Below are 115,343 nucleotides of genomic sequence, written 5' to 3'. Positions count from 1 at the left end.
CGACCAGCCGCACGTCACCCGGCACGTCCTCGCGAGCGATCACCACCGCCGCGCGTACCGAGGGGTGCTGGCTCACGGCGGTCTGGATCTCGCCCAGCTCGATCCGGTAGCCGCGCAGCTTGATCTGGTCGTCCATCCGCCGCAGGAACTCGACCTGTCCGTCCGGCAGGAATCGCGCGAGGTCACCGGTCCGGTACAGACGCCCGTCGCCGAACGGGTCGGACACGAACCGCTCCGCCGTGAGCTCCGGCCGGTTCAGGTAGCCGCGGGCGACCTGCACTCCGCCGAGGTACAGCTCCCCCGGCACTCCGACGGGCAACGGCTCCCGGTTCTCGTCCAGCACGTAGGCCGTGTTGCCCGTGATCGGACGGCCGATCGGCAACGGGCTCTCCGTGCCGTCGCACTCCGAGGTGGTGATCCAGATGCTCGCCTCGGTCGGCCCGTAGACGTTGACGAACCGGCGCCCCGGCGCCCACGCGGCGGCGACCTCGTCCGGGCAGGCCTCGCCACCGGCCATCAGCGTGCGCAGGCCGGGCACCAGCGCCGGATCGGTCAGCCGAAGCACGGTCGGCGGCAGGCAGGCCATGTCGACGTGCTGCGAGTTGATCGTGCGGGCCAGGTCGGGACCGGGCTGCAGGTCGTGCTGCGCGGCCAGCACCACCGTGGCACCCGAGCGCAGCGTGACCATGATGTCGGCGACGGACACGTCGAAGCTGAACGACGCGAACTGCAGCATCCGGTTGCCCGGCCCGATGCCGAGCATCCTGGCCAGCTCGTCCGCGAGGTTCACCACGCCCCGGTGCGGCAGCATGGCGCCCTTCGGCTTGCCGGTGGACCCGGACGTGTAGATCACGTACGCGAGGTCGTCCGGCTCGACGGTCCGGCGCAGGCGCGCCGCCGGAACACCCGCGAAGTCGGTCTCGTCCAACGGAAGCGTGTCCACACCGGGAAAGCGCTCGGCCAGCGCCGCCAGCGTCACGACGACGCGCAGGCCCGAGTCGGAGACCATGTACGCCAGCCGATCCGCCGGGTACTCCGGGTCGAGCGGCACGTAGGCCGCGCCGGACTTGAGCACACCCTGTTGCGCCACCACGAGGTCCAGCGACCTCGGCAGGCTGATGCCGACGAAGTCGCCGCGCCCGATCCCGCGCGACCGCAGCAGGTGCGCGAGCCGGTTCGCGCGCTCGTCGAGCTCGCGGTAGGTGAGCCGCTGGTCCTCGAACACCAGCGCCACGGCGTCGGGCGTGCGATCGGCGGAGGCCTCGGCCAGTTCGTGCACCAGCACGCCGTCCAGCCGTGCGGACGCCGGCGGGTTCCACTCCTCGACGATCTGCGCGCGCTCGGCGGCGGTGATCATCGTCAGCCGGCCGATCGGGCACGACGGGTCGGCGAGACCGGAGCCGAGCAGCATCTCCAGGTGGCCGAGCAGGCGACGCGCGGTCGCGGGTTCGTACAACGCGCTGTCGAACTCCAGCAGGCCGGTGATCCCGCCCTCGGTGGACGTGACGCCCAGCTCCAGGTCCCACTTCGCGGTCCCGGAGTGCGACGCGACCCGGTCGACGGTGACACCGGGCAGCGCGAAGATCTCGTGCTGGCTGTCCTCCATGCCGACGATCGTCTGGATCACCGGCTGGTGCGCGGTGCTGCGCGGTGGGGCGAGGGCCTCGACGACCCGTTCGAACGGCAGTTCCTGGTGCTGCTGTGCGGCCAGCGTCGTGTCCCGCACCTGGTGCAGCAACGACCGGAAGCTCGCAGCGGAGTCCACAGTGGAACGAATGGCGACGGTGTTGACGAAGAAGCCGAGCGCGTTCTCGATCTCGGCCCTGCGGTTGCCCACGTTGGTGCCGACCACGATGTCGTCGGCGCCGGAGTACCGGTGCAGCAGGACGTTCCACGCGGTCAGCAGCACCATGAACGGCGTCACGCGCTCGGCCAGGCAGAACGAGTCGAGCTGCTTCTTGAGCGCTGCGGGCCAGGCGAACTCGACGGCACCGCCCCGCATCTTCATCACGGCCGGACGCGGGTGGTCGGTCGGCAGTTCCAGCACCGGCGGCACCCCGGCGAGCTGGGCCGTCCAGTAGTCCAGCAGCCGGGTGCCGTCCGGACCTCCGAGCCACTCGGTCTGCCAGCGGCTGAAGTCCAGGTACTGCGTCGGCGCCGGGCCCAGGTCGCGCGACTCGTACGCGGCCCGCCACTCGGCGAACAGCAACTGGGTGCTCCAGCCGTCGCAGACGATGTGGTGCATCGAGACGAGCAACAACGCGTCGGTCTCGTCGAACACCACCAGCTCCGCGCGTAGCAAAGGCCCGTCCGCCAACGAGAACGGCTCCTGGGCGGCCTCCGCCGCACGTGCCGTCGCGAAGGCATCGCGATCGTCGGCCTCGGCACGCGTGACCACGAGCGAGAACTGCGGCTCCGGCAGGATCACCTGGCGCGGGTCGCCGTCGAGGTCGAGGAACACGGTCCGCAACACCTCGTGCCGCCGGCCGATCTCCAGCAGCGCGGCGGCCAGAGCGTCGCTGTCCACGGGCCCGCGCAGCCGGAAGGCGTACGGCACGTTGTAGACCGGGCTGCCGGGGTGCAACTGGTCGAGCAGCCACAGCCGGCGCTGCCCGGACGACACCGGGTAGACGCCGAAGTCCTCACCCCGTTCGGCGAGCTGCGCGAACACGGCCGCGCGCTTGTCGGGATCCAGCGCTTTCAAGCGCCGCAACACGTCCTGCACGATTTCCCCCTCTTTCACAGATCGAGCAGGTCGGCGACGGAGAGCGAGGACCTGGCCTCGGCTCGGATCGCACCGACGGAGACGGGTGTGGTGTCACGCAGGCGATCGACCTCGGTGGCGATGCCGGCGACGGTCGGGTGGTCGAACAGGGACCGCATCGGGAGCCGGACCCCCAGTTCGCTCTCGATGCGCGAGAGGATCCGGGCTGCCTTCAGCGAATGACCGCCGAGGTCGAAGAAGTCGCTGTCCCGGCCGATCGACTCCGCGCCGAGCACCTGCCGCCACAGGTTCGCGACGGCGACCTCGGTGAGCGTCTGCGGCTCCTCGATCACCTCGGCGGCGATCTCCGGGTCCGGCAGCGCACGAAGATCGAGCTTTCCGTTGCGGGTCAACGGCAACACGTCCAGCGGCACCAGGGCGGACGGCACCAGGTAGGCGGGCAGTGCGTCCCGGACGTGCCGCATCAGCTCGTCGAGGTGCTCGTCACCCGCCTTCTCCAGCACGACGTAGCCGACCAGGCTCACGTCACCAGCGGCGTCTTCTCGCGGTACCACGACCGCCTGACGCACCAGTCCCGACGAGTGCAGGCAGGCCTCGACCTCGCCCGGCTCGATCCGGAACCCGCGGATCTTGACCTGCCGGTCGGCCCGCCCCAGGTACTCGAACGTCCCGTCGGGCAACAAACGTGCCAGGTCACCGGTCCGGTACAGCCGCGCGCCGAGCTTGCCGCCCACGTGGTCGGGCACGAACTTCTCGGCGGTCAGCGCGGGATTGCCGACGTAACCGCGGCCGACGCCGTCACCGCCGATGCACAGCTCGCCCACGGCCATCGGCGGCACCGGCTCCAGGTACTGGTCCAGCACGTAGAGCTGCGTGTTGCTCAGCGCGCGCCCCAACGGAATGCGGCCTTCCGCGCGTTCGCACTCGTGACTGGACGCGAAGGTCGTGGTCTCGGTCGGGCCGTAGCCGTTCACGACGTGGCGCGGTCCGCCGGGATGCGCGATCAGGGTGGCGATCGCGTGCTCGTCCGGCTGTTCGCCGCCGAACACGAAGTAGCGCAACCCCGACAAGGCGCCGGGCAGCTCCCGCGCCACGTGCATGGCGACCGAGGTGGTGAGGAACAGCGTATCGATCTCGTTGGCCCGCAACCACTCCCCCAGCGCCGCCGGGTCGAGCGCGACGTCCTTGGGCAGCCCGATCAGCCGGCCGCCGTTCAGCAACGCGCCCCAGATCTCGAACGTCGCCGCGTCGAACGTGGTGGTGGACGCCTGCGCGACCCGGTCACCGGGCGCGAAGTCGACGTAGTTCGTGTCGCGGACCAGCCGGACGACGTTGCGGTGGCTGACGCACACGCCCTTCGGCATGCCGGTCGAACCGGAGGTGTACATCACGTACGCGAGGTCGTCCGCGACCAGAGTCCGTTGTGGACGATCAGCGGGACAGGTGAGGACCATGGCCGACAGGTCGACCAGCTCGACACCGGACAGCTCGACGGACCGGTCCGCGACGACGACAGCGGCGGAGGCGTCGGCGCACAACGCCTGCAGGCGGTCGAGCGGGTACTCCGGGTCGAGCGGCAGGTAGGCGCCACCGGCCTTGAGCACCGCGATCGCGGCGACGATCCAGTCCACGCCGCGGTCCATCAGGATGCCGACGGGCGTTCCCGTGCCCACCCCGAGCGTGCCGAGGTGCGCACCGAGCCGGTTGGCCCGCAGGTCCAGTTCCGCGTAGGTGAGCCGCACGCCGCCGAACTCGACGGCGACGTCGGCGGAGTACCGGTCGACGGTCTGCTCGAACAGCTCGACGAGCGTCGCGTCCGCCGGGTACGCGGTCGCGTTCGCGTTGAGGTCGCGCACGATCCGGCCGCGTTCGTCGGACGAGAGCAGCGAGAGGTTCGACAGCCGCACGTCGGGCGTGGTCGTGAGCTGGCCGAGCACGGTGGCGAAACGCTCGGTCAGGTCGACGACGTCGGCACGCCGGTAGAGCGCGGTGCGGTACTTGACCCAGCCGCGCATCTCGCCGCTGCCGGAGTCGGGCAGCTGCAGTTCGAGGTCGTAGATCCCCTGGTCGCTGGTGCCCTGGGTGAACGTGAAGACGCAGCCGCCGGCGGCCAGCGGCCCGGCCAGCGGCGGCGGGGACGCGAAGACCACCTGGAAGATCGGGTGCCGGTCCACGTCGCCGGTCTGCCCGAGCGCCTCGCAGACCTGGTGGAACGGCGCGTCGCGGTGGTCGAGCGCGTCGAGAACCGTGTCGCGGACGACGTCCATCGCCTCGCGGTACGTCGGGTCGGACCCGAGCCGCACGCGCAGCGCCAGCATGTTGACGAAGTAGCCGACCAGGTCGTGGGTGTCGGCGTGCTCGCGTCCGGCGGACGGCGAGCCGACCACGATGTCCGACGAGCCGGTCAACCGGTGCAGCAGCACGGAGAACGCGCTCAGCAACACCATGAACGACGACGACCGGTGCGTGCTCGCCGCGCGCCGTACCGCGTTCGCCAGCTCCTCCGGCACGACCAGCGGCAGTGCCTCGGCGGCGAAGTCGGGCTGGGCCGGGCGGGTGCGGATGCCCGGCAGCTCCAGCGGTTCCGGCAGATCGGCCAGTTCCGAACGCCAGTGCCCGACCTCTCCCGCGAGCGGCGCGATGTCGCGGAACGCGACCGAAGGCCGGGGCAGCGAGACGTCCGCACCGTCCACCGCGGACTGGTAGCAGCGCGGCAGTTCGTCCTGGATCACCGCGACCGACGCGCCGTCGATCGCGATGTGGTGCACCAGCAGGACGAGCTGGTGACGGTCGTCCTCCAGGCGCAGCAACACGATGCGCAACGGCAGCCCGCTGGAGATGTCGACGCGGCGGGCGAGTTCGGCCGCCACCAACGCCTCCGCGCGCGCCGAGCGCTCGGCGGGAGGAAGATCACGCAGGTCGCGCGTCGCGATCGACACGTGCGCTTCCAGCGCGATCTCCGGTACGAGCTCGGTGCCGTCGAGGCGATAGCTGGTGCGCAACGGTTCGTGCCGGTTGACCACCGCGGTCAGCGCGGCGGCGAGCGCGTAGGTGTCCAGCTCGCCGGTGATCTCCACGTACACCGGCACGGTGTTGAACGTGGCGTCCGGCGCGAGCTGGTCGGAGAACCAGATCTGCTGCTGACCGCGGGTGGCCGCGGGGTGCTGCTCGGTCACTGCACACCTTCCCTGGCGGTCGCCGAACGCAGGACGCTCGTCACCGCTGCCGGATCGTCTTTGAGGTAGAAGTGGCCGCCGGGCCGGACCACGAGGTCGAAGCCGGCGACGGTGTGGTGCTGCCAGGCGGCGACGTCGGCCACGGTCGCGAGCGGGTCGTCGGTGGCGGCGAACGCGGTGACGGGCACGTCGATCACGTCCCGCACGCCGTGGAAACCGGCGCACACGGTCAGGTCGGCGCGCAGCGTCGGCAGGAGCAGGCCGAGCATCTCCTCGTGCGCCAGCAGATCCGCGGGCACACCGCCGAGCGTGGTCATCCAGTCGAGCAGACCGTCGTCGTCGAGCAGGTGCGGCTCGCCACCGAACGCCAGGTGCGGAGCCTTGGCCGCGGACACGAACAGGTGCTCGACCCGGTCGCCGAGCCTGCGCGCGACGTCGAACGCGAGCAGCCCGCCCATGCTGTGGCCGAACAACACCAGCGGTGTCCGGATCTCCCGGCGGATCGCCTCTGCCAGTGGCGCGGCGATCAACGCGGCGTCGGTGACCGCGGGTTCGCCGAACCGCCGTTCCCTGCCCGGCAGCACCGCGCTCCACAGTTCGACCGCGTCGCCCAGCAGGTCCGGCCAGTCCCAGAAGGCCGACGCACCACCGCCGGCGTACGGAACGCACACCACCCGCAGTGCCGCCTCAGGCCGAGGCCGAGGACAGATCAGCCAGCTACTCCCCACCCTTAACACCCCCGTGTTCCACCACTCCGAGAAAGCTAGAAACCGCCCCTTAGCGCAGCCTTCGGGAAACGTGATGGTGGCCTTACAAACCAACGAAAGCGCAGCTCAGCCCGCCCGAAGAACTCCAGAAGGCCTGTCACCGAACAGATCCGGCTCGGTGGGCAGGACGCCGATCTCGCGCATCTGCTCCAGGTAGACCTGATACCGCCGGCGCGCCTCGCCGTGCCGTCCGGCCGCCCTGAGCGCCTTCACCAGCCGGACGTGCGCGCCCTCGTCGTAGCGGTCGAGTTCGAGCATCCGGACCAGGTACCCGACCTGCTGGTCGGGATCGCGCACGAGCTGCACCAACGCGCGGAGCACGGCGGTGTACCTGCCCCGCACCTCCTCGCGCACCTGGATCGCCCACTGCTCGTACGGTTCCTCTGCCAGGAACTCGCCGAGGTACAGCTCGTCCGCGGCGATCAGCAACGGCGACGCGGCCTGATCGCCCCGCCGGTGCGCCGCCAGCGCGGTGCTCGCGGCGCCGAGGAACGCCGCCACGTCGAGGTCCACCAGGGACAGGTCGAGCGACACCGTGTCCCGGTCGGCGACCAGCGGTTCGGCGTCGGCGGGCAGACCCGGCACGCACAGCACGGTCCGCAACGTCGACAGCAGCACGGAGAGCCGGTTCGCCGTGCGGTCCGACAGGTCGTCCGGCCACAACAGCTCCACCAGTTGCGGCCGTGGCATCGGCCGCCCGCTGTTGCCCGCCAGGATCTTCAGCAGATCCCTCGCCTTCTTCGACTGCCACAGCGCGGACGGCACCGGGACGCCGTCGCGCAGCACCTGGAACCCGCCGAGCGTCCGCACGACGATCCGCGCGCTCCTCGGCGCGCCGGCGCCGAGGACGTCGGCCATCGCGACGTCGGTGCGCACTCCCCGTGCCTGCACCGCGTTCTCGAACCGGGCCACGTCCACCCCGGTCAGCCGGGCCACCGCGAGTTCCGCGGTCGCCGCGCCCACCGGGTCGTCCGCCGCCCGCCACACCATCACGGCCTCGGCCAGCAACGCCTTCCGATCGGCCGAGGTCGCCGCCGCCAGTTGCAACGCGTCCGCGAGTCCCGCCTTGTCACCGCGACGGCCCGCCAGTGCCCGCGCGGTGGCCGCGTCCGCCCGCGCCGTCTCCCGATCGCCTGCCAGGACAGCGACCCAGCCGCGGGCGAGCAACGCGGGCACCTCCCGCAACCGCAGGACCTGGCTGGTGGCAACGGCTTGCTCCGCGAGCTGTCGAGCCCTGTCCGGGTCCTCGCCCGCCACGACCCTGGCGAGCGTCGCGCAGACGAGCGGATCGGTACCCGGCAACGCCATCGCCTCGTCCAACAACGCCTGAGCCTGGCCGGGCTCGCCCCGCCGGCGATGCACCTCGGCCCTGATCACCAGGTGGCGCGGGCACTGGCCGGCGTCGCGCAGAGCCTCGTCGAACCTCCCCAGCCTGACCGCGGCGAGCGCCCGGATGCCCAGGCAGTCCGGTTCGTGGCCGGTGAGACCCGCCTGCCTGCCGAAGACCAGCACTTCGTCGATCTCGGCCAGCGCCTGCGCCGGACCGGCCTCGCCCGCCAGGAACCACGCCCGCTCGGACCGGATCGTCAGCTCCAGCATCCGGCAGCCCGCCCGTCGTGCCCGGTCCACGGCCTGCCGGTAGTGCATCTCGAACGCCGCCCGGTCGCCGTCGAACCCGGCGAGCAGCCCGCAAGCCCTGCTGCTCCAGGCGAACGCGGCGTGGCCACCGCACCGGCGGGCCGCCTCGGCGCACCTGCCGGCCAGTTCCCGCGCCTTCTCGTGCCGGCCGGTCTCGCGGAACCAGCGCACGGCCAGCGACAACAGCCGCACCTCGTCCAGCGACGCGACGTCGTCGAACACCGTGCGCTCGAACACTTCGACGGCCTTGTCGGTCTGGCCGGTGAGGGCGTGCAGCTGCCCCATCCGCCACGACGACCTCACGGTGCGTTCGCCCGCCTGCTCGTAGCAGTGCAGCGACCCGAGCCAGTCGCCCTTGTGCTGCAAGGCGAAACCCCACACCAGGTACAGGCGGGAGTCGTTGATCTCCAGCTGTTCCAGGGCCGCGAGCACCGCGTCGGTGTCACCGCCCGCGACGATCCGCTCGTCCCTGCGCAGCAGCAGTTGTGCGACCAGGTCCCACTTCCGTGCCGCTACCAGGTGTCTGAGGGCTTCGGCGTGCGCACCGGTGCGTTCGCAGAACACGGCGGCCTTGACTCGGATCTCCGGGTCTTCGGTGTCGCGGCGCACCAGCTCCGCGATCGGTTCGAGGACGGTCCAGTCCGGGCCGTTCAGCAGACCGCGCCGGGCGAGTCCCCGGAGTGTCTCCCGGACGTCGGTGAACCCGAGCGCCACGCACAGCGCCGTGCTCACCCGGCCGAGCGTCGCGATGGCGCGCAACAGTTCCCGGTTCTCCTCGGGCTCGGCGGCCAGCACGGACGCCGCGAGTTCGTCCTCGCGGTGGCCCTCGCCGGTCAGCACCACGGCCGGTCCGGGATCGAACCCCAGCTCTCCGCGGGTCAGCAGCACCACGCTGAGGAGTTCCGGTCCGTGCAGGCACAACGACTCGATCAACCGGGCCGAGTCACCGCCCTCCGGCAGCACCCCGGCGTCGTCGACCACCAGCACGACGGGCTCGTCGAGGTGCGCGTCCAGCAGTCCGCGGATCAGGCTCGCGACCGTGCCGGCACCCTGGGCGGTGGTCGTGACGAGTTCCGCGGGAAGGCGCGGTAATCGCTGCCGCAGGGCGCGCAACAGGCCGCGCGACAGGCGTTCGAGCGAGGTGCCCGCGTCGGCCGCGTTCAGCCAGCAGGCACCTCGCGTCGCCGCCCACTCGGCGACCGAGGTCGTTTTCCCCCAACCAGGTCCCGCCTTCACCACGACCACCTTGTGGGCGGACGCGGCGTCGAGCGTCGCTGGTAACGCGGACCGCAGCATCTTCGAGCACCACTTCCTCGCCGTACAACCTGTCGGGAAGGAGTGCATCAATGCCTTGCATCCGTGCCGCATCGACGACCGATGCACGGATGTCGTGCCTGGTCAGCCCACTGACGCGATCTCGCGCACGACCGTCAGCGCCCTCGGTGCCTCCTGGCCGCAGACACAGCGCATGCACTCCGCGCCCGCATCACCCAGGTGTGCGCGAGGGTTCTCCGCGTCCACGGCACCGGCCGGGTACAGCGCGACCGCCCGCTCCCAGTGCGTGCGTGCCCAGTCGGGATCCCCCCGCCGGGCCGCGACGTGGGCGAGGCCCTCGTGGGCGCGCGCTCGCACCATCGGCAACGCGCCGGCCATCGCCAGTTCCTCGGCGTCCCACAGCAACGCCTCCGCCTCGCGCAACCGCCCGGCCGCGAGGCAGGTCTCCGCGAGTCCGTTCAGCGCGTCGCCCTCCGGTTCCCTCAGGTCCATGCGCCGCGCCGACTCCAGCGCCTCCCTGCCCACGGCCAGGGCGTCCGCGATCCGGCCCTGCCTCCGATACGTGACTCCCAGCCACGCCAGGGAAATCCCCTCACCGCGGCTCATGCCGATCTCCCTGCTCAGCCGCACGGCTCGTTCCAGTGCGACAACCGCCTCGGCGTCGCGTCCCCGGAGCTGGGCCAGCCAGCCGATGTTGATCAGCACGACCACCTCACCACCGACGTAGCCGCCCAACTGGTGCAGCGCGAGCGCGTCGCGGAACCGGGCATCGGCCTCGCGGTACCGGCCGAGGTTGCAGTCCACGAACCCGAGATCGATGGTCGAGTTCACCTCGGCCCGCTGGTCGTCGATCGACCGCGCGAGGGCGACCGCCTCGGCGAAGCTGGCCGCCGCGTCGTCGAGCATGCCCGCCTGCACCTGGGACGCACCGAGGTCTCTGAGACCGCCCACGGCCGCGGGCAGGTCGCCGAGCTCGCGGCTGATCGCGATGGCCCGGTCGAGGAACTCCAGCACCTCGCCGTGCCGGCCCGCTTCCCGCAGCGCGAACGCGATGTTCGTCAGGGCCATGGACTCGCCGCACCGATCGCCCAGCGCCTGCGCGGACTTCAAGGCGTTGCGGGACAGTTCGAGCACGCCGGAACGCAGTCCGACGCGGGTCAGGTAGGGGGTGAGCAGGCACGGCAGCTGCCACGCGTGCACGTGCCAGCCGTGCGCGCTCGCGTAGTCGGCCACCGCCACCATGTTCTTGTACTCGGCCCGAAGCTGCCGGACGTCGTCCTCTTCGGACGCCGAGGCGGGCAGTTCCGGTTCCCACGTGAGGCCGGTCTCGAAGCCGCGCCGGCCCGGCAGGCTGCGCCGGCCGCGCACGTCCGCCAGGTGCAGGTAGTAGTCGAACAACCGGCGGCGTGCGGTGTCCAGTTCGGACGGTGTGTCCGCCGCGTCGGCCAGGTCGCGGGCGCAGTCGCGCACGAGGTCGTGCAGGCAGTAGCGGTCGGACCGGCGCTGCATCAGCAGGTTGCACTCGACCAGTTCCTCCAGCACGTCCTGCGCGTCGTGGACCGGCACCCCCGCGAGCGCCGCCGCCGCGTACGCGTCGAAGTCGGCGCCGGGCACCAGGGCCAGCAACCGGAACAGCTCCTGCCTGTCCGCGGTGAGGTGGTGGTACGACAGCGCGAGCACGCCGGCCACGCTCAGGTCGTTCGCGGTGAACGCGCGGGCGCGGCGTTGCCGGTCACGCAGCTGCTCGGCGAGGTGGGCGACGCTCCACGGTCTTCGGCAGAACCGGGAGGCGGCGATCCTGATCGCCAGGGGAAGCCTGCCGCACAACGAGATCACGTCCGCGACCGCCTCCGGTTCCGCGTCCGCCCGCTCGGCGCCGGCGATCCGGCGGAACAGCGCCACCGCGTCGGCGGCGGGGAGCACGTTCAGCGACACCGGGACGGCGCCCTCGATCGACATGAGGTGGCACCGGCTCACGATCAGCACCACCGCGCCGGGCGCACCGGGCAGCAGTGGCCTGACCTGACCGGCGTCGGCCGCGTTGTCCAGCACCACCAGCACCCGCCGGTGCGCCGTCTCGGCCAGCCAGAGGTCGCGGCGCGCCGCCGGATCCACCGGGATCACCTCGGGTGACACGCCGATCTGGCGCAGCAGCGACTCGAGCGCGGCACCCGCGGCCATCGGTGGCGTGTCCGCCGTGAACCCGCGCAGGTCGACGTAGCAACGCCCGTCCGGGAAGCGGCCTTCCAGCCGGTGCGCCACGTGCACGGCCAGCGCGGTCTTGCCGATGCCGCCCATGCCCTCGATGGTGACGATCGCGGGCGTCCGCGTGCCGATCGCCTCGACCAGGCAGTCCACTTCGGACTCGCGGCCGGTGAAGTCGGGGATGTCGAACGGCAGCGACGAGCGACTGGCCCGCGCCACCGGTCGTTCCGGTTCCCGCCTCGGTTCGGCGCGGAGGAGTTCGGCGTGCAGGCTCCGGAGTTCGGGACCGGGATCCGCGCCCAGTTCCGCGGCCAGCACCCGCCGTCCCTGCTCGAACACCGTCAGCGCGTCGCCCCGGCGTCCTGCGCGGTCCAGCGCGCGCATCAGCGTGGCGCGCAACGACTCCCGCAGCGGGTGCTCGGCCACCTGGCCCGTGAGCTCGCCCAGCAGCGAGGCGACCTCACCCAGTTCCAAACGCAGTTCCGCAAGTCGTTCGACGGCCTGGAGCCGTTGTTCGCGCAGTCCTTCCGCCGCCGCGTCGATCGACGCCGAGCCGAGCCCGGCCAGCACGGGACCTCGCCACAGGTCGAGCGCGCTTTGCAGCAGCGCCACCGCCTGTGCCGGCGTGCCCTCCCGTGCGGCCACCTCGGCGGCGCGGACCTGGGCCTGGAACAGATCCGCGTCGAGGCGCCCGTCCGGCAGGTCGAGGCGGTAGCCGTGGGTGCTGGTGGTCAGCCGGCCGCCGCCCCTGGTGACGACGCGGCGCACCGCGGCCGCCGCGTTGCAGACCTGACGGCGTGCGGTCTGCGGCGGGTCCTCCCACAGTTCGTCGATCAGCCGGTCGAAGGACACGACGGTGCCCGTGCCGAGCAGCAGGAGCGCCAGCAGCTTCTGCTGACGTTCTCCGCCGAGCGCGACGGGGCGCCCGGCGGACCGCAGTTCCAGCGGGCCCAAAATGCGATAATCCATTCGGACGCACGCTTCCATCTCGGAGTACGACGGTGGAGCCGGCGGAGACACCAGTGGCACCGCAGCAGTGATATGAGATATCACCTTTAAGAGTCGGCATGAGGCGGAAAGATACGCCCGATTCCCTGTACCGATTCAGTGTCGCGTGGAATCACGCAGAGCAGCCAGTCGCACACGCCCCGTTACCAGTTGACGAAGTGGACAAACGCTGCCATATTCCCTCCGCAGTGACGAGGGAGGGAGGTTCCTCGTCGCATCCAGGAGGGGATCAAGAAAGATGAGACGGGCCGGTTTTTTTGGCGCGCTATTGGCTGCCGTGGCACTTGTCGCCGTGACCATCGCGAGTTCCGCGTCGGACGTTCAACCCACTGATTCAGGAAACAGGACCGCACTCATCATCGGGCCTTGTACGACAGGCGAGTGCTGACCGACCGGGATATCCGGTCCGATGTCCGCTGAAATGGATTCCCAGGCCCGTGCCGCGAAAGGCATGGCCTTCACCGGCGCCGCACTCGGAGTACTTCTCCTCGCGACCACGGCCGCCCAGCTGCCCGCCGATGTCGTCGGGCAACGAACAGCCGCCCAGCGGGAGATCTTCCGGTTGTTCTGGCCGCAGGGAATGAAGCTGTTCACCAATGCGGCGGGGCGTGAGTTCACGGTCGCGTACCACCACGACGAATCCGCCGGCACGTTCGTCCCGATCACCCGGACCGCGGGTGACCGGGACTACCTGGCGGGCCTCGACCGGGGGTCGTACGCCGACCTGACCCGGCTGCTGGCCACCGCGGACGAGCTTCCCGGCGAGTACTGGCAGGACTGCGCGGCGGCGACCGTCTCCGGCTGCGCCGCCGTTCTCTCCCAGGCCCCGAGAGTGACCTTGACCAGCTATTTCTCTGCCGGGACGCCCTGCGGTCCGACGGTGTTCGCGATCGAGCGCCCCAGCAGGGACACCTCGACGCGGCACGTCGTCCGCGTCGCCGCCGTGGACCTCACGTGCGCACCCCGGTAGCCCGCGCGCTGGCGTTCGAACCCAGGACGCCGGCGTTCGGCATCGCCCGTTCGCTGGTCGCGATCGCCGAGTTGACCGTACTCGTGTTCACCTCGGACACCGACCTATTCCCCGTTGTGCCGAATGGACCAACAGGTCCTCGCTGCGATGGCCTGCGGGCCCTTTCGCTCTGGTGCTTCGACTCGTCGGCGGCCGCTCTGACAATGTCCCGGCTCGTGACGATCGCCGCACTCGTGCTCGCCGCATCGGGTTACCGGCCGCGCTGGACGTGCATTCCGCACTGGTACGCCACCTTCAGCCTGGCGGCCGCGATCCACGTGCCCAACGGGGGCGAGAACGTGGCGCGGTTCCTCACTCTGCTGCTGATCCCGCTGTGCCTCGCCGACGATCGGATCTGGCATTGGAGACGCCCCGCCGCCCCCATGCCGGAGTGGTCACGAGGCAGCGCCTACGTCACGCATCTGACAATCCGACTGCAGGTCGTGATCGTCTACGGACAGGCGGTCTGGATCAAAGCCGTGGAGCCCGAATGGCGTGACGGCAGCGCGATGCACCATGTGATGCAGGACGCGTATTTCGGAGTCTCTTCCGAACTCGCGGGGTTTCTGGAATGGAACGTTCTGACAACGTCGGTCACGTGGGGCACGATCCTGCTCGAATCGGCGATCGTGGTCTGCGTCGTCGGAAATTCGAGACTGCGCCGCATCGGCCTGGCACTCGCCGTTGTGCTGCACGGCGGCATCGTCCTCGCGCTCGGCCTCGTGAGCTTCGGACTGGTGATGATCAGTCTCGTGGCAGCGGCGAGCAGTGGCCGTTCGGAGTTCCCAGAGCCCGCACCGCCGCGGCGATGAGCTCCGACGGCGAGCCGGTGCCGTACGGGGACGGGATCTCGCGCAGCGCGGCCCGATGCCCCTCCACGTCGTCCAGCCACGCCAGCACCGACTCGCCCACCAGCGGGCCGGGAGGAACGAGCGTGCCGAACGTGCCCTCGATCTCCGGCCGTTCGGTGCTGCGCCGCACGACCACGACGGGCCGCTTCAGCACGCTCACCTCCTCCTGGATGCCGCCCGAGTCCGAGACGATCACCGCGGATCCGTGCGCCAGGGCCAGGAAGGTCCGGTACGGCTGGGGTTCGATCACCTGCAGGCCGTGCAGCAGGCGGTCGAGACCGAAGGCGGCGATGCGTTGCGCGGTACGCGGGTGCAGCGGCAGCACGACCGGCAGTGGCAGCTGGCCGAGCTCGCGCAGAATGGTCTCCAGGTTGCCCGCGTCGTCCACGTTCTCCGGGCGGTGGATCGTGGCGAGCACGTAGCGGTCGGGCTTGAGGCCGAGGTCGCCCAGGACCACGTCCTCCTCGTCCGCGGACGGCAACGCGTGCGCCAGCGCCTCCACGACGGTGTTGCCGGTGACGGCGATGCGGCCGTCGGCGACACCCTCGGCCAGGAGGTTGGTGCGGTTCAACGACGTCGGCGCGCAGCAGAGGTCGGAGAGGTGGTCGATGAGCACGCGGTTGTGCTCTTCCGGCATCGCGCGGTCGTAGCTGCGCAGGCCCGCCTCCACGTGCACCAGCGGCACGTCGCAGGCGTTGGCCGCCAGCGCGCCGGCGAGCGCGGAGGTGGTGTCGCCCTGCACGATCACGGCGGCAGGGCGTTGCGCGGCCAGCACCTCGTCCACGGCCGAGACGGCGCGGCCGAGCTGGTCGCCCCGGCGCAGGCCGCCCAGCCGCAGTTCGTGGAAGCCGCCCGGTTCCGGCACATCGCGGCGGATGAGCGAGTACATCGAGCGGTCGTAGTGCTGGCCGGTGTAGATCATGGTGCACGCGCTGCCGAAGTGTTCGACGAGCGGCGCGAGTTTGATCAGTTCCGGCCTGGTGCCGCAGACGATCGTCACGATGTTCGTTTCCCGCACCGCGGCAAGGTACTTCATCGATCTTGACGAATCCGGGCGAATCTCGCACACGTTCACCCGAAAGAGTTGCCTGGGATATCGCTCGAAAGTGTTGCCGCACAAGCGTGTCGTAGTGTCCGCGCTCATGTCCGGTCATCTGGCACTTGCGGTGTCCACCGTGCTCTACGGCCTGGGGATAGTCGCGCAGACCGTCGCCGCGAAGAGGGCAGGCGTTCGTCCCGGCGCCGGCCTCGGGCTGCTCGCCCGCCTCGCCTCGGATCGCTTGTACCTGCTGGGTTTCACCGGTCAGGTCGGCGGTTTCCTGTTCGCGTTCCTGGCTCGCGGGGAGCTGCCCCTCTACCTGGTGCAGGCGGGGTCGTCGTGCGCGGTCGGCCTGGCCACCGTGATCGGCGTGCTGCTGCTCGGCTGGCGGATCCGGCGCGTCGAGATCGCGGTGCTGGTGGTGATGGGGTGCGGTCTTCTGCTGCTGACGGGTGCGGCGGCGCCGTCCACGGCCCGTGAGCTTCCGCTGGTGCCGGCGTTGGTCGTGCTGGGACTGCTGACGCTGGCGGTGCTTCCGCTGGCCAGGGCGTTCAGGAGCGCGACGCCGGTGCTCGCCGGCATCGCGTTCGCCGTGGTCGCGGTGGCCGCGCGCAACGTCGCCGGCAAGCCGGTGCTCGACCTGGTGCTGCACCCGCTGACCTGGCTGATGGTGATCGCCGCGTTCGTCGGGCAGGCCTGTCTCGCCACGGCGTTGCAACGTGTTTCGGCCACGTCCGCGGTGGCGTCGATGGACGCGACCACCGTGGTGATCGGTTCGGTGGCCGGGCTCGCGCTGATGGGCGACCAGATCGCGGCCGGGCGTGAGTGGTGGGTCGTGCTGGGCGTGCTGCTGGTGGTGTCCGGCGTGCTGGTGCTCGGCCGTGCCTCGAAGCCCGCTGCCGAACTGGTCTCCGCCAGAGGCGAGCGATGAAGCCCGTCGCCAGTGTCTCGCTGGATCTCGACAACCTGTGGGCGTATCTGCGCACGCACGGCGACTCGCGGTGGGAGAGCAGGCCGAGTTTCCTGCCGTCCGCGGTGCCGCGTCTGCTGGACGTCTTCGGCGAACACCGGTTGACCACCACGGTCTTCGTGGTCGGCGCGGACGCGGAACGCGACGACGGCGCCGAGGCCGTCGCGTCGATCACCGCGGCCGGGCACGAGATCGCGAACCACTCGTTCTGGCACCAGCCGTGGCTGCACCGGTTCTCCGACGAGGAGGTCGAGAAGGAGGTCCTGCGCGCCGAGGAGGCGATCATGACCGCCGGTGCGCCGAAGCCGATCGGGTTCCGCGGTCCCGGGTACAGCGTCACGCCCGCGTTGCTCGACGTGCTCGCGCGGCGTGGTTATCGGTACGACGCCAGCGTTCTGCCGACGTGGATCGGGCCGCTGGCCCGCGCTTACCACAACCGGACGGCGGGGTCGACCGACGGCGGCGAGGACCTGTTCGGTGGCTTCGGCAAGGTTCGCGCGCCCAACACCGCGTACCGCTGGCGGGGCAACGGGATGATCGAGCTGCCGGTGACGACGATGCCGTTGCTGCGGGTGCCGATCCACGGCGCGTACCTGTTGCAGCTGCACCAGATCTCGCCCCGGCTGGCCCGCGGGTACTTCCGCACGGCGTTGCGGTTGTGCCTGGCGCGCAACGTCTCCCCGTCGTTGCTGCTGCATCCGACGGACGTGCTCTCGGGTGCCGAGGCGCCCGGGATGGAGTTCTTCCCCGGCATGGCCCTGCCGGGAGCGACGAAGGTCGAGCTGCTGGGCTGGGTGTTGTCGTTGCTGCGCAAGCACTTCGACGTGGTCGGCACCGGCGAGCACGTCGAGCGGGTCGCGGGGTCCCGGCTGCGCGAACGGGATCCGGTCGCATGTGGCTGACCGCCCTGCTGCGCGTCCTCGCCTGCGGCACGGTGGCGCTGGCCCCGCTGGAGGGCTATCTGCTGCAGGTGCACGGGCAGTCGGCCAAGGTCGTGCCCGCGCTGCTGATCGGTGTGTGGCTGTTCTCGCTCTACCGGCAACGGCGGCTGCCCGCGCCTCATCCGCTGCACCTGCTGATCGCGTTGCTGGCGGTGGTGCTGCTGGCCACGTCCGCGGTGCACGAGGCCGAGCCGTTCACGCTGGAGTACCTGGTGCGGTGGGTGCCGTTCCTGGTGATGACGGTGGTGCTCGCCGACGTGGCCGCGCGGGAGGTGCCGGTCCGCGCGCTGCTCGCGGCGACGGTCGCCGGTGCGGTGGTGGCGGCGACGGGCGGGCTGGTCAGCGTCGTCGGCGGCTCGTTGCGCGCCACCGGGCCGTTGGAAGACCCCAACGACCTGGCGTTCTTCCTCGTGGCGGCGCTGCCGTTGCTGGTCGCGCTGCCCGCCAAAGGCCGGTATCGGTTCGTGTTGTTGTTGCTGGGCGCGGTGTTGCTGGCCGGTGCCGCGGCGACGTTCTCCCGTGGCGGCGGCATCGCGCTGGCCTGTGCGCTGGTGTGGCTGATCGCGCGGCGCGGGCTGCCGGTCCGCGCGGTGGTCGTCACCGCGGCGGTCACCGGTGTGGCGGCGCTGGTGTTCGCGTCGACGGCCCAGGCCGAGCTGTCGCGGGCGTTCCAGGAGAAGAGCCACATCGCGGGCACCAACGCGGACACCAGGATGCTGCGCTGGCAGGCGGCGTCGCGGATGCTCGCGGACAACCCGGTGCTCGGCGTCGGCCCCGGGGGGTTCCGCCAGGAGTACGCGGCGGCCGGGCACAACGCGGAGATCGACGAGCAGACCCCGGTGGCGCACAACCTGTTCCTCGAAGTGGCCGCCGAGCTCGGGGTTCCGGGGTTCGCGTTGCTGATCGGGCTGATCGCGGTCGGTTTCGTGTCCGCTGAACGGGCGTTGCGGCGGGTGGCGGACCGGCGTGAGGCCGTGGCCGTGCAGGCGGCGCTGATCGCCGTGCTGGTCGCCTCGATCTTCCTGTCCGAGCAGTACTACCTGCCCCTGTGGTCGCTCGTCGCCCTCGCGGTCGCGATCGAGCGGCGTTCTCTTGAGGAGAGTCGATGCGCGTCCTCCACGTGATCAGCGAGATGGGTGCGGGCGGCGCGGAGGCGCTCGTGGCCGGCATGGCGCTCGCGGGCGGTGACGTCGGCTGGGAGTCCGCGGTGGCCAGTGGTGGCGGGTTCCGCGTCGACGCGTTGCGCGCCGCCGAGATCCCTGTCTTCGACGTGCCGGTGGCGCGCCGTTCTGCGCTGGGTGTGCTGCGCGCGGCGTGGGCGGTGCGGGTGGCCGTGCGCCGGTTCCGGCCGGACGTCGTGCTGGCGCACAACGTCTCCGCGTCGCTCGTCGCTCGCCTTGCTTCGCCGCGACGGCCTGTCGTGACGGTGTTCCACGGGGTGGCCTCAGCCGACGTGCCTGGTGCCGTGCGGGTGTTGCGGCGGGTGTCGACCGTCGTCGTGACCGTCACCTCGGCCCATCGGTTGTCCGGCCTCTCCGTGGTCGTGATCCCGAACGCGGCCTTCCCGTCGGTGCCTTCGGCGGACCGCGCGACCGTGCGGGCCCGGCTCGGCACCCCGCTCGACGTGCCCGTCGCTTTGTGCCCGGCCCGCCTGGAACCGCAGAAGCGGCACGACGTGCTGCTCGACGCGTGGGCCCAGATCCCCGGCGACGCCGAACTGTGGCTGGCGGGCGACGGCAGCCTGCGTTCGTCGCTGGAGTCCTCTGCCCCTGCTCGCGTCCGCTTCCTGGGCACGCGCACCGACGTCCGCGACCTGCTCGAGGCGGCGGACGTCACCGTGCTCACCAGCGACTGGGAGGGCATGCCGATCGCACTCCTCGAGTCGCTGGCGGCGGGCCGTCCGATCGTCGCGTCCGATGTGGACGGAGTGCGCGAGGTCCTGTCCGGCGGCGGCGGAGTCCTGGTGCCGCGCCGAAACCCGGCGCGGACCGCGAAAGCGTTGCGCGGCCTGCTCCACTCCCCCGCCGCGCGTTCGGTGGCCGCCTCTCACGACGGCTCTGCCGACGCGCACACGTTGATGAAGTCCTACGACGAACTGCTTCGTACCGTCCTGGAGGGACGATGAAGGCTCCGAGAGCTGCACTAGAGGGCCTGCTGGCCGCCGTTGTGGTCGGCGCCGCCGTCCTGCTGGCCGTCGCCCTGCGCGACGGCGTGACCGAGGGCAGACTCACCCTGCTCGCCACCCCGTCCGCCACCGACAGCGCCCAGTTCGGCGAGGTCACCTCCCTCGCCACCCCGGCCGTCGTACAGCTGGTCCGCAGCCCGTCCGTGCTGGACGTGGCCGCTGCCGCAGCGGGCACGACCCCGGACCGCCTGTCCGACGCCATCGCCGTCGAACTGGTCCCCGCCTCGGGCGTCGCCCGGATCTCGGTGCGCGCCGACTCGGCCGCCCACGCCTCGGCCGCTGTCACCGCCGTGGCACAGGCCGTGATCGAAGCCGACCTGCTGGCGCCCGCCGCCAAGTTCCGGCTCATCGACCCACGCCCCGAGACCACCCGGGTGACGCCGGACTGGCGCCTCGCCACGGGCCTCGCCCTGGTGGCGGCGGTGATCGCCGGGGTGGCCGTCGTGGCGTTGCGCCGGCTGCGCGGCAACACCGTGCGGGTCGCGCTCGCTGGTGCGGGCGTCACGCACCCGGTCGTCGTCGCTACCGGCGATGATCCTGTTCTGGTCGAGCGTCTGACGGCGTTGTGCGTGGCGGCGGCTCGGCCCGTGCGGGTGCTGGCGGTGAGTCCGTCGTTGGTGGAGCGTGCCGAGGCGCTCGCGCGGTCGTTGCCGGACAAGGCTTCCGAGCCTGGGGACGGGACGGCGGTGATCGCGGTCGCGTCGGAGGATCGAGCGCGGCGCCACGACCTGGCCACGGCTCTCGCGGTGCTGCCCGCCTCGTCGGTGCTGGTGGCGGTGGTGCTGGCGTGATCGCGACGTCCAAGGACACGGCGCTGGACTCCGGTCTGGCTGCCTCGGCCGTTCCGGAGTTGTCAGACCCGCCTGAGACGACAGGAGTGGGGGCCGAATCCCCCCTGGGGGCCGGTCAGTCCGAATCGATCCGGTTCGCGACCGTGCTCACGGTGGCGGGTCTGACAGCGCTGGCGGCACTCGCCGCGGTCGCCGCGGTGGCGGTAACTTCGGTCGTGCTGGCGGTGGTGCCGGAATGACGAACTCACCCTGCCGAAGCGCTCTCGTGCGCCGCAACGACCTCCCGGCCGCGCTCACCACGGCCGCCCGCCTCACCTCACTGGCCGTGCTCGCCGCGCTGGCCGCGACCTCGGTCCTGCTGGAGGCGGCGCGATGATCACCACCACCAACCGGGCCGCGCTGGCCAAGACCATCGGCGTCGCCCTCGTCGCCCTCGCAGGCGTGCTCAGCGCGGTCCGTGCCCTCAGGCCGTCGTGGGAAGTGCCGCTGCCCACCGAGGCGAACCTGCCCGAAGAACGCATGCAGGACTTCCGGGACGCGCTGTACTTCCCCATCCGCGAGTTCCTCGACGGCGGCAACCCGTACGACCCCGCGGTGATGTTCGAGCACTGGCCGGTGCGGCAGAACTTCAACCTCTACCAGCCCTATCACCTGATCCTGCACCTGCCGTTCGCGCTGCCGGAGTACCGGGTGGGCGCGGTGGCGTTCGCGTTGGCGTGCCTGGTGCTTCTCGTCGGCCTCGCGGTCATGGCCGCCGGCAGGGCACGGCTGCCGATCGTCGCCGGCACCGTCGTGATCAGCACGCTCCTGGTGACCAGTCAGGTCGGCAAGGCGCAGATGTACGTCGGGCAGGTCAACCCGCTGATCGCGGTCGGCGCGGCCGGGGCGTTGCTGCTGCGCACCAAGAGTCCGGGCTGGGCCTCCGCGGCGCTGGCGCTGGCCTGGTTGAAGCCGCAGTTCGGGCTTCCGCTGGCGTTGTTGCTGTTCGTGCGGGGTGACCGGAAGGTCGCGCTCCTGGGTACGGCGGTCGCCGCGCTGGCCAGTGTGCCGGTGGCCGGGTTGCTCATCGCCCGAGGCGGGGTCGGCGAGTTCCTCGACGTCATCAAGCGGAACCTGGAGTGGGCCAGCAGCACCGGCTACGGCGCCGTCGACTCCATGACGGCGCAACGGGTTGACCTGCCGGCGGTGTTCTTCCGCACCACCGGGTGGTTGCCGCCCGCGGCGGAACTGCTGGCGTTGTGCGGAGTGCTCGCCGCAACGGCGCTGCTGGCGCGCAAGCTCGACCGCACGGAGAACGGGTCCGAGGCGGCCGACCTGCTCACCTGTCTCGGCATTGTGGTCGCGCTCGTGCACCAGCCGGGCGACGTGTTGATCGCGGTGCCCGCGATGGTGGCGTTGGCCGTCGTGTGCTGGCGGCGGAGGAAAGACGGTCACTGGCGGTGGGCCGGAGTCGCGACCCTCCTGCTCGTGGTTCCGTTCGCGCATCTCTACTTCGTCGACACGGTCATCAAGAACACGCTGGGAGCACGGGCAAGCGTGACGCTGGACGGGGTCGCGGTCGTGGCGGCCTGGGTGGTCCTCACCGCGTTCGCGATACGACACGTGCGGCGCAGCGCATGACCGACGTGGCGGTGCGGGGGTCGTTGTGGCTCTTCGCGGTCAACCTGGTGAGCAAGAGCAGCCAGATCGTCGTGACCCTCGCACTCGCCCTGTTCCTCACGGAAGCCGACCTGGGCGCGGTGGCGCTGGTCGTGTCGGTCGTCAACATCGGCCAGGTCATCCAGGCGATGGGCGTCTACGACATCGTCAGCCGCACCGCCCTTGACCCGCGAAGGACGGCGGGGACCGTGCTCACGATGAGCATCGCGGCCGGGGTCGCGCTCACCGCGATCATCGTCATCGCCGCCGGGCCGATCGCCTCCGCGCTCAACGCACCGCAGGCCGAAGGGATGTTGCGGCTCGCGGCGCTCACCCTGCCGTTCACCGCGGCGGGCGGGGTGCAGATGGCGTTGATGCACCGCAACCTCGACTTCCGGCGCCGCATGCTCCCCGACGCGGGCGGCATGCTCATCGGCGCCGTTGTCACGGTCAGCCTGGCAGCCAACGGAACCGGGCCCACGGCGCTGGTCCTCGGTCTGCTCTGCACCGCGGTCGCCCAACCGGTGCTCGCCGCCGTCGCCGGAGCGCGGATCCGGCCTGGCTGGGACCGCGAGGCCGCGACGGAGGCGACGAAGTGGCTCGCGGTCGTCGGGCCCGGCGCGTTGATCGCGGTGTTGCTGATCAACGTCGACTACCTCGCGATCGGGCACGTCCTCGGGCCAGAGGCTGTCGGCGGGTACAGCCTCGCCTTCCGCATCGCCTGGGTGCCGTACATCATGATCGCGGTCGTGCTGGGCGGCGTGCTGTTCCCGATCTGCGCCGAGCTGGTCCGAAATGGACAGAGCAGCCGGCTTCCGGCGACGCTGAGAAGATTCACCATCGCGACCCTCGTCATCACCGGCGGTCTGTACGTCGTCACGGCACTGTCCGCGCACGGCATCGTGGTCCTCGGCGAGCAGTGGGCGGACGCGGCACACATCCTGGTCCTGCTGTGCGGCTACGGACTCGGCCTGAGCCTGCTGCACGTCTGGTACCAGGTGATCAGGGCCGCCGGACACGCCCGCCAGTACCTCGCCCTCGAAGCCAGCCACCTCGTCGCCCTGCTGACTGCGCTCGCGTTCACCACCGAACTCGGCCCCCAGGCAGTCGCCCTCACCCAACTCGCCGTGGTCTGGGTGCTGGTACCGGTGACCTGGCTCGTCCTGGCCCGCAACGGCCTCGCGTTCCCCCTCCCGCTCCGCGCGACAGCGAGCGTCATCGGCGCAGCAGCACTGTGCCTGGCCATCAGCACCCTCCTGCCGGAGAGCAAGAACATCGCGGGACTCGTCGCCACCGGCCTGGTCCTGCTCGCCACCTACTGCGTGATCACCCTCCCCCTGAACCGCACCGTCCTCATCGGACTGAAGGAGCGCGCGTGAAGATCGTCCACGTGACGCAGCCGGTCGAGGCCGGAGTCGCCGTCGTGGTCCTGAACCTCGCCCAGGCCCAGCGGCAACGAGGCTGGGACGTCAGCATCGCCTGCCCGGACCGAGGCTGGCTCGCCCGAGAAGCGACCAGAGCCGGAATCCCGCTCCACCCCTGGCAAGCGACCCGCACACCAGGGCCGAGCACCGCCGCGGAACTCCGCAAGATCCGCAAGATCCTGCGAGACCGGAAACCGGACGTCGTCCACCTGCACAGCTCCAAGGCCGGCCTGGCGAGGCTCGTCCTGCGCGGCCGCACCCCGACGATCTTCCAGCCCCACCTGTGGTCGTTCCGCGTCGCCACCGGACTGCTCAGCCGAGCCTGCCGGTTCTGGGAGGCAAAGGCTTCACGCTGGACGACCGTGCTCCTGTGCGTCAGCGACGACGAGCTGAAAGCCGGCCGCGTGGCAGGAGTGACCGCACGGGCCCAGGTCGTCTGCAACGGCGTCGACACCCAACGCCTGGCCCCCCAACAGAAAACCCACGACACCCCCACTGCGGTGTGCGTAGGACGACTGGCCCACCAGAAGGGCCAGGACCTGCTGCTCGAAGCCTGGCCCGACGTGCTCGCGAAAGTCCCGGACGCCGAACTCCTGATAGTCGGCGACGGCCCGATGGCAGCACAACTCCAAGCCACCCCGACCCCGAACACCCGCTGGCACGGCCACAGCGACAAGGTCGAGGACTTCTACGCCGAAGCCGACGTCGTGGTCCTGCCGTCCCGCGCCGAAGGCATGGCGCTGGTGCCGCTGGAAGCCATGGCCTGCGGACGCCCGGTGGTCGCGTTCGACGTCGAAGGCGTCGAGCAAAGCCTCGGCGACGCGGGCGAGGTCGTCCAGGCCGGCGACGTGAAAGCCCTGGCGCAAGCGATTGCGCTCCGGCTGGCCGACCCGGAACTCGCGGCCGCGGAAGGAAAACGCGGCAGGCAGAGGGCCGAGACCCTGTTCGACCGCGACCGCATGGCGGACCAGATCGTGACGCTCACCGAGACCCTGGTCTCCGAGGAAGGACGACGATGACACGGATCGCCTACCTGCTCACCCAGGACAGCGGTGGCCCGGTGGACGTGACGGTGCGCCTGGCCGCCGCCCTGGCCAAGTCGGGTGACGCCGAGGTGCGCGTGTTCGGCCCGCGGCCCCGGCGCGGCGCGGAGCTGATCGACCCGTTCTTCGAAGAGACCCTGGTGATGCGCAAGGGGGACATGGCCGCCGCACGGCAGGCGCGCGCCGCCCTCAAGGCCTGGCGCCCGGACGTCGTGCACGCACAGGATCGCCGGTCCGGACTGGTCAGCGCCGCGCTCGCCACCACCGGCACCAAGATCGTGCACACCTACCACGGCGTGCCCGACGACGTGGCCGAGCCGTGGTTCCGCAACGTCCGGGGCGCGACCCCTCCCCCGCCCTACACCAGGGCGGTGCTGGCCGCCGACGCCGCCGTCGCCCGCGTGGTGCACCGGACCGTCGTCCCCGCCAGGGAGATGGGCCGGTTCCTGCGCGAACGGCTCTACGTGCCCCCGCACCGCATGACCCACATCGACAACTGCGTCGAGGTCGGCACCGCGAACCCGCCCACGAAGCCCGTGCGCAAACTGGTGTTCGTGGGCCTGCTCGTCGAACGCAAGGGTCTGCTGAACCTGTTGGACGCCCTGGAGACCACCATGCCGGAAGACGCGACGCTGACGGTCGTCGGCGACGGCCCGCTCAGGCTCCAGGCAGAGGGCAGGGTGACGCGCCGGGGCCTCGCGGACCGGGTCGAGTTCCTGGGATTCCGCAGTGACGTCCCCGAACTGCTGCTGGAGCACGACGCCCTGGTGCTGCCGTCCACGATGGAGCAGCAGCCGCTCGTCGTCGCGGAGGCGATGGCCGCGGGCAAACCCGTCGTCGCCACCGACACCGGCGGCGTCGCGGACATGCTGGGCGTCCCCGGCGACGACTGCCCGAAGCCCGGCGACGTGCCCGCACTCGCGGCACGACTACAAGAACTGTTCGCCGACCCCGACCCCGCGAGCACCGGACAGCGGCTCGCCACGAGGGCGCGGGAGCGGTTCACCGCCGAGGTCTGCGCGCGGCGGCACCTCGACCTCTACCGCAAGCTCACCGCTTCGGACCGTTGACCAGCACGACGGCGTCGGCCGACGGCAGGTCGAGCCGGTCGGGCACCACCTCGCCCTTGAGCGTCACGAGACCCGGCGGAGGAGTGAGGAGCACGGAGGTCTTCGTCGGGTTCACGGCCACCCAGCCGCCCGAGTAGCGGCGGTTCCACACCCCGCTCGGCAGGCGGTTGGCCGTCTCGACCGCCTCGCCGAGCCGCGCGTCCTGGTACAGCGACCAGTACGGGTTCTTGTAGTCCGGCTCGGCCCTGGTCCAGCACGTGTGAGGGCTCGCGAGGAGCGCGGCGGTGGCGTACCCGACGCGTTCCTCCTTGTCCGACTTCGTGTGCGTGATCAGCAGCAGCCAGGACTCGCCGAGCGCGGCCTGGGCGCGCTGCTCCTTGAACTGGTTGCCCTGGAACGTGATCAGCTCGCCGGTGCCGTCGTCGCCCTGCAGGCCGAAGTTCTCCTCCATCGCGCCCGCGTACCGGGAGTGCGCCGACCACCGGCCGGGTGTCAGCTGCGACTCCGACACGTTGGGGATGAGCATCTTCCCGGACTTCTCCAGGGCGTCACCGGTGAGCTGGAGCATGCCGTCGAGGCCGTCGCGCAGCAGCCGGTCCGACCCCGCGGCGTCGGCGGTGCCGGCGATGATCGACTGCGAGTAGTACCGCAGCGAGCTGAAGTCGTTGTCCGCCAGCACGCCGTCCCAGCCCTCGCGCAGCACCTCGCCGACCACGGCGTCCGCCCACGCCTTCTGGTAGGCCGGGTCCCACACCGTCATCTGCCAGTGCTTCGGGTAGCCGTCCCACTCGATGCGCTGGCCGAGCGTGCTGATCGCGAACCACCCCGGCTGCTTCTGCTCGGCGGCGACGTAGCCGACGCCGGTGGGCAGGTACCGGGCGTCGCGGTCGCCCTCGACCGCGCCGTAGTAGTTGCGGGTGCTGGAGAAGTCCTTGTACACCAGCACTTTGACCCTGGGGTTCAGCTCGTGCAGCTTGCGCATCGCTGAGGTCTCCCACGCGTTGAGCACGACGACGTCGTAGTGCTTCGCGGCGGCCCGGATCTCCCACGACGAGGGCGAGTCGCCGATGCCGTACCACCACGCGCAAGGCGCCAGCGGCTTCGGCACCGGCCCGGTGATGATCGGGTCCGACTCGGCGGCACTGACCGCACATGCACTCGAAAGAAGTACGAGGGCAACAGCGGCGAATCGACGTATCAGCGATTTCTCCGACAACACAACTCACCCGCTGTCATCAGTAGAATCCTCAGGTCGAGCCACAACGACCAATTCGCGATGTAGTAGTTGTCGTATCGAGACCTGTCGGCGATTGAAGTGTCACCTCGCAGACCGTGCACCTGGGCTAGTCCAGTCAAGCCGGTCGGGACGCGATGGCGCGCCCAATATAGCTCGTGAATAGCGGAAAACTCGCGAACGAAACCAGGACGCTCCGGGCGTGGCCCGACAACGCACATGTCGCCGCGCAGGACGTTCCACAACTGGGGCAGCTCGTCGAGCGACGTCCTGCGCAGGAAGCGGCCGACCGGCCCGACCCGCGAGTCGCCGACGACGGACCACTTGACCTGCGAGTCGTCCTCGCCGGACTGCCGGACGCTGCGGATCTTGTAGAGGGTGAACGTGCGGTCGTCCATGCCGACGCGGACCTGCCGGAAGAACAGCGGCCGGCCGCTCTCGACCAGCACCGCGAGCGCGCACAACCCGATCACCGGGGACAGCACGACCAGCGCGAACGCGGCCAGCAGCAGGTCGGCGGCACGCTTGATCCACCAGGTCGGCCTGCTGGTCGGCGCGGTGCCCAGGCGCATCAGCGGGTAGCTGCGCAGCCGTTCGATGCCGGGGCCGTCCGGGTGCAGTTCGTACATGCGGGGCACCACGAGCGTCGAGCAACCGAGCCGGTGGGCGGTGATCGCGGCCTCGACCAGCGGCGAGTCGCGGGTGTGGGAGAACGCGAGCACGACGGTGCCCGCCTTGAGCCGGACGATCGCGTCGGCGAGATCGCCCTCGACGACCTCCAGCAGCGGCGGCTGCCGGTCCGGATCGGGGCCGGAGTCGGCGAACGCGACGGGCCGCAGACCGAACTGGGGGTGCTCCAGCATGGTCCGCGCGAGGTTCACGCCGACCTCGCCCGCGCCGACGATGATCGTGCGGTCACACCGGTCGAACTTGCGGCGGCACCACCGCCCAAAGGCGAAGACGCACCACCGCACCGGCTCGATGACCAGCGCGAACACGATCATCGCCCACTGGGCCTCGGCGAGGTCGGCCGCGTCGGAGCCGCTGACCAGGCCGATGCCGGACAGCAGCGCGAACGCCAGCGCCGTGCTCGCCGCGGACCGGGGCAGGTCCTGCAGCCACGACAGCCACAGCCGCCGCCGGTAGAGCCGCCAGGCTCCCCTGATCGTGACCACGGAGGCCACGACCGCGCTGCTCCAGCCCCAGCCGAGACCGCGGTGCACGCACACCGCGGCGAGCGTCACGGCGTCGGCGAGGACGAGCAGGACGGCGACCGCGTTCACCCGGCTGAGCAGGTCCCGGCGGACCGACGACGGTTTGAGGGGGCGCTGCGAAGGGCGTCTGTGCTCAGCCTCGCGCGCGGGGAGGGGAGCTGCTGGAACGGCAACCGCCGAGAATCGCCTCATTGGAAGATCATCCGATCGAAGGAGTTTTGGCCGCAGGAGTGCACGAAAGAGTGAATGAACGCTGAGAAATCATCTCTTCGGGTATCAATATCCCTCTTCTGTGTCCCGCGTGAACGCAGTTGGTGAGGTTTCGACGTTGTTCCTGCCCTGAACTCACCCAGGGCCGCCTCAAAGCTTTAGCACGCCGTGTCAATAATTCACGCCACCAACCACGAGCCACCGAAGAGGGGGCATTGAGCGTGAGAGTCGACGAACACGGCATCCGGCATTCCGCCGGCGAACCGGTCGCGATCGTGCAGAAGCCGATCCGCACGTGCGGCGATGTGCACGTCGTCCTGCCCGCCTACAACGAGGCGGTGGCGCTCCCGTCGCTGCTGGCGCGCATCGCCGGCACCGATCTGGCCGACCGGATCACCGTGTGGGTGGTCGACGACGGTTCGTCCGACGGCACCGGCGACTGCGTGGCCGACGTCCGCGGGCTCGACGTCCGCCTGGTGACCCACCCGGTCAACCTCGGGCTCGGCCAGGCCGTCCAGTCGGGACTGCGGGCGGTGCTCGCCGAGGCCTCGCCGGATCACGTCCTGATCGTCATGGACGCCGACGACACCCACGACCCCGGCGTGTTCCCCGCGATGCTGGCCGAGATCAAGGCCGGCGCGGACGTCGTCATCTGCTCCCGCTTCGTCTCGGGCGGCGACGACTCGACGGCACCGCAGTGGCGCAGGCTGCTCTCGCGCGGCGCCCGCGTCGTGTTCGGCAAGATCCTGCACTTCGACGACGTCCGCGACTTCACCAGCGGCTTCCGCGCCTACCGGGTGAGCCTGCTGCGCCGCGCCACCGCGCACTGGGGCGAGCGCCTCGTCGAGGAACGCGGATTCGCCTGCATGGTCGAGCTCCTGCTCAAGCTGCGGCACTGCGGCCCGATCGTCAGCGAGATCCCGCTGCACCTGCGCTACGACCGCAAGCCCGGCGCCAGCAAGCTCCGGCTCGGCCGCACGCTCAAGCAGTACCTGCTCCTGCTCACGCGTGACCGCCTCGCGCCCGTTCCGTTCCGGAAGCTCTGATGGCCGCGCGCGTCGTCGTGATCGGCGGGGGCATCTGCGGCCTCGCCACCGCGCACCGCCTCGCCCGCGAGGGCATGGCCGTGACGCTTCTCGAGGCCAGTGACCAGCTCGGTGGCCTCGGCACGTTCTTCACGTCGCGGGGCCGGTCGGTGGAACGCTTCTACCACTGCGTGATGCCGACCGACGCGGCGTTGCTGGCGCTGCTGGACGAGGTCGGCCTGCGCGAGAGCGTCGGCTGGAACCCGACCACGATGGGCATGATCGTCGAGGGCGAGCACCGCTCGTTCAACTCGGCGCTGGACCTGCTGCGGTTCCGGCCGCTCAGCCTGGTGAACCGGATCCGCTTCGGCGTGGTCTCGTTGCTGCTGCGCAGGCTCGGCAAGGGCAAGGACCTCGACAACATGCGCACCGAGGACTGGTTGCGCGGCCTGTACGGCGACAAGATCTGGACGATGCTGCTGGCCCCGATGTTCGGCGCCAAGTTCGGCTCCGCCTTCGGGGACGTGCCCGCGCTGTACGTGTGGCAGCGCCTGGGCCGCGAGAGCAACGAGGCGGTCCGCGGCTACCCGGCCGGTGGCTACAAGAGCGTGATCGACGCGCTGAGGGCCTCCATCGAGGCGCACGGCGGCGAGGTTCGCGTCTCGGCTCCCGTCGGCAGGCTGGAAGCCTCGGCCGACCGGGTGGTCGTGACGCTGGCCGACGGCGAGACGATCGAGGCGGACCACGCGGTCTCCACGGTCCCGCTGCCGGCGTTGCGGGCCATCGCCGACGCCGACCTGGCGCCGCGGCTGCCCGAGGTCCGGCTGCCCTACCAGGGCGTCGTCAACACCTTGTTCTTCCTGCGCAAGCCGTTGTCCGGGCACTACTGGGCGCCGGTGCTGCGCTGCGGCACGGACTTCGACGGCGTGATCGAGATGACCCCGCTGACGGGTTCGGAACGCTACGGCGACCGGCATCTCGTGTACGTCATGCACTACACCGATCGAGAGTCCGCGCTGTACCGCGAGGACTCGGACAGCATCGCCCACCGCTGGACCGAGCAGCTGCTGAGCATCCACAAAGGACTCACGGCGGACGACGTCGACGAGGTGCGCGTGTTCAAGGCGCCGTTCGTCGAACCGGTGTACCCGCTGGGGTATCTCACGAAGCGGCCGGCCGTCGAGGTGCCCGGCACGCGGCTGCTGCTCGCCACCACGGCCCACGTCTACCCCAACGTCACGAGCTGGAACTCCAGCGTCGAGCTCTCCAACTCCGTGACGGACACGCTCCTGCGCGCCGCCAGGAGCTCCTCGACCCAGGAGAACGCCGCATGGTCAGCAGAATCGGCGCGGTGATCGCAGCACTCACGATCACCGCGGTCAACCTCGTCTCCTCGCAGCACGTCCAGGCCGATCCCGCGCCGCTGCTGCCCGATCTCCGCCAGGCGCCCATCGGCTGCCCCGGTGGCCACGACGGCTCCCCGTTGCTGTGCCGCGACTGGGACGTATGCCTGGTGGAGGACGCCTCGGCGGCACGGGGCAAGTGCATGTACCGCGGCGGCACCGCCCAGGCCGTCCGCCTGCGGTTCACCACCTCGATCGACAACGTCGGCGACGGCCCGTTGTTGCTGCACGCGCACCGCGACAGCACCTCCACGCCGACGATGAACGTGCGCCAGGCCGTCCAGTCCGGTGTGGACGGTTCGATCGCCGGCTCGTACAACGAGGCGCGGCGCGAGACGAACTCCAGCGCGTACTACGAGCCCGCTCCCACGCACACGCACTGGCACCTGCTCAACTTCGAGTACTTCCAGCTGCGCACCCCGGACGGCGGCGTGGTCGTGACCGACCGCAAGAACGGGTTCTGCATCGGCGACCGCTACATGGTCTCCGACGACCTCGAGCACCGGCCGGCGGACCCGGACAGCCCGGCGGGCAGGCTCGCGGACCGCCTGGACGGTCACATGTGCGAGCACCACAACCCGTCCGCCTTGGACGTCCTGTTCGGCATCTCGGTCGGCTCCGGTGACGACTACAAGCACGACGTCGACTTCCAGTGGCTGGACCTCACCCACGTGAAGTCCGGAATCTACGACGTGGTCAACGTCGTGAACTCCGACCGCGCGCTGCTGGAGAAGAACTACGACAACAACACGGCGTCGATCGCGATCTCCGTGCAGTGGCCGGACGGTGCGGCGAACCCGCCCGACAGGATCGACGAGGCACCTTCCGTGCGGATGATCCGGAGTTGTCCCGGTAAAGCGCGGTGCGCGAAGACGCACGGCTGAGCAGTTTCACGACAAGCCCCGAACGGGGGTGTTCCGCACTGCGGACACCCCCGTTTTTCTTTTGTACCGAGACAAACGGGCCGCAAACGAACGCGATACCACGACGCCCGCGATTAGCACAATCCTTCACTCTGCGACACCATTGACGATCACGCATAGCACACTCATACCCGCAGACACAATTGCGCATGACGACAGCAGTGAGCGATCAAGTCAATAGACCGAGCGGTGCAATCTTGATCACAGCCGAGAGTGTCGCACGCAACCCCCTTGGCTCTTGACCTGGGCATGTGGCTGGTTGAGAGAATTCACGTTGCGATTCCACCCCGTCAGGATTGCAACCGACCGGATTACCGGCCCGATCAGGAGTGCCCCATCTTGAGCGCGCCAGCAGTCTCCCTGCACGATTTCGCCATTGGACAACTACGCGACCTCCTTCGCGCCGTCGGTTTAGCGAACTCGGCGCAAAGCGCGACAAAACTGCTGGGTGAGGCATTAGGCCCTGGTTGCAGGCTGCCCCTCTCCGCCGTTCCCCATTGGACCTCCAATGTCGCGGACGACCACACCCCGGTCGAATTCTCGGTGGCTTTGGCCCAAAACGAACGCCCCGTCATCCGCATGATCGTCGAGCCGCTCGCCGAACAGCCCGGCCCGCGCGCCAACCTCGCCGCGGCGCTCGGCGTGCTCGACGGGCTCGCGCAGCGGCACGGACTGAACCTCGGGCAGCTCGACCGGGTGCGCGACCTGTTCCTGCCGGACGACCCGCAGGGCGCGTTCGCGTTCTGGTACTCGCTGATCGTCGGGCCGGACGCGCCGCCCTCGATCAAGGTCTACCTCAACCCCGACGTGCGCGGCCGTGAGAGCGCGACCGCCCTCGTGAGCGAAGGACTGTCCCGGCTCGGCCTGAGCGCGGCGCTCCCGGCCATCTCGGAGCACGGGCTGCGGCGCGACGGGCTGGACCGGTTCTCCTTCTTCGCCCTCGACCTCCTGGACGAGAACCGGGCACGCGTGAAGACCTACGTGTCCCACGACGACGCGGTGATCGCGGACGTGGTGGCGGCAGCGGCGGCGGTCCCCGACGTCGACCCGGTGCTCCTGGCGGACGTCTGCGAGCTCGCCTGCGGCGGCGCGGGCCCGTTCTCCCGGCGTCCGCTGATGTCGAGCTACACCTTCCTGTCCGGCGACACCGAGCGGCCCAGCGGCTACTCCCTCTACATCCCGGTGCGCGACTACGTGCAGGACGACCTCGAAGCCTGCGAGCGCGTCCTGGCGATCATGGCGAGGTGCGGGTTCGACCCCGCGCCGTTCGTCATGGCGCTCGCGAGTCTCGTCCAGCGCCCGCTCGGTGACGGCGTGGGCCTGATCGCCCACGTGTCGCTGCGGCTGGGCCTGCCGAAACCGGGTGTCTCGGTCTACCTGTCGTCCGAGGCGTACGACGTCACCCCACCCCGCACCACAGCACTACTGGTTTAGCCGCCGCAGGAAGAAAGGCCCGTCGTGGAGCCGTACCGCATCAAGGTCGTAGAGCCCATTCCCATCACCACCCGCGAGTTCCGGGAACGTCGCTACGCCGAGGCCGGGTACAACCAGTTCAACCTCACGGCGGAAGACGTCACGATCGACCTGCTGAGCGACTCCGGCACCGGCGCGCTGTCGGCGGAGCAGCAGGCCGCTGGAATGCGCGGCGACGAGACCTACGCAGGTTCCCGGTCCTGGTTCCGGTTCCGCGAGGTGACCGAGGAACTCACGGGATACGAGCACATCCTCCCCGTGCACCAAGGGCGGGCCGCGGAACGGATCCTGTTCGGCACGCTGCTGAAGCCGGGACAGATCTCGGTCAGCAACACGCACTTCGACACCACCCGAGCGAACGTCGAACTGGCGGGCGGCGTGGTGCGGGACCTCCCGTCGCCGGCCTTCGCGGACCTCGACAGCGACGAGCCGTTCAAGGGCGACATCGACCTCGTCGCACTCGAGGAGTTGCTGGAGGGGCCCGAGGACGTCGGCCTGGTGCTCATGACGATCACCAACAACGGCGGCGGCGGGCAGCCGGTGTCGATGGCGAACCTCAAGGCCGTGAAGAAGTTGTGCCGCAAGCACAGCGTGCCGTTCATCCTCGACGCCGCCCGGTTCGCCGAGAACGCGTGGCTCGTGACGCAGCGGGAGGAGAAGTACCGCGACCACACTCCCCGCGAGGTGGCGAAGAAGGCGTTCCGGCTCGCCGACGGGTGCGTGCTGAGCCTGAAGAAGGACGGCATCGTCCACATCGGAGGGATGCTCGCGCTCCAGGACCGGGATCTGGCCAAGCAGTGCGAACTCCTGCTGATCGCGACCGAGGGGTTCAGCACGTACGGCGGGCTTTCCGGCCGTGACCTGGACATGTGCGCGCAGGGCCTGATCGAGGTCACCGACCCGCTGTACCTGCGCGAGCGGGCCGAGGCCACCGCGTACCTCGCCGACTGCGCGCGAGAGGCCGGTGTGGACAGTGTGCGGCCGGCCGGCGTGCACGCGGTCTACCTCAACGCGGGCAGGCTGCTGCCGCACATCCCGCCGAGCAGGTTCACCGGGCACGCGCTCGCGTCGGAGCTGTACCTCGCGGGCGGAATCCGTTGTGCCGAGGTGGGTTCGCTCTACCTCGGCGAGATCGACGAGGCCGGCGACCTGATCACGCCGGCGCCGTTCGAACTGGTGCGGCTCGCGATCCCGCGCCGCGTCTACACCCGCAGTCACCTCGAGTACGTGGCGGAAACGCTGGCGGGCATCGCCAAGAACCCCGAACAGGTGCCCGGCTACCGGCTCACCGAGGTGCCGCCGATCCTGCGGCCGTTCCGCTGCCGGCTGAAGCAGATCAGGCCGTAACAACAGCTGAAGCCCTTGGCGCACAACGCCAAGGGCTTCAACAAAGGTTCAGGTCAGGCCATCACGTCGAGCCGGTTCATCGCGTGTTCGATCACGCGGACCAGCACCGCCTTGCACGACTCGCGGTCGCGGGCGTCGCACAGCACCAGCGGCACGGTGTCCGCGACGTCCAGCGCCACGCGCATCTCCTCCGCCGTGTAGGAGTGGCTGCCCTGGAAGCAGTTCACCGCCACGACGAACGGGATCTGCCTGCGCTCGAAGAAGTCGATCGCGCCGAAGCCCGCGTCGAGCCTGCGGGTGTCGACCAGGACGACCGCGCCGATCGAGCCGATGGCGAGCTCGTCCCACAGGAACCAGAAGCGGTCCTGGCCCGGTGTGCCGAACAGGTAGAGCACCAGCTCGGGGTTGATCGTGATGCGGCCGAAGTCCAGGGCGACCGTGGTCGTGGTCTTGCCCTCGACGCCGTAGAGGTCGTCGATCTCCTCGCCGGCCTCGGTGAGCAGCTCCTCGGTCCGCAGCGGGGTGATCTCGCTGACCGCGCCGACCATCGTGGTCTTGCCGACGCCGAAACCGCCGGCGACGACGATCTTGACGGAGGAGGGGATGGTGAGTTCCTCACGCCCCTGCTCAGATTGCACGGACACCATCGAGCACCTTCTGGAGTAGGTTCATGTCGACCGGGACCACCGTGGTGGCCGGGCCGCTGGTGATGACGTCTCCGCGCTGGATGAGGTCGCTCAGCAACACCTTCACCACGACGAGCGGTGCGTGCAGGTAGGCAGCAACCTCCGCGACGGAAAGCGGTTTCCGGCAGAGCTTGATGATCTCCAGGTGCTCTACCGACAGCGTGCCCTGGTCGGTCGTCGTGCGCAGCGCCCGGACCTGGGTCGTGAGGGTGAGGTCCTCACCCGCGGGCTTGGGCCTGGTGCGGCCGCTCACCATCGCGTACGGGCGGACCATGGGGCCCGCCGCCTCGTCGTACCACCAGTCGGAGGAGTTGCTCATGACAACCCGAGAGGGTTGGGCATCCTGGGCGATGCCAGTGTTCTGGGTGCCGACGAGAGGTAGGCGCCGACGCGCTTCACGAGCATGTTCATCTCGTACGCGATCATGCCCATGTCGGCGTCCTCGTCGCCCACCACCGCGAGACAGGCACCCTGCCCCGCCGCGGTGACGAACAGGTGCGCGCGCTCCATCTCCACGATGGTCTGGCGGACCTGGCCACCACCGAAGTGGCGGCCGGTTCCGCGAGCGAGGCTCTGGAACGCCGACGCCATCGCCGAGAGGTGGTCGGAGTCGTCCTTGGAGAGCTCGGGAGAGTGGGCGAGCAGCAGGCCGTCCGCGGAGAGCACCACCGCGTGCCGGGCACCGACCACTCTCGCGACGAGGTCCTCCAGCAGCCAGTTGAGCTCGGGGTGCCCGCCGGTCAGGTCGTCCACGGAAATAGCCCTTTCAGTTTCGTGATCACGGTTCCACGACGTCGTCGGCCTGGCGGGCGTTGCGCGTGCCCTGCTGGAAGGCGGACATTCCGTCGCGGGTGCGTTCCGCCCGTTCCTCGGGGTTGAACTCCGCGAGTTCGGGCATCGGCCGGGGTTCGTCGTTGGCCAGCTGAGGTACGAGGTGCTGCTGCCGCCTCCGGCGCGGCAGCTCCGGCCGGGTGTTCTGACGCGTCGTCGCCTCACCTTCCGCCGGGTCGTCTGTCGGCCAGACGCCTGCCTGGCGGTCTTCCCGGGGCAGCTCGATGTGCCCGCTGCTGCTGTCCAGGTCCCGTTCCAGGCCTGGGCTGCGGCCGTTTCCCACTGCCCTCCCGGCCCAGAACTCGTCCAGGTGGAAGGTCTCGGTGGAGCTCTCTCCAGAACGGGGGCCCAGGTCGCCCTGCATCGGGACCGCGGCCTCCAGGGCCTCCGGTGACCGCGAGGCCTGCTGGAGCGTCTGCTGGCGGAACGTCGGCTTGGGCATCTGGACCGAGTCCGCGGGGTCCACCGCGCCTGCCTCGCCGACGATCAGCTCGGACGGGATGAGGACCAGCGCGATGGTGCCGCCGGAGGGGCAGTCGCGCAGCTCGACGTGGATGTGGCGGCGGGCGGCCAGCCGGGCGACGACGAACAGGCCCAGGCGGGACTCTCCGCGCAGCCTCATCGCCTCGAAGTCGGGCGGCGCTTCCAGCATCTTGTTGTGCAGCTCGCGGTCCTCGGGCTTGATGCCGAGGCCGTGGTCCTCGATCTCGATGACGAGACCCTGCGGCACCTCGCTGCTGTGGATCTCGACCTGCGAGCGGGGCGAGGAGAACGAGGTCGCGTTGTCGACGAGCTCGGCGATCAGGTGGATGGTGTCCGCGACGGCGGCGCCGACCAGCGCGACCTCGGGCACCGGGTGGACCTTCACGCGGGCGTACTGCTCGGTCTCGGCGACGGCGGCGCGCACGACGTCGAGCATGCGCACGGGCTTGCGCCACTGCCGGCCCGGCTGCTCGCCGGTCAGGATGATCAGGTTCTCGGCGTTGCGGCGCGCGCGGGTGGCGAGGTGGTCGAGCTGGAAGAACGCGTCGAGGTGGTCGGGGTTCTCCTCCTCGCGCTCCAGCTTGTCGAGGATCTTGAGCTGGCGGTGCACCAGGCCCTGGTTGCGGCGCGCGATGTCGAGGAAGACGCGGTTCACGCCTTCACGGGTCTGCGACTCCTTCACGGCCGCGGCGACGGCGGTGTACTGCGCGGCGTTGAACGCGTCGGCCACCTGCCCGATCTCGTCGTTGCCGTAGTCGAGCGCGGGGACCTCGGCGGCGACGTCGACGTGCTTGCCCTCGCGCAGCCGCTCGACGATGTTCGGCAGTCGTTCGTGCGCGAGCTTGAGCGAGTCGCTCTTCAGGGCGATGAGGCGGACGATCAACGCCTTGTTGACGAGGCGGTTCGAGACGCGCACCGCGACGAAGATGCCGGCGATGACCGCGATGAGGGCGATGAGGCTGCCGATCAGGACGGTGGTGAACTTGTCCTTGCCGTTGGCCATGGCGATGTTGACCGCGCCGGTGGACTGCTCCTGCACCATCGTCGTCAGCTCGGTGGACACCGCACGGGTGGCGTTCTCGTAGTCCGCCAGGGCGACCTGCTGCCCGACCGGCCGCTCCGAGTTCTGCAGCAGGCGGTTCTCCAGGGTCACCAGCTGCTGGTACGGCGCGCTGCCGGTGAGCTGCTTGAAGTGTTCACGCACGTCCGGCAGAGCCGTGGGCTCGATGACGTTGAGCGTGAAGTGGTAGGCGCCGACGAGGTTCGCGAACTCGCGGTGCTCCTCCGGCGTGAACTTGCCCGTCGCCAGCGCGCCCGCGGCGACCGAGCTGGACCGCGACATCGCGTCGGAGGCCTGGAAGTACTGCAGCGCACCGAGTGCGCCCTGCACGGTCTCGGCGTCGGGCACGATGCGGGCCTGCGTGCCGAACAGCGAACCACCGGCGTCGAGCACGCTGTTGTAGTAGCGGTAGATCTCGTCCTTGGACGCGTTGCCGGACTCCAGGCGCTCGCGCTGGTCCGGCAGCTGGTCGAGCAGCCCGTTGAGCTTGTTGATGCCGTCGACGATCTCCTGCGGCGCCTGGGAAGCGAGCTCGGCGAACGCCGACTTCATCTTCTCGACGTCCTTGTCGGTGTCCTGCTGCTGCTTGACCAACGCCGACGTGCTGGAGCCGGTGCGGCTCAGGCTCGTCATGCTGAGCTCGCGTTCCTTCTGCAGCGACGCGAACGACTGGACCGCGGGGATCGAGGCGTCCCGCGCGCCGGAGGCGACCAGCTGGAGGTAGAGACCCTCGAACACCGTGTAGGACGAGAACAGCGCCCACATGGCGAGAAGGACGACGCTGGGAACCACCACGACACCAGTGAGCCGCGAACGAATTGTCTTGTAATTCGTCTCAGGCACGTTCTTCAGCTTCACAACGCTCCACGACCACCCGAATTGGCGACGGAAAGATAACACCACATGATCAACATGACCAACAGCGATGATCTTGAGGGGGTGAGTGCAGAGTACTCAGTCAGATGCGCAACGCAACACCCCCGTTCTCAGGTTCGATCCCCAGCTGTTGCAGTGATGTGCACGCTCTCGTGAGGAGACCGCGCGGTCGTGACCGAGTGGGCGAAAGGACGCGAGCTGGGCTTTCGCTAACTGAACAGTGGAAACGCCGCGCCTATTGCCCCGAACTTGACAGCAGCGTGCAGCATCTTCTAAGCGAGAGCGGAGCGCAACCAATCGTCGCTTTCCGTCACCAGGTCTTATTCGTCAATTCGCATGCAGATCACCGCCCGGAGTCGTGATCAACACAGGTCATTCCTCAGTCGTGATCACGAGTTCAGCCGCTCACCGCCGTCAAGAACGCGCTAATACCGCTGGTCATCGCCATGAGGACGAGAGCGCCGCGGGGAACCGCCGATGCCGGCCAATCCGGCGGCGGCCCACTCATCCGAGTGGGAGACCGGCGATCGCCATCGCAGTGGCCTGGGCCACACTTGTCCGGACGACTCGGGATCCGGCTCAGTCCGGCCAATCCATAGGCGCGGTAAGTATCCGCATGTTTCTGTCTGTTTTCTGCCCGCACTCCGTTCCACGACAGTTTTGTTGTATCGGCATCTGTATCAAGTGTCTGCCGGGAACCAAAAAGGCTCTCGCCCGGTTCGAAGGTCTCCGGAAGTCCTACGACGACGGTGAGGCTCAGCCGCCGAAAACGGTGCCTGGGGAGTGCGTTCAAGGGGACGCGGCCGCGCGTCCGTGCAACTGCACGACGACACGGTGGATCATCCCGCGACGGACGGTGTGACTGCCGCTACGGTGGGTAGGTGCTTGCAGCGTGGGGGCTGACCAAGGCCTACGAGGGTCGCGTCGTCGTCGATCAGGTGGGGTTCGAGCTCCAACCCGGTACGGTGACCGCCTTTCTGGGGCCGAACGGCGCGGGCAAGTCGACGACACTGCGCATGATCACCGGACTGACCCGGCCCGATCGCGGCCAGGCGACGATCGCGGGGCGCGCGTTCACCGCGTGGCCCAACCCCTCCCACGTGGCGGGCGTGCTGCTGGACGCGGCGGCGGTCCATCCCGGACGGAGCGGCAGGGGTCATCTGCGGATGGCCGCGACGCTGTCCGGTGTGCCCGTTCGCAGGGCCGACGAGGTGCTGGAGCTGCTGGGGCTGGCCGACGCCGCCACCCGCAAGATCGGCAAGTACAGCCTCGGCATGCGGCAGCGACTCGGCATCGCGCACGCGTTGCTCACCGATCCGCCGTTGCTCGTGCTCGACGAGCCCATCAACGGGCTCGACCCCGAAGGCATCCGCGCGGTGCGCACCCTGTTGCGGGGGCACGCTTCCCGGGGCGGCACCGTGCTGCTGTCCAGCCACGTGCTGTCCGAGGTGGACCAGACCGCCGACCGCGTGCTGGTGATCGGCGGCGGGCGCATCGTGGCGGACGGGCCGCTGGCGAGCCTGACCACGTCGTCCCGCTCCCTGGTGCGCGCCAAGGACATGAACCGCCTGGCGGAGTCGCTGCAGCGCGGCGGGATCGCCGTCCAGCCCGCGCCGGACGGCTTCCTGGCCGCGCACGCGCCGGTCGAGCAGGTCTCGTCCGTGACGTTCGCCGCCGGAATCCCGTTGCTGGGACTGAGAGAAGAGCAGATGAGCCTGGAAGACCTGTTCTTCCGCCTGACCAGTGGAGGAAGGTCATGACCGTCGGACATCCGGCAGCGTGGCAGCAGCAGGCCGCGCCCGCACCGGCACCCGGCCCGTGGGCCGCCCGCGCCTCCCGGTCGTCGTCGTTCTGGCGGCTGGTGGCGGTGGAGGCGCGCAAGCTCGTCGGCACGCGGTCGGACAAGATCGTGATGGCCTGCGCGCCGGTGTTCCTGATCGGACTGATGGCGCTGTTCACGTTGCCGCAGACCAACCTCGCGAGCGCGGGCAGGCAGCTCCAGCCGATGCTCCTGGTGATCCAGCTCGGCCTGCTGCTGGTCTTCGCGACCGTGATCAAGCTCGTCGCGGGCGAGTGGCAGTACAAGAGCGTGCAGCCCACGCTGCTGGTGCAGCCCTCGCGCATGCGCTACCTGCTGGCGCAGGGCACGGTGCTCGCCGGCGTGTGGCTGGTGTGCTCGCTGGTCACGTTCGTCCTGTACCCGCTGATGATCAAGAGCGCGGCAGAGGGGCTCCACCACAACTACCTGCTCGGCTCACGGCCCGGCTGGGTGCTCGGCGTGACGATGCTGGCCACCGCGCAGGTGCTGCTCACGGCGTTGATCGTCTCGCTGCTCATCCCGAACACGGGCGGCTCGCTGACGGTGTTCTTCGTCGTCGTGCCGATGCTGGCGGTGGCCCGGCTGGCGCTGCCGGAGGTGTTCAGCCTGGTCTACCCGCTCGAAGCGGCCTGGCACCTGGCCGGTGACGGCGCGGGGTGGCCGCAGACGATCTCGTCGCTGGTGGTGTGGCTGACGCTGCTCGCCGTGTCGCTCGTGGTGCTCAGCAGGCGCGACGCGGGCTGACGCTCAGCCCGCCCGGCTGCCGCCGTTCTCGTCGATCAGCGGCAGCAGCTTCTCCGCCGCCTCCTTGGCCCTCGGGCAGAAGTCGCGCAGCGCGCGGTCGATCGGCTGGTCGACGTCCTGGGCCGACAGGGCGATGCTCTCGTCGAAGTCCATCGAGGCCGTGACCTCGAACGGCTGCTCGGAGCCGGTGTCGACGGTGACCGTGCAGTTGTCGTTGACCGACCCGGCGATCTTGGTGATCGCGTAGTAGCGGTCCAGCAGGATCGACCGCTGGAAGTAGCCGCCCCCGCCGAGGTCGCCGTTCCAGGCGTCGGAGAAGTACTGGGCCTTCGACTTGCGGTTCGACATCGGGCTGAACAGGTGGATCGAGAGGTTCCCCCACGGCTCGCGCGCGTTGCAGCCGCCGCCCATGCCGTCGGCGGGCTTCGACTCGAGCCCGAGCAACGACCCGAGGTCGCGGGGCAGGGTGCCGCACTTGTTGTCGAAGACCGCCGGCCGGGACTTCACGAAGTCCAGGTTGTCGTAGTTGACGGCCTGCGGGTCCAGCTCCGGTCCCGGCGAGGCCACCGGCGGTTCGGGCGGCGCGGTGCAGGCCGTGAGAGCCGCGACGCAGGCCGCCAGTGCGATGTAACGGATCGTGCGCGTGCCCATGCCGGTAGTTCAGCACATCCATGATCTTCCGGCGCGGATTCGGCGCAGTTGACCGGGCGCACGACCGGGTGACGCGTGGTCAGGAGGGCGCGCCCGTCCAGTCCCTGTTCATCCTTCTCCCCGTTTGTTTGTGGCGGCAGGACTGAGCCCCCAGCCCCGGCCTGCCGCCACAACCCCCCAGAAACAGGACGACGTCTTGCCTGCCGTCCGGAATCAGCATGTCCCGCAACGGCTTCCGGTGGCAGGGGTCTCCCGTCTCCCGATCACGCAGGCGACGGGAGACGCCTGGGATTGCGCGGGACGGCGGATCAGACTCGGAGGCAGCCGGGCGTCCGCCGACGCCGGCGCTCCGGGGGACTGGGCCTGCGACCAGCGGCTCAGTAGTCTGCAACGGTCGATTCACCGGCCGCTGGGGAGCGGCGGTCGAGGGCGGGGACGAATGGCTGAGCAGTCGGATGTCTTTGGAGTGGAGCTGCGGCGCCTGCGCACCGCGGCGGGCCTGTCGCTGGCGGTGCTGGCGGCGCAGGTCCACTACAGCAAGGGCTATCTGGGCAAGATCGAGACTGGCTTCAAACAACCAGGTGTTGATCTGGCCCGGCGCTGCGACGCGGTTCTCGGAGCCGGTGGACGTCTGGCAGCCCTGGTGGACCAGCCCTCCCCCGCGAGCCCGCTCGCTGCCGTCGCGGCCGACGGCGACGGCGAAGTGTGGGTGATGAGCATGGCTCCGGACGGGTCGAGCTGGATGGTTCCGATGCCTCGGCGCGACGCGATCGCGACGGGCGCCGCGTCGTTGCTCGGGCTGACGCTGGGGGCTCCCCGCGCCGCCTCCGCGAGCGCGGCGCACGACGGCACGCTGGCGGCGTTCCGGTCGCTGTTCGCCGAGGTCAGGAAGCTGGGGCAGACGACGAGCCCGAGCGTGGTGCTGCCGATGGTGACGGTGCACACCCACACGTTGCGCGGCATGGCCAATGGTGCGCCCACGCCCGTTCGCGAGGAACTGCTGGGCCTCGCCGCCCGCTACAGCGAGTACGCCGGGTGGATGGCCCAGGAGGCCGGCGACGACAGGGCCGCGATGTGGTGGACCCGCAACGCCGTCGAGATGGGCGCCGCGGCCGGTGACACCGAGATGGCCACGTACTCGCTGATCAGGCAGGCGTTGATCACGCTCTACCGCGACGACGCCGCCGGCACCGTCGACCTGGCCCAGCAGGCGCAGGCCGCGCCGGGCACCTCACCTCGCGTCCAGGGGCTCGCCGCGTTGCGCGAAGCCCAGGGCCACGCGCTGGCCTGCGACTACGACGCCTGCCGGCGGGCGCTCGACCGCGCCGCCGTCCTGCTCGCCAGGGCGGGCACCGCCGACGGCATGGTCATGGGTTCGGGCTCGGTCAGCGGCGCCGACCTGAACAGCCTGGTCGAGGCCTGGTGCCTGCACGACCTCGGCCAGTCCCGCCAGGCGGCGGACGTCTTCGACCGGCAGCTGGCCCTGGTGCCCGGCAGCGCGCACCGCACCCACGCGCGCTTCGGCGCCCGCCGCGCCCTCGCCTACGCCTCCGCCGGCGACATCGACCACGCGAGCGAGCTGACCGCGAAGGTCCTCGACGCCGTCGACCTGGTCGACTCGGCCACCGTGCGCCAGGACCTCAGGCAACTGGCCCGCCTCCTCGGCCGCGAGCGCAAGCAGGCCGCGGTCAGCGAGGTCTACCCCCGCCTCAACGCGGCTTTGCGCAGTCAGCTCCACTAACGATTCACCGAACACAGCACGATGGGGGCGTTGAAGTGTCCGATGCGGCGATTTTCCAGCGCAGGTTCGAGGCGCTGGCCGCGAACGTCGAGGACTTCATCCGCGGCAAGCCGGAGGTGGTCAGGCTCGCACTCGTGTGCCTGCTCGCCGAGGGACACCTGCTGATCGAGGACGTACCGGGCGTGGCGAAGACCTCGCTCGCCAAGGCGATCGCGCGCTCGGTCGCGGGCGCGGAGGTGAAGCGGATCCAGTTCACCCCCGACCTGCTCCCGTCCGACGTGACCGGCGTGCAGGTGTACGACCAGGGCCGCTCGCGCTTCGAGTTCCGCCAGGGCCCGGTCTTCACCCACATCCTGCTGGGCGACGAGATCAACCGGGCCTCCCCCAAGACCCAGTCGGCGCTGCTGGAGGTCATGGCCGAGGGCCAGGTCACCGTCGACGGCCGCCCGATCCCGGTGCCCTACCCGTTCCTGTGCATCGCCACCCAGAACCCCGTCGAGCACCAGGGCACCTACGCCCTGCCGGAAGCGCAGCTGGACAGGTTCATGATGCGCATCGGCATCGGCTACCCCGAGAACCTGGCCGACGAGATCAGCATCCTGTCCTACGGCGTCACCCGCCGCCGCCCGGACGAGCTCAAGTCCGTGATGGAACTCGACGACCTCCGCCTGATGATCCGGGCCGTCCGTGAGCAACGGGTGGCCGACGACCTGCGCGAGTACGTCGCCCGCCTGGTCCGCGCCACCCGAGTGCACCCGGACGTCGAACTGGGCGTGAGCCCGCGCGGCGGCATCGCCATGATCACCGCCGCACAGGCCTACGCGCTGGCCGCCGGGCGCCCGTACGTGACCGCGGACGACGTGAAGGCCGTGGCCGTGCCCGTGCTGAACCACCGGCTCCTGCTCACCCCGGAAGCCCGCATCCAGCAACGCACGACCCAGGCCGTCCTGACCGAGGTGCTCGCCGCCGCGCCGGTCCCGAACGGCGGATGACCTGTCGTGCTGACCAGAACCGGCACGGCGATGGCCTGTGCCGCCGTGACCCTCGTGGCCCTCGGCACGTGGGCGGACTACCCCGAACTGGTCGTCCTGGGACTCACCGCCGCCGCGACCCTGCTCCTGGCCGTGCTGTGGCTGATCGCCGCACCCCGCCTGACGGTGGTGCGAGAGGTACGCCCCCACCGCGTCTTCGAAGGCACCGCCGCGCAGGGCACGCTGACCGTGACCAACGTCGGCAGGCGCCGCAGCCCCCCGCTCGTGGTCACCGAGACCATCGGCGGCCACCGCACGACGGTCCCCGTCCCGGCTCTCGCGGCCGGTGACAGCTGCACGGTCGGCTACGCGCTGCCCGTCACCCGGCGCGGCCGCTATCTGATCCCGCCCGTGTTGCTGGGCCACTCCGACCCGCTGCGCCTGCTGCACCGCGGTCGCGCGTCCGGCAGCGGACTGGTCCTGCACGTCTACCCCCGCGTCCACCCCCTGGCCATGATCACGACCGGCGGACCGCAGGACGCCGAAGGCCCGACGGCCGGCAACGCGCCGCTGGGCGGTGTGGCGTTCCACAGCCTGCGGGAGTACGCGCCCGGCGACGACTGGCGCCGCATCCACTGGGGTGCGACCGCCCGGACCGGCACCGTGATGGCCCGGCACGTGGTAGTGCCCGACGAGCCGCGCCAGCTGGTCGTGCTCGACACGAGCGTGGCGCCCTACCCCGGCCAGACCTTCGAGGACGCGGTGCGCGTCGCCGCGTCGTTCTGCCTGGCGGCCGAAAACGCCGGGTTGCCGTTCCGCCTGCGCACGACGAGCGCGCTGGAACACGACTCCGCCGGCGCCGCACTGGAGTTCCTGTCCACTGTGGACAAGAGCCGGACCGACCGCGGCCTCGCCGCGCTCACCGACCAGTTGCGCGACTTCGTCTCCGACACGCAGGGCGTCGCGCTGACCGTGGTCACCGGCAGGGTCGACACCACGACCGCACAGCTGCTGATGTTGCTGCGCCCCAGGTTCCTCTCGGTCAGCCTCGCCCAGCTGGGCGCGACCGAGACGGTGACGAGGCCACGAGGTGTGCTCGCGGTCGCCGCGGCGGGCAGCGACCAGTTCGCCACCGGCTGGAACCGGCTGGTGCTGCGATGAACCGGTTGCGCGCACTCGCACCGGGAGTCGCCGTCGTCGAGGTGGTGCTGGCGCTCGTGGCGGCCGCGGCGGCAGCGCTGGTGTACCAGGACTTCTTCGCCACTCCCGGCTACCTGGTCCCGCTGGGGCTCGCCTGTCTCGCCGGTGGCGTGACCGCGGCACCGCACCACCGGCGCGCGTGGCCCACTCCGCTGCTCGCCATCGCCGGACTGGCGCTGGTCATCGTCTTCGGCGTCTTCCGGGGCGCGGGCTCCGAAGTCCTCGACGGCGTGCCCGGCAGCTGGAACCGCCTGCTCGCCGTGGCCGTGCCCGCCGATCCGTGGGGCGAGCTGCTCGTGGTGCCCACCGTCGTGATGTGGGCATCGGCGTTCACCTCGGTCGTCCTGGTCCGCCACACCCGGAACGCACTGGCGCCGCTGGCTCCCCCGCTCGCCGGCTTCGTGTTCGCCGTGTTCGTCGTCGGCAACCAGGCAGGCGGTCACGCGGCCGCCACCGCGGTGTTCCTGGTGACGGCCCTGGTCCTGATCGCGATCCGCGCCCACCGCGCCGCGGGTACCGGCGCGGTCCGGATCGACCGCCGGTCACCCCGTTCCCTCGCCGCGCTCGGCGCCGCGGTCCTCGTAGTCGCCGTCAGCGCCCTGCTCGGCACGGCGGGCGGCCAGGTCCTGCCGATCGCGTCCGGCGACCACCGCTTCGACCCGCGGGACCTGATCGCCCCACCGGTCACGACCACCGACGCCCTCACCCCGCTGGCGAGGCTGAAGAGCCAGCTCAGGGAGAGTCCCGCCCGCGACCTGTTCACCGTGCGGCTCGACGTCGAGTCCTACACGCAGGTCGACCGCATCCGCACCGCGGCGCTGGACGAGTTCGACGGCACCACCTGGACCTCGGGAGCCACCTACCGCGTGGCCGGCAGCCACCTCACCGCCGATCCCGCGCTGACCAGGGGCAGGCAGGTGACCGCGCACGTCGACCTCAAGGACCTCGCCGGCCCTCACCTGCCCGTCATCGGCTGGCCGTCACGACTCGAGACGACCGGTGGCAGCCGCGGCCGGCTCGGGTTCGACGCCGGCTCTGGCGTCGTGGTCAGCAGCGCGCCGAAACTGCAGGGGCTCGGCTACGACCTGACCGGGGAGGTCACCGTCCGGGACGACGGGCTGATCCAGGCCACCACGACACCCGGACACTCGCGGTCGCTGCCCGAGGGTCTTCCGACATCGCTGCGGGTGATGGCCGCGGAGTTGACCGGTCTTCCCGGCCTCACCGCCTACGGCAAACTGGTGGCCCTGGAAACCCGCCTCCAGGCCGTGACCATGAGCATGACCCGCCCGCCGGGGCACTCCTACGCCACTCTCGCCGCCATGCTGTCCGACGAGGAGACGGGCAGCGGTTACTCCGAGCAGCACGCGGCGGCGTTCACCGTGATCGCCAGGGCGATGGGCTTCCCGGCCAGGGTCGCCGTCGGGTACCGCCTGCGCAACTACCAGGGCGGGGTGTTCCGCGTGAACACCGCCGACGCCCACGCGTGGTCCGAGGTGCACTTCGCCGGCTACGGCTGGGTGGCGTTCGAACCCAGCCGCCCCGACTACGGAGCCCCGCCGGCGGAGCCGCAGGACGCGCCCCGCGTCGTTCCGCCCCAAGCCGCGCCGCCGGCCACGACGCCGATGCCCGCCCCGCCCACCTCGACCCAGTCCACCGAAGTGGTGGAGGGGCCGGGCTTCGGCTGGAACAGCGTCCGCGACGGCACCGTGCTGGCCGCGGTCGCCGCGGTGCTGCTGGCCCTGCTCGCCTGCGGGTTCGTCGTACTCGTCAAGAACCACCGCCGGCGCCGCAGGCAACGGGACCCCGATCGCGCCGCGCGGGTGCTCGGCGCCTGGCAGGAGCAGATCGACCGGCTGACCGAGCGCGGCATCACGTTCCCGGTGTCGCTCACGGCCCACGAGGTCGCCCGCCGCGTTCACGACGAACTCGGCGAGGCCGCGCCGCTGTTCACGGCGTCGGCGGAACTCGCGAACGCGGCGGTCTACGCGCCCGAGACGCTCGACGACGCGGACGCCGACCAGTCCTGGCGACTGGTGACCGAACTGCGCGATCAGCTCCACCCCGGGCGCGCGTCCCTGTCGCGGCTGCGCGCGGCGGTGGATCCACGTCCGCTCTGGTCGGGCTGGAGCACCGCGCGGCAACGGCGGCAGGCACGCGAAAGCCTGGAAGTGGGGCGGTACCGGTGACGGCGACGCTCCGGTGGCGGCCCCGGATCCTGGTCGCGTTCGCGGCGGTCACGTCGCTGGCCGCGGCGATGCTGGTGGACGGACCGGGATACGACATGACCCAGGTCCCGATGCGCACCGGCGCGATCTGGCTCGCGTCCAACAGGACCGGGCAGGCCTCGCTCGTGGACGGCACGATCGGCGAAGTCCGGGCACAAGCGGCGGTGGCCGAACCGGGCGCCTTCCTGAAAGTGGCTCAGCGCGCGAACTCCGCCTTCGTGGCCGACCAGAAGACGGGACGACTGTCCCGCGTCGACACCGCCACCGAGCACATCACCCGGTCGGACGTCGTCCTCCCCGTGAGCGGAGGCCTGGTGCTGCGACCGACCCGGGACTCGCTGTACGCGGTGGACAGTCAGAGCGGAACCGTCGAGTCCGTCGACCCGGCCACGATGCGGTCCACGGGCGCGCCGAAGATCCTCGCCGCGGCGCTCAGGCCGGACAGCGTCGTCGTGGACGGCGGCGGCCGGTTGTGGGCGATCGACGACAGCACAGGCGACCTGGTCTGGCTCGCGGGTGGTGAGCGACGGACCCGTCCGACCGGGTCCAGGACCGGCCACCTCACCGTCGCGGCCGGCCTGCCGGTGCTCGTGGACCCCGCGCGTGGCACCGCCGAGCTGCTCGATCCGGAGACGGGCGCGGTCACCCGGACCGTGCGACCCGCTCTGCACGAAGGCGACGAGGTGGCTCTCGCCGAGTCGTCGGATCGATCGAGGGTGGTGATCGCGAACACCACTCGCGGCGAGCTGATCACGTGCGCGTTCGACACCGGTACCTGCACCGGGCCCGTAGAACTCGGTGGTGAGAGCGCCCGATTCGGTCCCCCGGTCGAGGTCGGCGATCACGCCGTGGTTCCCGACTACTCCAGTGGACGGGCCGTCGTCGTCGATCTCGTGGACACGCGCGTGGTCGCGCAGCGCCTCCTCTTCGCGGAACCGGTCAGGTTCGAGCTGCTCACCCGCGACGGCATCGTCTTCTTCAACGACGCCGCCAGCGACGTCGCCGGAGTCCTGGAGCTCGACGGTGAGATCATGACGATCACCAAGTACACCGAGACTCCCGCGGGAGTCGACCAGACCCCGCCGAAGACCGATCCGCGTGTCCAGGCGGAGCAGCTGACTCGGACGGGACTGCCCGAGCGCCAGCCCGGCCTCGGGATCGAACGCCAGACGGTCCCGCCGGCCCAGCCGGACTCCGGGCCGCCTGCCCAGCGAGCGTTCATCTCGATCACTCCCGGCAACCGGGGCGAGGTCGGCAGCGAGTTCGAGCTGACCCTGACGCTCCTGCCGGCCGTCCACTCCGACGTCCGCTGGACGTTCGGCGACGGAACCGCGAACTTCGGCAGCACCGTGCGGAACACGTGGCACGTGCCGGGCATCTACACGGTCGAAGCCGTCGCCGTGCTCGACTCGGGGAAGAAGGCGCTGGCGACCGCTGTCGTGACCGTGGACCCCGTCGGAGCACCGCTGCACATCGCACGGTTGTCCGTGCAACGGCCGAAGCCGGTCGTCGGGGAACAGGTGCACTTCAGCTCGGACGCCTCCGGCAATCCGGACTCCTGGTCGTGGACCGTCACCGCGGCGGATCAGCGAACACCCGTGACCACGGCGAGAACGGCGGCATTCGACCACAGGTTCACCGCACCGGGCAGGTACACCGTCTCGCTCACCATCGGGCGAGGGGGCAGGACGGCCACGGCCTCCCAGGAGCTGACCGTCGCCCGCGGCGCCGTCGAGGGCTGGGGCGGCAACCTGTGGGGGCAGTTGAACATCCCCCCGGCGGCGAAGAGCGGGGTGATCGCGATCGCCGCGGGCGGCGGGCACAACCTGGCGCTGAAGACGGACGGGTCCGTGGTCGCGTGGGGCAGCAGCAACATCTACGGCGAGCTGGACCTGCCTCCGGAGACGTCGAGCGGGGTGATCGCCGTCGCCGCCGGTGAGATGCACGGGCTGGCGTTGAAGGCGAACGGCACCGTTCTCGGCTGGGGCGGCAGGAACCAGTCCGGCCAGGGCGTGGTGCCACCGGCCGCCCAGAGCGAGGTGGTCGCCATCGCCGCGGGCCGTGAACACAGCCTCGCGCTGAAGAAGGACGGCTCGGTGATCGCCTGGGGCCACGGTCTGCAGGGGCAGACGACGGTGCCGTCGGGCGCGAAGTCCGGTGTGGTCGCGATCAGCGGCGGAGGGTCGCACAGCATGGCGCTGAAGGCGGACGGCTCCGTGATCGTCTGGGGCGGCGACAGCACCGAGGAGACCCCCGTGACCGAGGTACCGCCCGAGGCCACCGCGGGTGTGATCGCCATCGCCTCGGAGAGTTCGAGCTGTCTGGCGCTGAAGTCCGACGGCTCGGTCATCGGGTGGGGCAGCGACGCGCAGGGGCAGATCTCGGTGCCGCCGGCGGCCAGGAGCGGGGTCGTCGCGATCTCCTCCTACTTCTGGCACGTGCTGGCCCTGAAGGCGGACGGTTCAGTGGTCGCGTGGGGAACCGACCTGTTCGGCGACGGCACGACGAGGGTGCCACCGCAGTACAGCAGCGGCGTGCTGGCTGTCGCGGCGGGCAAGCTGTACAGCCTGGTTCTGGTGTAGGGAGCGCGATGACCTCTGGGGGATCTCGCATGCGACGCACGAAGGCCTTGACCGCGCTGGCCGCTGCGGCCGTGACGGCCGGAGCTGTTCTCTTGGCAGGACAGGGATACGACGCCGCGCGTGTGCACATGGTCGCCGGCGCGATCTGGCTGACGTCCGTCCAAACAGGACAGGCCACGCTGGTGGACGGAGCGAGCGCCGAGGTCAAGGCGAGCGTGCGGGTCGCCAGGCCGGGCACCGCGTTCGACGTCGTCCAGCACGACGGCGCCGGTTACGCGCTGAACGCCGGGACCGGGCAGCTCAGCCGTGTCGACAGCGCCACGGAGGAGGTGTCCTCGCCGGTGTCCGTTCTCCCGGCGAGCGACGGACTCACCGGGAAAGCCGCCCCGGGCGTGCTCTACGCGGTCGACGTCCACAGTGGAACGGTGGCCTCGGCCGACGCGAGAACGCTGGCACCGCAAGGGGAACCCCTCATACTGGCCGAGTCGCTCAAGCCGGACAGCGTCTTCGTGGACGGCGGCGGACGGCTGTGGGCGATCGACGCCGGCTCCGGTGAACTGGTCTGGCTGGCCGCGGGCGAGCGGCGCAGGAGTTCCGTCTCGTTCGGGAACGGCCACCTCGCGATCACCGAGGGCAGGCCCGCCGTGGTGGACACCGCACGCGGCACGGTCGACCTGATCGACCCCGGGACCGGTGCTGTCACGCGCTCCTTGCGGGTGCCGCTGCACGAGAACGACGTGGTGGCTGTCAGCGGGTCCGCGGACCGTTCGCGCGTGCTCATCGCCAACAGCACGCGCGGCGAACTGGTCACGTGCGCGTTCGACGCCGGCGGCTGCGCCGATCCTGTCGAGATCGGTGCGGAGGGCGCCGACCTCGGGCCTCCCGCCGAGATCGGCAACCACGCCGTCGTGCCCGACCGCTCCACCGGGACGGCCACGATCGTCGACCTCGCCGGCACTCGGGTCGTCGCCCAGCGCGAGCTCTTCGCCCAGCCGGCCCGGTTCGAGTTGCTCACCCACGACGGCATCGTCTTCTTCAACGATCCCGCCGGTGACGGCGCCGGCGTGCTGGACCTGGACGGCGAGGTCCGGACGATCGTCAAGTACACCGAGCAGGGGGCGTCCGAGGGCGACGCCCCTCCCGCGCCGGAGCCGCGCGCGCAGGCGAACCAGGTGACGAAGATCGACAGCCGGAAGCAGCAACCGATCGCCGGGCTTCCCGGCCGGCAGGGCAGGACGTCCCTGACGACGCCACGGCCTCCAGCACCACCCACGCCTCCCGCCGCGTCGATCGTGGTCAGCCCGGCCGGCCGGGCGACGGTGGGCGACGAGCTCGACCTGAGGATGGTCCTGCGACCGGAAGGTGCCGCGGCCGTCCGCTGGTCGCTCGGCGACGGAACGGAACCGACCGGCGCCTCCGTGCGCCACCGCTGGCAGCGGCCCGGTGTCTTCACCGTCCGCGCGGAGGCGACCCTCGGCAACGGCACAGCCGTGCACGCGGAGACCGCGGTCACCGTCGATCCGGTGCAGGCGCCGCCGACGATCGCCCACCTCTCCGTCCAGAGACCGAAACCCGTGATCGGCGAGTCGGTGCGCTTCAGCGCCGACACCGGTGGGAAGCCGGACAGCTGGGCGTGGACCGTGACCAGGCCCGGTGCGGCAGCACCCGAGATCACCGCGCGCACCCCCGAGTTCGACCACAGGTTCGCCTCGCCGGGCGTCTACACGGTCTCGTTGAGGATCACGAGCGGAACCCTGAGCGCCGAGTCCTCCCGCCAGCTCACCGTCGCCCGCGGCGCCGTCAAGGGGTGGGGCTACAACTGGGGCGGCCAGCTGAACGTCCCGCAAGCGGCCCTGAGCGGCGTGGTCGAGATGGACGCGGGCCTCAACCACGGTCTGGCGCTGAAGGCGGACGGCTCCGTCGTCGCCTGGGGCTACAACGGCTACCAGCAGCTCAACGTGCCCTCGGAGGCGTTGAGCGGCGTGGTCGCGATCGCCGCCGGCGGCAACCACAACATGGCTCTGAAGAACGGCGGCGTCATCGCCTGGGGCAGCAACATCCTGGAACAGCTGCACGTGCCGCTGCAGGCCAAGAAGGACGTGGTCGCGATCGCCGCCGGGCACGACTTCAGCCTGGCGCTGAAGTCCGACGGCTCGGTGATCACCTGGGGTGTCGACGTGTGGCGCTTGACGCCGTTGCCGCTGTCGGTCCTGAGCGGCGTCACCGCCATCGCGGCCGGCGGCAGGCACGCGATGGCCATGAGGACGGACGGCTCCATCGTCGTCTGGGGTGAGACCAATCTCGGTGAGGCCAACGTGCCGTCCGAGGCCAAGAGCGGCGTCGCCACCATCGCCGCGGGGTTCATGTCCAGCTATGCCTGGAAAGCGGACGGCACGCTGATCGCCTGGGGTGACGACAAATGGGGTCAGGTGACACTTCCGGCGGAGGCGAGGAGTGGTGTGGTCGCCTTCGACGCCGACTTCGCGCACGGCTTGGCGTTGAAAGCGGATGGCAGAGTGATCGCCTGGGGCCACAGCGCGTTCGGCGAGTCGGTCGTGCCGCCTGAGTACAGCAGCGGCGTGCTCGCCGTGGCGGCCGGCGAGCGCTTCAGTCTCGTCCTGGTGTGACCGGTGGGGGGAAGAAGTCGATGGGGATGAGCAGACGAACCCAGGTCGTGACCGCGGCTGTCGCCGTGGCCACGACCGCGGCAGCCGTGCTCGTGGCCGGACCAGGGTTCGACACCGCACGGGTGCGGATGAGTTCCGGCTCGGTCTGGCTCGCGTCCAACCGGACCGGGACGGCGGTGCTGGCGGACGGCGCCACCGCGGAGCTGGTGACGTCGGTGCGGGTGGACGAGCCCGGCGCGGCGTTGAGCGTCGCCCAGCAGGGCAGTTCCGCGCTGGTCATGAACCAGGAGACCGGCGTGCTGAGCCGCATCGACAGTGCCACCCTCGACGTCACGCGTTCCGCGGCGGCGATGCCGGCGAGTCCCGGACTCGTCGTGGTGTCCGCGCGACACGTGGCCTACGGGGTGGACGTCCGCAGTGGAGAGGTCGTCTCGGTCGATCCGCAGACCGTCGCGCCACGAGGCCGGCAGCGGCTGGCCGAGTCGCTCAGTCAGGACAGTGTCGTCGTCGACGACCGTGATCGGTTGTGGGCGATCGACGACACGACCGGTGATCTGGTCTGGCTGGACGGGGACCAGCGGCGCACTCGTTCCACCGGGGCGAAGTCGGGTCGCCTCGCGCTCACCGCGGACCGTCTCGCACTGGTCGATCCCGAACGCGGCACGGCGGAGCTGCTCTCAGCGGAGACCGGCGCCGTCACCCGTTCCGCGCGGACCGGCCTGCGGGCCGGCGACACGATCGCCGTCAGCGGTTCCTCCGAGCGATCCCGGGTGCTCATCGCCAACAGCACCCGCGGCGAGCTCGTCGTCTGCGCGTTCGACACCGGCTCCTGTGACGAGCCCGTGCAGGTCGGCGTTCCTGGTGAGGAGCTCGGTCCCCCGCTGGAGATCGACGGCCACGCGGTGGTGCCCAACCACTCCACCGGGCAGGCCACGATCACCGACCTCACGACCGGGAAGGTCGACGCTCAGCGCGAACTCTTCGCGGAGCCGACCCGGTTCGAGCTGATCGCCCGCGACGGCGTCGTGTTCTTCAACGACCCGAACGGCAGCGTCGCCGGGGTGCTGGACCTGGCGGGCGAGGCCAGGACCATCTCCAAGTACCAGCGGGGGACCGAGGGCGAGTCCCCCACCTCTCCCGACCGCCCCGGCACGGCGGATCAGGTGGCGGCGGCCGATCGCCGCGAGCACAAGCCCGACGCAGGACTCACCGGGCCGCCGAAGCAGACGACCCGGCAGGCCCCGGTCTCGCCCGCGACGATCTCCTCGGCGTCCATCGCGGTCAGTCCCGGCAACCGCGGCGCGGCAGGTGACGAGTTCGAGCTGACGATGCTGCCGCGCCCGGCCGGTGCCGCCGCGGTGCGCTGGTCGTTCGGCGACGGTTCCGAGGCCTCTGGCGGCAACGTCCGCCACAGCTGGACCAGGCCGGGTGTCTTCACCGTCCGTGCCGAGGCCACGCTCCCCAACGGAACGAGAACGCACGCGGAGACCACGGTCACGATCGACCCGGCGCAGGCTCCGCTCTCCGTCACGCAGCTCGTCGTCCGGCGGCCCAAGCCGGTGATCGGTGAGCGGGTGAGCTTCAGCGCGGACAGCACCGGAAAGCCGGACCGGTGGAGCTGGACCGTCACGAGGCCGGGCACGATCGCGCCCGAGGTCACCGCGGACACGGCGGAGTTCGGCCACCGGTTCACCGTGCCCGGCGTCTACACCGTCTCGCTCACGATCACGAGCGGCACCAGGACAGCTCAGTCGTCCCGGAAGTTCACCGTGGCCCGCGGTGCTGTCGAGGCCTGGGGTGACAACACCTACGGGCAGACACAGGTGCCACCAGCGGCGTCAAGCGGCGTGATGGCGATCTCGGCCGGGTTCGAGCACAGCCTCGCGCTGAAGTCGGACGGCTCCGTCGTCGCCTGGGGCGACAACCGCTACGGGCAGGCTGAAGTTCCCGCCGAGGTGGCCGACGGGGTGGTCGCCATCGCCGCCGGCGGAATCTACAACATCGCGCTCAAGGAGGACGGCTCGGTCGTCGCCTGGGGCGGCGCCGTCCCGGGGTGGAACTCGGTGCCGCCGCACGCCCAACGCGACGTGGTCGCGATCTCCGCGGGCATGGCGCACAGTCTGGCGCTGAAGAGGGACGGCTCGGTCGTGGCCTGGGGCGATGACAGCTTCGGCGAAACCCACGTCCCGGCAGAGGCAGCGAGCGGTGTCGTCGCGATCGCCGCCGGTATCGCCTACAGCCTGGCCATCAAGGCGAACGGATCCGTGGTCGCCTGGGGCCAGGAGGACTATCCCTACCTGAAGTTGCCGCCCGAAGCCTCCAGTGGCGTGGTCGCGATCGCTGCGGGCGACGCCCCGCTGGCGATGAAGGCGGACGGCTCGCTCTTCCGCTGGGGCAGCTACCCGGCCTACGAGATACCGCCGGCGGCCCGGACCGGGGTCGCCTCGTTCGACACCAGCCACATGCACTTCCTCGCCCTCAAGACGGACGGCTCCGTGATCTCGTGGGGAGAGGACAACGCGGGCGAGACGTCGGTGCCTCCCGCGTACGGCCACGGCGTGCTGGCCGTGGCTGCGGGGAGCAAGTACAGCATGGTCCTGCTGGAAGGCCTCGGCTGACGGCTACGAGTAGCGGGACCGGGTGGCCTGGCGCAGCTCGCGCCAGGCCACGGCCACCTTCGCCGGGTCTCCGTCGAAGGCCCCGGAGCGCAGCAGGACCGAGTCCGCGTCCAGCCTGGCCGCGTTGCGCTGGTAGATGACCGAGTCGTCGTGGTCGAGACGCACGGCGAACTCGCCGAGCGACGAGAACGGGGCGTCGTGCAGTTCCAGCAGGCTGCGCAGGAACTCGTAGTCGGCGAAGGCCCAGTCGAACGCGCTGCCGTCCACGACGTTGAAGAACACGCGACTGAGCACCTGCCGCAGTTGCACGCTCAGCGCCTGCCGAGGAGGCGCTCCGCCCCAGTCGGGAAGCGCTGCCGCGTGCCGCGGGTCGACGACGTTGCGCAGGACGAGCGCTCGCAGGACCGGGGTCGTGCGTCCGTCGGCCGCGGTGGCGGAGGTGCGGCACAGCAGGCGGTGGACCAGGTCCTCCCGGCCCGTGGCGACGGCGGCCACGCCGATCACGCAGGTCAGCAGCAACGCCGGGTACGACGAGGCGTTGACCCAGACGTCCTGCGCACCTCGGTGCCGCGGCGCCGGGCGCAGGAAGCGTTCGACCAGGGCCGTCCACACCTCGTCGTGCCGCCGGTCGCCGGACCGCACGCCGATGGCGACCAGTCTCAGCAGCGGCGCCATGTCGTGCTCGTAGGCGGTGAGCCGCTTCTCCAGCGCCGCCGGCAGCTCGCTGTCGTCCAGGTGGCCGGAGGTGGGGTAGCGCGACTCCGTCAGCAGTTCGAGTGCCGCGGCTGCCGTCGCCTGGACGCGCTCGTGCACGGACAGTCCCAGCGGCTCGGACAGGGCCTGGCGGAACTCGGTGATCGGGCTGCGCAGTTCGCCCTCGGCCGGGCGCTCGGGGCGTGGGGCGGACGGGGCGGGCCTGGGCGTGACGAGTTCCGGCACCAGCTCGACCAGTTCGTCGACCAGGCGCGGGAGGTCCAGGTCGTCGCTGCGGTGGTGGATGCGCAGGTACTGGCAGCGCGCCACGCGCTTCAACGCGTCGGGCAGGTCTGCCTCTCGCAGCGGGTCGATGCCGTCCATCAGCACCGGGATGACGCGCAGGCCGCAGTCGAAGGCCTCGAGGATCTCGCGGCGCACCCAGTCGTCTGGCTTGTCGAGGCGGCGGACGCCCTCGCGGTCGACGGCGTTCACCCAGCGGGGGCCGATGAGGGCCAGGAGGACCTCGCACCGGCGCAGGCCGCTCAGGATCTCGCGGGAGAAGTCCTCGCCGAGGCGGATCGACTGGCTCGCGTAGAAGACCTGGTCAGCTCCGAAGCGCGCGCTCAACTCCCGCTTGATCAGGGCAGCCGCCCATTCACCGTCTCCGGTGCGGTAGTTGACGAACACGCCAGGCATCGCCCAAACCCTCTCACGTGAGGCTGTGGCGAGGAGATTACTGACCGCCTCCAAAGCGGTTTGCCACCCGGCGCTCTTCGCGGGCCTGTTCGACGCGTTCCTCCAGCGCCTCGAACCACTCGCGGCCCTGCCGGCCGCAGTTGTCGCGGATCTCGTGCTTGAGTTCGGACGTGTTGGCGTTCAGGGTGCGGACCATGTCGAGCCCCTGGTCGACCTGCGACCGGAGCTCGCCCTGCGACCTCTGCAGATGTGCCGCGGCGGCGCGCATCTCGGCGCGGGCCTGCTTGCTCACCACGAGCTGGAGCGGTGCGACTCGGGCGTGCCGGACGACGAACGCCATGGTGCGCAACGAGGTCTGCGCGGACCCGTAGGCCAGGTGCGCGGTGTCGGCGCACTGGTACGACTCGCGGTGGAAGACGCGCAGGGAGTGGAACTCGACGTCGGGCCGTGCCGGGTTCCTGGCCTGGAGTTTGACCAGGCGGGCCTGCACCTGTTCGGCCTGGCGGCGCACTCGGGCGTTCTCGGCGCGGACCCGTTTCAGCGTGCGGTCGGCCTCGGCGGCCGCGGCACGCACCTCCTCGACGGTGACGCGGCGGGGGCGGCGGTCCCACAACGCCATCACGACGAGCACGACGACGCCGGTCAGCGCCGCGCCGACGAAGAGCGACATGCCGTCGTCGATGACGTGTTCGCCGGGGACGGAAGGCTTCTTCATCAGGAACACGAAGGCGTTCATGGACGCCAGCAGCGTCACGCCGCGCAGGAGCAGACCCGGCCAGCGCTTCAGCACCGGTGAGCCGCGCAGCCGGCCGTTCCTGTTCAGCGCGAACCGGACCAGCAGCACGCCCAGCGGCAGCGACACGGCCGCGCCCCACAGCCACTCGCGCAGGTAGACCGCGTGTTCGGGGACGTCGTCGAGGACGATGCGCGCCGCGATCGCCGGTGACACCAGCACCATCGCCAGCGGCAACCCGAAGAACAGGACGAGGAACGCGAGCGCGCAGCCGCCGCAGCCGCTCCGGTCGCGGCTCACCGGCGGTGGCGGCCGGGCCTGCGGCCGGCGGGGGCGAGCGCGGCCGCGCCGGAGCCGTTGAGCACCTTGTCGATGACGTTCGCGACGCCGCCGGTGAGGTCGGCGTGGTGCTGAACGAGCATGGTGGTGAAGTGCGAGGTCAGGTCGATGTAGGCACGGCGTTCCTCCAGGGCCAGCCCCGGTTTCACGGTCTCGCGCTGCATGTTGACCATGCACTCCCGCAGCGCCGCGGCACTGCGGTCCGCCCTGCCCAGGTGCTTCTGCATCTGGCGCAGGGTGGTGGAGGACTCGCGGCGGCGCTGGTCCAGCAACGCCAGCTTGATCTCCTTGTCGTGCGCGGCTTTCGACTCACCGACCCGGCGCATCTCGGTGTTCAACGCGTACGACTCGGCGACGCACCGCCCGGCGGGCCCGAGCGGGCTCAGCGAGTCGGCGATGCGTGTCACCGTCTCGCTGAACCTGACGTCGTTTCCCTCGACCGTGACCAAACCCATGGCAGGTTCATCCACCCCGCCGGGCAGAGCGTTACAGCCCGAACGAACCGCTTCAGGGCGTCGAGATCACCCGGTCGCGGGGCTGGTGACGGCGTTCGCGATCCTCAGCGTCATCTGCTGCTGCGAGCTGTCGCGGACCGTCGGCGTGAACGAGTACGCGATGCGCCGCTGCCCGTCCCGCGTCGAGAACACGCCCGCGTTGAAGCCGTACCACTCCCCCGTCTTGCCCCACACCTCGACGCCGTTGATCGTGAAGGTCTGCAGGCCCGTCGCGTACGAGGCGGGCGAACCGTCCACCATGGACACCTTCGGCACGGTGAACATCTTCTCCAGCAGGTCTTTCCGCACCAGCCGGCCGTCGAACAGGGCGGCGCTGAACCTGGTGAGGTCGCCGGTCGTGGAGACCATGTCGCCTTCGCCGTGGGCCCTGGAGGAGTTGTAGTCGCTGACGTCGACCAGGCCTTGGCCCGGCACGTTCAGGTAGCCGTGGACGTGCGCGCCGCGGATCCGCGTCTCGTCGCGGCCCGGTACGTAGGTCCTGGTGAGGCCGAGCGGCCGGGTGATGCGCTTTTCCACTTCCTGCGCCAGATCGCGGCCGGTGACCTTCTCGATGACCATCGTGGCGAGCAGGTAGTTGATGCCCCGGTACTCCTGCTTCGTGCCCGCCGGGAACTTGGGCTCTGTCGGCGGGACCAACGCCCTGAGCTGCTCGGGTGTCCACTTGTCGTACCGGTGCGCGAGGACCTTCTCCGGCGTGCTCAGGTCGGGGTAGCCGACCTCGTTCGGGATTCCGCTGGTGTGGTTGAGCAACTGCCCCACCGTCACCGCGTCGATGGACTCCGGCAGGTCGGGGAAGTAGTGCCGGACCTTCGTGTCCAGGCTGAGTTCGCGTTCCGCCACCAACTGCAGCGCGACCGTCGCCACGAACACCTTGGTGACGCTGCCGATCCGGAACCGGTCGTCCGGCCGGACCGCGCGCCGTTGATCGGCCAGGCCTTCGGCGCCGTACCAGCGGCCCGCCTCACCGGAGACCCTCAGCTGCGCCGACGTCACGACCGGATGTTCCAGGTCGGCGATGGCCGCGTGCAGCAGTTCCGGTTGCAGCGGCGGTAAAGGCGTCACCGCGACCATGGCGGCGATCAGGAGTGACTTCATGATCACCACCGTGCCGCGAACGATGGCGCACGACCATGGCGCTGGCCCCCGCGCTCGCGGTAGGGCCAGCACCAAGTCGTTCTACCGCTAGCGAACCGCGCGCACGCCGTTCGCGAAGAACGCCAGCCGGACCTCGCGGTCCATCGCCCGCTCCGGGTGGTCCATCAGGCCGAACGCCAGGCCGTCGGCGCTCGTGATGCCCGCGACGTCCTCGAACGACCCGTCCGGGTTGGAGTCCTTCTCGTACCGCAGTGCGACGCGGTAGCCCTCGGTCTCACTGCCCGGGTCGAAGCGGCCTTCGCCGTGCGCGCACGGGAAGGTGAGGGTCTGACCGCCCAGGCCGGTGAGCCACGGGCTGTCGTTGTCGGTGTCGACGACGTGCCGCTGGTTCTCCTCGTTGCGGAACGTGCCGGCGCTGTTGACCTTCAGGCCGACCTTGCCGAAGCAGCCGCCGCGCACCGCGATCTGGAACCCGTTGCAGATGCCGAGCAGCGGACGCGTGCGGCACGCCTCGAACTGGTCCGCGAGATGGCTGCGCAGCAACGCCGCCGCCACCGCGCCACCGCCGAGGTGGTCGCCGAACGAGAACCCGCCGGGGATGCAGAGGATGTCGGCGTCGTCGAGCCGTTCGGTGCCCGCCAGCAGGTCGGCCGCGAACCTCATCCTCGGCTCGGCACCCACCTCGGCGAACGCTCGGACGGTCTCCTCCTGGCAGTTGGTGCCGGGCAGGTACAGGACGTTGACGGTCGGCTTCATGCGATCCTCGCCGTGAACGAGTTGAGCCAGCCGTCGCGCGCGGCCGGAGCGAACAGGTCGATGCCTTCGAGCACGATTCCGGTGCCCTCCAGCGTGCCTTCGAGCACGCCGAGGACGACGGGGTTGAGCTCGGCGGGCAGCGCGGCGACGTCCTCGGGGGCGACCTCGACGACGGCGCCGACGCGGTGTTCGGCGAAGAGCGACTCGGTGGTCGCGGACTCCAGCTTCACGCCGATGCCGCTGGCGAGCACGCCCTGGGCGAGCACACCCGCGACGCCGCCGGCGCCGATGCGGGCACCGCTGCGCAGCAGGGCCCTGCTCGCGGTGAGCGCGGCCAGGTAGCTGTCCACATCGGACAGTTCCAGGTCGTCGAGCGCGCCGATCGGCAGGCCGAGCTTGCGCGCGGCGACCGTGCCGACCGGGGAGCCCGTGGCCAGGCCGATGCGCACGAGCACGTTGCCCGCCGTGGTCCACTGCTCGCGCAGCAGGTCGTCGGTGTGCGGAACCTTGCCCAGCGCGGACAGGAACACCGCGGGCGGCACGCTGACGAGCCCCTCGTCGGTCTGCACGGAACCGGCCGACGAGTCCTTGCCCGAGATCAGCGGCACGCCGAAGTGGCGGACCAGCACCGCGAGCTCGTCGACCATGCCGACCAGCCACTCCCGCCAGTGCGGCGAGAGGTGCGGGGTGTAGAAGTTGTCGCACATGCAGATGTCCTTGACGGCGACACCCGCGAGCACCTGGCCCGCGATCGCCGCGCAGAACATCTGACGGGTCGCGGCGACCGGGTCCGCGTCGAACATCCACGGGTTGAACGCGGTGTTGAGCACGGCGGCGGCCTGCGAACCGTTGACCGGCGTGCCCGCCCAGTAGGCCGTGCGGACCGAGTTCTCGGTGCCGTAGTGCGGGCCGTACCAGGTGTTGCCCTGGACCGTGGAGTCGTACTGCGAGTCGGCGAAGTGCTGGGAGGCGACCTCCGCGTCGGCGACGACCTCCTCCAGCAGCCCGGCGAGCTGCGTCGGAGCCAGCTCCGGCCACTCGACCACGTCGGACGGACGCGGCGGCGGACCGACCTCGAACCGTTCGACCTCGATGTCGAGCAGGTCGTACGCCACGTCGAAGCCGAGCTCGCCCTGGTGCGCGGGAACGGCGTCCGGCGCGGCGGCGATCAGGGCCTCCTCGGTCAGATCCGGCGCGTGGAACACGTGGTAGCGACCCGTGTCCGCGAACCGGCCGATGACCGTCGAACGCACCATGTGGCGGTCGAGGATCTTCTTCGCCCGCTCCTGGTGCTCCGGCGGCACGGCGAGCAGCATGCGTTCCTGCGACTCGGACAGCAGGATCCGCCACATCGGCAGCGCCGCGGTCTTCAACGGCACCAGCGCGGTGTTGATCCACACGCCGCACGCCTCGCCGATCTCACCGACGGCGGAGTTCAGGCCGGCGCCACCGACGTCGGTCAGCGCGCTCATGCAGCCCGCCTCGCGCAGCTCGATCAGCGCCTTGCGGAACTTGACCTGCTCCAGCGGCGCGCCGATCTGCACGGCGGCGGTGTCCATCACGGCGCCGGCGGAACTCGCGGACGCCCCGTGGATGCCCTCGTTGCCCGTCAGGCCGCCGATCAGCACGACGAAGTCGCCGGGCCGCGGCGTGCCGCGCTGCGCCGCCGACACGGGCAGCAGGCCGATGCTGCCGCCGAGCGCGAACGGCTTGGCGCGGTACGCGGGGTGGAACGTCATGCGCGACGACATCATCGGCACGCCGAACGTGTTGCCGTACTCCTTGATCGCGCGGATCGTCTCGCCGGCGAGCCTGCGCGCGTCCGGGCGGCCCTTGATCGGCGCGGGCGCCTCGGGCTCACCGATCGCGGTGTACTCGAAGCTGCCGATGGGGTCTGCACTCAGACCGGTACCGAGGATGTCGCGCAGCACGCCGCCGAGCTTGGTCAGCTGGCCGAAGTAGCCGGAGATCGCCGACGGACCGTTGTGCGTCTCGGCCTTGATGGCGATCGCGTGGCCGTCGTAGAAGTCCCAGACGCCCGCGTTGTCGTGGAACATGCTCAGCACGTTCGGGTTGTCGACGTCCTTCGCGGCCTGCACGAGCCTGCCGAGCAGACTGCCCAGCGACTTCCACGTGGTGTGCGCGCAGTGGTCGCTCCAGCGGGCGTCCAGCGCCTCCAGCAGGACGTCCGTGACGAACTCGTCGCCGAGCGTCTGCTGGACGTGCTGCACGTGCTTCATCTGGACGAGCGAGAGGTTGCGGCCCCCGGCCACCCCCAGCTCGGTGAGCCCGGCGTCGTCGAGCCCGCGCAGGTCGTACTGCGCGGCGGACTCGTAGTGGCCCTGCGGCACGAGGGTGTCGTAGTGCGGTTCCTCGTCGTGCAGCTCTTCGATCGTCGCGTTGAACCGCGTCGAGGCGATCAGGTCCCGCAGCTTCGGCGACGCCGACCGGTAGCTGGTCGCGACCTTGCCGGCCCTGGCCTTCACGCCGAGCAGCCCGCACACGGTGATGATCGAGTCGCTCTCGTTGTCGACCACGCCGCGCTTGTAGGCGACCTGCACGGCGCCCGCGTCCAACGGCTGGTCCAGCGAGACCTCGACGTCGAGCTGGTCGCCGAGCACGGCGGCCACCTCGGTCAGCGCGGCCGGGTCCGGCGCGCCCTCGAACTCGACGTAGTAGTCGCGCCACACCTCGAGGTCGTCGAGCTCCCACGATCGGCCGAGCTCACGGATGTCGGGCTCCGCGATGCCCGCGGAGCGAACCGAGAACTTGTGGATCAACAATCCTCCTGGAGCTGAACGGTCGGAGCCAATTGTCCTGGGAGGCGACCGCGCTCGAGCAGGCACCCAGGCAACCGGGCGAGGCCGCACTGCGACACATGCAGCACCCTAGGCGGTGAGGCCGTTCCGACCCGCATCGGCGGAGCGCGACGCGCGTCACTCACACGCGCGAAAAAGGCTCGCCACCGTTCCCCGAGTCGGGGGACCCTGGCGAGCGACGTGCAGAAGATGATATGACTCGCCGAATTCCGAGTGGACCGGAATTCAGATTGGCAACTTTTTGTCCACCCATTGGCATTGATCGCGAGAATCAGCCCACTCATCGGTCACCAGACGCATCTGTTCCACGAAAATCTCACCCAACTCGGTGAGCGTCCCGGACGCGGCCAAAGAACGGATCGCGGAGCGGGTGGCGCTACTCCAGCGGTCGAATTCCGCGCGTGCTTCCCGGTCGTCGTACCGACTCCAGAAAGCGGACACGGCGAGATGCGCGTATACGCCCTGCAGAACGGCGACGGGTGGGCGGGGATCCCTGCGCCAGGCCACGCTCATGCGGCGCGGGGAAAGGCTGTCGACCAAAGGAAACAGGTCCAGCAACGCGGACAGCTTGCCGTGCTGCACCTCGTGCGCGAGCGCCACGGCCATCACGCGCGGGTCGTCCGGAAGGGACATCGCGACGCAGCCGAACGCGTTCGCGAAGGTCAGCGCGGCGTGGCCGGAGCCGGACGTGGAGAGCGGGGTGAGCACGGACAGCGTCGCCGCGACCTCCTCCGCCACCGGGCGGTGCCGCTCCACGAGCAGGCACCAGGCCACGGAGAGGCGCTCCCACCAGCGGCTTTCCTCCCCCAACGGCAGGGTGTCGTGGGCGCGGACCTGGTCGGGGAGGTTCTGCTCGCCGGTGCCGTCGACCACCAGCGTCAGCCTCAGGCCGTCGTGTTCGGCGTGCAGCCGGCCCACCGGCCGCCAGTGCTCGGTGGCGCCGGACAGGTCGCTGTGCGCCACGCCGTCGGACGCGAAACTGCCTCCCGCCGTGGTCACGACGCGCACCGGGCGTGAGGTCACGGGGCGGAACGTGCCCAACGACGGCAGCACCACGGCGACCGCGCCTGGTATCTCCACCACGCCGTCAACGCCGGCGCGGACCCGTGCGGCGGCCAGGACGGCGGCCAGCTGATCAGGCGCGGCGGCTGCTCCCGCCTGCAACCGCGCCGTCGTGCGCACCGCCCACGCGCCCACCCTCGGATAGTCCAGAACAGCGCACATCGCCGCCGTCGGCACGGCTCTGAGCTGCTCGTACGCGGTTCTGGCCACGGCGGCGGCCGGGTGGCGGGCGCGCTCGGCCAGGTCGACCATGGCGTGGACGAGCAGGAGGGTCCGGCTGCGGCGCACCTCGGCGAGCAAGGCCACGGCGGCCGGTCCGCCGCCTCCCCTCGCCAGTGCGGCGAACATGGCCGGATCCATCTCGTGCGTGGTCATCGCGCGGCCCTGGACAAGGCCGCGACGTCCCGCGTCAGGCGGTCTCTCACGTGCGAGATCAGGGCGTAGAGGTCCGCGCAGTACACGGACGGGTTCAGGAACGAGCCGGCCCGGTAGCGGTGCGCGTAAACCCCGCCTCCGCACACTTCGCGCAGGTCACAGGCCTCACAGGCGGCGGACAGACGCGTGTTCTGCTGGGCGATCACGCCGGGGGCGCGCAGCGCGTCGTCCAGTGACGAGGAGCCGATGTCCAGACCGGTCGCGGCGGCACCCTCGAACGCCGAGGTCAGCATGTCCGAGACCTCGATGGCGCCGTCGGTCTCGATCACCACCGTGGCGGGCGCGGACGTGCCGAAGCCCTCGACCGCCGACCGTCCGCCCAGCAGCACGTTGATGATCTCCGCGAAGCCTCTGACCTGCGTCTCACCGCCGGAGTACCAGCGGTCGAACACCGCGATGAGCCAGTCCGCGTAGGACCCGGCGGGCGGTGGCGAGGACCAGTTCGCGTTCGGCAGCAGGAAGTCCACGACCGGTGGCGCGAACGGCAGCAACGCCTCGTACGTCCGCACCGGGTCGTTCGCGAGGTCGATCGTGCAGAGCAGGCCGCCGTAGATCGACCGTCCGGCGAGCAGGCGCACCGCCGCGGCCGCCGCGTCGTAGCTGCCGCTGCCGTCGGGGCGGCGACGGTGCCGGTCGTGCGCCTCCTTGTCGCCGTCGAGGCTCACACCAACACGAACTCCCAGGTCAGAGAGCACATCAACGGTCGGTGCGTCGAGCAGGACACCGTTGGTCTGCATCGCGAACCGCACCGGTGCCACCGCCCCGATGACATGCACGGCCTCGGCCAGACGCGCCACACCGGCCAGCAACGGCTCACCGCCGTGGAACACCACCTCGACTTCGGAGAGCCCGTGCGCGCGTACGTGCTCCTCGATCCGCAGCGCCACCTGACGCACGATCTCCGGCGACATGGTGCGGTCGCGCAGCCGCCAGCGCTGGTCCCGCATCGTGTAGACGTAGCAGTGATCGCACGCCAGATCGCACCGCGCGTGCATCTTGAGGATCACCTGCCGGAATGGTCGCCCCATGCCGCACCGCTTCCGCCACGATTGATGGAATCTCCGCCCAGGTGGCCGATCGACACACCTCGCGGCTCCCCCGATAATGCCGGACACCAAACTCATCGGAGTGAAGAATCCACCCAATTAGATTGGGTCGCCCGCTAACACGTCAAGGCCACTCCGAGACTCTACTATTGTCTGGCACCGCAAAGGGGCGGAGATGGGACGGTGCCGGACGCATGACGGAGCAGCACGCCAGCCTGAAGTCTGATCTGGTCGATCTGAGCGGGGTGGATTTTGATCAGCTCGACGCACTGCCGTCGTCGGTTCTGACCAGATCTCTCCACCGGGTGCTGCGGGAAAACGCGTCGAACGCGGACCACTACGCGGCCTTCCAGAACACGATCTGACGAGAGCTCACCGTGGAGCGAGGATGACCGACGATCGACCACCGCCCGGCAAACCGAGGATCGTCGCGTTCGCGTCGCCGACGAACGGCGTCTGGCGCACCGAGGTGGTCGCGAACGTCGCGTGGACGCTCGCCGCGGCGGGCAGGCGCGTGGCGATCGCGGACTGGGGCAGCGACGCCCCGCACGTGCACGACTACCTCCAGCCGTTCCAGACCCGCGTGCTGACGGTCCAGGAACTGCTCGACGAGGTACTGGACGACACGAGGTTCAGCACGCCCGCGCGGCACCTGCTCTTCGACGAGAAGGTCTACCCGCGGATGGAGGCGCGGCGCTACGAACTGCCGGGCGGCCTCGGGCGGATCGACGTCCTCGCCTCACCCGAGCCGGGCACGCCGGTGCGCGGGTTCGATCCGGCCGACCGCGACCTCGGCGAGATCGAGACGCTGCGCGCGGGCATCCAGCGTTCGGTCTACGACCACGTGCTGATCGACTCACCCGCCCCGCTGTCGCCGGAGCTCGCCGCCAAGATGGCGCGCCTGTGCGACGTGGTCGCGCTCTGCTTCGAGCCGCTGAACAGCAGCATCCGGCAGGCCGCGTGGTTCGCGGGCGAGGTCTGGGACGCCGCCCCGGTCAGCATCCGCGTGCTCGCCGTGCCGGTGCGTCACGACGAGACGGACAAGGACAAGGCCGAACGCACGCTCACCGTCGTCGGCGCGGCGTTCCACTCGTTGCTCACCCACGAGACGGACGAGTTCGGCAGGACCATGTCCGCCGAGGTGGTGGGAATCCCGCCGCACGACGCCAGTTCGCTCGCGGAGACGCTCGCCGTGCTGGCAGGCGACGACCCCGCACAGCCGGAGGCGTACCAACGACTCGTCACGGCCCTCGGTGGCACAGCGGCCGGACCACCGCGCACGCTCACGGTGGACCTGCTGGAGAGCTACCGGCGCAGTGTCGGCCTGTTGCCCACCCTCGTCGCGCTGGAGTGGGCGCCGCGGGACCGGCCGTGGGCGGACTGGGTGCGTTCGCAGCTGATCGTCGCCGGGGCGCAGGTGGCCGACAGCACGGAGGTCCCCGGCACCACGCTCGTGCGCATCTGCTCGAAGCACCCGCTGCCACCCTCGACGGCCGGCGGCAGGACGATCGCGATCACCGTCGACGAGACCGGACTGCCGCCAGGACTGGCCTCGGCGACGCACGTGCCGCTGGCCGGCGTGGACGAGATCACCTCCCGCACCCGCGTGCTCGAAGCGCTCTCGTTCGTGCCGGGCCCGGCCGGCTCCGGCACCCGCTTTCCCCGTGCCGTCAGCAGGAACCAGCGCACCCTGCCGCCCAGGCTCGGCCTGTTCGCCGGACGGGGCGCCGAGCTGGAGGCGATGCGGGACGACCTCGCCGGAGCGGACCTGCCGCGCACGTGGTGGCTCACCGGTGCCGACGGCGTGGGCAAGAGCGAACTGGTCAAGGAGTACGCCCACCGGTTCGAGTTCGACTACGAGCACGTCTGGTGGATCCCCGCGGCCGACCGGATGACGATCACGGAGAGCCTCGCGAAGCTGGCGCGCGTGCTCGGCGTCCCCGCGGAGAACCAGGTCACCCAGAAGGTGCTGGACCTGCTCGGCAGGTCCGACGAGTCCAAGCGCTGGCTGCTCGTCTACGACGGCGCGGACGAGCCGGGGGTGCTCGACGGACTGGTGCCCACGCGCGGCTGCGGCCACGTCGTCGTCACCTCGCGGTCGCGGCCCGCCGACGTGGACGCCGTGACCCTCGGCCCGTTCACGCCGGACGACAGCGTCGAGTACCTGCGCGCCTCCCTCGACCACGTGGGGGAGGCGGATCTCCGCGAGGTCGCGGACCGCGTCGCGCACCAGCCGCTCGCGTTGCGGCTCGCGCGGGCGTGGATCGTCCAGACGGCGCGCCTGGCGCGACAGCAGGCCGACTCCAGGGAGAACGCCGAGATCCGTGCGGCACAGGAGTTCTGCGCCCTCTCCGACGCGCTCGGCGACGGCCCGGCCATTCCGCGCACGGTCCAGCTGACCGTGAACACCCTGCAGCAGCACGAACTCGGGCGTTCGGTGCTCAGGGTCGCCGGGGTGTGCTCGTTCCTCTCCCCCGACGGCATCGCACTGTCGTTGCTGCACAAGGTTTCCCTGCTCGCGGCGGTGTCCGATTCGCTGGACGACGTCGAACTCGACGGCATCCTGTGGCACGGCGTCTGCTACGGGATGTTCCACGTCTCGTGGCGCCATCCGGGCACGGTGGCCGCGCATCCGCTGCTTCTCTCGCACATCGCCGCGCTCGCGTCCGACGAGGAACTCTCCGCCATCCGCACGGCCGTGCAAGAAGGGCTCGCCGTGATCGCGCCGTCCGAGAGCGAACTCGACCAGGCGTGCGCCGGCGAGTTGCGGGAGCTGGGCAAGCACATCGTGCCGAGCGGCGCACCGTTGTCGGACTCCCTTCCGGTGCGCCGCTGGCTGGTCAGTCAGATGGGCCACTTCCTGCGCGAGGGCGATCAGGAGGCGTGGCTGTTCGCCACCGCGTTGTGCGAGCAGTTGCTGGAGCGCTGGCCGGAGGAGGACGCGCCGGGCCTGCGCATGCGGTTGCGGTTCCACCTCGGCAACCTCTACCGGTACCTCGACCAGCCGATCAACGCGCTCACGGTCGACGAGAGGCTGCTCGCGGACCAGCGCCGGATCCTCGGCCGTGAACACCCCAGGACGTTGCGCACCGCACGCGGTGTGGCGCACGGGCAACGGGTGCTCGGCCTGTTCACGGAAGCGCTGATCGAGGAACAGGCGACCGTGCGGGGACTGCGCCGGGTGCTGGGCGACTACCACCCGGACACGTTGCGGGCGACCAACAACCTGGCCCAGTCGCTGTTCCTCGCCGGCGAGCCCGGTCAGGCGCTGGAGGTGCAGCGCACCAACAGGGACCGCAGGCGCGAGGTGCTCGGGCCCGACCACCTCGACGTCTGGTGGTCGGCCTGCAGCATCGGCACCTACCTGCGCGAGCTGGGCCGCTACGACGAGGCGTGGAGCGAGCTGCAGACGGCCAAGCAGCGGGTGGCGCAGCTGCCGGGGGCGCCCCGGCACCTGCTGCGGATCAAGTGGAACCAGGCGATCATCCTGCGGCGCAGGGGCGAGAGCTCCAACGCGAAGGCCGCGACGTGGGAGGTGCTGACCGAGTACCGCCAGACGTTCGGCGAGGACCACCCCGACACGAGGGCGTGCAAGCTCAGCTTCGCCGCGGACCACTTCGCGGTGGGCGAGTTCGACGTCGCGGTCGCCCAGGCGCGCGAGTGTCTGAACGGCTACTGGCAACGCACCGGGCCGTTCCACGCGTTCTCCCTGATGTGCCAGCTCGACCACGCGATCTTCCAGCACTGGCTGGGAAACGTGCCCGAAGTGGCACTGCTGTCGGTCAAGGAGGCCCGTGCCGGTCTGATCACCAGGCTCGGCGACGTGCACCCGTGGGCGCTGGCCGGACGTCTCGCGCACGCCGTGGTGCTCGGGCGGACCTCGGACACCGACCTCGGCCGGCAGCTGCTCGTGGACGTGCACGACGACTGCGTGGAATACCTCGGGGCGATGCATCCGACCACGACGACCGCGGCGGCGAACCTGGACGCGTCCGCGAACGAATGGCAATGCGTAGTGCTCGACGTACCGGAGATGTGAGGAGGCGGTTGAAGTGACTGGACCACATGTGCACAAAGGGCCGCACGTCGACGCCACGTGGGACGACGTCGTGGAGACGATGCACGAGGCGATGACGGGCGAACACCTGTTGTGCCACCTCGGGCATTACACGGACGGGCGGATGGACATCACCGTCGACGTGCTGGGCCGGGAACCGAATCATCCGGAGTGCGACCGCGACGAGTACGTGCGGACCGCGCGCCGGCTCAGCACCTTCGTGAGCGAACTGGAGCGCGAGTTGCTCCCGGTGCGCACCGGTTCGTTGATCAGGGTGGTGCTGCAGGCCGCCACCGGCGCGGTGTACTGCGACTCGGTGGTGCCAGACCAGCACGTGATCGCGTTCCTGCGCACCGAGGAGCAGCCGGAACCCGTGACGTGGAGCGAGATCCCGGCGGTGCGCGTCGCGGACAAGCGCACCACCGAGGTGGCGACCTCGTTGCGGCTCAGGCTGTCCAGGCAGGCCCTGAACCTGGGCGGCTGGCTCACCGAACGGCTGCCCGACGCGGACGCCGATCCCGCGCTGGTGCCCGTCGCGCCACCCGGTGCGGTGCACACCTCCGGGAACCTCGGCGGCCCGGTCCCCGAGCAGTGCCAGAAGGTCGTCGATCCGCGCGACCTGCACCTCGTGTCGTGGTGGGTCGACGACGAACCGGTGTTCACCGTCGACGTGTTCGAGGACCCGAAGGTGCGCCGGTTCTTCAACGAGAGCATCAGCATCGCGCAACGCCGGCGGTTCTACGACGCGCTGGGCGGCAGCCTGCCCTCGATCGTCACGCAGTTCGGCCGGATGTGCCGCCAGGCGCTGGGCGGCAAGCTGGAACGCGCGGTGCTGGACGTCGAGCAGGGCGCGATCTACTACCTGCGCGTGCGGGCGCGCCAGTACCTGGTCGGCGTCACGCTGAACCAGAACGAGGTCTCGCCGTCCGACGACAAGATCGCCAGACTCGGCGTCACCGTCCGGTCCTTGTGATGACGACCGGTGCGTTCAGCGCGACGATGCGGCGCCTGCTGCTGCTCCTGGTGGCCGTCGGCGTCGGCTGGGCGCTGGCCCGCGGCACCGGCCTGGACGACCTCCCCTCGTCCGGCTGGTACTTCACCGCCGCGACGGCGTTGCTCGCGATCGGCCTGTACAACAGCACTTTCGGCATCGACGTCGCGGACGTCCGGCGGCACCTGCGCATCGTCGTCACCGCGGTGACCCTGGGTGTGCTGGTGAAAGCCGCGCTGATCACGACGGTCATGTGGCTCGCGTTCTCCTCCCCCGCGTACCTGGTGCTGGGGATCGCGGTCGCGCAGATCGACCCGCTGTCCACGGCGGCGGCGATGGGCTCGTCGCGGTTGTCGAAGCGGGCGAAGAGCGTGCTGGCGGCGTGGGCGGCGTTCGACGACCCGATCACCATGCTGCTCACCATCTACCTCTCCGCGCTGGCGTTGCGGGCGCAGGGTGCGACGGGCGGGGCGCTGGCGCGGGGTGGGCTGTTCTCCTTCGGCACCAACGTGATCGCGAACCTCCTGTTCGCCGCCGCCGGTGTCGGTCTGTGGTGGCTGCTGTCGAGGATCAGGCCCGAGCGCGTGCGGCTGGTGGCCCAGCTGGTGCTCGTGGCGGCCGTGCTCGCGGTCGGCGTGTGGCAGTTCCTGCTGCTCGGAGTGGCGATCGTCGGTCTGGTGGCACGGCCACCGATCGCGGCCGTGCTCGACCGGATCACGCAGGCGGCCTTCCTGACGGCCTCGGTGCTGCTGGGGTTCCTGCTCGTCGGCGGTGTCCTGGTGCCGCAGGGCGTTGTGCTGGGGCTGGCCGCGTTCGGCTCGCAGGTGCTGGTGGGGCTGGTGATCACGGGCGGGCTGGGGCGCAGGGACCGCACCTACATCGCGTTCGCGCAGCAGAACGGGATCACCGCGATCATCCTGGTCCTGTTGCTGGAACCGGACTTCCCCGGCACCGCGGCCGTGGTCGCGCCGGCCATCCTGGTGATCAACACCCTGCACGGCGTGTTCACCGGGTTCTGCGAGAACTACAGCGACGCCCTGGTGCGCCGGTTCATCGACCCTCGCCCACCGAGTCGAGCACGGCCGCCTGGACTTGGCCGCTCAGAAGGTTGAACACCTCCTGCGCCTCACCGACCTGGGGCGGCAGCAGCACGGAGCCGTCGACCAGGTGCGGGCCGAACCCGTCGAGATCTTCGAGCCGGTAGAACGGCACGTACTCGTAGACCGTGTCGTACGCGCGGCACAGCGCGCTGAGCCGGTCCTTGTCGACCGGGTAGGGGCCGCCGGACGAGCTCGGCACGTACGAGCGGTACCACTCGTTGATGCTGTCCCGGAACGTGATCAGCAACGTGCGCAGCATCGCGCCCACCCCGACAGCGGAGAACAGGTGCGGCGACCGCAGCTGCCCGCGCACCGCGACCCGCGCGTCGATGGCGTTCGCGGCGTCACCGGCGGCGGCCGCGAACATCGTCCGCAGCGTCGCGTCGACCTGGTCCAGTCCGTCCAGAAGGGACTGTGCGGTGGTGAACAGCACCATCACCGGCGGTGGCAGGCGCAACGGCGGGGACTCGGGCGCGTGGGCCGTCCGGTCAGCGGTGCTCAGTTCGGTGAGCTCGCGCTGGATCTGGCCGAGCGAGCGTTCCGACGAGGAACGCATGGTGGTCAACGTCTTCAGCGCCTGTTCGAGCATCCGCTGGGTGTTCGCCTGCTGCCTGCCCAGGCGCCGGAACCGTTCCTCGCCCAGCACCAGCGTGTCGTCGCGGTCGAGCATCCGCAGCTGCCGTTCCAGCACCGACGACAGCGTTTCGGTGAACGTCCAGTGGTCGTAGGAGATCGGCTCCTCGCTGAACGCCTCGCCCAGCTCGGTCACGAAGTCGGCGTTGAGCAGGCCCACGACGATCAGCAGCACCTGCCGTTGCTCGGCGGCTGTCTGCAGGAACGTCGCCCTGCCGACGAGCGCGTCGCAGTCGCCCTGGGTCAGCACGGCGTCGGTGAGCACCAGGGCGCAGCCGGCGCCCTCCTCGTCGCCGTAGGGCACCCAGTAGTCGGCCCGCGAGTCCGTCTGCGGATCCATCCAGTGGTCGCGTTCGTAGTTCAGGCCGAGCGCGGCCAGCACCTGGCGGATCTCGTTGCGCACGTGGTCGGTGGTGCGCGCGCCCGCCTGCTCCCTGGCGACCTTGCGCACCATGGCCTCGGTGACGAGCGCCCTGGACGGGTCGCGCGGGCTCAGGTCCATCGCGTGGCGGTAGAGATGGCTGCACAGCCTGATGATGCGGCGCGCGTTGCCGTCGGTGAGCTTCACCAGGTACCGCACGGTGTCCTCGGTGAACGGGTGCAGCACCCGGCCGCGGCCGATCGCCTCCTGGCTCTGCCGGATGTACTCGATCGCGTTCTCGGAGGTCAGCGGCGAGATCAGGATCGTGCGGCCGATGCGCTGCTGCACCGTGCCGCCCAGCTCGTCGAGGTAGTCGGGCAGTCCGGCGAGCACCAGCAGTGCCTGCGCGCCCGCGAAGACCTTGATCAGCTTCTCGAACGCGTCGACGGCGTTCTCGCTCGGTTTCCGGGTGGCCGACACGACCTTGTTCATCTCGTCGACGGCCAGCATGAACTTCTGCCCGCGCGTGCTGTAGAGCAGGGCGATGACGCCCATGGCCTCCAGCGCGAGCTCCTCCGTGGCGATCGGGGTGTCGACGCCGCGGTCGACCAGCACGGGATCCGGGTGGTGGCCGGACAACCACTCCCAGGCGGCGTCGGCGAAGTCGTGCCGCAGCAACAGGGGCAGGACGATGCCGAACGCGCGGTTGCGGGTCACCGCCTCCAACCGCTGACGCAGGCTCGCGAGGTACTTGCTGCCCATGAGGTTCAGCCGGTCGGAGACCTCGACGGGGTCGACCTCACCGCCCCGCAACAGGACCGCGATCTCGGCGGTGAGCTCCGACTCCCCCAGCGCGTCGGCGAGCACGTCGGCGTAAAGCTCCCGCACGCGCGCGCAAACGTCGTCACGGCGCAGTTCCGAACCGATGAGCTGCTTGTAGAGGTCGACGAACGTCGCCGGCCTCGCCTCCAGGAACGCGACCCTCGGACGCCACTCCTCCGGCACGCTCAGGGCGTGGTGCAGCACCGCGCCGACGAGGTGGCTCTTTCCCGTGCCGTACTCGCCGACGACGGCGATCACGGTCCCGGCGGGCAGCGTGGACGGCCGCAGGAAGCTGTCGACGATGCTGATGGCCTCGGTGATGGACGGCGTGGGGATCGAGACCGTGCCGTCCTTGAACTCGCGCGGCTTCGCGACGGCGGCCATGAGGAACGGATTGTCACTGGGGGCTGGACCCGGATGCTCGCTCATCACGTCGTTCCCCGCCTGAAGTAGAAATCAGTGATGGTGTTGTAGGTCACCTCGCCCGTCAGGCCGGAGCCTAACGGACCCGAATTCGCGCCTTCAGCCAGAATCTCCTCGAACAGCCGGAAGAGGAGATTGTGTAGCTCACCGATCGAGAACTCTTTCGCCGCGATCACCGCACGTATCGTTTCTTTTGACACGAACGGGTAAACCTCGCCATCCGATCGGTGGCCGTTGCGCGCCTGCACGAACGCCCATCCGTCGTCCGGCTCCAGTTTGCCGACCTCCAGCTGGATGGGGACCGATCCCTGGCTGGCGCTCCTGATCTTCGCCCAGTGCACCCGCACCGCCTCCACCTGGCGGCTTTCCGCGAGGAACACGAGGTTGCGGTGCGTCCAATGCGCGTAGCTCTCGACTTCCTGCTCAAGGTCGGTGCGCGGCAGAAGAATCACCACGGCGGTGTTGCCGAGCACGAAGTTGCTCAGATAGCGGTATTTGAGCTTGAGCGTGCGTTCCCGCAGCTCCTCCCGATGTTTCGGCAGGAGCATGTCGCGGTTCTCCAGCTCGTCGATCAGGCACTGGTAGACCGCTTTCTCCCGTTCCTCGACGGTATCGCTGTCGCGGCAGGCGTCCACGAAGGAGAACACCAGGCATTGGCCGTCGTCCTGCCGCAGAACGGACTTCAGGTGGGTGGCGCACCGGTTGAGCAACGAACTCTTGCCGCACCCGTCCCAGCCGAGCGCCACCACGAGCCGTCCGTTGGCCCTGATCTTCGCCGCGTTCCCGATCGAGGCCTTGAACTGCTCGAACGCGACCAGGGTGTGGTCGACCGGCACGTAGAAGTCCTCGTGCGTCGGATCGGTGTGGGGACAGAGCGGGCCGGGGCCGTCGCCACCGAGCGGAACGAGGTAGGGGTTCAAGCGCGCGCCCCCTCACCGAACTCGGGCGCGAACAGCTTCCCCGCGTCGGCGGGACGTTCCAGCGCGCGGGCGAGCACCTCGGCCCTGCCGTCGAGTTTCGCGGCCGCCGCGTTCAGTGCGGCGGCGCGGGGTCGCAGCTCGGTCCGGTCCCGGTCGAACTGCCAGCCGCTCGCCACGTCGTCGCCGAACGCCATGGTCTCGTCTCGCAACAGTTTCGGTGCCGTCCAGTCCGGCCACAGCAACGCCGTCACCGCGAACTGGTTGGCGAGCAGGTCGCGCTTGCGCCACAGCGCCGCGGCCGACGGTGGAGTGCCGTCCGTGCTGCCCTTGAGCTGGACGTCGCAGTACTCGCGCACGGCGGCGACGAACTCACTGGCGGCCGTGCGCAACGAGACCGCCTGCGCTTTGCCCCTCGTGCGGTCCTCACGCCGGTTCGCGGAGAACCAGGCCAGCCACGCACCGACCAGTGCGGAGAAAAGGCTCGTCGCCACCGTGACAAGGGTGGACACCCAGCCTGGCGTCGAACTCGGCGACGCGGGCTTCATCACCGGCTCCGCGAGAGCGTTGCAGGCCTTGACGAAATCCGCCCGACGTTGATCCCGCCATTCGTCGAAAGAGAGCGTTTTACCGCCCACCACCACCCGATTTCCAAAAGACGTGGAATCCGCGAGCTTCAACGCGACGGCGGCCTCCAACGTTTCCGACTGCCTCCCCTTGGCCGCGCAATGGGCGACGGCGGCGTCGGAAACCGTTGGGGCGGAACCACATCCGGTCAACAGGAACAGCAGAAGGAGGAGCGTCACCCGGCCGGGCATGCGACCTCCCCACGTCCGAATTCGTCAGCGCACACGCCCTGCATGTCGTTCCCGCTTCCACCCGCGTAACGCCGCGACACCGATCGTGTACGTGTTTACGCGCAAATTCGATAGCTTCGCCTTGAAGAGGCCGTCAATTGACCCCGAACGGACTACCGGAGTAACACGGGGCAACGGCTTGTCCACTGATTCGGGGGACCCACTTGCAGCAACACGACCTGAAGATCCCGGCTGACGGCCTGAGCCAGACCGCTCTCTACACCGCCTGGGTGCGGCACCGGGAGGCCGAGCACCCGCGGCCGCTGTTCACCGACCCGCTGGCGACCTTCCTCCTCGCCGAACTGAAGGACCACCCGACGTCCCCCGCCGTGGCCGCGTTCATCGAGCAGATGAAGGTCACCTCCAGCGGCTTCCCGTCGTACCACGTGGTGCGCACCCGGTACTTCGACGACCGGATCGGGGACGCGCTGGACAGCGGCGTGCGGCAGGTCGTCACCCTCGCGGCGGGCGTGGACGGCCGCACGGCGCGCCTGCCGTGCCCGCCGGGAACCCGCTGGTTCGAACTGGACCTGCCGGACATGACGGAGTTCAAGACGGCGCTGGTGGCGCGATCCGGCCTGACCTCCGCGTGTGAACGGATCGGGGTGGCCGCCGACCTCACGACGGACTGGACGGCTCCGTTGCGCACGGCCGGCTTCGACCACGCCCAGCCGACCGCGTGGCTGGTCGAGGGCGTGCTGATGTACCTCACGCCGCAGGAGGGTGACGCGCTGCTGGCCGCGGTGACGGCGCTGTCCGCGCCCGGCAGCCACCTGTTCCTCGAGCACCTGCAGGTCTCCATGCTCAGCGAGCAGGGCACGCAGGTGCGCGGTGGCCTGGACAAGTACGGCGTGACGTTCCGCTCGGCCCGCGACGACATCGCGGACTGGCTGGGCGCCGCGGGCTGGCGGGCGAACGCGCACGCGGGCGTGGATCCCGCGATCGGGCACGGCAGGTCGGTCGCGCCGGTGCCGGCCGCGTGGCTCGCGGCGGCGACGCTCAACTCCGCGGGCGTCGTACCTCGGCCGGAGCGACCGTCATGACACGGTGCCTTTGACGAGGTACTCCGCGACCAGGTGGACGATCAGCCCGCCGGCCAGCCCGACGACCAGACCCCCGACGGCGGCCTCTCCGTAGTGGCTGACGAAGACGCGGAGTGCTCCGCCGAGTGCGCCGACGTAGCCGCCACCGGTGGGCTGCATCACCACGTCCGCTCGCCCGAGGGGTTGCGTCACCGAGCCGACGACGGCAGGGCGGGTGGCGTTCGCGAGGAGAAACGCACCGCCGACGACGACGAACCCCGGCAACGCGAAGTTCTGCGTCATGTCGAACAGCGGCGGAAGTGTCCACGAGGCAACGGCGAGCGTGAGTGTCAGCGACATCAGGAGGGCGCCCCAGTACAACTGTCCGAACCGGAGGTACTCCTCGACGCCCGGCTTGAACTTGCCGTCGGCCAGTTCGGCGAGGAAACCGGACGCGCCGAACTGGAGCAGGCCGACGGCCATCAGCGAGATGGCGACCGTCGCACCGATGTGGTTCCGCAACTTTCGCCTGAGGTCTCCTGGTTTCGACATGTCGACCTCCACTCGTGGCAGCTCTCGTGTCGTGGGTGTCGAACGGCCTCATCGGCTTGTTACAGACGGTCCACAAAGGATCTAGAAGGCTCACGCCCCGCTCGCGGCCGCGGAGCCGAGTTCCAGCGCCCTGGCGGATCCGCCATCATCGCGGAATCGGATCGTCGCGGCAGGCAACCATTCGGGTGGCCCGACTGGTAGGAGCCCATGACGGACTGAGGCGAAAGGCCGTGAAGTGGTGCGCTCACCTGAGGGGTTCGAGGAGTTCGTGGCGATCGCGTCGCCACGGCTGCTGCGGACGGCTTTTCTGCTGACGCGGGACGCGGGGCACGCGGAGGACCTGCTGCAGACCGCCCTGGCGCGGGCGTGGCGGTCCTGGAACCGCATCGACGGCGATCCGGAACCGTACGTGCGGCGGATCATCGTGAACTCCCACGCCACCTGGTGGCGGCGCCGGTGGAGAGGTGAGGAACCGACCGCCGACCTGCCGGAACGACCGGGTGAGTCCCCGCAGAACGCGGTGGACGAGCGCGAGTGGCTCTGGCAGGCGCTGGGCCGGTTGCCCCGCAGGCAACGCACCGTGCTGGTGCTGCGGTTCTACGAGGACCTCACCGAGGTGCAGGTGGCCGGGCTGCTCGGCTGTTCCGTCGGCACGGTCAAGAGCCAGGCCAGCAAGGCGCTCGCCAAGCTTCGGCTCGACGACACGATCACGTTCGAAGGGGTGCGGCGATGAACCTGACGGACCTCAGCGAGGTGCTGCGCGACCGCGCCGCGCTCGCCGACTCCTCTCACGAAGCGCGGATGGCCGGTGTGCGGGCCAGGGTCGCGGCGACCAAGCGCCGCCGGGCCGTCGCCGGGGCCGCCTTCGTCGTGCTCGCGCTCGTCGGCATCGTCTACGCGCTGCTCCCCCGTCCTGCGGAGCCCGAACCCGCTGTCCCGCCACGCAGTCTGCCGGAGTACCAGTACGGCACGCGGCTGCTCACGCAGTCCTGGGGAGATCTGCCGTCGACCAGCGTCACCGTGCGGTTCGTGCCGAGGTCGCTGGACCTCATGATGTTCACCAAGTGCGACATCGGGCCGAACGAGCAGCTGCTCATGAGCACCACCGTCAACGGCCACTCGTTCGAGGACCGCAACACCTGCGGCTCCGCGACCAGCACCGACTGGGGCGCCCTGGGCGTCGTGCCGGGACAGCCGTCCGTCGTCACGCTGACCATCGACGGCAAGCAGGGCAGCGGCACCCCCGGCACCCCCGGCCCTCCGCCGGTGTTGCCGCTGCCGGAGAACGGCTCGTTCGCCCTCGGTATCGGCGAGGCGGTATCGGTGAGCGAGTACCCGTTCCCACCACGCCCGCAGACGTTGGAGACGCTCAGGCCGGGCTTCGCGGAGCCGGCGATCGAGGTGCGGTCCGACGCGGCGGACCCGGCCGCGCGGAAGGAGATCACCGCCGAATGGCCGGGCAACAACCTGATACAGGCGCAGATGAACACGCCCGGCAGGCTTAGGGTGCTCATCAACGACGTCGAGGTCATCGACTACTCGACCTGGTCCTACTCCGTGGGCAGCACCCAGACCGGGCCCGACGGCTGGACGACGCGACACGGGCTCCAGGTCTCCGAGGGACAGCAGGTGAAGATCACCGTGATTCCCGAGCGCACCACGGGCGAGTGGGAGGTGACGTTCATTCCGCGATGACGGCGGATCAGGGTCACTCGTACCGGGGCAGGAACGTCCGCAGGTCCAGCGCCGCGAGCCAGCGGCGCCACCGCGGCACCGTCGCGCGCATCCGGTTCCTGGTCTCCCGCACGGCCGCCCAGTACGCGTCCACGGCGGCCTGGTCCGGTGTACCGGGGCCGAACACGTGGGCGTCCGCGTGCACGGCGAGACCGCGCAGGTCGAACCGGGCGAGCACGGCCGCCTGCTGACGCCGGGTCAGTCCTCGCGGCACCTTCGCTCCCAGGTCGCGGGCGTGGTCGACGACCTCGCGCCAGCCGGTGGCGAACCTAGTCGTCGGACTCCCGCGAGTCCTCCTTCGATGGCGCCGCAAGGATTTCACGCCCACGAGCAGGCCGATCACCGCGGCGATCGGGAGCAACACCGAACCGAGCATGATCAGGAGGTCTCTGAGCCACGACGGCAGGAACGGCTGGTCGATCGGGCCGGTGCCGACCCCGGCCGCGTCCGCACGGCTCGCGTCCACGAGCGAGCTGGGCATCTTCACGGTGTTCGGCGGCGGCACCACCGAGGCGTCGGTGTTCTCGATCTCCTGCGGTGGCTGGTGGTCCGGCTTCTTCGACCGGTCGGGCATGTACTCGGTGTTCGGGACGACGGCCCACGTGCCGTCCGCGAGGTGGATCTCCACCCACGCCTGCACGTTCTCGCCGCGCACCACCCCGCCGGAGCCGGGCAGCGCGCCCAGGACGACCCTGGCCGGCATGCCGATCTCGTTGGCCACCAACGCGTACGCGGCGGCGTACTGCTCGTCGTTGCCCGCGGGCCGCTTGGCGTTGAAGAACGCCGTCAGCCTGGACGTGCTGTGCCCCGGCAGGTACTCCGTCTCGCCGGGACCGCCGTCGGTGTAGGCACCGTTGTCGCGCAGGTACGCGGCAGCTGCCTTCAAACGCCCGGCGATCGTCGTCGCGTCGCCGGCCCACTTCGCGACCTTGCTCCGCACGAACGCCAGGTCACCGGTGCGCACCGACGGCCGTCCGAACGGCTGGGCGTCGTCCGGGATCCCCTGCGCCACAAGGACTGTGCGCAACGCGTAGGTGTCGCCCTCGCGCAGCCGGTCGGCGACGATGCCGGACGCCGTCGCGAGGTTGTAGCGCAGGTTCTCGGTGTGGCCGGCCTTCCGGTCGCCGGCGAACGCGATCTCCCGCGCGCGACCGGCCGTCGGCAGCCACGCGCTCAGCTCGTCCGCCGTCGCGTAGGCCGCCTCGATCCTGATCGTCACGTCCGCCTCGGTACCATCGCCGATGACGGGGATCCGCGCGCCGACGCGTTGGAAGTTGTTGCGCTGCAACGGCCCTGCGATGCCGGACGGATCGTTGGTCGCGCCCCAGACCCGGCCGTCGTAGCCGTCGAGCGTGGCGATCCGGACGCGTTCGCCCTCCGGCAGGCCCTGCACGGTGAAGAGCGTCTGGTCCCACAGCTGGTTGGCGTCCTTGGTGTGCTTGCGATAGCCGACCAACGGGCTCGCGTACGCGCCGATCTCGAACGGCGGCTCCACGTAGTTGCGCAGCACCAGCCGGTCCGCGCTGCCGGTGCCGGGCAGCACCGGCGCGGCCAGCAACGCGAGCCCCGCGGCGGCAGCCACCAGCACCACCGCGGTCACCGACCGCATCCCGCGGACGCGCGCCCCGGTGCGATGCCGGGCCGCCCGCACCGCGAGCCAGCCCGTGCCGACGGCCGCGAACGCCGCGCCGAGCACGCCGGCCGCTTCTCCGGTGCCGAGCAGGATCACCGCGGCGAGCACGGCGAGCGGCGCGCCGATCGGGGCCGCGCCGAGCTTCACCCGGCGGGCCAGCGTGAACCCGCCAGCGCCGCAGAGCAGACCGAGGATGTACGGGATCACCAGCAACGGGCCGGAGCCGTCGACCGGCGGCAGCGTCGTGAGCAACTGCTTCCAGCCGTGGACGCCGATGTCGGCCAGCCCCGCGAGGGTGTCCGGGGTCGGCACTCCCCCGCTGCCGCGCATCGCCACCGCGCCGCCGAGGAGGAAGAACACCGCGACCGTCATCGCGGCGACGGCGATCATCGGGCGCCGCAGCACGGAGGCCACGTGCCCGGCGAGCACGCCGAGCACCAGCCCGGTGCCGCCCGCGAGCAGGAAGCCCCAGCCGGTGTAGGTGCTGCGGAAACCCAGCAACGCCACCACGAACAACGCGCTCAGGAAGGCGGCGTCGACGAGGTCGTCGCGGCGGGGCACGAGTCCGGTCATTGCAGGGTCCCTCCCGCGAGCAGGCCCGGCAGGTCGCCGAGCTGCCGCAACGTGAGCACGGAGAAGGAGGTGCTCGCCGCTCGTCTGGTGTGTTCGGCCGGATCCACCCGCAGCACGATCTTGCGCACCTCGGGCGAGAACGCGGACGCCGCGATCCGCAGGTCCGCGTAGCTGTGCCGCGCGCTCGTGATGATCACGACCAGGGTGGCGTCCGGCGCCGCGGCCACCGCGCGGGTGGCGGCACCGGCGAGGCCCGGACCGCCGAGTTCCGCACGGGCGAACACGTCCAGCACGTGCTGTCCGCCGCCACGACCGGAGACGTGCCCCGCCGCGACCACGGTGGTGTCGATCTCGTCCGACGCGGCGCGTTTCACCACGGAGGCACCGGCCGACAACGCCATCTCGAACACCTCGGGGTCCGAATAGGACTGTTCCGCGCCGTCGACGATCACGACGATGTGCGCCCGTCGCGTGTCGAGGTACTGCCGCACCAGGAACCGTCCGTCCTGAGTGGACGCCGCCAGCTTCGCCGTGGAACGCCAGTGGATGTGCCGGCGGTCGTCACCCGGCGCGTACTCGCGCAGGGCGTGGAAGGCCAGGTCGCTCATCGAGACGTCGTTGGTGGTGCAGCCTTCCAGGTCGCGCAGCAGCCCGGTGCCCAGTGGCGCGAGCGGCACTGTCAGCGGGTGCACGAACAGTTCGACGACCTCCGTCATGCCGACCGTCCGCCGCACCAGCCCGAGCGGGTCGCCGCGCACCGTCGTCGCGGGACCGACCGCGATCACGCCGCGCTTCAGGCCGGCGATCTCGATCTCCCGGCCGCGGTCGAACACCTCGACGCGGTCCTTGCCGATCGGAAGCTCGACCTCGGGCGCGAACAACGACCTCCGGCCGTGGTGCTCCACCTCGACCGCGCACCGCGTGGTCTCGTCAGGCTGCAGGCGGCGCTTGGTGACGTCGACCCGGACCTGAACCGCGCCACGCCCCAGCGTCAGCCCGCACGCCAGTGCCAGCAACAGCACCCCGGTGGCGCCGAGCAGCACGAACTCGTCCCAGCCGAGCACGGCACCGAGCACCCACGTCCCCGCCGCGACCACGGCGAGCAGCCGCCCGGACGGCGAGACGGCCTCCAGCAGCCGCCCCACGTCAGACACCTCGCCGGACGGGCGGCTCGATGTCCGCGAACAGCGAGTCGATCACCTTCTCGACCGTGGCGCCGTCGAACTGCGCCTCCGGGTGCAGCAGGATCCGGTGGCCCAGCACGGGATGCGCGAGTTCCTGGATGTCGTCGGGCACCACGTGACTGCGGCCCTGCGCGAGCGCCCACGTCTTCGCGCACCGCACGTACGCGAGGCAGCCGCGCACCGAAACACCAAGCCGAACAGCGGGATGCGCCCGCGACGCCTCGGCGATCCGGCTCACGTACCCGAGCACCGCCGGGTCGACGTGCACGAGGTCCGCCAGCGCGGTCAGCTGCGACACCGCGTTCGCGGCGATGGCGGCGGGCACGTTCACCGACCTGTCCCGCGTCGCCGCGTCCGCCAGCAACGCCACCGTGGCGTTGTGGTCCGGGTAGCCGACGCTGGTCTTCATCAGGAACCGGTCGAGCTGCGCCTCCGGCAAGCGGTAGGTGCCGGCCTGCTCGATCGGGTTCTGCGTCGCGATCACCATGAACGGCGACCCGACCTGGTGCGTCTCGCCGTCGACGGTGATCCGCCCCTCCTCCATCACCTCCAGCAACGCCGACTGCGTCTTCGGCGACGCGCGGTTGATCTCGTCCGCGAGCACGATCGAGCCGAAGATCGGGCCGGGGTGGAAGCGGAACACCCCGCGCTGCTGGTCGTAGATCTGCACGCCGGTGACGTCCGACGGCAGCAGGTCCGGCGTGAACTGGATGCGGGTGCTCTTGCCCTGCACCGTGTTCGCGAGCGCCTTGGCCAGCGAGGTCTTGCCGGTGCCGGGGTAGTCCTCCAGCAGCAGGTGGCCGTCGGAGAGCAGGCAGGTGAGCGCGAGACGGATCACGTGCTCCTTGCCGGAAATGGCACGGGAGATGTTCAGCACCATCTGTTCGAAGGTCTGCGCGAACAGCCGAGCCTGTTCAGGAGAGGCGGTCATGATTCTTTTCCTTCACTGTTCGCACGTCACCAGACCATTGATCCACGCACACCACCACAGGTGACATATACCTGTTCGCGCGGCCAGCCGTAGTAATTCCTTGTTTGTCTGCGTTCGTTCGGTCCGAAGTTCTCGTTCACGAATCCGACCGGACCGTGGTCGCTGTCGAAGGTGCACGTCACGTTGCCGGAGAAATTCGCCGTCTGCACCACGATGTAGGCACACGCCGAGGAGGTGCAGACGCCGCTGCCGCTGCACGGTCCGCCACAGGCAGCACCCTTGGAGACGGTTACTGTCGGTGGCGGCGGAGGTGGCGGTGTCGTCTGCTGGCGGGATTGGCTGAGCGTTGGCCTGCCCGCGTCCGTCACCGTCACCGTCACGTTCACGTTCGCCGAGTAGCCGACGTCCTGGCTGCCCGACCAGCTCCACCCGCCCACACCGGTCGTGAACGACTGGTTGAAGCCGTGGCTCGTCGTCACCTGGACGTTGGCCGGCTTGCCGTTCGGGTTCACCGACACCGAGAAGTTGACGACCGTGTTGCTGTTCGACGTGTTCAGCACGAGGTCGCGCATCGGCCCGTAGGTCGTCACCCCGGCGGAAACGGCGCTGTTGCACGGGTTGCCCGCATAGGCACCGCCGCCGCTGCCGTTGCACGCCTGCAGGTTGATCGTCACCGGTTGCCCGTTCGGCAGCCCGGTGATCGTCTGGGTCGCCCCGGCCTGCCCGCCGGTCGGGTAGGTCCAGGTGCCGCAAGACCCACCGGACCACGTGCAGGTCACGGTGTTGGACTTGCCGTGCGAGGCCGGCGCGTCGAACCGCAGCGTCGCCTGCCCGTCCGACCCGGTGGGCGTCGCGGTGAACCCGGTGATCGGGTCCGGGGTCGCGGTCGCCTCCATCTGGGCCGCGGCGCTGGCGGGCGAGGTGTGCCCGGCGGGTTCGGACTCGGCGGCGGCGTTCGCGGCGACGACGGTGTAGCTGTAGATCGTGCCGTCGTTCTGCAGGCCGTCGTCGAGGCAGGTGGTGGCGGTGACCTTGGTGCAGACGGTCTTGGTGCCGCCACCGGTGCGGGTGAGCGTGTAGCTGGTCGGGCCGGGTCCGTTGGCTCCGACCGCGCCCCACGACACCGTGACGGCACGGGTCTGCGCGTTCGCGGCGTTCGTCGCGGTGAACGACGGCGCCGCCGGGGCCTGCGGTGCCCCCGCCGACTGTCCTTCGACGGTGACCGCTGGGCCGGGGCCCTGCGAGTTGACCGCGATGACGGTGAAGACGGTCTTCGCGTCGTTGTCGAGCCCGGTCGCGGTCACGCCCGTTGCACCGCCCGGTGCCGTCGTGCGGCCACCACCGGACCACGAGATCTCGTGCCGCAGCACGGGCGTGCCGTCGTTCGGCGCCGCGACCCAGCTCAGTTGCAACGAGCCGTCACGCGGCGTGGACGTGCTCAGCCCGGACACCGCGCCTGGCACCGTGTTCGGCTGTGCGGGTGCGGACGCGCCACTGGGCTTGCCCCAGCCGACGAGGTTGTGCGCGCGCACGGTGAACGTGTACTCCGTGCCGTTGGACAGGCCGTTGATCGTGCACGGCGAGGCTGAACACACCTGCTTGCCGCCGCCGTAGTCGACCTCGTAGGAGTCGATCGGGGCGCCGTTGCCGGACGGCGTGCTCCACGACAGTTCGACGACCTTGCTCAGCACCGTGCGGCCGGGGGCCGGGGTGCCGGGCGCGTCGGGCACGCCGAGCACGTTCAACCTGATCCGGCCGGTGACCTTGCGGTCTTCACGGGTGGTGTCGGCGACGTCGGTCACGACGACGTTGAAGTCCATGGCGCCGTGCGCGTCGCCGTTCGGTGTGATGCGCACGGTCGAACCGTCGTTGCTCGCGCTCGCCGCCGCACCGCCGATCTGGTTCACGGCGACGACCGAGACCTTCGGGTCACGCAGCTGCGAACGTACGTACGAGACGAGGTCGACGGTGGCCGTGTCACCGGCCTTCACGCCGTCCAGCGTCACCGGGGCGACGGTGGGCGGCGGGGCGGCCGCGACCTTGACCGCGATCTTGCCCTTCGGCCCGTCACCCGCGCTGACCTCGATCGTTCCGGTCGTGCCGGGCTTCGCGCCACCCGCCGCCGTGACGGTCAGGGTGCGTTCGCCGGAGCCTTCGAGCGAGACGCCGTCCGGCTGCTCCGCCCAGGCCGCCGAGTACCGGACGTCGCCGAGCTTGGAGCGGTCCGCGACCCACACGTGGCACACGGCGGTGACGTCGACCTTCACCGGCAGCCCGCCCTCGACGACGGTCAGCGCCGACGCGGGGCACCGCAGCACCGGGGTGTCCGGGCCGACCTGCACCGGCACCGTGATCAGGGCGAACTTGCCCTCGGGGTCGGTGAGCGAGTTGCCGTCGGTGACCTCGAACGTCACCGCGGCAGGTCCGGTGTAGCCACCGCGCGCGGTCAGGACCAGGCCGGTGTCGCCCTCGTTGCGGACCTCCAGCCCGGTCGCGGGCGCGGCGGTCACCTTGTCGACGGTCGTGAGCTTCGGCTGCTTGCCGGACGGCACCTCGACGTAGTCCTTGACCTGCACGGACGTCGACCCGTCAGCGGGCACGGAGATCAGCTTGTCCGGGATGGCCCTCGGCGCTCCGGTGCCCTTGGACGGCACGTGGATCAGGCCGGCGGCGGTCGCGCCGGACGCGTCCTTGACCTCGTAGGCGAGGGTGCGCGGGTGGTCGCCGACCGGCACCGTCACCTTGCGGCCGGACACCTTGGCCTGGTCGTGGAAGACCCTGGTGATCTCCAGCTTGTCCGCGGGGCCGTCCGGGTCGGCGATCGCGGGGCCGAGATCCACCTCGATGGTGCTGTCTTCCTTCTTCGCCACCGGGAACAGCTCGCCCGCGACCGGCGGGATCGCGTAGTCCTCCCGGCTGCGCACGGTCAGCGTCGCGATGGACGGCTGGCCCAGGCCGTTCGTGATGCCGTAGGTGATCACCAGCGGCTTGCCGGTCAGGTCGGGCGCGGTCAGCTCGATCCGCCCGTCCTGCGCCTTGACGTCACCGGGCAACGACGGGTTGCGCGTGCTCAGCGGCTCGACGGTGATCGTGTCGCCGGGCGCTCGCACGTCGTTGACCAGCACGTTCACCGCGAGGCGCGCGCCGGGTGCGGCCGTCACGACGTCGTCCACGGCGACCGGCGGCTGCGGATCTCCCGGCGGCACCACGGCGACCCGGATCAGCGACTGGCCTTCGCGACCGTAGGTGTCGGTGACGATGAAGCCGAACGTGTCGGTGCCGTTGGACGTCGGGAACGCCTCGTAGGTGAGCGAGGTGCTGCCGATCCCGACGACCCGCCCGAGCTTGGGAGCGGACGCGATGCCGGTGACCGCGACCGAGTCGCCGTCCGGGTCGGCGCCACTGGACGGGATGGTGATCGTCACCCGGTCGCCCGCGACGGCCCGCACCTCGACGGGTTCCGGGGCGGGCGGCTGGTTCGGGTTGGCCGGGGTCGGCGCCGGGTTCACCGTGACGTGCGCACGGCCGACGGCCTGGTCGCCGTCCGGGTTCTGCACCACGTAGGAGACCTCGGCGACGAACGGGGTGTCGAGGCGGTCCGGAGCGAGGTAGCGGACGACGTCGCCGGAGACGTAGGCGGTGCCGGGTTCCTTGCGGCCGTCCCGCGCGGTGACGGTCAGCCTGCCGGTGCCCGGCGCGCCCTGCACGTTCGACTGGAGGGAGAGCGGCGCTCCAGCGGGCGAGATGTCGTTGTCCAGCACCGGGATCGTCGCCGAGTCGCCGGCACGGGCCGACGCGCGGTCGTCCTTGGGCACCGGGGTGTCGTCGGCGGGCGGCGGGAGCTGGGTGACGGTGACCTCGCCGGTGATCGGGCCGGTCACGCCATCCGTCACGGTGTAGCGCACGACCTGAGGGTTGCGGTCGAGGGCGGGCGCGGTCGCGTTGATCCGCAGCCACCGGCCCTTCACGACGGCCACCTCCAGCTGACCGGTGGTGCTCTCCGCGTGCTGCACGCCGAGGACCGATCCGGCGGGGCTGAAGTCGTTCGCCAGCACGTCGGCCACGACCGGTTCCTGGCCGCGCACGACCGCGTTGTCCGGCATCGCGACCGGCGGCAGCGGCGTCTCGGGAGCGGCGGTGACGTCGACGCGAATGGCGCCCTTGGCGAACGGCGCGTTGCCGAACGCGGCGGTGTAGTCGAGCGGGTAGGTGCCCGGTTTGGTGGCGGTCAGCGTCACCAGACCGGTCTTGGTGTCGGTCGTGACCGTGACGCCCGCGAGCGGTGCCACGTCGGCGGCGAGCCGCAGTTCGGCGGAGGGGTCGACGGGGTCGGCGCCGGGGAGGTCGTTCTCCAGCGGGCGGACGAGCACGGGCGTGCCGACCTGGCCGCGTGCCACGTCCGGGCGGGCGACCGGCGGCAACGCGGTGGGCGCGGCCGGGTCGAGGACGCGCACGCGTTCCGCACCGGCCACGGGGTCGGCGATGCCGTCGGTGGCCTTGTAGTCGATCGTCTGCTGACCGGCCTCGATCGGGGCCGCGTACTCGACGAACCCGCTGGTGGTCGTGGTCGCGACACCGGCCTTGGCGCCGGCCTCGACGAGCACGACCGGGTCGCCGTCGAAGTCGCGCCAGTCCGCGAGCACCGGCAGCGTCAACCGGCCGCCCGAGGCGACGGACCACTCGTGCGGCTCCGCGCCCTTGCGCACGGCCGGTGCCTCGTTCTGCGCCTCGGTGCGCACCTGCACGGTGACCGCGGCCGTCGCGTTGAGGCCCTTGCCGTCGTCGACCGTGTACTTGAAGTGCACGTCCTGCGCCTGCTCCGGCAGCGTCACCTCGACGGTCTGGCCGTCGGGGGCGATCGCGAGCCCCGCGTCCTTGCGGTCGAGGTCGCTCACGGCCGTGACGGACAGGATGTTGCCGGCGGGATCGGAGTCGTTGTCGAGCACGTGCAGCACCGTCGTGCGGCCGGGGCGCGCGCCGAGCGTGTCGTCGGCGGCTTTCGGCGGCTTGTCCTTCGCCGACTCGGTGGTGTTGTCGTTCTTGTCCTTGTCGCTGGGCTTCTGCTCGGGCGGGGGCCGCACCGACTGCCAGTCGTCGACCTTGTTCTGGGTGCCTAGGTCCCAGACCGCGCCGGTCGCGACGTCGTTGAGCACGATCGCTCTGCGGTTCATCCGGAACACCGGCTGGAGCAGCGCTTTCACGTCCTTGAGGTTGCCGGCCGACGCCTTCTGGCCGCCGCACGAGCGGAAGTAGCCACCGGACGCCCCGGCCCACGCGGCGTGCACGCACTCGCCGAGCCGCACGGGTTCGGCCGGGGCACCGTCCACGCCCTCGTGCAGCGTCGCTGTGCCGTCGCCGTCGAGGTCGAACGTCTTGAGCTGGCCCTTGGTGGCCACGACGACCGCGTCGGCAGCGGGTCCTGCCTGCTGGAGCACGGACTCCCGGCCGGCCTGCGCCTCGCGGCCGGGGAGGAAGAGCGTGCCGGACTCGGCGTCGAGCACGACCGCCTCCGCGCCCACGGCGGTGATCCTCGGTGCCCTGGGCGTGGACGCGAGCTTGCCGTACGCGGGCTCGGCGAACCCGGTCTCGGCCGGTGTCACCTTCACCGTGCGGCCGTTGGCGGACACGGCGTGCACGGTGCCGTCCAGTCCCACGGCGAGTGCGGCGGCATCGGCCCCGTCGAGCGTGGCGAGCGGTGGTGACTCCTGGCTCAGCTGGTCCAGCGCGCTCACGCCGGCGTCGACGTCGACGCGGCTCGCCCAGACCTTGCCCGCGGCGGGGTCGAGCACGGCGAGCGTGCCGCCCGCGAGCGCGACCTGGCCACCGCTGGGCAGCACCAGTCCGTGATCACCCAGCGTCACCGAACGGGCGACGTCGACCGGGTAGAGCTTGCCGCCCGCCCGGTCCCGCGCGACCACCGCGGCGGCGTCCTGAACGATGTCCAGCTGGTAGTTCTGCTGCGCTCCACCCGGCGGGTTGATCGCGGCGTCCAGCGAACCGACGGGTTTGTTGAGCCTTCCGAACAATCCGTCGCGGTCACTGGTGACCCACACCCCGCCGTCGTTGAGATCGACCTGGCGGACCGGATTGCCGTTCGACGAGAACGCGTAGGCGACGAGCGAGGCGGCCGCGAGAACGAGCACCGTTCCGGACGCGAGCGTGGTCCGGTGCTTTCGGAAGAATCCCACTGTTCCCCTCGCAGAGGTCGCGTTCCCTCATCGGCGGTTCCGTCAACCGCCTATCGGGCCGATCCACGAATTCGTTGCAGCAATCACCCGATTGCCGACGAAGAATTATCCGCAGCTCTCCTGCGACCAGTCCGCGGTCGCGTTGCCGCCGTCCGCGCGCACCACTTTGACCTGCAGGCAAAGGGGTTGCGGGCCCTCGACCTCCACCTGCGGTTCCCTGGCGACGCCGGTGCGGGCGTCGTCGGAAGTGCGCCAGGAGAACGTGTCCGTCGCCTGCTGAGCCGAATAATTCCAAGTGAAACGGACAGTTTTCGCGTCCAGTCTCGTCGCGGTGATCGCGGGCCTGCCGGGCGGTGCGTTGTCCGCGCCCGCGTTCTGACCGGAACCGTCGTCGGCGACGGTGCTCACCACCGGTCCGTTGCCCGGCTTTTCCTCACCGGACAACAGGAACACGCCCACGCCCACGATCGCGGCCGTCGCCAGCGCACCCGCCGCGTAGTGGGGCCAGCGCAGCCGGACCGGCTGGTCAGGCTGCTTCAGCGGTGGCTTGTGGATCGCCGGCGGCGGCGGGGTTTCCTTGCGCACCACGGTGTGTGGTGCCGAGCTGGCCGGAAGCGGCGGGATTTCCCTGCGCACCACTGTGTGTGGCGCCGAACTGGCCGGAAGCGGAGACGTGAACATCTTGCGTTGCGTCGGCGGCGCGACCGGCGGTGGAGGCGGCACGAACGCGGGAGCGGCGGCGGGCGCCGGTTGTCTGCGGGGCGCCACGGCGGGCATCAGCACCAGCGCGGTCTCGCCGTACCGTTGCGCCTTCTGGATTCGCTGCAGTCCGAGGGCGAGCTTCAGCGCCGACAGCGGCCGTTCCTCCGGCTCCGTCGCCATGGCGCCCAACAGCAATCGCCGCAGGTCCTCCGGCGCGGGCAGCCCGGACGGCAACCAGCCGGACACGATCCGCCGGTCGACGGCCTCGATCGAGTTGTCGACACCGGGCGGCATGAACGGCGAGTGCCCGACGATCAGGTGCCACAACGTCGCCCCGAGCGAGAACACCTCCGTCAGGACGGCGTTCTTCTCCTTGGCAGCGCCGGTGAGCAGCTCCGGCGCCGACCACGGCACGGACAGCATCACCTGGCGTTCCGCGTCGTTCTCGGCGAAGCGGCCGGCGATGCCGAAGTCGGTGAGACACGGCTTGCCGTACTCGTTCATGAGCACGTTCGCGGGTTTGATGTCGCGGTGCAGGATCCGGCGTTCGTGCGCCGTCTCGACCGCGCACGCGATCTGCACGCCGATGTCGAGCACGTCGCCGACCGGCAACGGCGCCGCGGCCGAGAGCTTCGCCAGATCACCGCCCGGGCAGTACTCCATCACCAGGAACGGGCGTCCGTCCGCCGCGGTGTCCGTGTCGTAGACCGTGGCGACGTTCTGGTGGTTGCCCAGCTCCGCCATCGACTCGCCCTCGGCGATGAACCGCTCCCGCACGTCGTCGGACAGGCCGGTCGCCTTGGGCACCTTCACCGCGACGTCGCGCTTGAGCTTGTGGTGGTAGTAGCGGTACACCATCGCGAAACCGCCGCCGCCGATGTCGCCGCGGTACTCGAAGTGCGGGATGGCCGGTGGTCCCAGGGTCATCCGCTCACCTCGAAGACGAAGAAGAACTGGTCGCCGAGCGTCACGCGGGTGCCGGGGTAGAGGATCTCGTCGATGTGCGGGGCGAGCTTCTCCGGCGGGCATCCCGGCCGCGAGATGCTGGTGCCGTTCATCGAACCGAGGTCGCGCACCAGCACGTCCCAGTTCGCCGGCCTGATCTCCACGTGCGTCCGGGAGATCTCCGTGTCGTTCTCCCTGCCTACCTGCACGAGGTTCACGCCGCCGCGGTCACCGCTGGGATCGCGGCCCATCACGACGTTGCGGTCGAGCGAGATCGTGTCCCCGTTGGACAGTCGCAGCAGCCCGAGCACCGGCACGGGCAGCATCGCGGCGACCTGCTCCGGCAGCGGAACCTCGCACACCCGGCAGTACACCGCGTAGTCCGAGCTCAGGTGGCCCGCTGGGCACTTCTTCGCCCGCACCAGGCCCGCTCTGCCTTGCAACAGCTGGGTGTCGTTGGGGGACATCATGGTCGTGCGCAGCACCGTCTCCGTCACGGGTTGCCGGACCGGTTGTGCGGGCATCGGCGCTGGCGCCGGGGTGTTCTGGGGTGCCCAGTCGAACGACTGGATCACGCCGGTGACCTGGGTGATCTGCGGTGGTGCCGGCGGCGGCGCGGGTTGCTCACGCACGACGGTCAGCTCGACCACTTCTTCCTGCTGCACAACGGTCTGCTCGACCGGCGCGGGCACAGGCACCGGCTGCGGTGCCAGAACCGGCTGCGGCACGGGCACCGATTGCGGCACAGGCACGGACTGTGGCGCGGCGTCGGACACGGCGACCAGAAGCTCGTTCGCGAGCACCACTCCCCCGCGCAACGGCAGCCCAGGCCCACTCGGACCGGCCACCACGCGAAGCCGTGCGACATCGTCGAGGTTGCGGTCGACCCAAGTCCCCACGCCCGCCGCGGTGATCTCCTCGACGGCGCCGGCCGCGTTCATGACCTGCAGCCGTGCCTCACCTCGCACCACCGCGCGGTTCGCGGTCAGCAGCGCGAAGCCGCTCACCGCGCGAAAACCCTCGAGGACGATCGCGGCGAGCACCTCGTCCAGCGGCTCGTCGGACCGCACCAGCTCCCAGCAGCGGCGCACGAGCGCGGACTCGGGCGTCACGGCCAGCAGGAGCCACGTGCGCTCCCCAATGACCGCGACCCACGTGCCCGGCACGTACTCGACCTCGGTCATCGCGGGCTCCGAGGCACCGTGTCACAGCTGGACGTCTCCGCCACGACCGGGTGGTCGACCACGAGCGCGGTCACGTTGTCCCGCGCCTGGGCCGCCACCGCACGATCCACCAGCACGGTCGCCGCATCCTTCGCGTCGGCGTGCTGCCGGAGAACCTCTTCGATCTCGTCGTCGGTGAGCTCGTTCGTCAGCCCGTCCGTGCAGATCACGAACCGTTCGCCCACCCGCGGCGGGAACATCCAGAGATCGGGGTCGCCGAGGCCCGCGCCGCCGAGCACGCGGGTGACGACGTTGCGGCGCGGGTAGTTCCTGGCCTCGGCCGCGGTCAGCAGCCCGGCCGTGACGAGTTCCTGCGCCTCGGAGTGGTCGACGGTGAGCTGGGTCAGCCCCGCGCCGTCGAACCGGTAGACCCGCGAGTCACCGACGTTGAACACGACCCAGTGCGGCCGGTCGGACAGCGTGACGAGCGCGATCCCCGCCGCCGTCGTCATGCCACCGTGGTCGGCCTCCTCCAGCGTCCTGCCCGCGGCGGACAGCGCGGCACGCACGTCCTCCGGCCCTGGCACGTCCTGCTGGTCCAGGTCCCGCAGGCACGCGACGAGCAGCGCGCTCGCGACCTCACCGGCCGCGTGCCCGCCCACGCCGTCAGCGACCGCGAATATCTGCCTGCCCGCGATCGCGCTGTCCTCGTTGACTTCCCGCACCACACCGGGATGCGTGGCGACGCCCGCCAGCACCGCGCTCACCGCACCACCTCCGCTCCGCCGTTCGGACCTCTCATCGCTCGGCGTTCACGAAGCGTTATGCGGAATCAGGGACAAAAAGTGACCACGAAAAAACGGAAACGTCTGGGCCGCGAGCAGCGATGCACTCACCACGTGACGGGCAGCGACCTCAGTCCGTAGACGATCTTGTCGGCGGTGTAGACGAGGTCTTCCTCGGCGACGGCGAGCCGCAGGCCCGGCATGCGGCGGAACAGCGTCTCCAGCGCGATCCGCAGCTCGACGCGGGCCAGCGCCTGGCCGAGGCACAGGTGCGTGCCGTGGCCGAACGCCATGTGCCGCTTGGCATCGCGCGTCACGTCGAGCTCGCACGCGTCGGTGCCGAACTGCTCCTCGTCGCGGTTCGCGGTGGAGATCATGCAGATCAGGCCCTCCCCCGCGCGGACGAGGACGCCGCCGATCTCGACGTCCTCCGTGGCCGCCCGGCCGAGACCGGTGTGGACGAGGGTGAGGTAGCGCAGGAGTTCCTCGACCGCGGCCTCCGGGCCGGCCTGGAAACGCGTGAGCTGTTCCGGGTTGGCGAGCAGCGCGCGCACGGCCATGGCGGTCTGGTTGGCCGTGGTCTCGTGGCCGGTGACCAGGAGCATGAACCCCATCGACGCGACCTCGGCAGGACTGAGGTCGTCGCGCTCCACGAGCCTGCTCAGGATGTCGTCGCCCGGCTCGGCACGCTTGCGTTCGGCGAGGCCCGCCAGGTACGTCATCAGCTCGACGTGCGTCGCCGTGGCCTGCTCGTCGCTGATCGTGTTGTCCAGCAACGTGGCGCTGAGGCCCTGGAAGTAGCCGTGGTCGGCGAACGGCACGCCGAGCATCAGGCAGATCACCAGCGACGGGATCGGCTGGGCGAAGTCGCCCACCAGGTCGGCGGGCGCGCCGCGGTCGATCATCCCGTCGACGGCGTCGTCGACGATCCGCTGGATGTCGGGGCGCATCGCCTCGACGCGCTTCACCAGGAAGTCCCGGCTGACCATCCTGCGCAGCCGGGCGTGCTCCGGGTCGTCCATCCTGATGAAGCTCGGCTTCGCGGTGGCCAGTTTCCGTTGCGTGGGCGAGAGGAACGGGAAACCCGGCGTGCGGGCGTCCGCGCTGAACCGCTGGTCGGCGAGGACCGTCCGCACCTCGTGGTAGCCGGTCACCAGCCAGCACGGCGACCCGTCCGGCAGCACCGCCCTGGTGATCGAGCCCGCCTCGGCGGCGCGCTCGTAGGCCGGCGGCGGGTCGAACGGGCAACTGCCGTAGGTGCCCGGCAGCGTGGTGGCGAGTGCGGTCGTCACGATGACGTTTCCTTTGCTTGCAACGGGGTTCGCAGGGTGCGCAGGGTCATGCCGACCGTCACGCACTGGCCGACGACCATCAGCAGTTCGATGATCTGGGGTTCGTCGAGCAGCGCGGACAAGCGGTGCCAGCTGTCGTCGGACAGGTCCGCCCGATCGACCAGCTCGTCCACCGCGGTCAGCACGGCCTGGTCCTCGGCAGACCACGGATGAGTGCCGGGAACGCTGATGGCCGCGATCTCGGCCTGGCTCAGGCCTTTCTCGCGAGCGTGCTGCTCGTGCCTGGCCCAGACGAACGCGGAACCGTGGCGGTGCGAAGTGCGCAGCACGACCAGTTCCCGCGTCCGTGCGGGCAACAAACCGTTGTGCGTGAGCAGTTTCGCAAGCCCGAGCCACGCGTAGGCCAGCTGCGGATGGTGCGCGAGCGTGCCGAACAGGTTCTCCCGGCCCGAGCCGTCCGCGCTGGAGTTCTCCAGCACGGCCTGAAGTGGTTGGGGCCACTGCGATTGCGGCACGGGCGCCAGGCGCGCGTTCACCATTCGCACACCATCACACCGACGCTGGCTCCGCTGGCGTACCCGAACAGGCCGACCAGGTCACCGCTCTGGAGCCTGCCGGTCTCCAGTGCCATCGCCAGCTGCAACGGGATGGTGTTCGTGGCGACGTTGCCGTGCGCGGCGAAGGTCGGGATGATCTGGTCCGCCGTCACCCCTGCCCACTCGCAGGCGAGCCTGGTGAAGGCCACCGAGGGCTGGTGGACGCAGGCGAAGTCGAGATCGCCCGGCTTGACGCCGATCTCCGTCATGGCCCGCTCGATGCGGTCCGCCATGCCGTCGAACGACGCCACCAGCTTCGCCGAGTCGATCCGCAGGTGCCCCAGGACGCGGTTGTTCGCGTACGGGTTGGGCAACGTCGCCGCCTCCCAGCCCCACGAGTTCGCGAAGAACCGGGACCCGAGGACTCCTGGCCGTTCCCTGGCCTCCACCAGCACGGCGGAGCCCATGTCACCGGTGCTCAGACTCGGCAACGCGACCAGCACGTCCTTCGGGTTCTCCAGCGTGCGGCGGGTTTCCCGCGTGCTCACCTCGGCCGACACGACGAGCACCCGCCGGTACTGCCCGGCGCGGATGAACGCGTCGGCGACCTCGATCCCGTTGAGGACACCGTTGCACGCGTTCTTGAGGTCGAAGACCGGTGCGCTAAGGCCGAGCTTCTCGGCGACCACGTGCGCGGTGGCCGGTTCCTCCATGTCGGCGAGAATTCCGGTGTAGATCAGCAGATCGACGTCGGCCGGGGCCGTGCCGTGCTGGTCCAGCACCGTCCGCGCGGCGCGGACCGCGAGGTCGGACGGCTGGTCCTCCGCGTCGGCCACGGTGCGTTCGAGCAGGCCGTACATGTGGTGCAGCACGCCTCGGGACATCGAGATTCCGGGGTTGTCCGCCCGGAACCTGTCCTCGGCGTCGGACACCGTCTGCCGGCCGGCCGGGATGTGGACGGCGGCGTGCGCGATCGCGCTGTACATGGCTCTTCCAGGGATTTCGCAGGATCAGATGGCGTGGAAGACGAGGACGACGTTGTGCCCGCCGAAGCCGAACGAGTGGCTCGCGGCCGCCTGGATCCTTTGTAGACGCTCGGTACCGGTGACGCAGTCGATGCCGAACTCCGGCGCGACGAGGTTGGCGATCGGCGGCGCGACACCGTCGCGGATGCTCAGCACGGTGAGCGCGGCCTCGATCGCCCCGGCCGCACCGAGGGTGTGCCCGAGCACGCCCTTGGCGGAGGTGACGCTCGGGCCGTGCGGCAGGACCCGTTCGATGACGGAGGCCTCGGCCGCGTCGTTCTTCGGCGTCGACGTGCCGTGCGCGTTGACGTGATCGACGTCGGACGCGGTGAGACCCGCATCCGCCAGTGCCGCACGCAATGCGGCTTCGGCGCCCCTGCCGTCGGGAGCGGGAGCGGTGGGGTGGAAGGCGTCCGAGGTCATCCCGGCGCCGCCGAGCACCGCGTGCCCGCGACGACCCCGTGCCTGGGCGTCCTCCGCTCGTTCCAGCACGAGCACCGCGGCACCTTCGGCGATGACGAACCCGTCGCGGTCCGCGGCGAACGGCCGGGACGCCGCGGACGGCTCGTCCACCCTGCGGGACAACGCACCCAGCTGGTGGAAGCCGGTCGTGATCACCGGCGTGACCGCGGTGTCCGTGCCGCCCGCGATGGCGATGTCGCACGTTCCGGACCGCAACAGGTCCCTGGCCACCGCGATCGCCGTGGCACCGGAAGCACAGGCCGTCTCCGTCGCGAGCGACGGTCCGCGCGCACCGAGGTCCAGAGATACCTCACCCGCTGCCATGTTGGAGATGAGCTGCGGCACCAGCATCGCGGAAACCCTTTCCGGGCCTGCCTGATGCAGCCGGAGGGTCTGTTCCTCGAGGTGCGAGACCCCGGCGAGCCCCGACCCGATGACGACGGCGACCCTGGCGCCGTCCCAGGTCGCGGGGTCGAGACCGGCGTCGGCGACGGCTTCGCGCGCGGCCACGACAGCCAGTTGCGCGAACCTCGGCATGCGCCACGACTTGCGGCCGATCCGCGGCGCCGGGTCGGCGGAATCCGGTACCCGGCAGGAGAAGTCGACCGGCATTCCCTTCAGCTGGGTGTCGGTCGCGGCGGTGGAGACACCACCGCGCACCCCGGCCCAGGTCGCCGGACACCCGTCCCCGGCCGGGGTGATCATCCCCAGTCCGGTGACGGCGATCGCGGGAGAACCCGTTGTCACAGCGCCGGTGCCGCGTCGAGCCTGGCGTCGATCGTGGCCGTGAGCTCGGCCACCGTCGTGTCCTTGGTGGCCTCGTGCTCCTCGATCTTCACGCCGAGCTGGTCCTGCAGCGTGAGCGAGAGCTCCGCCAGCGCCAGCGAGTCGATGTCGAGGTCGTCGAGGGTCGAGTCGGGGGTGATGTCCTGGGCCGGCACGTGGAACTTGTCCGTCAGCATCGTGATCAGGGCAGCGTTCGAGGACATGGTGGAACTCCCGCGTTCAGCAGTGGGGGATGTCTTGACCGCTCGGCGGCCACGGTGCGGGAGCGTACCTAAGTGATCTTGGTCCGAGGCCCTGGGTCGAACGGGGTCCTCCGGGCTTCTGATACGCACCCGTTCCGGATTCCTTGCACCCCAAAGAGTCATCGCCGGAGCGACTGTCCCATGTGGACTGAACGCGGGTCGAACGGAATTAAACGACCTCGGGCCACACGAGGGTGGCCGACCCCCAGGTGAACCCGCCGCCGAACGCGGTGAGCAGCACCTTCTCTCCCGCGTGGATCTCGTCGCGAGCCACGGCGTCGGCCAGCGCGAGCGGGATGGAGGCGGCACCGGTGTTGCCCACGCGACTGATGTTGCCGAGCACCTTCTCGTCCGAAATGGACAGTCGCTGACCCACCAGGGAGAGGATCCTGGCGTTGGCCTGATGGGCGACGACGCGGTCGATTTCCGACGTGGTCCAGCCCACGTTCTTCAGTGCAGCAAGGGAAGATTCAGTCATTCGAGTGACAGCGTGCTGGAAAACCTCGCGTCCGCTCATGTGGAAATGACCGTCCGCGGGCCCGTACCGCCCCGGTTCCGCCCGTCCGCGCGCACCTCCGCCGGGCACGGTGATGAGGTCATGACCCGCGCCGTCGCTGCCGAGGTCGAACCCCAGCACCTCGCCCGGCTCGCCGGACTCGCCCGCGCGCAGGATCACCGCGCCGGCACCGTCCCCGAACACCACACCGGCACCGCGGTCGTCCGGCGAGATCAGCGTCGAGTAGACGTCCGCCGCCACGAGCAACACCCGCCGCGCGATACCGGCCGCGATCATCCCGCTGGCCGTGGCCAGCCCGTACACGAAGCCGGTGCAGACCGCGGACACGTCGAAGGCCGCCACCCCGCCCAGCCCCAGCCGCGTGGCCAGCACCGGAGCCATCCCGGGCATCGGGTGGTCCGGCGTCGACGTGGCCACCACCACGGCGTCCACGTCACCGGCAGGACTCTTCGCCAGCACCGCCCGCGCCGCGGCCAGCGCGAGATCCCCCGTCGACGTGCCCTCGTCGACCCAGTGCCGTGTGCCGATCCCCGTCCGGCGGCGAACCCAGACATCGTTCGTGTCCCAGTGCGCCGGAAGGTCCTCATTGGACACGACCCGTGGCGGCACGATTCCGGCCACGGCCTCCAGCACCGGTACCGGGCGATGCGTGTGCTCACTCACCGTGCGTCCTCTTTCTCACAGCCTCAAAGGGGGATGAGACTGAACGTACAGGGCGGGAGCACGACGCCCTTTCCCATCTACGAGACGGAGTTGTTCCGTTGAAAGGATTTCAGCTTCCTGGACCGGTCCAGGAAGACCGAGGGGGCGGAGGGTGAATCCGCCCCCCGCTGGCCTCAGACGTGGGCCACCGCGACGTCGACGATCCAGGTCACGCCGAACCGGTCGGCCAGCATCCCGAAGGCGGGCGCCCACTGCGCGGGGCCGAACTCCTCGATCACCGTGGCGCCCTCGGCGAGCCCTGCCCAGACCGGGGCGACCTCGTCGACGCTCTCACCGCGCACGGACAGGAAGAACGGCTCCTCGGTGACCGTGGTGCCGTTCACCCGGCGGGTGGTGGGCTCGCCGGGCGCGACCGGCTCGCCGGATCCGGGCACGTCGTAGGCCATGACGCGGAAGCCGTTCTCGGCGACGACCTCGCCGAACACCACGTTCTTGGCGCCGGGCACCTCGGCGGGCATGCCGAAGTCGGCGTACGTGATGACGGTGATCTGCCCGCCGAACACCGAGCGGTAGAACTCCAGCGCCTCCCTGGCCTGGCCGCGGAAGTTCAGGTGGGTAACTGCGTTGAGTGACATGAGAGGGACTCTGTCAGCAGTAGCGGACAGGGAACGTCCGCTACTTGTGCGAGGCTGAACCCATGCCGATCGCCGCCTCGACGACCACGTCCGGTCGCCTGCTGTCGTTGCTGTCCATGCTGCAGGTCCGCCGCGACTGGCCGGGCGGTCTGCTGGCGGAGCGCCTGGGTGTGAGCGAACGCACGGTCCGCCGCGACGTCGACCGGCTGCGTGAGCTCGGTTACCTCGTGCACGCGGTGAAGGGCCCCGACGGCGGGTACCGCCTCGAAGCGGGCAGTCAGGTGCCGCCCCTGCTGTTCGACGAGGACCAGGCCGTCGCGCTCGCCGTGGCGCTGCGGATCGCCGTCGGCACCGGCGCGGGCATCGAGGAGGCCGCCGCACGGGCGCTGGCCACCGTCCGCCAGGTCCTGCCGTCCCGCCTGCGGCAGCGCATCGACGCGCTGGAGGTCGAACCGGCCGGGCGCGGCCCCCAGGTGGACACCGAGCTGCTGGTCGCCCTGAGCACGGCCGTCCGCGCCTGCGAGGAGCTGCGGTTCGACTACGACGCTCCTGGCCGCCCGAGCACCCCTGAACCGCCGCGCCGGGTCCAGCCGCACCACCTCGTGGTCCGGGCGGGCCGCTGGTACCTGGTCGGATGGAGTCCGGAGCGCGAGGACTGGCGGACGTACCGCGCCGACCGCATGACGCTCCGCACCCCCAACGGCCCGCGCTTCCGGCCGCGCGAGGTGCCGGGAGGTGACGTCGCCGAGTTCCTGTCCGCCCGGTTCAAGGGCTCCGACACCAACGCCTGGCCCTGCCGCGGTGAGGTGATCCTCGACCTGCCGCTCGCCGACGTGGCCCCGTTCGCCGGCGGCGACACGGCCGAGGAAGACGGCACCCGGACCAGGCTGGTGACCGGCGCGTGGTCGTGGGCCGCGCTCGCCGCGAAGCTGGCCCGTTTCGACGCCGACGTCGAGGTGATCGGACCGCCCGCCCTGCGCGACGCGTTCGCGGACCTGTCCCGCCGGGCCGCCAGGGCCGCGGTCAGCCCTTGACGTCCACGGTGACCTCGGACAGCGGCGTGCTGGTGCAGGCGAGCACCTGCCCGGCGGACTTCTGTTGCGCGGTCAGGCAGTTGGGCTCCTGCTGCGAGACCCTGCCACCCAGCAGTTTCACCACGCACTCGCCGCAACTGCCGACCGTGCAGGAGTAGGGCATCGGCAGACCGGCCGCGAGCCCCGCGTCGAGCAGGGTCTGCCCGGGCTCGACCACCGCGGCGCCCACGGGTCGCCCGCCGTCCTCGACCCGCATCCGTTGCGGTGTATCGGAAACAACGGCCGCCGACGGCCCGCTGGCGTACCGCTCGACGAGAACGTGCTCGTCAGGAACGCTCAGTTCGGTCAGCGCCTGCCGGACGGTGACCATCAGCGCTTCCGGGCCGCAGAGGTAGAACCTGGCCTTGGGCAACGCAAGGGCAGTGACCCATGCCTGCACACCGGCAGCGTCCAGGCGTCCGTCCCGGGACGTCAGCACGTGCGTCACCGAGAGACGGCCGGGATGCTGCTCTCCCAGCGTGGCCAGCTCGGCGTCGAAGATGGTCTCCTCGACATCGCGATTGCTGTACAGGAGCGCGATTCGGCCCGTGCCGGGTGCGCTGAGGAGTGTGCGGATCATGCTCATCATCGGCGTCACACCGCTGCCCGCCGCGATCAGCACCACGCCGGCACTGGAGTCCTCTGGCAGGTGGAACGCACCCGACGGGCCACGCACGAACAGCCGGTCGCCGGCCGCGAGACCGTGGACGTGGGTCGAGAACCGCCCGACCTGCTTGACCGTGATCTCCAACCGCGACGAGCCGGGCGCCGACGACGCCGAGTAGGGCCTGCGCACCTGACGGCCGCCGACGTCGGCCACCAGCGTGAAGAACTGGCCGGGCCTGAAGTCGAACGGCTTGCCGTCCTCCAGCGCCACCGTGACCGCGCTCGGCGTCTCGCGGCGCACCTCGGCGACGCGCACCTCCCGCAACGGGTCCTCCGCGGCGGCACGGGGCCGGAGGCTCGCGATCTCGTAGCCTTCCTTGCGCAGGCCCGAGCGGTAGGCCAGGTTCATGACCGCCCGCAGCCACTTCTCCGGGATCAGTCGCATGATCCGGAGCATTCTGCTGCCGGTGTTGGCGGCCAGATGGCGGCCCGCCAGCGCCATGAGGTCCGGCACGTCGCGGTCGACGTCCGCGGTCCACAACCGGGCCCGCGCCACAGCGTCGCTCACGACCAGCTCGGCGGACTCGACGTCGACGAGTATCGCGGCGTGCGGCGGCGTTCCGTGCAGCGCCAACGGTTCCAGGTGCACGGGATCGACGGTGATCCTTCCCCGGCCGCGGACCTGCAGCACACCGGTCCGTCCCGGAACCAGCGCGGCGAACGAGAGCCGGTCGTCCTGCAGCAGGTTGTGCAACGAGTCGGCGCGCTTGTTGCCCTTGCGGTCCGCCAGCAGAAGCGTGCGGCCGTCCACGATCCGCACGACCGATCCCTTGTCGCCGCGGGGACTGGTGTCACTCCCACCCGATGAGTCCCATGTGGACAGCACCAGGAACGGTGCGGCCACGAGGAAGTCCGCGACACCGGCCTGAGCGAGCGGACCGTCGGCGATCTCAGGTGCCGGCCCCGCCGGTGCGGGCGGTTGCCACAGCCCGGACCGCAGGACGGCCTGAGCGCAGTGCACGTACACCTCCTCGACGTCGAAGATCACCTCGGCGCCACGGCGCGCGACCCCGTTGACCCGCAACGTCTCCCCCACGCCCGGCAGCAGGAAGACCAGCGACGCCGGCCCGTCGGCGACGGACCCGTTCACCGGAAAGGAGATCCGCGTCGGCGACTGCACCCGCGCGAAACCAGGCCTACCGCCGACGACCGTCGTGGTCGCGCCCTCCGCGTCCCGGTACCCGAAGCCCGCGACGGGACTGCGGGACAGCACCTCCACGCATCCCTCGTCGAGCGCCTTGAGCTGCTTCAACATGATCAGCGACGCGGGCCGCCCGACCACCGACTCGACCTCGTCCACTGTTGTGAGCAGATGACCGTCTTCCAGCTTGTTTTCCCAGCTCATACCACTATTATGAGCTTTTGCTCATGTCTTGAATACTCGCTTTTGCCGCCCAACGAGGAGACCGTCATGCCGTCGGCCCACCGCGACATCGACCCACGTCGGAAGCCTCGCCAGGTCCGGGCGGAACTCACCAGGGACCGCATCCTGACCGCGGCTGCTCACGTTTTCGCCGAGCACGGCTACGCCGCGGGCACCACCAACCGCATCGCCGAACGGGCCCGCGTCTCGATCGGTTCGCTGTACCAGTACTTCCCCAACAAGGACGCGATCCTGGCCGAACTGCTGGTGCGCCACGTGGACCGCGGCACGTGGACGGGAACCGAGAACCTCGACCTGGCACCGGGAACCCTGGAACCGGTCGTGCGGGCCCTGGTCCGCGACGCGATCGACAACCACCGCGACGACCCCCAGCTGCTCCGGATCATGGTCGAGGAAGGCCAGTACTCGCAGGAGCTGCGCGACTCGATCACCCGCCACGGCGCCCAGCGCGTCGCCCAGGTCCGCGACCTGTTCGCCCGCCACCCCGACGTCCGGGTGCACGACCTGGACACCGCGGTCGACCTCATCGTGTTCACCGTGGAGCTCAACACCCACCGGTTCGCCGCGTCCCCGCAGACGACCCCGGTCGAGACGTTCGAGAACGAGCTCGTGCACATGGTCACCCGCTACCTGCGCGGCGACTAGCGGCTACTTCTTCAGCCTGCGGCTCCCGGCGTGCCAGTCCTCGACCTTCCCGGTCTGCTGCGTCGTGACGCCGAACGACGGCAACTGCGGTTGCTCGCGCAGGCTGCGCTTGAGCTCGGCGAAGCCGGGGAACCGGGCGAGGCCGACGACGTGGTCCCACAGCTCGGCGGCCTGCTGCTCGTCGGGCATCCGGCTGATCACCGGTCCGAAGAACGCGACGCCGTGCGGCGGTTCGAAGTGGATGATCGGTGTGCCCACGTCCTTGCCCGTCAACGACAACGCCTCGTCGGACTCGGCCTGGATCTCGGCGTCGCGGGCCGTGTCGTCGAGAGCGCCGGCGAGCGAAGCCGGCAGACCGGCCTCGGTGAGCGCGGCGGCGGCGAGAGCGGGAGTGCCCTGCCAGCCGGGGATTCGCGCCTCGTCGGGACCGGTTTCGAGGATCCGGGCGCCGAACGCGGCGTAGAGCGGGCCGACCGCCTCACGGCCGTGCTTCTCCCGCACGGCCGACGCCACCCGCAGCAGCCGCAGGCCCGCCGTGTGCTGGGCCTCGTACTCCGCGGGGAAGTGGCTGTCGTAGTCGAGGTGCGAGTTGATCAGGCGCAGTGAGATGAACCGCCAGTCGACGGTGTAGCCGCGCTGCGCCTGGACGAGCCTGACCCACTTGCTCGTCATCCACGCGAACGGGCAGATCGGGTCGAAGTAGAAGTTGACGTCAGCGTTGCCGCTCATGAACTTTCTCCTGTCGTCAGTGCGGCGCCGAGTTCGGCGATGAGGTCGGACGGTTCCTCGATGCCCACTGACAGTCGCACGAGTCCGTCCGTGATGCCGAGCGCCTCGAGTTCGTCCGGCGGCAGGGACCGGTGCGTGGTCGTGGCGGGGTGGACGAGCGTCGTCGCGACGTCGGCGAGGCTTCCGGACAGCGGGATCGACGGCCTGAGGCGGTGGACGAGCTCGTCCACGGCGGGACGGCCGCCCGCGAGTTCGAAGGAGAGCATGCCGCCGGTGCCGTCGGGGTAGAGCCGCGCGGCGATGCCGGTGTGCGGATGGTCAGGTCGCGATGGGTGGTGCACGCGCGTGATCGCCGGATGCGTCGCGAGGAACTCGGCGACGGCCGTCGCGCCACGGGTGTGCGCCCGCATCCGGAGCGGCAGCGTCTTCAGGCCGAGCAGGGCCATCCAGGCGTCGAACGGGGCCTGCGTCGCGCCCAGGTGGACGACGGACTGCCGGATCCGGCTGATCAGGCCGGTTGCGCCCGCGACGATGCCGCCCATCGCCGCCGAGTGACCGCCCAGGTACTTGGGGATGCTGTGCCACACCAGGTCTGCGCCGTGCTCGAGCGGCCGGAACAGGGCGGGCGTGGCGAACGTCGCGTCGACGGCGACGGTGGTTCCGGTGCGCCCGGCGAGCGCCACCAGCGCGGGCAGGTCGGGGACCCGCAGCGTCGGGTTGGTCAGGGCCTCGACGAGCAGGAGGCGCGTCTGCGGCGTGAGCGCGCGGCCGACCTCGGCGAGATCCGCGGCGTCCACGAAGGTCGTCCGGATGCCGAGCCGCGGAAGATCGGTTTCGAGCAGGCTTCTGGTGCCGCCATAGGCATTGCGGTCGGCGACGACGTGATCGCCCGCCTCGGCCAGTGCGAGCACCGTGGCGGTGAGCGCGGCCATACCGGACGCCGTGGTGACCGCCTCGGCCGCACTCTCCAGGTCCGCCACCGCCCGTTCGAGGACGTGGCCGTTGTAGTGGCCGAAGCGGTAGTAGGCGTTCCCGCTGTCCTCGCCGTCGAGAACTCGGTGCAGCGAAGCCAGATCCGGGTAGCTGTGCACCGTCGTCTGGTGCAACGCGGGGACCAGCGGGCCGCTTTCGCCGTGGATGCCCGCCCGTGCGGCGCGGGTCGTCAGATGGGAGCGATCGCTCATCGTCACCGTCCAGGTCAGTTGAAGCGGGAGTAGACCGGTTCCGTCCAGCCGCCGGGGAAGGCGTTCTCGGTCCAGACGGCTTCGGCGATCCGGAACACCGTCTCCTGTCCGTTGGCGGGCCCGCTCTCGTCGCCGGACCGGCGCACCTCCGCCGTTCCCGTGAGCTGGAGGGTCGCCCCGGACCGCCAGTCCGGGAAGAGCAGGCCCGCCAAGGGGTTCAGGCCGAGGTTGCCGGCGGTCATCATCATCGCGTTGCCCACGTAGTCCGGCCAGGTCAGCTCAGTGGGCGAGACGACCTTGACGAACCCCGGGTTGCCGCCGCGGTGCGAGACGTCGGCACCACCGGCGGCCGCGGTCGCGATGAAGAACGTGTCGGCGGACGACACCAGGACCGACTGGGCCGTGTCGAGTGCCTCGCTCCACCGTGCCACGGGGTGAAAACCGTCGGGCTCCTCCGTCATCACGCGGGCCTGGATGTACTTGGGGCAGTTGCCGAACGCCTGGTGCACGTCGATCTCACCGCCCCCGGCCACGGGCCGCCACCGGCCGTTGATCCGCAACCTCTTGCGCATCACCAGGTCGATGGCGAGCGTGCCCACGTCCGCCTCGTCCCGCAGGACGCCGGCCAGCGGGTCTGTCGGCACGACGGTCGCGTTGGCGCGCAACGTGTGCGAGTCGAGCGCGGACAGAAACCCTTCAGGGCCTACCAGGTTCGTGGCCCACGGCCGTCCGTCGCGGTCCTGGGCACCCAGCACCAGCATCTGCTGGCGCGTCAGGAAGTCGAACGCTCCGCGCGGGATGGCGTCCGAGATGATCGGCCGGACCCTCGCCGCCAGCTCGGAGGTTCCGGCCACCCGTTGCGCTTCGAGCTCGCCGGGGTGGAAGGCGAGCCGGTCGACGAGGTTCGTCACGGCGTCAGAAGGTCAGGACCTGGTAGCCGGACCGCACCAGTTCCCCGATGCTGCCGACACCGTTGGTACCGGGTGCCTGGTTCTGGCTGACCTGCTTGATGCCCTCGGCCTCCACGCCCTCGGTCGCACCGAAGACGACCGCGCAGCCGCCGGACGCCACCGTCGCGACCTGCTTCTTCACCGCGGTGTACAGCTCGTGCGCGGGGTGCGCCGCGTCCGCCAGCACGGCCGGCCAGCGGGTGCCCGCGCCCTGGAAGAGCACCAGGGCCTCGCCGCCCTGCGCGAACTCCCACGCGGCGGCGAGCGCGTTGAAGACGCGGCCCAGTGCCTCCTCGGTGCCGGTCGACGGGTCGGACAGCACCACAACGGCGGTCTTGCTGCTCATGGACTTGCTCCTCGCGGTTCGGAAGGCCAACGCGAACCATAGTTACCGAACGATCGGTAAACTTCAAGGTGACCACGCCCACTGGTCGCTCGGCTTCACTTCCGCAGTTTTTGACCGTACGTTCGGTAACTCAATTCGAGGACTGCTACCCAGGAGGAATCGGGATGGACGTCACCATCTCCGCGCGGACAGCGGTGGCCGCGGACGTGATCGCGCTGACCCTCGTGGCGGCCGACGGGCAGGACCTGCCGCCCTGGCGACCGGGCGCCCACGTCGACGTGGCCCTCCCGACCGGGCTCACGCGCCAGTACTCGCTGTGCGGCGACCCCGCGGACCGGTCGCGTTGGCGCATCGCGGTCCTGCGCGAGCGAACGTCGCGAGGCGGTTCGGCGTGGCTCCACTCCCCAGCCGCGGAAGGCGCCACGGTGACGGTAGGCACCCCTCGAAACCTCTTCGAACTCGTCCCCGCTGACGGCTACGTCTTCATCGCGGGCGGGGTGGGCATCACGCCGATCCTGCCGATGATCGCCGAGGCGGAACGGTCCGGCGTCCCCTGGACCCTCTGGTACAGCGGCAGAAGCAGATCCATGTCCTTTGTGGATGATCTAGCCGGGTACGGCGACCGCGTTCACCTCGTCCCCGGCGGCCGCGTTCCGATCCCCGAGGTACTGGGTACGCCCACCAGCGGAACGGCCGTGTACTGCTGCGGCCCCGAGCCGATGATCGAGGCGGTGCGAGAAGCCTGCGGCACCTGGGAACCCGGCACGCTGCACGTCGAGCGGTTCGTCGCGGAAAGCTCGCCGACCGACGGAAGCACGGGCTTCGACGTGCGCTGCGCACGGTCCGAAGTGGACGTCAGGGTCGAGGACGGGGTCTCGGTGCTCGACGCCCTGCTGAAGGCGGGCGTCGAGGCGGACTACTCGTGCACGCAGGGTTTCTGCGGCACCTGCGAGACACGCGTGCTGGAAGGAACCCCGGACCACCGCGACGACTACCTCGACCACGAGAAGTCGCCGGACACGATGATGATCTGCGTGTCGCGGTCCCGGTGCCCGAGGCTGGTGCTCGACCTCTAGTTCTCCAGGTCAGGCAACAGGAGGGACGGCATGAGCGCGATGCTCTCGGCGAACGCCTCGTGGTCCCCCATCACCCGCCCCAGCACCAAGGCACCCTCGATGCGCAGGAAAGCGTCCTTGGCGGCGTGCACCGCGTCGTCAGGCTTGCGCCCGGCCCGTTGCGACGCCTCGGCCATCACGTCGATCCACGTCCGCGCGAGCGAGCGCGCCTGCTCCCGGATCTTCTCCGGCGCCCCGGCCAGCGTCATCGTGTCGAGCACGCAGGACAACGCCCCCGCGCCGTAGAAGTCGGCGAGCCTGGTCGCCGTCTCCCCCATCCCCCTGGCGACGTCCTCGTCCTCCCGCATCGGCTGCAGGATCCACAGGAACCGCTGCCCGACCTCGTTCAGGACGGCCTCCGCCATCTCCTCCTTGCCGTTGGGAAACCGGTGGTAGAGGCTCGCCCGCCGCAGCCCGGAGGCCGTCGACAGGTCGCCGATGGAGGTCCCGTCGAACCCCTTCTCGCGAAACACCGCCATGAGGAGGTCGATCAGGTCGGCTTCGCCGATCAGAGGAGGTCGTGCCATCCCTCCACATTACCGAACCTTCGGTCAAATAGAGGGCTCAGCGGCGGAACGGCCGGCGAGGATCACGTGCCGGCAGGCCGTCGAAGGGCGTGAACCACGCGGGTGCGGTGTAGTCGCCCATCCGCAGGTCCCGGTTCTGCTCGTCGTCGGGGTCCTCGATGCCGTCCCGGCTGGGATCGAACAGCTCGAGAATGTCGTTGTCCTGAAACAGGACTTCCCTCAGCAGTTCCCAGTCGAGATCGTCGGTGTGCGCCGCAAGCGTGCTGAAGTCGTTCTCCAGCAACGCCCCGCCATCCTCGGCCGCGCAGCTCAGCATGAGATGCAGCGCCATCTCTTCGGCCACACAGGACGGTTGCGGCACCCGCCCCGCCGCCAGGTCCTCGGCGAGATCGTCGAACGACCGCGCGGCCTGACGACGCCAGATCGCGTTCTGCCGCCACGTGATCCGCGGGAACTCGTCGAACACCGACCACTGCACGGTCGTCGTCACCGGGTCATCGCCGTACTCGGCCACGTCGTCGTAGGCGTGATCGGCGAGCAGCCCCGCCATGCGCCACAACACGGCCGCCGTGCGCGACGTCACCTGAAAGCCGGCACACCGCCCGCACGACGGCCGCCCGCACGCACACACCTCGAACAACACGGCGAAGTCAGGCGACGCCGGCCGCAGGTGGCCGTTCGCCTCGACCGAGTACTCCGCATCACCGACCTCGACACCCTCGACGTCCACCACGGCGTCCAGGTCGAGGAGGAGCGACAGCGCGGCGGCCGAGTCCCCCGCGACGTCGTCTCGTTCAGCGGCACGCAGTTGTTCCTGCGCCTGCTCGGAGTCCTCGTCCAGCGCGAACACCATTCCGTCGATGTACGCCAGCGCCGCCCGCTCCAACGCCGCCGGGTCCGCCACGTCCACCTCGAACTGGGCGGTGACCTTGAACCTGCGTCCGGCGACAGCGTCGTCATCGACCATGCGACGCAGCTTAGGACCAGCGACTTTCCGCAGCACGGCAGTCTGCGGCTCGGTGCTCGCGGCGAGCCTCGTCAGCAGTCCGTCAGGTGCCGCACAGCCGTGTCAGAGCTTTGTCAGCGCCATGTCCCAGCCTTGCCCAAAGGCACTGCACTCGCGCCGTCCTCACGTACACGGCTCCCGGCGCTGGACCGAGACCGTGGCCAGGCTCTACCGAACGGAAGAACACCGCATGAAGACAAAGATGAAGCCCCAGGGCGCCACCGCGGCGCTGGCGACCTTCGCTGTCCTGGGCTGCCTGACGTTGAGCGCGACGCAGGCTTCAGCCGCGCCGTCCCAGGCCGGGACCGCGGCCGCGCTGCCCGTCGTCAACATGGAAGCCACCGTCCTGGCCGCCCAGATCGATCCCCGGCGCGCCGACGACACGCTGACCCCGGGCGCCAAGGATTCCGTGCTGGCCGTCGAGCGGGCCCTCCAGGCACGCAATCTGCTGGACGCCCAGTGGGTCGACGGCTACTTCGGAACCACGACCATCAAGGCGTACGCGGCCTACCAGCGTTCGCTCGGATACACCGGCCTGGCCGCGAACGGGCTGCCCGGCCCGAGTTCACTGGCCACGCTCGGGCAGAGCCGGTTCACCGTCTCCCACGTGATCAAGCCGGGTTCGAAGGTTCAGCGTGACGGCTACGTCGTCAACACCCGCACCCAGGCGATGCTCACCGAGACCGAACGTCTGCTGGGACGTCGTCTCGTGCTGGACCAGGGCTCCTACAACCCCGGCGGCGACCCGACCTCCGCCGGCACCCACGACGGCGGCGGCGTCGTGGACATCAACGTCGACGGCATGTCCGCCGCCACCCGCACCGCGGTCGCCCGTGCGCTGCGCCAGGTCGGCTTCGCCGCCTGGGTCCGCAGCCCGTCCCAGGGCAACTGGCCGTGGCACATCCACGCCGTGGCGATCAACGACACCGACCAGGCCACCCAGGCCCAGAACCAGGTCGGTGACTACTACCTCGGCTTCAACGGCCTCGCCAACCACCTCCCCGACGACGGCCCCCGGATCCCGATCAAGACCTGGGAGGACTACCAGCGCGCGAACTGACCAGAAGCCACCCCGATCATCGACACTTCTCGAAAAGGTAAACCCGTGAAAATCGCACGCGCGATGCTCGCCGTCGCCGGGACCGCACTGGCCCTGGTCGCACCTCTCATGGCCGCCTCCCCCGCGTTCGCCGCGAGCCGCGACGGGGACTGCGACAGCGGCGAGTTCTGTTACTACTACAACAGCAACCAGGCCGGCTCGATCTCCGACTTCACCGGCTCGATCAGCGACCTCGGCGCCACTCAGCCGTCCTGCTACGAGTTCAAGGGCGCCGGCGCCGGCCAAGGCGTGTGCGTGAAGAACAACGCGGCATCAGTGCGCAACCGCACCAGCCACACGGTGCGGGTCTACTTCAACAGCGGCTACGGCGGAGCGAGCCAGGACTTCGCCCCCGGCGCGACCGGCAACCTCAACGCCACGCTCAAGAACAACAACGCCAGCCACAAGTTCCTCACCGGAGGCGGCGGTTCAGAAAGCCCCACGAACGACTACGACGGCCGCCCCCGCGGGTTCGCCCAGAACAACTGCACCGCCTTCGCGGCCTACCGGATCGCCAGCAGGCTCGGCGTCCCCAGCTTCAGCAACTCCTACGGCGGCACCACCTGGGGCAACGCCGGCACCTGGGACGACGCAGCCCGCCGCGTCGGCGTCACGGTCAACAAGACCCCGAAGGTCGGCGCCATCGCCGTCAACGACGTGCACAGGGTCGGTCACGTCGCCTACGTCAACGCGGTCCACTCCGACGGCTCGTTCGACGTCGAGGAATACAACTGGAACAACCCGCTCGCCTACGGCACCCGCAAGAACGTCCACGTGAGCAACGCCCAGGCGGACTTCCAGTGGATGCTCCACTTCTGACCGGCCAGTGATCACCTCGAGGTGCCGGTAGTCCCTACCGGCACCTCGAGTTCGCCCAAGGGACCAGGCGCACTCCAGGCAGGCAGCCAGCGCTCACAGTCCGATGACCGGCCGCGTGGCTTTGAGGTCGCTCTGGAACGGATCCTCTCGCAGGTATGCCTTCGGGCGTGGCTGCGTGAGCTCGAACCTCTTCTGTTCCAGCGCCAGACGTTCCTGCAGGAACCTGACGGCGAAGGCCGCGCCCGCCACGAATTCCGGGGAAGCGTCGTCCGGTGTGTGCTGGTGCCACTCGTCCGGGTACGGCAGGTCGAGGTCGACGCCCATGGACACGAGTACCGCCTTGAGCTTGCTCACCTCATCCGAGAGCGGCGAATGGTCGAGCTTCTTCTTCCGGCGGGGCACCAGTGCCTCCTAAAAGATCTGTACCTGGGCCTTGGAGCTGAGCCGATCGAGCCCGGTGACCGACTGGTCGCGGTTGAGCATCAGCTGGATCGGCCGGTCCTCGAACGCGCTCACGTCGAGCGGGTGTGAGTACCCCCGCAGGTCGAGCCTGTTCAACGCGGGCAGTTTCGCCAGCGCGGCCACGTCCACCAGCGCGGCACAGTTGCGCAGACCGAGTGACCTGACCGACGGGTGCTCCAGCACCGGGCTCAGATCGGCGGAGTCGCCGACGCGGTCGACCTCGAGCCTGCGCAACTCGGTGAGGCCCGCCGCGAAACCCAGGTCTGTCAAGGGTTCGCTGCTTTTGAGCACCAACTCGCGCAACGACTGCAGCAGCATCAAGTCGTGCGTGTCGGCAAAGCCGTCCGCTGTGAGGTTCAGGTACTCCAACGACAACGAGGCGTGCAGCGGCGAGATCGAGCACCGCCCGTTCACCCGCGCCAGCAACCTGGTGAGACCGCGCAACCCGTACAGCACCGACAGGTCGTCGAGCCGATCCGGGTAGATCTGCACATGTGCGCTCACGAGTTTGCGCAGCCGCCGCAGATGGGGCAGCCAGGCCACGTCCTGCACGTCGATGTGCCCCTGCAACAACGGCGCATCCCCCAGCACGATGTCCGCGTACCGTGCCGGGTCGAAGTACCGCCAGCAGTCGATCAGCTCGAACTGCACGTCCGAGCGCGGATCTCCCGCGTAGCAACGCAGCAACTCCAGTGCGTCGTTCTGCGTCGACAGCGCGACCGAGCGGATCACCGCCCGAGCCGAGTTGTCCGTCAGACCGTTCAAGGTGTCGGGCAGCCGGCTCAGCAGCTGGCTCCCCAGCGTCGCGAGCACGCTCACCTCACCCAGATCCTGAGGTGGGATCACCTCGCGGGCCGCGACATCCACCGCCTGGATGACGTCCGCGGGCACCTCGACCGCCATCTCCAGGCAGGCCACGCACAGCAGGATCAACTGACGCCGCAGGTCGCTTTCCGACGGGTCGTAGGCGCGGTTCAGGATGCCGCGCAACAACCAGCCGCGCTGCTGCGGTGACGCGTGCGCACAGGCCATCAGCAGCGTTTCCCGCCACAGGTCCGAGTGCGCGACGTTGATCAGCATGTCGATGCTGTTGCGGTCGACGGCTTCCCGCGCCGCCAGGAACTCCTGGAACGTGCGGTGCACGAAGTCGATCCGTCCCAGCGCCGGTTGCCGGATCACACCGCTGCGCACGGACAGGAACTTCAGCACTTCTTGCGGTGACAACAGGACGTTCGGCATCATGTCGATCTGGCGGCGCACCTGGTGCAACGCCTCTTCCACGGACATCTCCGCGCGGCCGTTCTCGTTCAACCACCACGCCAGCGACCGCAGCAGCGACCGTTTCTCCGACAGGCTCAGCTGCTGCTCCCGTGCCGATGGCACGCCGTAGTCGGCGTCGCGACGTTCGAGCAGCATCTCCAGTGCGGCGTCGTACAGCGCCATCCGGTCTCGCGGCAGGTTCGCCTGCCGGTCCAGGTTCAACGCGGCGATCATGGCGCACAGCAACGGGCTGCGCGCCAGCGAGCTCAGATGTGACCGCGACTCCAGGTTGGCGAGCAACGACCGCTCGTGGCTCGCCACGTCTTCTCGCCTGCACGGCAACAGTTCGTCCCGGCCGTGCGTCGCGTCGAGCAGCGCCTGGTGCCAACGGCTGACGAACACCCGCACGTCCTCGGGTGTCATCCTGTCCAGCATCACGGTGTCGAAGCTCTCGTGGGCCAGCCACTTGTTCCCCACCGCGGAGGGTCGCGACGTCAGCACCACCCGCGCCCTGGGGTAGGTGCGAACGAGGTCCTGGATCCACTCACGGACCTTCTGCCGCTCGGCCTCGACCAGTTCGTCCACACCGTCGACCATGAACAGCGCGCCGTTCGCGGTCGCTGTCCGGTGGACCCACCCGTCGGGCACGTGGCCCCACGACAACGCGTTGGCATGCGTGAGGATCTGGTCTCCGACCGGCAGACGACTGCCGGCGAAGTCGCGCAGTTTGACCAGGAACGGCACCAGCCCGTTCCACCCGGCCATCGCACCGGTGAACCGCTGCCGCGCCGCCGTGATCGCGAGCCACTGCAGCAAGGTCGTCTTGCCGGCACCCGCGTCCCCCTGGATCACCACACGCCATCGGGTACCCAGCGCTTCCTCGACCCGCAGCAGGCGTTTGTTCGTCCCGGCCTGGTCGAACTGGGAGAACTCGTCGATCCGCCGAGTGCCGCGCTCCGGTGCGGTCTCGATTGACGCGGACAGGCTGAGGTACGCGACTGAGAGGGTCATCCGCGGCTCGTAGTAGATCGTCGTGATGCCGAGCAGGTCGAGCCGGTCGTACGCCTCGATGACGCGTTTCAGGTAGCTGCCGCGGAACTCGTCGTCCTGGTCAGCCGCCATCACGTTCTCCGGCCGCGCGGCGGGCAACCGGTCGAGCACCAGTTCGATCTGCGCGGCGAGTGTGGAGAGCCGTGCGAGCGTCTCGGCGGCCGCGCGCGCGTGGAACTCGGGCAGCTCCAGCACCAGATAGGAAAGGCAGTAACAGGCCTGGGTCAGCACCAGCTGGTAGAACGCCTCGCCCGGCTCGGACAACCCCGCGTGACGCTCTACCTCGCTCATCTGCCGGCGGACTGTGGTCGCGAGCTTCCTCGGTTCGAGATCGCTGTCCAGCAGCACGCGGTCGGACAGGTCGGCCTGGGTGATCGACTCGATCACCTCGAGCAGCGCGGCCGACCGCTCGTTGTCCTCGAGCCCGGTGAACTCGATGTCGCACAGCGGCGTGAGCCGTTCGACGATCTGGTCCTCGATCTCTTCGAGCTTCCGCTTGAACTGCCGCTGCTGACGCAGCGCGGGGAACCGGTGGGCGATCAGCTCGGCCAACGGCATGCCGCGCCGCACCGTCTTTCCGCGCTCCAGGAGCCATGAGGTCGCCAACCTGGCGGCGACCGTCGAGGCGAGTCTCAGGAGTAGCTGTTCCACGCGGGTCCGCAGCCCTTCACCGGTTGAGACGAGTGAACAAGCTTTGTCCGCAAACGAAGCAACATCAATCCGGCGATCGAGTGGGACTCACAACGCCGGGCGCCAGGTGGCGGGATCACCCAACGCCGAGAGAATGGTCCTGGGCCGGAGCTGCTCGGTCCGAGACCGGACCCCCTTCGCGGAAGGCAGTCGTCGTGCCGCTCATTCATCCGTCCGATCCCCGCCACCAGGCTCGCCCTCACGTGGAGGCCAACCCCGTGTTCACCCGTGAGCCCGGCCGCATCCCCAGGGACCGCATGCCGGAGGGCGAACTCGACGCGGACACCGCCTATCAGGTGGTGCACGACGAGCTGATGCTCGACGGCAACTCCCGGCTCAACCTGGCCACCTTCGTGACCACCTGGATGGAACCGCAGGCAGCGACGCTGATGGCCGAGTGCGTCGACAAGAACATGATCGACAAGGACGAGTACCCGCGCACCGCCGAACTCGAGCAGCGCTGTGTTCGAATGCTCGCCGCGCTCTGGCACGCCCCCGACGCGGACCAGCCGACCGGCTGCTCCACCACCGGTTCCAGCGAGGCGTGCATGCTCGCGGGACTCGCGTTGAAACGCCGCTGGCAGCACCGGCGCCGCGCGGTGTCCCTGCCGGTCGACCGGCCGAACATCGTCATGGGCATCAACGTCCAGGTGTGCTGGGAGAAGTTCGCCAACTACTGGGACGTCGACTGCCGGCTGGTGCCGATGGAAGGCG

Annotated in this window: 88 protein-coding genes (2 of these 88 running past the window's edge); 40 read left to right on the top strand and 48 right to left on the bottom strand. The window is 70.3% G+C overall.

Annotated elements, in window-relative coordinates; all coding sequences use genetic code 11:
- The 5 genes from ACIQF0_RS02785 to ACIQF0_RS02765 all read right to left on the bottom strand — a co-directional run.
- Positions 1-2,725, bottom strand: partial view of an amino acid adenylation domain-containing protein gene (locus ACIQF0_RS02785; protein WP_401023755.1) — the 5' portion only. 482 nt of this gene lie to the left of the window's left edge; the window shows 2,725 of its 3,207 coding nt (coding positions 1-2,725); its start codon is at positions 2,723-2,725; the stop codon falls past the left edge of the window.
- A 14-nt stretch (positions 2,726-2,739) separates the two neighbouring features.
- The gene (locus tag ACIQF0_RS02780) at positions 2,740-5,901 is read right to left on the bottom strand and encodes an amino acid adenylation domain-containing protein (RefSeq protein WP_401023753.1); all 3,162 of its coding nucleotides are present in this window, start codon (positions 5,899-5,901) and stop codon (positions 2,740-2,742) included.
- Positions 5,898-6,629, bottom strand: coding sequence for a thioesterase II family protein (locus ACIQF0_RS02775; RefSeq protein WP_401023751.1), 732 nt, complete (start codon positions 6,627-6,629; stop codon positions 5,898-5,900). Before ACIQF0_RS02775 ends, ACIQF0_RS02780 begins: the two co-directional genes overlap by 4 nt.
- A gap of 105 nt (positions 6,630-6,734) precedes the next feature.
- Entirely contained in the window at positions 6,735-9,602 is a 2,868-nt protein-coding gene (locus ACIQF0_RS02770; RefSeq protein ID WP_401023749.1) for a BTAD domain-containing putative transcriptional regulator, read from the bottom strand.
- A gap of 102 nt (positions 9,603-9,704) precedes the next feature.
- Entirely contained in the window at positions 9,705-12,755 is a 3,051-nt protein-coding gene (locus ACIQF0_RS02765) for a BTAD domain-containing putative transcriptional regulator (protein ID WP_401023747.1), read from the bottom strand.
- A gap of 448 nt (positions 12,756-13,203) precedes the next feature.
- Here ACIQF0_RS02765 and ACIQF0_RS02760 point away from each other — a divergent pair, with 448 nt between their 5' ends.
- Complete coding sequence (locus ACIQF0_RS02760; RefSeq protein ID WP_401023746.1) at positions 13,204-13,764, top strand: hypothetical protein; 561 nt, start codon at positions 13,204-13,206, stop codon at positions 13,762-13,764.
- A 71-nt stretch (positions 13,765-13,835) separates the two neighbouring features.
- Complete coding sequence (locus tag ACIQF0_RS02755; RefSeq protein WP_401023745.1) at positions 13,836-14,615, top strand: hypothetical protein; 780 nt, start codon at positions 13,836-13,838, stop codon at positions 14,613-14,615.
- Here ACIQF0_RS02755 and wecB read toward each other — a convergent pair.
- On the bottom strand, positions 14,548-15,672 hold the full coding sequence (gene wecB / locus ACIQF0_RS02750; RefSeq protein ID WP_401023743.1) for a non-hydrolyzing UDP-N-acetylglucosamine 2-epimerase: 1,125 nt from the start codon (positions 15,670-15,672) through the stop codon (positions 14,548-14,550). The genes ACIQF0_RS02755 and wecB overlap by 68 nt on opposite strands.
- A gap of 124 nt (positions 15,673-15,796) precedes the next feature.
- Between wecB and ACIQF0_RS02745 the strand changes: the two genes are divergently transcribed.
- From ACIQF0_RS02745 to ACIQF0_RS02695, 11 genes are read left to right on the top strand one after another with little or no spacing between them, the layout of a single operon-like run.
- A complete protein-coding gene (locus ACIQF0_RS02745) occupies positions 15,797-16,624 on the top strand; it encodes a hypothetical protein (RefSeq protein ID WP_401023741.1) in 828 nt (275 codons plus the stop codon).
- Entirely contained in the window at positions 16,621-17,565 is a 945-nt protein-coding gene (locus tag ACIQF0_RS02740; RefSeq protein ID WP_401023739.1) for a polysaccharide deacetylase family protein, read from the top strand. Before ACIQF0_RS02745 ends, ACIQF0_RS02740 begins: the two co-directional genes overlap by 4 nt.
- Complete coding sequence (locus tag ACIQF0_RS02735; protein ID WP_401023738.1) at positions 17,556-18,728, top strand: O-antigen ligase family protein; 1,173 nt, start codon at positions 17,556-17,558, stop codon at positions 18,726-18,728. Before ACIQF0_RS02740 ends, ACIQF0_RS02735 begins: the two co-directional genes overlap by 10 nt.
- Positions 18,710-19,729, top strand: coding sequence for a glycosyltransferase (locus ACIQF0_RS02730; protein WP_401023736.1), 1,020 nt, complete (start codon positions 18,710-18,712; stop codon positions 19,727-19,729). Before ACIQF0_RS02735 ends, ACIQF0_RS02730 begins: the two co-directional genes overlap by 19 nt.
- Positions 19,726-20,580, top strand: coding sequence for a hypothetical protein (locus tag ACIQF0_RS02725; RefSeq protein ID WP_401023735.1), 855 nt, complete (start codon positions 19,726-19,728; stop codon positions 20,578-20,580). Before ACIQF0_RS02730 ends, ACIQF0_RS02725 begins: the two co-directional genes overlap by 4 nt.
- A complete protein-coding gene (locus ACIQF0_RS02720) occupies positions 20,577-20,819 on the top strand; it encodes a hypothetical protein (protein WP_401023734.1) in 243 nt (80 codons plus the stop codon). The genes ACIQF0_RS02725 and ACIQF0_RS02720 overlap by 4 nt, the downstream gene beginning before the upstream one ends.
- Positions 20,816-20,956, top strand: a complete 141-nt coding sequence (locus tag ACIQF0_RS02715) for a hypothetical protein (RefSeq protein WP_401023732.1) — start codon at positions 20,816-20,818, stop codon at positions 20,954-20,956. Before ACIQF0_RS02720 ends, ACIQF0_RS02715 begins: the two co-directional genes overlap by 4 nt.
- On the top strand, positions 20,953-22,200 hold the full coding sequence (locus ACIQF0_RS02710) for a glycosyltransferase family 87 protein (protein ID WP_401023730.1): 1,248 nt from the start codon (positions 20,953-20,955) through the stop codon (positions 22,198-22,200). Before ACIQF0_RS02715 ends, ACIQF0_RS02710 begins: the two co-directional genes overlap by 4 nt.
- On the top strand, positions 22,197-23,597 hold the full coding sequence (locus ACIQF0_RS02705) for an oligosaccharide flippase family protein (protein WP_401023728.1): 1,401 nt from the start codon (positions 22,197-22,199) through the stop codon (positions 23,595-23,597). Before ACIQF0_RS02710 ends, ACIQF0_RS02705 begins: the two co-directional genes overlap by 4 nt.
- Positions 23,594-24,661, top strand: coding sequence for a glycosyltransferase family 4 protein (locus ACIQF0_RS02700; protein WP_401023727.1), 1,068 nt, complete (start codon positions 23,594-23,596; stop codon positions 24,659-24,661). Before ACIQF0_RS02705 ends, ACIQF0_RS02700 begins: the two co-directional genes overlap by 4 nt.
- Positions 24,658-25,755 carry a glycosyltransferase family 4 protein gene (locus tag ACIQF0_RS02695; RefSeq protein WP_360030931.1) on the top strand — a complete coding sequence of 366 codons (1,098 nt, stop codon included), beginning with the start codon at positions 24,658-24,660 and terminating at the stop codon, positions 25,753-25,755. The genes ACIQF0_RS02700 and ACIQF0_RS02695 overlap by 4 nt, the downstream gene beginning before the upstream one ends.
- On the opposite strand, the gene ACIQF0_RS02690 is transcribed toward ACIQF0_RS02695, so the two are convergent.
- A complete protein-coding gene (locus ACIQF0_RS02690; RefSeq protein ID WP_360030932.1) occupies positions 25,736-26,863 on the bottom strand; it encodes a putative glycoside hydrolase family 15 protein in 1,128 nt (375 codons plus the stop codon). The two genes, ACIQF0_RS02695 and ACIQF0_RS02690, sit on opposite strands and share 20 nt — an antisense overlap.
- Before the next feature lie 89 nt (positions 26,864-26,952).
- Entirely contained in the window at positions 26,953-28,272 is a 1,320-nt protein-coding gene (locus ACIQF0_RS02685) for a sugar transferase (RefSeq protein ID WP_401023725.1), read from the bottom strand.
- Between the two features lie 362 nt (positions 28,273-28,634).
- Here ACIQF0_RS02685 and ACIQF0_RS02680 point away from each other — a divergent pair, with 362 nt between their 5' ends.
- From ACIQF0_RS02680 to ACIQF0_RS02660, 5 genes are all read left to right on the top strand, one after another.
- The gene (locus ACIQF0_RS02680) at positions 28,635-29,459 is read left to right on the top strand and encodes a glycosyltransferase (protein WP_401023723.1); all 825 of its coding nucleotides are present in this window, start codon (positions 28,635-28,637) and stop codon (positions 29,457-29,459) included.
- Positions 29,459-30,793 (top strand): NAD(P)/FAD-dependent oxidoreductase, encoded by a 1,335-nt coding sequence (locus tag ACIQF0_RS02675; protein ID WP_401023721.1) that lies wholly within the window; start codon positions 29,459-29,461, stop codon positions 30,791-30,793. Before ACIQF0_RS02680 ends, ACIQF0_RS02675 begins: the two co-directional genes overlap by 1 nt.
- Positions 30,769-31,725 carry a lysyl oxidase family protein gene (locus tag ACIQF0_RS02670; RefSeq protein WP_401023720.1) on the top strand — a complete coding sequence of 319 codons (957 nt, stop codon included), beginning with the start codon at positions 30,769-30,771 and terminating at the stop codon, positions 31,723-31,725. Before ACIQF0_RS02675 ends, ACIQF0_RS02670 begins: the two co-directional genes overlap by 25 nt.
- A 288-nt stretch (positions 31,726-32,013) precedes the next feature.
- On the top strand, positions 32,014-33,198 hold the full coding sequence (locus ACIQF0_RS02665; RefSeq protein WP_401027666.1) for a tryptophan dimethylallyltransferase family protein: 1,185 nt from the start codon (positions 32,014-32,016) through the stop codon (positions 33,196-33,198).
- 24 nt (positions 33,199-33,222) lie between these two features.
- The gene (locus ACIQF0_RS02660) at positions 33,223-34,584 is read left to right on the top strand and encodes a tryptophanase (protein WP_401023718.1); all 1,362 of its coding nucleotides are present in this window, start codon (positions 33,223-33,225) and stop codon (positions 34,582-34,584) included.
- Positions 34,585-34,637: 53 nt separating this feature from the next.
- Here the strand turns inward: ACIQF0_RS02660 and ACIQF0_RS02655 are convergent, their stop codons facing one another.
- From ACIQF0_RS02655 to ACIQF0_RS02640, 4 genes are read right to left on the bottom strand one after another with little or no spacing between them, the layout of a single operon-like run.
- Positions 34,638-35,231: an ATP/GTP-binding protein gene (locus ACIQF0_RS02655; protein WP_360030945.1), complete on the bottom strand. Its 594-nt coding sequence runs from the start codon at positions 35,229-35,231 to the stop codon at positions 34,638-34,640.
- Positions 35,212-35,589, bottom strand: coding sequence for a DUF742 domain-containing protein (locus tag ACIQF0_RS02650; RefSeq protein ID WP_319973592.1), 378 nt, complete (start codon positions 35,587-35,589; stop codon positions 35,212-35,214). The genes ACIQF0_RS02655 and ACIQF0_RS02650 overlap by 20 nt, the downstream gene beginning before the upstream one ends.
- Entirely contained in the window at positions 35,586-36,023 is a 438-nt protein-coding gene (locus ACIQF0_RS02645; protein ID WP_030475700.1) for a roadblock/LC7 domain-containing protein, read from the bottom strand. The genes ACIQF0_RS02650 and ACIQF0_RS02645 overlap by 4 nt, the downstream gene beginning before the upstream one ends.
- Positions 36,024-36,048: 25 nt before the next feature.
- Complete coding sequence (locus ACIQF0_RS02640; protein ID WP_401023715.1) at positions 36,049-38,439, bottom strand: nitrate- and nitrite sensing domain-containing protein; 2,391 nt, start codon at positions 38,437-38,439, stop codon at positions 36,049-36,051.
- Positions 38,440-39,401: 962 nt separating this feature from the next.
- Between ACIQF0_RS02640 and ACIQF0_RS02635 the strand changes: the two genes are divergently transcribed.
- Positions 39,402-40,280, top strand: coding sequence for an ABC transporter ATP-binding protein (locus ACIQF0_RS02635; RefSeq protein WP_401023714.1), 879 nt, complete (start codon positions 39,402-39,404; stop codon positions 40,278-40,280).
- Positions 40,277-41,083: a hypothetical protein gene (locus tag ACIQF0_RS02630; protein ID WP_401023712.1), complete on the top strand. Its 807-nt coding sequence runs from the start codon at positions 40,277-40,279 to the stop codon at positions 41,081-41,083. Before ACIQF0_RS02635 ends, ACIQF0_RS02630 begins: the two co-directional genes overlap by 4 nt.
- A 3-nt stretch (positions 41,084-41,086) precedes the next feature.
- On the opposite strand, the gene ACIQF0_RS02625 is transcribed toward ACIQF0_RS02630, so the two are convergent.
- Positions 41,087-41,734, bottom strand: coding sequence for a hypothetical protein (locus tag ACIQF0_RS02625; RefSeq protein WP_401023711.1), 648 nt, complete (start codon positions 41,732-41,734; stop codon positions 41,087-41,089).
- A 439-nt stretch (positions 41,735-42,173) separates the two neighbouring features.
- Between ACIQF0_RS02625 and ACIQF0_RS02620 the strand changes: the two genes are divergently transcribed.
- Genes ACIQF0_RS02620 through ACIQF0_RS02590 form a run of 7 tightly spaced genes read left to right on the top strand, consistent with a single transcriptional unit; the run spans position 42,174 to position 55,701 of the window.
- Positions 42,174-43,475: a helix-turn-helix domain-containing protein gene (locus tag ACIQF0_RS02620; RefSeq protein WP_401023709.1), complete on the top strand. Its 1,302-nt coding sequence runs from the start codon at positions 42,174-42,176 to the stop codon at positions 43,473-43,475.
- 35 nt (positions 43,476-43,510) lie between these two features.
- Positions 43,511-44,467: an AAA family ATPase gene (locus ACIQF0_RS02615; protein ID WP_401023707.1), complete on the top strand. Its 957-nt coding sequence runs from the start codon at positions 43,511-43,513 to the stop codon at positions 44,465-44,467.
- A gap of 6 nt (positions 44,468-44,473) precedes the next feature.
- Positions 44,474-45,607, top strand: coding sequence for a DUF58 domain-containing protein (locus tag ACIQF0_RS02610; protein WP_401023706.1), 1,134 nt, complete (start codon positions 44,474-44,476; stop codon positions 45,605-45,607).
- The gene (locus ACIQF0_RS02605) at positions 45,604-47,835 is read left to right on the top strand and encodes a DUF3488 and DUF4129 domain-containing transglutaminase family protein (protein WP_401023704.1); all 2,232 of its coding nucleotides are present in this window, start codon (positions 45,604-45,606) and stop codon (positions 47,833-47,835) included. Before ACIQF0_RS02610 ends, ACIQF0_RS02605 begins: the two co-directional genes overlap by 4 nt.
- Positions 47,832-50,456, top strand: a complete 2,625-nt coding sequence (locus tag ACIQF0_RS02600) for a PKD domain-containing protein (RefSeq protein WP_401023703.1) — start codon at positions 47,832-47,834, stop codon at positions 50,454-50,456. The genes ACIQF0_RS02605 and ACIQF0_RS02600 overlap by 4 nt, the downstream gene beginning before the upstream one ends.
- Before the next feature lie 29 nt (positions 50,457-50,485).
- Positions 50,486-53,083 (top strand): PKD domain-containing protein, encoded by a 2,598-nt coding sequence (locus ACIQF0_RS02595; protein WP_401023702.1) that lies wholly within the window; start codon positions 50,486-50,488, stop codon positions 53,081-53,083.
- Positions 53,084-53,109: 26 nt separating this feature from the next.
- Positions 53,110-55,701 carry a PKD domain-containing protein gene (locus tag ACIQF0_RS02590; RefSeq protein WP_401023700.1) on the top strand — a complete coding sequence of 864 codons (2,592 nt, stop codon included), beginning with the start codon at positions 53,110-53,112 and terminating at the stop codon, positions 55,699-55,701.
- A gap of 3 nt (positions 55,702-55,704) precedes the next feature.
- Here ACIQF0_RS02590 and ACIQF0_RS02585 read toward each other — a convergent pair whose 3' ends face one another.
- From ACIQF0_RS02585 to ACIQF0_RS02550, 8 genes are all read right to left on the bottom strand, one after another.
- On the bottom strand, positions 55,705-57,093 hold the full coding sequence (locus ACIQF0_RS02585) for a toll/interleukin-1 receptor domain-containing protein (protein ID WP_401023698.1): 1,389 nt from the start codon (positions 57,091-57,093) through the stop codon (positions 55,705-55,707).
- A gap of 37 nt (positions 57,094-57,130) precedes the next feature.
- Positions 57,131-58,126 (bottom strand): hypothetical protein, encoded by a 996-nt coding sequence (locus ACIQF0_RS02580; protein ID WP_401023696.1) that lies wholly within the window; start codon positions 58,124-58,126, stop codon positions 57,131-57,133.
- Positions 58,123-58,620: a hypothetical protein gene (locus tag ACIQF0_RS02575; protein ID WP_360030972.1), complete on the bottom strand. Its 498-nt coding sequence runs from the start codon at positions 58,618-58,620 to the stop codon at positions 58,123-58,125. Before ACIQF0_RS02575 ends, ACIQF0_RS02580 begins: the two co-directional genes overlap by 4 nt.
- 66 nt (positions 58,621-58,686) lie before the next feature.
- On the bottom strand, positions 58,687-59,775 hold the full coding sequence (locus ACIQF0_RS02570; protein WP_401023694.1) for a serine hydrolase domain-containing protein: 1,089 nt from the start codon (positions 59,773-59,775) through the stop codon (positions 58,687-58,689).
- 87 nt (positions 59,776-59,862) lie between these two features.
- A complete protein-coding gene (locus tag ACIQF0_RS02565) occupies positions 59,863-60,531 on the bottom strand; it encodes a phosphoribosylformylglycinamidine synthase subunit PurQ (RefSeq protein ID WP_401023692.1) in 669 nt (222 codons plus the stop codon).
- On the bottom strand, positions 60,528-63,311 hold the full coding sequence (locus tag ACIQF0_RS02560) for an AIR synthase-related protein (RefSeq protein WP_401023690.1): 2,784 nt from the start codon (positions 63,309-63,311) through the stop codon (positions 60,528-60,530). The genes ACIQF0_RS02565 and ACIQF0_RS02560 overlap by 4 nt, the downstream gene beginning before the upstream one ends.
- A 264-nt stretch (positions 63,312-63,575) precedes the next feature.
- Complete coding sequence (locus ACIQF0_RS02555) at positions 63,576-64,787, bottom strand: aKG-HExxH-type peptide beta-hydroxylase (protein ID WP_401023688.1); 1,212 nt, start codon at positions 64,785-64,787, stop codon at positions 63,576-63,578.
- Positions 64,784-65,875, bottom strand: coding sequence for an FxsB family cyclophane-forming radical SAM/SPASM peptide maturase (locus ACIQF0_RS02550; RefSeq protein WP_401023687.1), 1,092 nt, complete (start codon positions 65,873-65,875; stop codon positions 64,784-64,786). The genes ACIQF0_RS02555 and ACIQF0_RS02550 overlap by 4 nt, the downstream gene beginning before the upstream one ends.
- A gap of 212 nt (positions 65,876-66,087) precedes the next feature.
- Between ACIQF0_RS02550 and fxsA the strand changes: the two genes are divergently transcribed.
- The 4 genes from fxsA to ACIQF0_RS02530 are packed head-to-tail and all read left to right on the top strand — an operon-like array spanning position 66,088 to position 72,053.
- Positions 66,088-66,258, top strand: a complete 171-nt coding sequence (gene fxsA, locus ACIQF0_RS02545; RefSeq protein WP_360030984.1) for an FxSxx-COOH cyclophane-containing RiPP peptide — start codon at positions 66,088-66,090, stop codon at positions 66,256-66,258.
- Positions 66,259-66,281: 23 nt separating this feature from the next.
- Positions 66,282-69,932 (top strand): FxSxx-COOH system tetratricopeptide repeat protein, encoded by a 3,651-nt coding sequence (gene fxsT / locus ACIQF0_RS02540; protein WP_401023686.1) that lies wholly within the window; start codon positions 66,282-66,284, stop codon positions 69,930-69,932.
- A gap of 13 nt (positions 69,933-69,945) precedes the next feature.
- On the top strand, positions 69,946-70,923 hold the full coding sequence (locus tag ACIQF0_RS02535) for a hypothetical protein (protein WP_401023684.1): 978 nt from the start codon (positions 69,946-69,948) through the stop codon (positions 70,921-70,923).
- The gene (locus ACIQF0_RS02530; protein WP_401023682.1) at positions 70,923-72,053 is read left to right on the top strand and encodes a hypothetical protein; all 1,131 of its coding nucleotides are present in this window, start codon (positions 70,923-70,925) and stop codon (positions 72,051-72,053) included. Before ACIQF0_RS02535 ends, ACIQF0_RS02530 begins: the two co-directional genes overlap by 1 nt.
- Here the strand turns inward: ACIQF0_RS02530 and ACIQF0_RS02525 are convergent.
- From ACIQF0_RS02525 to ACIQF0_RS02515, 3 genes are read right to left on the bottom strand one after another with little or no spacing between them, the layout of a single operon-like run.
- Positions 71,992-74,286, bottom strand: a complete 2,295-nt coding sequence (locus ACIQF0_RS02525; protein ID WP_401023680.1) for a hypothetical protein — start codon at positions 74,284-74,286, stop codon at positions 71,992-71,994. The two genes, ACIQF0_RS02530 and ACIQF0_RS02525, sit on opposite strands and share 62 nt — an antisense overlap.
- Positions 74,286-75,200, bottom strand: coding sequence for a hypothetical protein (locus ACIQF0_RS02520; RefSeq protein WP_401023678.1), 915 nt, complete (start codon positions 75,198-75,200; stop codon positions 74,286-74,288). The genes ACIQF0_RS02525 and ACIQF0_RS02520 overlap by 1 nt, the downstream gene beginning before the upstream one ends.
- Positions 75,197-75,691: a hypothetical protein gene (locus tag ACIQF0_RS02515; protein WP_401023676.1), complete on the bottom strand. Its 495-nt coding sequence runs from the start codon at positions 75,689-75,691 to the stop codon at positions 75,197-75,199. The genes ACIQF0_RS02520 and ACIQF0_RS02515 overlap by 4 nt, the downstream gene beginning before the upstream one ends.
- A gap of 527 nt (positions 75,692-76,218) precedes the next feature.
- Between ACIQF0_RS02515 and ACIQF0_RS02510 the strand changes: the two genes are divergently transcribed.
- Positions 76,219-77,097: an SAM-dependent methyltransferase gene (locus ACIQF0_RS02510; protein ID WP_401023674.1), complete on the top strand. Its 879-nt coding sequence runs from the start codon at positions 76,219-76,221 to the stop codon at positions 77,095-77,097.
- On the opposite strand, the gene ACIQF0_RS02505 is transcribed toward ACIQF0_RS02510, so the two are convergent.
- Positions 77,092-77,628, bottom strand: a complete 537-nt coding sequence (locus tag ACIQF0_RS02505) for a hypothetical protein (protein ID WP_401023673.1) — start codon at positions 77,626-77,628, stop codon at positions 77,092-77,094. The two genes, ACIQF0_RS02510 and ACIQF0_RS02505, sit on opposite strands and share 6 nt — an antisense overlap.
- Before the next feature lie 238 nt (positions 77,629-77,866).
- Here ACIQF0_RS02505 and ACIQF0_RS02500 point away from each other — a divergent pair, with 238 nt between their 5' ends.
- Both ACIQF0_RS02500 and ACIQF0_RS02495 read left to right on the top strand, forming a co-directional pair.
- The gene (locus ACIQF0_RS02500) at positions 77,867-78,361 is read left to right on the top strand and encodes a SigE family RNA polymerase sigma factor (RefSeq protein ID WP_360030999.1); all 495 of its coding nucleotides are present in this window, start codon (positions 77,867-77,869) and stop codon (positions 78,359-78,361) included.
- A complete protein-coding gene (locus ACIQF0_RS02495) occupies positions 78,358-79,323 on the top strand; it encodes a hypothetical protein (RefSeq protein ID WP_401023671.1) in 966 nt (321 codons plus the stop codon). Before ACIQF0_RS02500 ends, ACIQF0_RS02495 begins: the two co-directional genes overlap by 4 nt.
- A gap of 13 nt (positions 79,324-79,336) precedes the next feature.
- On the opposite strand, the gene ACIQF0_RS02490 is transcribed toward ACIQF0_RS02495, so the two are convergent.
- From ACIQF0_RS02490 to ACIQF0_RS02425, 14 genes are all read right to left on the bottom strand, one after another.
- Positions 79,337-81,568: a transglutaminase-like domain-containing protein gene (locus ACIQF0_RS02490; RefSeq protein WP_401023669.1), complete on the bottom strand. Its 2,232-nt coding sequence runs from the start codon at positions 81,566-81,568 to the stop codon at positions 79,337-79,339.
- Positions 81,565-82,713: a DUF58 domain-containing protein gene (locus tag ACIQF0_RS02485; RefSeq protein ID WP_401023667.1), complete on the bottom strand. Its 1,149-nt coding sequence runs from the start codon at positions 82,711-82,713 to the stop codon at positions 81,565-81,567. Before ACIQF0_RS02485 ends, ACIQF0_RS02490 begins: the two co-directional genes overlap by 4 nt.
- Position 82,714: 1 nt before the next feature.
- Positions 82,715-83,683: an AAA family ATPase gene (locus tag ACIQF0_RS02480; RefSeq protein ID WP_401023665.1), complete on the bottom strand. Its 969-nt coding sequence runs from the start codon at positions 83,681-83,683 to the stop codon at positions 82,715-82,717.
- A 26-nt stretch (positions 83,684-83,709) separates the two neighbouring features.
- A complete protein-coding gene (locus ACIQF0_RS02475) occupies positions 83,710-89,871 on the bottom strand; it encodes an Ig-like domain-containing protein (protein ID WP_401023663.1) in 6,162 nt (2,053 codons plus the stop codon).
- A gap of 105 nt (positions 89,872-89,976) precedes the next feature.
- The gene (locus tag ACIQF0_RS02470) at positions 89,977-91,500 is read right to left on the bottom strand and encodes a serine/threonine-protein kinase (RefSeq protein WP_401023661.1); all 1,524 of its coding nucleotides are present in this window, start codon (positions 91,498-91,500) and stop codon (positions 89,977-89,979) included.
- On the bottom strand, positions 91,497-92,702 hold the full coding sequence (locus ACIQF0_RS02465) for an FHA domain-containing protein (RefSeq protein ID WP_401023659.1): 1,206 nt from the start codon (positions 92,700-92,702) through the stop codon (positions 91,497-91,499). The genes ACIQF0_RS02470 and ACIQF0_RS02465 overlap by 4 nt, the downstream gene beginning before the upstream one ends.
- Complete coding sequence (locus tag ACIQF0_RS02460) at positions 92,699-93,448, bottom strand: PP2C family protein-serine/threonine phosphatase (RefSeq protein WP_401023657.1); 750 nt, start codon at positions 93,446-93,448, stop codon at positions 92,699-92,701. The genes ACIQF0_RS02465 and ACIQF0_RS02460 overlap by 4 nt, the downstream gene beginning before the upstream one ends.
- 125 nt (positions 93,449-93,573) lie before the next feature.
- A complete protein-coding gene (locus ACIQF0_RS02455; RefSeq protein ID WP_401023655.1) occupies positions 93,574-94,758 on the bottom strand; it encodes a cytochrome P450 in 1,185 nt (394 codons plus the stop codon).
- Positions 94,755-95,297, bottom strand: coding sequence for a carboxymuconolactone decarboxylase family protein (locus ACIQF0_RS02450; protein WP_401023653.1), 543 nt, complete (start codon positions 95,295-95,297; stop codon positions 94,755-94,757). The genes ACIQF0_RS02455 and ACIQF0_RS02450 overlap by 4 nt, the downstream gene beginning before the upstream one ends.
- Entirely contained in the window at positions 95,291-96,280 is a 990-nt protein-coding gene (locus ACIQF0_RS02445; protein ID WP_401023652.1) for a 3-oxoacyl-ACP synthase III family protein, read from the bottom strand. The genes ACIQF0_RS02450 and ACIQF0_RS02445 overlap by 7 nt, the downstream gene beginning before the upstream one ends.
- A gap of 24 nt (positions 96,281-96,304) precedes the next feature.
- Positions 96,305-97,528 carry a beta-ketoacyl-[acyl-carrier-protein] synthase family protein gene (locus tag ACIQF0_RS02440; protein WP_401023650.1) on the bottom strand — a complete coding sequence of 408 codons (1,224 nt, stop codon included), beginning with the start codon at positions 97,526-97,528 and terminating at the stop codon, positions 96,305-96,307.
- Positions 97,525-97,770, bottom strand: coding sequence for an acyl carrier protein (locus ACIQF0_RS02435; RefSeq protein ID WP_401023649.1), 246 nt, complete (start codon positions 97,768-97,770; stop codon positions 97,525-97,527). Before ACIQF0_RS02435 ends, ACIQF0_RS02440 begins: the two co-directional genes overlap by 4 nt.
- 208 nt (positions 97,771-97,978) lie before the next feature.
- Positions 97,979-98,989 (bottom strand): beta-ketoacyl-ACP synthase III, encoded by a 1,011-nt coding sequence (locus tag ACIQF0_RS02430; protein WP_401023647.1) that lies wholly within the window; start codon positions 98,987-98,989, stop codon positions 97,979-97,981.
- A gap of 173 nt (positions 98,990-99,162) precedes the next feature.
- A complete protein-coding gene (locus ACIQF0_RS02425; protein WP_401023645.1) occupies positions 99,163-99,624 on the bottom strand; it encodes a VOC family protein in 462 nt (153 codons plus the stop codon).
- 62 nt (positions 99,625-99,686) lie between these two features.
- On the opposite strand from ACIQF0_RS02425, the gene ACIQF0_RS02420 reads away from it, so the two are divergent.
- Positions 99,687-100,658, top strand: coding sequence for a helix-turn-helix transcriptional regulator (locus ACIQF0_RS02420; protein WP_401023643.1), 972 nt, complete (start codon positions 99,687-99,689; stop codon positions 100,656-100,658).
- Here the strand turns inward: ACIQF0_RS02420 and ACIQF0_RS02415 are convergent.
- Entirely contained in the window at positions 100,648-102,708 is a 2,061-nt protein-coding gene (locus ACIQF0_RS02415; protein ID WP_401023641.1) for a 2Fe-2S iron-sulfur cluster-binding protein, read from the bottom strand. The genes ACIQF0_RS02420 and ACIQF0_RS02415 overlap by 11 nt on opposite strands.
- A 66-nt stretch (positions 102,709-102,774) precedes the next feature.
- Here ACIQF0_RS02415 and ACIQF0_RS02410 point away from each other — a divergent pair, with 66 nt between their 5' ends.
- The gene (locus ACIQF0_RS02410; RefSeq protein ID WP_401023640.1) at positions 102,775-103,392 is read left to right on the top strand and encodes a TetR/AcrR family transcriptional regulator; all 618 of its coding nucleotides are present in this window, start codon (positions 102,775-102,777) and stop codon (positions 103,390-103,392) included.
- 3 nt (positions 103,393-103,395) lie between these two features.
- Here the strand turns inward: ACIQF0_RS02410 and ACIQF0_RS02405 are convergent, their stop codons facing one another.
- From ACIQF0_RS02405 to ACIQF0_RS02390, 4 genes are read right to left on the bottom strand one after another with little or no spacing between them, the layout of a single operon-like run.
- On the bottom strand, positions 103,396-104,121 hold the full coding sequence (locus ACIQF0_RS02405; RefSeq protein WP_401023638.1) for a hypothetical protein: 726 nt from the start codon (positions 104,119-104,121) through the stop codon (positions 103,396-103,398).
- Positions 104,118-105,305, bottom strand: coding sequence for a trans-sulfuration enzyme family protein (locus ACIQF0_RS02400; RefSeq protein WP_401023636.1), 1,188 nt, complete (start codon positions 105,303-105,305; stop codon positions 104,118-104,120). The genes ACIQF0_RS02405 and ACIQF0_RS02400 overlap by 4 nt, the downstream gene beginning before the upstream one ends.
- A gap of 14 nt (positions 105,306-105,319) precedes the next feature.
- The gene (locus tag ACIQF0_RS02395; protein ID WP_401023634.1) at positions 105,320-106,216 is read right to left on the bottom strand and encodes a pyridoxamine 5'-phosphate oxidase family protein; all 897 of its coding nucleotides are present in this window, start codon (positions 106,214-106,216) and stop codon (positions 105,320-105,322) included.
- Between the two features lie 4 nt (positions 106,217-106,220).
- Positions 106,221-106,601, bottom strand: a complete 381-nt coding sequence (locus tag ACIQF0_RS02390; RefSeq protein WP_360031042.1) for a hypothetical protein — start codon at positions 106,599-106,601, stop codon at positions 106,221-106,223.
- A 164-nt stretch (positions 106,602-106,765) separates the two neighbouring features.
- Here ACIQF0_RS02390 and ACIQF0_RS02385 point away from each other — a divergent pair, with 164 nt between their 5' ends.
- A complete protein-coding gene (locus tag ACIQF0_RS02385) occupies positions 106,766-107,677 on the top strand; it encodes a PDR/VanB family oxidoreductase (RefSeq protein WP_401023632.1) in 912 nt (303 codons plus the stop codon).
- On the opposite strand, the gene ACIQF0_RS02380 is transcribed toward ACIQF0_RS02385, so the two are convergent.
- Together ACIQF0_RS02380 and ACIQF0_RS02375 are read right to left on the bottom strand one after the other, a co-directional pair.
- Positions 107,674-108,243, bottom strand: a complete 570-nt coding sequence (locus tag ACIQF0_RS02380) for a TetR/AcrR family transcriptional regulator (RefSeq protein WP_401023630.1) — start codon at positions 108,241-108,243, stop codon at positions 107,674-107,676. The genes ACIQF0_RS02385 and ACIQF0_RS02380 overlap by 4 nt on opposite strands.
- A 37-nt stretch (positions 108,244-108,280) precedes the next feature.
- Positions 108,281-109,210 (bottom strand): hypothetical protein, encoded by a 930-nt coding sequence (locus tag ACIQF0_RS02375; protein WP_401023629.1) that lies wholly within the window; start codon positions 109,208-109,210, stop codon positions 108,281-108,283.
- A 241-nt stretch (positions 109,211-109,451) separates the two neighbouring features.
- Here ACIQF0_RS02375 and ACIQF0_RS02370 point away from each other — a divergent pair, with 241 nt between their 5' ends.
- Complete coding sequence (locus tag ACIQF0_RS02370; protein WP_401027663.1) at positions 109,452-110,309, top strand: peptidoglycan-binding protein; 858 nt, start codon at positions 109,452-109,454, stop codon at positions 110,307-110,309.
- Positions 110,310-110,354: 45 nt separating this feature from the next.
- Positions 110,355-111,167 (top strand): CHAP domain-containing protein, encoded by an 813-nt coding sequence (locus ACIQF0_RS02365; RefSeq protein WP_401023628.1) that lies wholly within the window; start codon positions 110,355-110,357, stop codon positions 111,165-111,167.
- A 93-nt stretch (positions 111,168-111,260) separates the two neighbouring features.
- Here ACIQF0_RS02365 and ACIQF0_RS02360 read toward each other — a convergent pair whose 3' ends face one another.
- A complete protein-coding gene (locus ACIQF0_RS02360; protein WP_401023626.1) occupies positions 111,261-111,569 on the bottom strand; it encodes a hypothetical protein in 309 nt (102 codons plus the stop codon).
- A 9-nt stretch (positions 111,570-111,578) separates the two neighbouring features.
- A complete protein-coding gene (locus tag ACIQF0_RS02355) occupies positions 111,579-114,590 on the bottom strand; it encodes an NACHT domain-containing protein (protein WP_401023624.1) in 3,012 nt (1,003 codons plus the stop codon).
- 242 nt (positions 114,591-114,832) lie between these two features.
- Here ACIQF0_RS02355 and ACIQF0_RS02350 point away from each other — a divergent pair, with 242 nt between their 5' ends.
- A protein-coding gene (locus ACIQF0_RS02350) for a glutamate decarboxylase (RefSeq protein WP_401027660.1) crosses the window boundary here: on the top strand, positions 114,833-115,343 show its start. The gene runs 848 nt beyond the window's last position; only the first 511 of its 1,359 coding nucleotides appear in the window; its start codon is at positions 114,833-114,835; its stop codon lies off the right edge, out of view.

Origin of the sequence: Lentzea sp. NPDC092896 (genome assembly GCF_044754905.1) — a bacterium.
Classification (GTDB): domain Bacteria; phylum Actinomycetota; class Actinomycetes; order Mycobacteriales; family Pseudonocardiaceae; genus Lentzea.
This window is presented reverse-complemented; position numbering and strand designations above follow the sequence as displayed.

Excerpts from the sequence above, each read along its gene's own strand:
- ACIQF0_RS02715 (WP_401023732.1), top strand. The coding sequence starts at position 20,816 with ATGACGAACTCACCCTGCCGAAGCGCTCTCGTGCGCCGCAACGACCTC.
- ACIQF0_RS02435 (WP_401023649.1), bottom strand. The coding sequence starts at position 97,770 with ATGTCCTCGAACGCTGCCCTGATCACGATGCTGACGGACAAGTTCCAC.
- ACIQF0_RS02410 (WP_401023640.1), top strand. The coding sequence starts at position 102,775 with ATGCCGTCGGCCCACCGCGACATCGACCCACGTCGGAAGCCTCGCCAG.
- ACIQF0_RS02480 (WP_401023665.1), bottom strand. The coding sequence starts at position 83,683 with ATGACCGCCTCTCCTGAACAGGCTCGGCTGTTCGCGCAGACCTTCGAA.
- ACIQF0_RS02605 (WP_401023704.1), top strand. The coding sequence starts at position 45,604 with ATGAACCGGTTGCGCGCACTCGCACCGGGAGTCGCCGTCGTCGAGGTG.
- ACIQF0_RS02490 (WP_401023669.1), bottom strand. The coding sequence starts at position 81,568 with ATGACCGGACTCGTGCCCCGCCGCGACGACCTCGTCGACGCCGCCTTC.
- fxsT (WP_401023686.1), top strand. The coding sequence starts at position 66,282 with ATGACCGACGATCGACCACCGCCCGGCAAACCGAGGATCGTCGCGTTC.
- ACIQF0_RS02655 (WP_360030945.1), bottom strand. The coding sequence starts at position 35,231 with ATGGTGTCCGTGCAATCTGAGCAGGGGCGTGAGGAACTCACCATCCCC.
- ACIQF0_RS02650 (WP_319973592.1), bottom strand. The coding sequence starts at position 35,589 with ATGAGCAACTCCTCCGACTGGTGGTACGACGAGGCGGCGGGCCCCATG.
- ACIQF0_RS02735 (WP_401023738.1), top strand. The coding sequence starts at position 17,556 with ATGTGGCTGACCGCCCTGCTGCGCGTCCTCGCCTGCGGCACGGTGGCG.
- fxsA (WP_360030984.1), top strand. The coding sequence starts at position 66,088 with ATGACGGAGCAGCACGCCAGCCTGAAGTCTGATCTGGTCGATCTGAGC.
- ACIQF0_RS02590 (WP_401023700.1), top strand. The coding sequence starts at position 53,110 with ATGAGCAGACGAACCCAGGTCGTGACCGCGGCTGTCGCCGTGGCCACG.
- ACIQF0_RS02730 (WP_401023736.1), top strand. The coding sequence starts at position 18,710 with ATGCGCGTCCTCCACGTGATCAGCGAGATGGGTGCGGGCGGCGCGGAG.
- ACIQF0_RS02745 (WP_401023741.1), top strand. The coding sequence starts at position 15,797 with ATGTCCGGTCATCTGGCACTTGCGGTGTCCACCGTGCTCTACGGCCTG.
- ACIQF0_RS02725 (WP_401023735.1), top strand. The coding sequence starts at position 19,726 with ATGAAGGCTCCGAGAGCTGCACTAGAGGGCCTGCTGGCCGCCGTTGTG.
- ACIQF0_RS02705 (WP_401023728.1), top strand. The coding sequence starts at position 22,197 with ATGACCGACGTGGCGGTGCGGGGGTCGTTGTGGCTCTTCGCGGTCAAC.
- ACIQF0_RS02385 (WP_401023632.1), top strand. The coding sequence starts at position 106,766 with ATGGACGTCACCATCTCCGCGCGGACAGCGGTGGCCGCGGACGTGATC.
- ACIQF0_RS02525 (WP_401023680.1), bottom strand. The coding sequence starts at position 74,286 with ATGAGCGAGCATCCGGGTCCAGCCCCCAGTGACAATCCGTTCCTCATG.
- ACIQF0_RS02675 (WP_401023721.1), top strand. The coding sequence starts at position 29,459 with ATGGCCGCGCGCGTCGTCGTGATCGGCGGGGGCATCTGCGGCCTCGCC.
- ACIQF0_RS02505 (WP_401023673.1), bottom strand. The coding sequence starts at position 77,628 with ATGTCGAAACCAGGAGACCTCAGGCGAAAGTTGCGGAACCACATCGGT.
- ACIQF0_RS02375 (WP_401023629.1), bottom strand. The coding sequence starts at position 109,210 with ATGGTCGATGACGACGCTGTCGCCGGACGCAGGTTCAAGGTCACCGCC.
- ACIQF0_RS02470 (WP_401023661.1), bottom strand. The coding sequence starts at position 91,500 with ATGACCCTGGGACCACCGGCCATCCCGCACTTCGAGTACCGCGGCGAC.
- ACIQF0_RS02740 (WP_401023739.1), top strand. The coding sequence starts at position 16,621 with ATGAAGCCCGTCGCCAGTGTCTCGCTGGATCTCGACAACCTGTGGGCG.
- ACIQF0_RS02550 (WP_401023687.1), bottom strand. The coding sequence starts at position 65,875 with ATGGGGCGACCATTCCGGCAGGTGATCCTCAAGATGCACGCGCGGTGC.
- ACIQF0_RS02555 (WP_401023688.1), bottom strand. The coding sequence starts at position 64,787 with ATGACCACGCACGAGATGGATCCGGCCATGTTCGCCGCACTGGCGAGG.
- ACIQF0_RS02530 (WP_401023682.1), top strand. The coding sequence starts at position 70,923 with ATGACGACCGGTGCGTTCAGCGCGACGATGCGGCGCCTGCTGCTGCTC.
- ACIQF0_RS02570 (WP_401023694.1), bottom strand. The coding sequence starts at position 59,775 with ATGAAGTCACTCCTGATCGCCGCCATGGTCGCGGTGACGCCTTTACCG.
- ACIQF0_RS02630 (WP_401023712.1), top strand. The coding sequence starts at position 40,277 with ATGACCGTCGGACATCCGGCAGCGTGGCAGCAGCAGGCCGCGCCCGCA.
- ACIQF0_RS02405 (WP_401023638.1), bottom strand. The coding sequence starts at position 104,121 with ATGAGCGGCAACGCTGACGTCAACTTCTACTTCGACCCGATCTGCCCG.
- ACIQF0_RS02465 (WP_401023659.1), bottom strand. The coding sequence starts at position 92,702 with ATGACCGAGGTCGAGTACGTGCCGGGCACGTGGGTCGCGGTCATTGGG.
- ACIQF0_RS02415 (WP_401023641.1), bottom strand. The coding sequence starts at position 102,708 with ATGAGCTGGGAAAACAAGCTGGAAGACGGTCATCTGCTCACAACAGTG.
- ACIQF0_RS02370 (WP_401027663.1), top strand. The coding sequence starts at position 109,452 with ATGAAGCCCCAGGGCGCCACCGCGGCGCTGGCGACCTTCGCTGTCCTG.
- ACIQF0_RS02380 (WP_401023630.1), bottom strand. The coding sequence starts at position 108,243 with ATGGCACGACCTCCTCTGATCGGCGAAGCCGACCTGATCGACCTCCTC.
- ACIQF0_RS02620 (WP_401023709.1), top strand. The coding sequence starts at position 42,174 with ATGGCTGAGCAGTCGGATGTCTTTGGAGTGGAGCTGCGGCGCCTGCGC.
- ACIQF0_RS02695 (WP_360030931.1), top strand. The coding sequence starts at position 24,658 with ATGACACGGATCGCCTACCTGCTCACCCAGGACAGCGGTGGCCCGGTG.
- ACIQF0_RS02710 (WP_401023730.1), top strand. The coding sequence starts at position 20,953 with ATGATCACCACCACCAACCGGGCCGCGCTGGCCAAGACCATCGGCGTC.
- ACIQF0_RS02565 (WP_401023692.1), bottom strand. The coding sequence starts at position 60,531 with ATGAAGCCGACCGTCAACGTCCTGTACCTGCCCGGCACCAACTGCCAG.
- ACIQF0_RS02665 (WP_401027666.1), top strand. The coding sequence starts at position 32,014 with ATGTGGCTGGTTGAGAGAATTCACGTTGCGATTCCACCCCGTCAGGAT.
- ACIQF0_RS02760 (WP_401023746.1), top strand. The coding sequence starts at position 13,204 with ATGTCCGCTGAAATGGATTCCCAGGCCCGTGCCGCGAAAGGCATGGCC.
- ACIQF0_RS02495 (WP_401023671.1), top strand. The coding sequence starts at position 78,358 with ATGAACCTGACGGACCTCAGCGAGGTGCTGCGCGACCGCGCCGCGCTC.
- ACIQF0_RS02420 (WP_401023643.1), top strand. The coding sequence starts at position 99,687 with ATGCCGATCGCCGCCTCGACGACCACGTCCGGTCGCCTGCTGTCGTTG.
- ACIQF0_RS02575 (WP_360030972.1), bottom strand. The coding sequence starts at position 58,620 with ATGGGTTTGGTCACGGTCGAGGGAAACGACGTCAGGTTCAGCGAGACG.
- ACIQF0_RS02595 (WP_401023702.1), top strand. The coding sequence starts at position 50,486 with ATGCGACGCACGAAGGCCTTGACCGCGCTGGCCGCTGCGGCCGTGACG.
- ACIQF0_RS02450 (WP_401023653.1), bottom strand. The coding sequence starts at position 95,297 with ATGGTGAACGCGCGCCTGGCGCCCGTGCCGCAATCGCAGTGGCCCCAA.
- ACIQF0_RS02765 (WP_401023747.1), bottom strand. The coding sequence starts at position 12,755 with ATGGATTATCGCATTTTGGGCCCGCTGGAACTGCGGTCCGCCGGGCGC.
- ACIQF0_RS02585 (WP_401023698.1), bottom strand. The coding sequence starts at position 57,093 with ATGCCTGGCGTGTTCGTCAACTACCGCACCGGAGACGGTGAATGGGCG.
- ACIQF0_RS02400 (WP_401023636.1), bottom strand. The coding sequence starts at position 105,305 with ATGAGCGATCGCTCCCATCTGACGACCCGCGCCGCACGGGCGGGCATC.
- ACIQF0_RS02670 (WP_401023720.1), top strand. The coding sequence starts at position 30,769 with ATGGTCAGCAGAATCGGCGCGGTGATCGCAGCACTCACGATCACCGCG.
- ACIQF0_RS02445 (WP_401023652.1), bottom strand. The coding sequence starts at position 96,280 with ATGTACAGCGCGATCGCGCACGCCGCCGTCCACATCCCGGCCGGCCGG.
- ACIQF0_RS02625 (WP_401023711.1), bottom strand. The coding sequence starts at position 41,734 with ATGGGCACGCGCACGATCCGTTACATCGCACTGGCGGCCTGCGTCGCG.
- ACIQF0_RS02770 (WP_401023749.1), bottom strand. The coding sequence starts at position 9,602 with ATGCTGCGGTCCGCGTTACCAGCGACGCTCGACGCCGCGTCCGCCCAC.
- ACIQF0_RS02425 (WP_401023645.1), bottom strand. The coding sequence starts at position 99,624 with ATGTCACTCAACGCAGTTACCCACCTGAACTTCCGCGGCCAGGCCAGG.
- ACIQF0_RS02390 (WP_360031042.1), bottom strand. The coding sequence starts at position 106,601 with ATGAGCAGCAAGACCGCCGTTGTGGTGCTGTCCGACCCGTCGACCGGC.